The following is a 115,343-nucleotide window of genomic DNA, read 5'->3' as shown; positions in this document are numbered from 1 at the left end:
CACAAGGGTGTTGCAGCGCCCTGCTGCGCCGCCGCACGACAAGAGGTACGCACGAAAGCCACTCTCGTGTTCAACCGGCGCACAAATTTCTTTCCGGAAGCTGTGAACACCGCCTCTCGTCGCACAGGCGTGCGCCCCGGCGGTTACGCCTCCGTCCGCTGATCAAACCTTTCGTGGGGCATCCGTCGCCCGTTCGGGGCATTCCTCTCACTCTCAGGCCTGTCGCCCCGCGCGCGGGGCTCAGGATCTTCGTCGTGCATGGACTCGAACCGATCCAATCCACGCTCACCACACGGGCGTTGACGGTGCTGACGCTGACCTGGCTGCTGGTGTCGGCGCCGGCCGGCGTGGCCGGGGCCACCGCCTGTGCGTACGCCGACACCGGCCCCGACGGCGCGCAGGCGGTGGCGGTCGCCGGGAGCCTCACCTGGCCCACTCCCCCGCAGTGCCCGTCACCGACGCCGACACCGACTCCCACCCCGACGCCCACGCCGTCGCCCTCTCCGGACCCCGCCCCCACGCCACCGCCGAAGCCCACGCCCACCCCGAAGCCCGAGCCGCCGGCACCACCGCCCCCACCTCCACCGGCGCCCCCGGCTCCTCAGCCGGCGCCGCCCCGTCCGCGGCCGACCCCCACGCCCACGCCGCCGCCACCGGCCCCGGCGCCCGCACCGAAGCCGTCGGCCGAGCCCACCCCGAGTCCGTCCGTCGCGCCGGTGCACTACCCGACCTACCGGGCCACCCAGCACCGGCGGCCGGCGCACAGCGCCCCGTCGCCGCTCATCTTCGTCCTGCTCATCGCGGCACCGGCGATCGTCGCCGTCGCCGCACTGCGTCCGCGCTGATCCTGGAGGCTTCCCTTGCCGGAATGGCTTGTTCTCACCCTCGCGATGCTGGCCGCCTGCTCCGTGGTGGTCATCATCACCTTCGTCCGGCACCGCACGGCGCCGGACGACGAGGATCCCTCCGAGACTCCGGACGTCATCGAGTACATGACGATGTGGATCGGTGTGGTGTACGCCATCGTCCTGGGCCTGGCCATCGCGGGCGTGTGGGAGGGCCGTAGCGCCGCCCAGGATCACGTCCAGGCGGAGGCCGTGGCGCTGCACGAGATCTCGGAGCGGGTGCGGATCTATCCGACCGACGTCCGCGACCGCATTCGGGAGGATGTCAACGCCTATGTCGGACACGTCGTGACCACCGAGTGGAAGACGATGGCCGACGACGGCCGGATGACCGAGCGCGGCACCGAACTCCTGCAGCGCGTCCGCGAGGACGTCACCGACTACGAGCCCGGGACGGACTTCGAGGCGCAGGCCTACCAGCCGCTCCTGGACCAGGTGACCGCCGCCGACCAGGCGCGCAACGCCCGCGCGAACTCGACCGGGGAGACCATGCCGGGCGTGGTGTGGTTCGGGCTGATCGCCGGCGGCGTCGTCACCATCGGGATGATCTTCGCGCTGCAGATCCGGCGCACACCCCGCGAACTGGTCCTGGCCGGGCTGTTCTCCGCGCTGATCGCCTTCCTGCTGTTCCTCATCTGGGACTTCGACGCGCCGTACAGCCGTGGCGTCACGGCCTCCGCGGAACCGTTCCTCGAACTCTTCCCACAGGCCAAGGACTGACAGCTCCTCACCTGACGGTGCGCCGGGGGACGGCGGGCTGCGGAGCGGTGGGAGCGGCACGGGGCGAGGCGCCGCCACGCCGTACAGGTCCCCCGGTCGCGGGAATGAACGTCCCCCGAGCGGCCCACAGGGTTGCCCCATTCGCACGACAGCGATCGCGCAGGTGCGGGCTCCTTTCCTAGCGTTTCGCTCATCGAGGTGCATTCCGGCACGAGCGGAAGAAGCTCCGCAGCTGCTCCTCGGGGAACCGGGAGGACCCACCATGCGCGCGATACGTGTCGCTTCGGCCGCCCTGCTGGGCCTCGGCGCCCTCACCATGACCGTCCCCGCCGCCCACGCGAGCGGCGACAACTCCGGTTTCTGGGCCAGGGTCGTGCCCACCACCGTCGCGCCCGGCGGAGAGGTCAGGCTGCACGCGACCGGCTGCGAGCAGAGCGTGACCGTGGCGTCGGCGGTCTTCGACACGACCACCATTCCCCGGGGGCGGACGACGGCCAGGGTCACGGTCGACCGGGACGCCAGGCCAGGTGCCGTGTACGAGGTGTCCTTCTACTGCGGCACGTTCTGGCAGACCGTCGACCTCACCATCGCGGGCGGCCGGCCCGAACCGGTGCGGCCGGATCACCCGCAGAAGGGCGTGCACGCGGGCGGGGGCGGCACGTTCGCCGATCTGGACCTCAAGGAGGTCGCCCTGGGCGCTGCGCTCATCACGGCCGCACTCGGAACGGCGTACCACCTCTCCCGACGCCACTCGGACGAGGACGGCGCCTGACACCACGGCCGGATGCCTGGCCTTTGTCACCACCGCCGGATGTCGGACCTTCGCCCGAATCCCGCAGTCTGCAGAGGCTTTCGCCCTGAATCCCAGTCCCGCAGGGCTTGCCCCGAACCCCGCAACCACCACAGGCCGGCGCCCCCAACCCCCAACCTCCGCAGGCCGGAGCCCCAACTCGCGACCGCCACCCGCGACCCGCAACCCGCAACCCGCAACCCGCACGGGCCAACGCCCCAAGCCCCGCAACCCGCACAGGCCGACGCCTCAATCCCACGACCCGCCAAGACCATGGTCACGAGTCCCGCACCCGCAGAGGCCTTCGCCCGAAGCCCGCAACCCGCACAGGCCAAGACCTCGAACCCCGCAACCGGCACAGGCAGGCCTTCGCCCCGGATCCCCACAAGGGTTCCGGGGCGAAGGCCTGTGGGCGTGCGATCCCGCTCCGACGGGCCCGCCGGGTCAGATCCGCTTCTCCGCGCGGCGCCGCATCCAGAACACGCCACCTCCGACGACGGCCACGGTGATGAGTCCGCCTCCGATGGCCATGTCGGTCGGCGTCGCCCCGGTGGAGCTGCTGCCGCCGATGCCGCCCTGGACGCCGCCGATGACGGTGAAGGCGGTGGGGTTGGTCAGCGTCCTGGAGTCGCAGGTGACCGTGACGCTGTGGGCACCCGGCCGCGCGTTCCTGTTGACCGTGGCCGTGCCCCTGGCGGTGTTGCTCCCCCGCACCGTGCTCAGGTGGGTGGGCCGGAAGGCGTCCGAGGTCGCGGTGCCGCCTCGCGGGCAGTTGTCGACCGTGATGGTGATCTGCCCGCCGCGGGCGATGACGCTGGGGTGGACGACGATGTTGCTCGGTCCGACGGGCATGCCGTCCCGCGCGACGGCCGCGGGGGCGGCAAGGCTGAGAGCGGCTACCGCGGTGGCAGCGGCCGCCATGGCACGAGTGGTACGCATGTGATCCTCCGCGGAAGACGCCCCGGGAACCGTCCCCGGTCGATCGGCGAGAAAGCGCCTCCCAGAAAGACCCTCAGATGCCGTGCCCCCGGCCGCATTTCGGCGATGGTCCGTCCTGGTGAGAGGACACGCCGACGGATAACCCCACAAGTTGAATTGCCGCAGGTCACGCACCGTCAGAATTTTCCTGGGGGCGGCAACTCGGATGGCGCACCGAAAGGGAGCGGGGCCACCCGTTCGTATCTGCCCCGTCGCCGCATTGGCACGCGGGACTTAGCGTTCACATATGCGCGAATGACGGGGCGACGGCCGCGTCGAGAGGGGTAGTGGAATGTCTGCGTCCGAGCTGGCCGAACTGGCCGAAGAGGAGGAGCGACGGAAGAGGCGTGCTCCTTGGGGTGTGATAGCGCTGGTTCTGCTGACCGGCCTCGCGCTCGTGCGCAACGGCTCGGGGGAGTTCGACGAGGGGCCGCCACAGCCCGCCTCGGCGGCCGCCCCGGACACCCGGGTGCCCGGGGGTCTCTTCGCCGGGGCGGCGCAGTCGCTGCCGTACGCCCTGCCGGACCGCGTCAGGATTCCCGGTATCCAGGTCGACGCGCCGATGATCCCGGTCGGGCTGGACGTGGACGGCTGGGTCGGCGCGCCACCGGCGGAGGACCCCAACCTGGCGGGCTGGTTCACCGGTTCGGTGTCTCCGGGCGAGAAGGGCACCGCGGTGGTCGTCGGCCATGTCGACAACGCTCAGGGCCCCGCCGTGTTCTACGGACTCGGGGGCCTGCAGAAGGGAAATCGCGTCGAGATCGTCCGCAAGGACGGAAAGACGGTTGTTTTCGAGATCTACGGCATCGAGGTGTTCGAGAAGAACAACTTTCCCGGCGACCGGGTCTACGCCTCGAAGGGAAGTGCCGAATTGCGGGTCATCACCTGCGGTGGCGGTTTCTCCCAGCAGAACGGCTATGACGGGAACGTGGTCGCTTTCGCCAGCCTGGTCGAGGTGCGCTGAGCGTCCTCGCCGGGCGGGCGAAAGCCGTCAGGCGTAGTGCCGTTCCGGGACGGTGACGAAATACCCGGAGTCCAGCAGCTGCGGCAGATAGGCGCGCAGGGCCCGGACGCTCTGGGAGCGGTCGCCCCCGGCGTCGTGCGAGAGCACCACGACGCCGGGGGCGGCGCCGTTCTCGACCCGGTCGATGATCGTGCGGGTGCCGGGGGCGGTCCAGTCGAGGGTGTCGACGGTCCAGGCCAGCGGGTCCATGCCCAGTTCGGCGCCGAGCCGGAAGGCGGTGCGGTTCCAGGCGCCGTAGGGGGCACGGAACCAGACGGGGCGCTCGCCGTACGTCTCCTCGATGACGTCGCTGGTGCGCTCCATCTCCTCGCGGATCCGGCCGCGGCCGAGCCGGGTGAGCAGTGGGTGGGACCAGGTGTGGTTGCCGACGACATGGCCCTCGTCGGCCATCCGCGCCAGGAGATCGCCGTTCGCGGCGACCATCTCGCCGCACACGAAGAACATCGCGCGGACGTCGTACTCGCGCAGGGTGTCCAGGATGTGCGGCGTGTAGCGGGGGTCGGGTCCGTCGTCGAAGGTCAGCACCATGGTGCGGCCGCGTTCGGACACGCGCAGCAGGGGCTCGCGCCGGATGAGGGTCCGGCGGGGTGCCGCCCTGGGCGGGCCGTACCCCGTCAGGGGCTGGAGACGGTAGCTCGAGGGCTTGAGCGCGGAGCGCGCCTGGGCGCCCGCGGCTGGGGCAGCGGCCCGGACCGGCTTGTCGGCGTCGCCCGCGACCGTCGCGAACAGTCCGGCCGAGCCGGCGGCTCCGACGGCGGCGGCACCGGCCAGCAGCGCGCGGCGCCGCGTGAGCAGACGTGGGGGCACCTGATCCTTCGTCATGACTCATCAGTCGCCCGATGAGGGACCGACGCACCAGTGCGACACCGGTACGGCCGTACGAAAACACCCGCCCGGCGCAGCCCTCAGGCCCGCGGGGCGCCGTCAGCGGCGGCGGACCAGGGGGAACGGCAAGGTCTCACGGATCGTCAGGCCGGTGAGGAACATGACCAGTCGGTCCACGCCGATGCCGAGGCCCCCGGTGGGCGGCATGGCGTATTCGAGGGCGTCGAGGAAGTCCTCGTCGAGTTCCATCGCCTCGGGGTCTCCCCCGGCGGCGAGCAGGGACTGGGCGGTGAGACGGCGGCGCTGTTCGACGGGGTCGGTGAGTTCGGAGTAGGCCGTGCCGAGTTCGGTGCCGAAGGCGACGAGGTCCCAGCGCTCGGCGAGACGCGGGTCGGTGCGGTGCTGCCGGGTGAGCGGGGAGACGTCCGTCGGGAAGTCCTTGTAGAAGGTCGGCAGCTGGGTCTTCTCCTCGACGAGCCGCTCGTACATCTCCAGGACGACGTCGCCGTGGCCGTCGTCGGCGGTGTACGGCACGCCCACGCGGTCGCAGTACCGGTGCAGCCGGAGCAGTTCCGTGTCGGGGTCGATCTCCTCCCCCAGCGCCTCGGAGATCGCGCCGTACACCGTCTTGATCGGCCACTGCCCCGAGATGTCGTACTCCGTGCCGTCCTTGCGGGCGACCGGCGAGCCGAAGGCTGCGGTGGCGGCGCCCTGGATCAGCTCGCGGACGAGGTCGAGCATCACGTCGTAGTCGGCGTAGGCCTGGTAGGCCTCCAGGATCGTGAACTCGGGGTTGTGCTTGTAGTCGACGCCCTCGTTGCGGAAGGTGCGGCCCATCTCGAAGACCTTCTCGACACCGCCGACGCACAGCCGCTTGAGGTAGAGCTCGGGGGCGATGCGCAGATAGAGGTCGAGGTCGTAGGCGTTGATGTGGGTGGTGAAGGGGCGGGCGTTGGCGCCGCCGTGGATCTGCTGCAGCACCGGCGTCTCGACCTCCAGGAAGCCGCGCTGCAGCAGGCCCTGGCGCACCGCCTGGATGGCGGTGGAGCGGGCCCGGACCACGTCGCGGGCGGCGGGGCTGGAGACCAGGTCGAGGTAGCGCATGCGGACCTTGGCCTCGGGGTCGGCAAGGCCGCGGCGTTTGTCGGGCAGCGGGCGCAGGCACTTGCCGATGAGCTGCCAGGAGGTGACGAAGACGGTCGGTTCGCCCTTGTCACTGACGCCGGCCGGGCCGGTGGCGCTGATGAGGTCGCCGATGTCGGTGTCGGCGGTGAAGCGGTCGAGGGCGGCGCCGGAGTCCTTGCGGGTGAGGGCGAGCTGGTGGTCGCCGGACCAGTCGCGCAGCACGACGAAGACGATGCCGCCGAAGTCGCGTACCAGCATGATCCGGCCGGCGACGGTGACCTGCTCGCCCTTGTGGACCTGGGCCAGGGCGTGGGTGCGGACGGGGATGCCGACCGGGTAGGGGTCGACGCCGTCGGCGCGCAGCCGGTCGAGGGTGTGGTGCCGGATGCGGACCTGCTCGGGCAGGTCCGCATCCGGCCCGGCCGCCCCGGCCTCGTCCCCTCCGTCGAGGCCGAGCGCCGCCAGCGAGGGCAGTCCTTCGGTGGTCGCGGGCCGCGGTCCCCCTCGCGGGTGCCCCTTTCTGCGGAGTTGGTGCAGCGACGGTACGGAGACGAAGCCCTCGGCGATGGCGGACGCGGTGCCGATGCGGGCGAGGGAGGCGGCTTCGCCATAGCAGATGAAGCGCGGGAACCACTGCGGCTGGTATTTGGCGTTGGAGCGGTACAGGGCCTCCAGCTGCCACCACTTGGAGAAGAACAGCAGCAGTCGGCGCCACAGCCGCAGCACGGGTCCGGCGCCGATGCGGGCGCCCTCCTCGAAGACGGAGCGGAACACGGCGAAGTTCAGCGAGATCCTGCGGATGCCCATCTTCGGCGCCGCCGCGCACAGGTCGGCGACCATGAACTCCATGACGCCGTTGGGGGCGCCGCGGTCCCGGCGCATCAGGTCCAGGGAGATGCCGTCCCTGCCCCAGGGCACGAAGGAGAGCAGCGCGAGCAGCTGGCCGTCCTCGCCGAGGGCCTCCAGGAAGAGACAGTCGCCGTCGGCCGGGTCGCCGAGGCGGTCCAGGGCCATGGAGAAGCCGCGTTCGGTCTCCGTGTCGCGCCAGGCGTCGGCCTTGGCGATCAGCTCCTCCATCTCCGCCTCGCTGAGGGTGGAGTGGCGGCGGATCCGGCAGTGGGCGCCGGTGCGGCGGACCCGGTGGACGGCCTGCCGGGTGACCCGCATGTCACGGCCGTCGAGGTCGAAGTCCGACACCTGCAGGATCGCCTCGTCGCCGAGTTGGAGGGCGCCGAGCCCGGCGCGCGCGTAGGCCTTGGCGCCGTCCTCGGAGGCGCCCATCGCCGCGGGTGCCCAGGCGTGCCGGCGGGCCACGTCCAGCCATACGGCGATGGCGCGCGGCCAGGCCTCCCGGTCGCCGACCGGGTCTCCGCTGGCGAGGCACACGCCGGCCTCGACGCGATAGGTGACGGCGGCCTTGCCGCTGGGCGAGAAGACGACGGCCTTGTCGCGCCGGGTGGCGAAGTAGCCGAGGGAGTCCTGACCGCCGTAGGCCTTGAGGAGGGCGCGGATGCGGGCCTCCTCGTCGTCGTGCAGGGCGGCCTCCATGCGCTGCGAGCGGAACAGGGTCGCGGCGGCGTTCAGCAGGGCCAGCGCGCCGAACAGGCCGAGCACGAAGAACAGCGGGCGGGGCGGGCGTCCGTCGTAGGAGGCGCCGGAGACGAGGCCGCCGCAGACCCGGTCGGCGGCCCACGCCAGCCGCTGGCTCTGCGGCAGCGTGCCGGGGAACAGCTCGACCAGCCCCCAGCCGATGAGGATCCCGATGGCCAGCCCGACGACCAGGACGCCGAGGGCCCGGCGTACGGCGGCGCGGCGGGAGGCGGCGTAGAACTCCTTGCGGGCGACGATCAGCAGGCCCAGGGCGAGGGCGCAGACGATCAGGGACGGGACGGAGTCGGCGTAGTCGCCGAACACCGTGCCGAGCAGGTCGCTGAGGACCAGCAGCCCGAGGTAGACGACCACCAGCCACCAGGCGATCTTCTTGCGGGCCGCTGTCGCGGCGGCGAGCAGGAAGAGGAAGACCACGTAGGCGAGGTTGGCGCTGACGGGGACGATGATCTGGTCGAGGCCGCGGACGACCGGGCGCAGCGCGGTGCGCAGCGGCGGGATGACGGCCAGTAGGGCGCAGAGCAGTCCCAGGGCGCCGAAGAAGATCGCGAATCCCTCCGGCACCCTGTGCAGGAAGCCGTTCCGGGGCGACCGTATCGGGCCCGTGGCACCCTTCTCGCGGGTGACCTCCACGGTGGCACTCATGCTCCGACTCTAGGAAGCCCGCGGCCTCCTCGCCCGTCGAGCGGCCTGCCCGACGGCGGGACCAGGGGCTTCCGATAGCCTCCGTGCCGTGACGGAACAGCACTCGCACCAGTTCGAGCGGGGCACTGACGGGCCCAAGGTCATCGTGGTCGGGGTGGACGGCTCCGACTCCTCGCTCCGCGCGGCGGCGTACGCCGGTGGCCTGGCCCGACGGCAGCGCGCGCTGCTCGCCGTCGTGTATGTGCAGCCGGTGATGTCGGCCGGCGCGGCCCTCGGGGCGCCGGTCGCGGAGACCACCGACGAGATCGCCGAGGACCTGATCGCCCAGATCAGGGACGCGACCGAGCGGGTGAAGGGGATATTCGACGTCCGCTGGGAGTTCCACACCTTTCCCGGCGACCCCTACAACGGTCTGGTGAAGGCGGCCGACGACCTGAAGGCGGACGCCGTGGTGGTCGGCGCGTCGGAACAGGCCGGGCACCGGATCGTCGGTTCCGTCGCGGTGCGGTTGGTCAAGGCGGGGCGGTGGCCGGTGACGGTGGTGCCGTAGTCACGGAAGGGCGGCGGGACGAGAGCGTCGTCGCCTGTCGGTACGACGATCCGGCGCGGCGTGCGGCCGTGTGACTGCGGCTCGCGCCGGACTCGAAGGTGACGAACGATCCGAGATGCTGCGCCGCCGGGTGACGGCGCGTCAGAGGGTGTGCAGGAACTCGGACAGGATCCGGTTGAAGATCTCCGGCTTCTCCAGGTTCGGGTAGTGGCCGACGCCTTCGATCACTTCCGCGCGGCCGGCACGGGCGGTGGCGGCGAGCCGCTCGGCCGCGGCGAGCATGTCGGCGGGTTCCAGTCCGCCGTTGAGGGTGAGCAGCGGGACGGCGATCTCCGGTGCGCGGGCGAAGGTGTCGGTCACGGGCACGAACCAGTCCTTCTCGCCGGGCGTGTGCTTCGAGAGCGTGTTGCCGGCCATCTCCCGCATCAGGCGCAGGATGTCCTGGTCGACGTCGGCCAGGCTCCGGTGCTCACCGGGTACGACCTTCACGAAGGCGTCGAGCCAGCCTTCGACGTCTCCGGCGGCCAGCTTGCCCGCCATCTCGGCCTGGAGCGCGCGGGTCCAGTCGTCCGTGTACTGGAACTCTCCGGTCGCGGCGCCACAGGTGACCACGGCACGGATGAGTTCCGGGTACTCCAGCACCGTGTTGGTGGCGGCCAGCCCGCCCATCGAGACGCCGACGAGGATCGCGGGCCCGGCGTCGAGGTGGCGCAGCAGGGCGGCCACGTCATCGGCCCAGCGGAAGGGCATGGACGCGTTGGCGGAGGCTCCGTGGCCGCGTATGTCCAGGGCGATCACCCGGTACTCGGTGGCGAGGGCCGGGATCTGGCGGTGCCACACCCGGTGATCCACATACCCGGAGTGGATGAGGACGGCCAGGTCCCCGGAGCCGGTGTCGAGGTAGGCGAGGTCGCCGTCGGCGGACGCGAAGGTGCTCAGTTCCGAAGTAACTGTCATGACAACCAAGGTGTCATCTTTTCGAGGCTTTGACAACCGAGGTGTCATGATGGACACGTGACTCAAGCCGACGCACCCCTCCCGCCCGACGAACTCGGCCGCCGGCTCACCGAGGTCTTCGACCTGGTGGGCCCCCTCTACCGGTTCGCCGCACGCAAGGTCGAACAGGGCGAACCGGTGGAGGGGGTGTCTGCCGGGGTACGCGCGGTCCTCAATCTGCTCCGCCAGCACGGGCCGATGACGGTCCCGCAGATGGGCCGGGACCAGGCGCTGAGCCGGCAGTTCGTGCAGCGCATGGTCAACGACGCGGCGGCCCGCGGCTGGGTGGAGCTCATCCCGAACCCCGCACACCAGCGGTCGTCGCTGATCCGGCTGACCGAGCGGGGCAGCGCCGTCATCACCGCGGTCCTCGCCCGGGAGCACACCCTCAACCGGCAGGTGGGCGGCAGTCTGACCGACGCCGACGTGCAGGCGTGCGTGCGGGTGCTGACGGAGATGGTGCGGACCTTCGACCACGTCGACGTCGACTGACCCCGCCCACCTACTCCGCCATCACCAGCCCGTCCTTCCCGGCCCCCCGGCTCAGCACGACGTCCCGGATCCGGTCCCGCACCCCGCGCACGTCGGCGCCCTTGGCGAGCGCCCGGTTGAGGTCGATCACCCGGCCGGCGTCGATGTCGAACAGCTGGGGGACGAACTCGGCCTTCGACACCTCCCACCGACCGCCCTTGCGGGCCGGCGGTTTGAAGGTGAAGCGGCCGAGGGTGGACTGGTTGCCGCGCGGGTCCTGCATGCCCCGGTCGTTGTACATCGCGCCGGCGATCTGGTTGCCCATGCCGTAGACCACCCAGGTGCCGTTGACCTTCTCGTAGGCCTGCGGCACATGGGCGTGGGTGCCGAGGATCAGGTCGATGTCGGGGCGGCCGCCGGTGCGGGCGGCCGTGAGCTCGCGGGACAGGGTCACCTGCTCGCCGTCGGGTGCGTCCCGCCATTCGGTGCCCCAGTGCAGCGATACGACGACCACGTCGGCGCCCGCCTTCCGGGCGGCCCGGGCGTCCGTGAGGATCTTGGTCTGGTCGGTCATGTTGACCGCCCAGGGCTGCCCCGAGGGAAGCGGGAACCCGTTGACCCCGTAGGTGTAGGCGAGGTGAGCGACCTTGGCCCGCCCCGCGCGCAGCACGGTCACGGTGCGCGCCTCGGCCTCGGTGCGCGCCGTTCCCGCGTGCCGCACCTTCGCCCGGTCGAGGGCGTTCAGGGTGCGCAGGATGCCCGCGGCGCCGTCGTCGAGGCTGTGTTCGGAGGCGGTGGAGCAGCCGTCGTAGCCGGTGGCGGCGAGGCCCCGGGCCACCTCCGGCGGGGACTTGAACCGGGGGTAGCCGGTGTACTCGCCTTTCTCGCCGTAGACGGTCTCCATGTGACACAGCGCCAGATCGGCACGGGAGACCACGGGTGCGACGCCGGCGAGCATCGGGCGGAAGTCGTACCCGGAGCCGCCCGAGTCGAAGCGGGCGCGTTCGATGATCGCGCTGTGCGGGAGGACGTCGCCGGAGGCCACGAGCGTGAAGCCACGGGGCTCCTTGGCGGCGGGGCCCGGATGTCCCGGGGCCTGCTGGCTGTGGGCCTGGCAGGCGGCGCCTGCGGCGAGAACGGCGGTCGCAGCGAGGGCCACAACTCGACTGCGTGCGATCATCGGCTCACCCCTAGTGGTCGTATATACGCATCAATAGGTACGAAGCCCTACCCGCCCGCAAACAATCCGGCCACTTTCGTTAGGCCGTCCGGCGCGCGCCCCATAGGCGGAAGGAACCGTTCATCGAACCGTTCGCCGACGCGATCGACCGTCCGCCGCAGATCCGTGTGCGTGCCCTGTCCCCCGACAGGCGCCTGCGATGCCATACGGCCATGACGGCCGGAATCACCCTCACGAACGGGACGACCGCCGAGCACGAGCTCGCAGCGCTGCAGCGCGAGCACGGCCGGCCCCTCTTCGCGCTCCTGCTCCGGCTCTGCGACGGCGACCGGCAGCGTGCCGAGGACCTCGTCCAGGAGACACTGGTGCGCGCCTGGCAGCATCCCGAGGCCCTGCGCGCCGACGACTTCGACTCCGTGCGGCCGTGGCTGATGACGGTCGGGCGACGGCTGGCGATCGACGCGCGGCGGGCCCGGCAAGCCCGGCCGGCCGAGGTCGGCGACGCGATCCTGGAGAACGCGCGGGTCATCTCCGATCACGCCGAGCGGGCCGCGGAGATGCTCGATGTGCGCGAAGCTGTGAAGACACTCACTCCGGAGCACCGTGAAGTTCTGGTGCTGGTGTACTTCCAAGGGGCGAGTGTTGCGGAAGCCGCTCAGACCCTGGGAATTCCGCCCGGTACGGTGAAGTCCCGCGCGTACTATGCGCTGCGCGCCCTGCGCCGGGTGCTTCCTGGATACGCGGCCGACCTGCGGTGAAACCAATGGCTGAGTCAAACCTCCGTAAAGCGCCTTGCTGAACACCCCGGTTGAGTAATCGGCTGTCCTCATCCGTGTTCCGGATTGGGCAGGGGCCCCGTGCCCCGGGGTAGGGCGACGCACTCACCGGAGGAAGGCAGGAAGGGATGCTGCACAGAGGTCAAGAGAGCACCGACGGCACCGGCGGCGGTGAACTGACCGTCCCCATGGCGTGGTTGTACGCCGAGTACATCGCCGACGAGCTGCTGCGGACCGGCGATCTCATGCCGCCGACGTCCTTCGAGTTCCGTGCCGGGCGCGATGCCCTGGCGCTCACCATCTTCCTGTCCGACACCGACGGCGAGCTCTCCGGCATCCGGGTCGTCACCCAGCTGGAGACCTGGCTGTCGCTCACGGCTTACGACCAGCCGTGGCAGGACTGGGTGCGCGAGCGCATGGCGGGCCTGGCCGCCGAGGCGGTCGAGTCCGGCGGGCCCGCGCCCGACCTGGAGCTGGCCGAGGCGGCCTGGCGCTGGCTGCAGGAGACAGAGCTGCTCGCGCCCGATCTGAACGCGGTGCCGGGCGGCGGAGCGCTGGTCGGTGAGGACGACGGGCCGAAGGTGTGGACGCCGGCGTGGCAGCTCGGGCTGCCGCTCGGGCACCTCGCCATCCATCTTTTTTAAGTTGTTCTCTTCTCGGACCAATCCTCGGCCCCGGCCGCTACGAATCCTTTGGTTGCGATTCGGTAGCGGCCTTGAGTGATTCGACTGCCTGGTGCGTACCAGTGGGTGCAAGGAGTAACCCACCCCGCACCCAACGGCACGAGGATTCGGCATGAGGTCCCTGGAGAGGCATCGCGACGTCGCCGCGTACGCGCTCGGCGTGCTGAACGAGGCGGAGGCTTTCCGCTTCGAGGACCACCTCATGGAGTGCCCCCGCTGTGCGGCACACGTGACCGAGTTCGGGCCCATCACCCGCCAGTTGATGCTGTACCGGCGGTCGACGCCCCGGTTTGTGCACCCGATGGCCAAGCCGGGCCCGCAGATGCTGAACCGGCTGCTCGAAACGGTGGCATCCCGCCACCGTGCCCGGCGCCGGCGCACGATGTACGCCGTGGCGGCCTCGGTGGTGATCGCCCTGGCCGGACCCGGGGTCGCGATGATGGCGAGCGGCGACAGCGGTGCCGCCCAGGTGGTCGAGGCGACCGACGCCCGCTCGGGTGTGTGGGCGCAGGTCACCACCGAGAACGAGGGCTACGGCAGCCAGGTGGAGCTGAAGGTGAAGGACGGCGCGGGGGCGCGCCCCTGTCATCTGATCGCCGTCGGCCGGGACGGCTCGCAGGAGACGGTCACCAGCTGGCACGGCGGCGACCACGACGCCGGCGAGAACACCATGACGGGTGCCTCGGCGATGCACATGGACGAGATCGCCCGCTACGAGGTGAGAACGGCGGACGGGGAGCACCTGGTGACGCTCAAGCCCCGCTGAGCCGTTGATCCGCTGTCCGGTTCCGGCTGATCCGGTCTCCGGTTCCGGCTACTTCAGCAGGCGCGACAGTCTGCGGTCAGCCAGCGGTTTCCCGCCCGTCTGGCAGGTCGGGCAGTACTGGAGCGAGGAGTCGCTGAAGGAGACCTCGCGGATGGTGTCGCCGCACACCGGGCAGGCTTCGCCGGTGCGTCCGTGGACACGCAGGCCGCTCTTCTTCTCGGCCTTCAGCCGGCCGGCCGCCACCCCGCGCGAACGCTCGACCGCCTCGGTCAGGGTCGTCCGCAGAGCCTCGTACAGCGTGGCCGTCTCCTCGGGTGTCAGGGACGCCGCCAGCTTGAACGGGGACATCTTCGCCGCGTGCAGGATCTCGTCGCTGTAGGCGTTGCCGACGCCGGCGATCAGGCTCTGGTCGCGCAGGGCGCCCTTGAGTTGGCGGCGCTCGTCCTTGAGCAGGGCCGCGAGGCGCGTCTCGTCGAAGTCGTCGGCGAGCGGGTCCGGGCCGAGGCGGGCGATGCCCGGGACCTCCTGCGGACCGCGCACCACGTACACCGCGAGGCGCTTTTGGGTCCCGGCCTCCGTGAGGTCGAAGCCCGCGCCGGTCTCCAGGGCCACGCGCAGCGCCAGCGGACCCTTGCCGGGGCGGGGCATCCCGCTCGGCAGCTCGTCCTTCCAGTGGAGCCAGCCCGCGCGGGCGAGGTGGGTGACCAGGTGGGGCCCGTCGGCCGTGACGAGGTCGAGGAACTTGCCGTAGCGGTGCACCGCGGTGACCTCGTGCCCCTCGATGGCGGTGACCGGCGGGTTGTACGTCTTCAGGACGCTGATCGCGACGGGCAGCACCCGCACGACCTCGTGGCCGACCAGGTTCTCGGTCAGGAAGTCCTTGAGCGCTTCGACCTCGGGGAGTTCCGGCATACGTCCAGAGTGCCACCCGGCACCGACAGCCTCAGCTCCGCTCCGGCGCCACGAACTCGCACCACACCGCTTTGCCGCCGCCGCGCGCCTCCACGCCCCACACGTCCGTGAGCAGGTCGACAAGGAGCAGGCCCCGGCCGGAGACACCCGACTCCCCCGCCTCCCGGCGGCGCGGGAGGGCGCTGGAGGAGTCCTCGACCTCGACCCGCAGCCGGCGGTCGGAGCCGGCGAGGACCCGCAGGGTCACGACGGCCGCCCCCTCGGTGTGCATCAGGGCGTTGGTGATCAGCTCGTCGGCGACCAGCTCGATCTCGTCGGCCCGGTCCCCGGCGCCCCAGGCGCGCACGGCGGCGCGGATCATGTGCCGGGCGCCGGTGAGTGCCTCGGGGTCACCGGGGGCGACGTGCTGCTGGAGGCGGCCGCCGGCCTGCGGGGCGTCCAGGACGCGGCGGCGCAGCAGGAGCAGGGCCACGTCGTCGTCACCGCCGCGTTCCTCGGCGACGTCGATGAGGAGGTCGGCGAGATCCCGTACGTCGTTCGGGCCGCCGGCGATGAGCGCGGTCAGGGTCTGCATGCCGTCGTCGAGGTCGGCGCCGGGCTGTTCGACCAGGCCGTCGGTGCACAGCAGGAGGGTGTGGTCGGAGTCCAGTTCGATGGTGCCGACCGGGTATTCGAGCCGCCCGAACTCCGCCGACAGGCCGAGCGGCAGCCCGCCCTCCACGGCGACGCGACGGCAGGCACCGCCGGGCTCCCGGAGCAGGGGGTCGATATGGCCGGCCCGGACCACCTGCACGACGCCGGTGGACAGGTCGGCCTCCGCGTACAGGCAGGTCGCGAAGCGGTCGGTGTCCAGCTCGTGCAGGAACACGGAGGCGCGGGCCATCACCGTGGCCGGGGTGTGCCCCTCGGCGGCGTAGGCGCGCAGGACGATGCGCAACTGGCCCATGACGGCGGCGGCGTGGGTGTCGTGGCCCTGGACGTCGCCGATGACGGCGCCGACCCGGCCGCCCGGCAGCGGGATCAGGTCGTACCAGTCGCCGCCGATGTCCCGGCCGAGCGAGGCGGACCGGTAGCGGACGGCGACGTCGGCGCCGGGCACGCTGGGGATGGTGCGCGGCAGCATCGCCTGCTGGAGTCCGGTGGCGAGGTCCTTCTCCTGCTCGTAGAACATCGCCCGCTGCAGGCTCTGCGCGATGCTGCTGCCGAGGGCGACGAGCACGTTGCGGTCCTCGGCGGAGAAGCCGCCGCGGTCGCTGTAGAGCAGGCCGATGGCCCCGATCGGGCGGGCCTGGGCGATCAGCGGCATGTAGGCGGCAGCCGTGATGTGCAGGTCCGTGATGTGCGGCCAGAGGACCGGATAGCGCTCCGCGAACTCTTCCGGCGACTCGATGAAGCGCGGGCTGAGGGTCCGTACGACCTCGCTCATCGGGTACTGCTCGTCGATCCGGGTGACCAGGGTGCCGGGCACGAAGCTGCCCGCGGGCCCCTCGGCGATCAGCCGGATACGGCCGGCCTCGACCAGGCCCATGACCAGGCTGGTGGCGCCCAGGTGGGTGATGCCGTGGGTGTCCTTGAGGACGTCGATGACGTCCTGGACGGTGCGGGCGTGGGCGAGGGCGGCCGTGGTGAGCTGGACGACGCTGGTCTGCTGACGACGGGCCTCGTGCTCGGCCGCCTGCTCGCTCCGCTCCTCGCTCTCGGCGAGTTCGTCGGTGGCGTCCCGGACGATGCCGATGATGCGGCGCGGGCGGCCCGTCTCGTCGCGGCGGATGTAGCCCTGGGTGTGGGTCCAGCGCAGGGTGCCGTCGCGGCAGCGGATGCGGAAGTACGCCCCGTAGTTCTCGCTGCCGTCCTTCAGGGCCTTGGAGACCATGCCGTCCAGCCGGAAGGCCTCGTGCCGCGGCACCCGGATCGCCAGGGTCTCGGGGTTGCCGTCGTATTCGTCGGGGTGCAGGTCGAAGACCTCGTGGGCTTGGGCATCCATGTGGAACACACCGGAGTCCAGGTCCCAGTCGAAGCTGCCCATGCGGTTGAGCGCCAGGATCGGATCCGGGTGGGCGGGCCAGTCGTCCGGGAGTGACAGGGCGCTCGCTCCCCGATCAACCATGGGGCCACCTTGCCAGGATTTGCCGGATTCTTCGACCGGGGCGACGGAACTGTCCCGGCCCGATTCCATGACCACGCTCCGGCCCCGGTCAGCCGTCGAAGACGTCGGTCGGGCTGCCGAAGATGCTGCCGTTGGTCCGGTCGGAGGCGCCGGGGGTGGCGGGCGCGTCGGGGGCGTCGGGGATCAGCCCGCCGCCGTCGGGTGTGTCGGGGGCGTCCGGGACGGCCTGGGGGCCGACCTCCTCCGGGGAGCCCGGGGAGGTGTCCGGTTGCGTACGGGATTCGGAGGCGCTGGGCCCATCGGGCGACGTGGACGACTTGGGCGGCTCGGACGACGCGGGCGGGTGGCCGGGGTCGGTCTCCGAGGGCGACGCCGTGGCGGTGGCCGTCGGGCAGTCGGCGGGGAGGGTGTCGGGCACGTCCCGCGTGTCCGACGGGGCCCTGGCGGGCCTGCCGTCAGCGGTCCCGGGCGTGGCGGTGGCGGTGGCCGCCGGGGTCACGCAGCCGGTCGGCGACTCGTGCGGGGAGGTGCGCCCACCGGACGGCGGTTCGCTCCCGTCCTCGGGGAGCCCGCCGATGTCACCGCGCGGGCCGCTGTCGTGCGGAGTCGGGGTCACCGGCTCGGGCAGCCGTACGGCATGGTCGCGGTCGTGACCCCCGTGACCGATCGGCCGTTCGATCCAGGTGTTGTCGACGACGTTGATGATCGTGATGTTGGTGATCATCCGGACCGTCGGGGCCACCACGACCACCTGGCTCGGCCGGTACCCCGACCAGGCCCTGCCGCTGGTGCCCGGGTTGCCGCGCGGGTCGACGGGCGGGGCGAGCGGGTTGCCGCAGGCACAGCGGACGCGGGGCACACCGTGGTTGTCGACGAGGACGGCGGTGCCCGCCTGCAGGACGGACTGGTAGCCGGTTCCCATGCCGTCGCGGAAGCCGTGGTTGGTGACCCGGGTGTCGGCGCGCAGGACGACCGAGGTCAGCCCTCGCAGATAGGCGGCGATCGACGCTTGGGGGATGCCCGCCGCCTGGGCGAAGACGCGGGCCCTGGCCCGGTCCGAGGTGAGCTGGCCGATCTGCCGCCGGACGTCACAGCTACCGGTGCCCCGGGTGCCGCCGTAGAGGCCGGGTGTCTCGCCGGACAGGGGCTGGAGCCCGGCCCGTCCCGAGTGCGCGGGCCTCGGCGTCCGGGTGACCGGCGACGGCGTCACGGTCGACGTGGCCGTGGAGTCGGTGAAGGGGTCCGGCCCCTGGTCGGCGACCGGCTGGAGGAAGAGCTTCCCGTCCGCGTCCGTGTCCTCGTCGCCGCCGACACCGCAGCCGGCGGCGACGAGCGCCGCCGAGAGCACGCAGGCCATGACGAGGGTTCGGGTGGGTGTACGCACCACGTCCTCCCGCCGATCATCGAGGCATTTCGTCCCTATTGTCTGCTTCAGCCACTCGGGTTACGCAAGCGGAGAGGTGGTATACGGAGAGTCACGCAGGTCTCCCGGCGCGACAATGGAGAGAAAGGGGCGGCCGTGGACTGGTTCATCGCACCGGACTACTGGACGAGCCGGCTGGTCTTCCAGCGGGCTCTGGCCGGTGTGTATCTCTTCGCGTTCCTGACGGCGGCGCTGCAGTTCCGGGCGCTGATGGGTGAGCGCGGCATGCTGCCCGTGCCCCGATTCGTCGAGCGAGTGCCCTTCAAGGCGGCCCCGAGCCTGTTCCAACTCCACTACTCGGACCGGTTCTTCGCGGCCTGCGCCTGGGCCGGTTGCGCGGTGTCGGTGGCGCTGCTGGCCGGACTCGACTCCGTGGTACCCCTGTGGGGCGCCATGCTGCTGTGGCTGGTCCCGTGGGCCATGTACCTGTCGATCGTGAACGTGGGCCAGACCTGGTACTCCTTCGGCTGGGAGTCCCTGCTGCTGGAGGTCGGCTTCCTCGCCGTCTTCCTGGGCAACGACGAGGTGGCGCCGCCGATCGTGGTGCTGTTCCTGCTGCGCTGGATCCTGTTCCGCGTGGAGTTCGGCGCGGGCCTGATCAAGATGCGCGGCGACGCCTGCTGGCGCAAGCTGACCTGCCTGGACCACCACCACGAGACGCAGCCGATGCCGGGCCCGCTGAGCTGGTTCTTCCACCATCTGCCCAAGCCCGTGCACCGGGTCGAGGTGGCGGCCAACCACGTCACCCAACTCGCCGTGCCCGTCCTGCTGTTCACCCCGCAGCCGATCTCCACGGCCGCCGCCGCGCTGATGATCGTCACCCAGCTGTGGCTGGTCCTGTCGGGCAACTTCTCCTGGCTGAACTGGATCACCATCGTGCTGGCCCTGTCGGCGGTGCGCTTCCCGAGCGATCCGCCGTCCGTGCCGGACGCGCCGCTGTGGTACGAGGTGGTGGTCCTGGCCGTCGCCGCCCTGTTGCTGTTCCTCAGCTACCACCCGGTCGCGAACATGATCTCCCGCCGCCAGGTCATGAACCGCTCCTTCGACCCGCTCCATCTGGTGAACACCTACGGCGCGTTCGGCAGCGTCAGCCGGATCCGCTACGAGGTGGTCGTCGAGGGGACGGCCGACGACGTGCCGCGCGAGGACTCGGACTGGCGGGAGTACGAGTTCAAGGGCAAGCCGGGCGACCCCCGCCGCTGGCCGCGCCAGTTCGCGCCGTACCACCTGCGGCTGGACTGGCTGATGTGGTTCGCCGCCCTGTCCCCCGCGTACGCGGGCCCGTGGTTCGGAGCCCTGGTGGAACGGCTCCTGGAGAACGACCGTGACACCCTCGGACTCCTGCGCCGCTCCCCGTTCCCGCCCGACGCCCCGCCCCGCCACATCCGCGCCCGCCTGTTCCGCTACCGCTACACGACCTGGCGGGAGCTCCGGGAGACGGGCGCGTGCTGGGAAAGGACCTATGTGCGGGAGTATCTGCCGCCCACGCGGCTGGCGGGGATGGCTCAGAAGTCGTGAGGTTCAGGAAGGCTCGCCAGGAAGGGATCGTCATGGCCAGTCAGCAGGATCCGGTCAGGGTCGTCACGCCCGATGACCGAAGGCCGGGGCCCCGTACCGCGGGGATGGACCGGCAGGAGGCGTTCGCCACCGAGGGGACCTGGTCGGGATTCGTCCGCACCGAGGCCGGCATGGTCTCCGGCTGGCATCACCACGGGGACTGGGAATCGGTGATCTACGTCCTCACCGGCGCGCTGCGAATGGAGTTCGGCCCGGACGGCGCGAACACGGTGGAGGCCGGCCCCGGCGACTTCATCCACGTCCCCAAGGGCGCCGTCCACCGGGAGAGCAACCCTTCGGCCGAGCCCGCCGACATCATCGTCGTGCGAGCCGGCGCCGGAGGTGAGTCGACCTTCAACGTCGACGGGCCGGAGCGGAGCTGAGAACGAGCGGACTCTCTCGCGCAGGGGCGCCGTCAAAGACCGTAGACGCGCGCGGCGGTGCCCTCGAAGAACTGTGCGCGTTCGGCGGCGGAGAGCGCGGCGGTCAACTCCGTCGCGGCGGCCAGCACTTCGCCGTACGTCGCCGCCAGTGTGCACACCGGCCAGTCCGAGCCGAACATCAGGCGCCCGGGGCCGAAGGCCTCCAGTACCGCATCGGCGTAGGGGCGCAGGTCGGTCACCGTCCAGTTGGTGAGGTCGGCCTCGGTGACCAGGCCGGAGAGTTTGCAGACGGTGTTGGGGAGTGCGGCGACGGCGCGGACGTCGCGGGTCCAGGGTTCGCGGGTGCTTGAGGCGATCGGCGGTTTGCCCGAGTGGTCCAGGACGAAGGTGAGTTCGGGGAGGTCGGCGGCCGCCCTGGCGCAGGCGGGGAGCTGGTGGGGCAGCACCACGAGGTCGTAGACCAGGCCCGCCTCCGCCACGGCCGACAGTCCACGTCGTACGTCCGCGCGCAGCAGCCATTCCGGGTCCGGTTCACCCTGCACCTGGTGGCGGATGCCCTTGAGGTACCTGCCGCCGGGCAGCTCGCGCAGCCGGGACAGCTCGTCGGCGATGTCGGGGCGGGTGAGGTCGGTCCAGCCGACGACTCCCGCGATCAGCTCGTGCTCGGCGGCGAGCGCCAGGAACTCCGGGGTCTCCTCCGGGACGGTGATCGTCTGGACGAGGACGGTACGGCCGACTCCGGCCGCCCGCGCCTCGGGGGCGAGGTCACCGACGCCGAAGTTCCTTCTGAGCGGCTGGAGTTCGGGTCCTGTGATCCAGTCCTGGTCCCGCATCGAGAGGTCCCACACATGGTGGTGGGCGTCCACGACCGTCACGGCAGCTCCCACACCGCGGGCAGGCCGGCGTCGGCGCCCGCGCCGGAGTAGTCGTGGACCACGTCGAGCAGCTGGGCCATACGGGCCTGCCAGGCCACGTTGACCGGCAGTTTCTCCAGCTCGGCGAGGAGGCGGCCGTAGTCCTCGCACTCCAGGACGTGGAAGAGGTCGGTGCCGCTGCGCCAGATCGTCCAGGAGGAGGCGCCGGCGGCACGGATCGCGTCCGTGAGTTCGACCGGCACCTCACGGTGGGCGGCCTCGTACTCGGCGACCCGGTCCGCGCGGACCTTGGTGTGCAGGGCGACTCTCATGAGGGCTCCTCGGTGGCCAGGAGTCCGGTGTCCCGTAGTTCCTGCCAGAAGGCTGCGGGGACCGGTGTGGCGAACTGATCGACGCAGTCGTGGACTTCATCGGCCGAGCGGGCGCCCACCAGGACGCTCGCCACCGCCGGATGGGCCGTGCAGAAGGCCAGCGCGGCGGCGCGCAGGGTGATGCCGTGGCGCCGCGCGACCTCTTTCATGCGTACGGCCCTGTCCAGCAGCTCTGCCGGTGCCTCGACGTAGTTGTACGTCGCCCCCGGCCCGGGGTCCGCGAGCAGCCCCGAGTTGAAGGCACCGCCGACCACCACGGAGACGCCTCGCTGCACGGCTGCGGGCAGCAGTTCCGTGAGCGCGCTCTGGTCGAGGAGGGTGTAGCGGCCGGCGCACAGCACCACGTCGACGTCCGTGTCGCGGACGAACCGGGTGAGCATCTCCGCCTGGTTCATGCCCGCGCCGATCGCGCCGACCACGCCCTCCGAGCGGAGCTTCTCCAGGGCCGGGTAGCCCTCCCGGAAGGCCTGCTCGCCGTGGTCGTCGGGGTCGTGGAGGTAGACGATGTCGACGTGGTCGAGGCCGAGCCGTTCCAGGCTGGCGTCCAGGGTGCGGCGTACGCCGTCCGCGGTGAAGTCCCAGACGCGGCGGTGCGTGGCGGGGACGGCGAAGCCGTTCGCCAGGTCGTCGCCGGCGTCGGCATGGGGTTCCAGACGGCGGCCCACCTTGGTGGAGACCGTGTACTCCTCGCGCGGGTGCTCGCGCAGGGCCGTGCCGAGGCGGCGTTCGGACAGGCCGAGGCCGTAGTGGGGTGCGGTGTCGTAGTAGCGGATGCCGCGCTGCCAGGCGGCGGACACCGCCTCGTGGGCCTGCTCGTCGGTGACCTCGGTGTAGAGGTTGGCGATGACGGCTGCGCCGAAGCCGAGTCCCCGGGGAATGCTCACCGGCCCACCGGCCGCAGCCGCAGGCCCTGCATGCCGCCGTCGACCGCGAGGGCGGTGCCGGTGGTGGCGCCTGAGAGCGGGCTTGCCAGGTAGGCGACGGCGCCCGCTACCTCGGCCGCCGAGACGAGGCGGCCGGTGGGCTGGCGGGCCTCCAGCGCAGTGCGTTCGGCGGCGGGGTCGGAGGCCGCGTCGAGCAGGCGGCCGACCCAGGGCGTGTCCACCGTGCCGGGGTTGACGCAGTTGACGCGGATGCCCTCACGGACGTGGTCGGCGGCCATGGCGAGGGTGAGCGAATGCACGGCGCCCTTGGTCGCGCTGTAAAGCGCCCGCTGCGGGAGCCCGGCCGTGGCCGCGATGGAGCAGGTGTTGACGATCGCCGCGTGCGAGGACTCCCGCAGCCGGGGCAGGGCGGCGCGGGCCACCCGGACCATGCCGACGACGTTGACGTCGTAGACCCGGTGCCACTCGGCGTCGTCGTTGTCCTCGACGGTGCCCTGGGCGCCGATGCCGGCGTTGTTGACCAGCACGTCCAGTCCGCCGAGGTCGGCCACGGCGGCCGCCACGGCCTCGCGCACGGACGCGTCGTCGGTGACGTCGGCGCGGAAGGCGAGCAGTGGCTTCTCGACGGAGGACGGGTCCAGGTCCAGTACGGCGACCTGGGCGCCGCGCCCGGCGAGGAGTTCGGCCGTGGCCCGGCCGATGCCGGAGGCGCCTCCCGTCACCAGCGCCTTGAGACCGTCGAAGTCGCTCATGCCGCGTGCCCCTTCTTCTGCGTCCGGAGGTCGGCGGCCCAGAAGGCGCCGTCCGGGAACGAGTACCGCTCGATCGACTCGGGCCGCATGGCGGCCGAGAAGCCGGGCGCGGTGGGTGCCGTGTAGTGACCTTCCCTGATGACCACCGGGTCGAGGAAGTGGTCGTGCAGATGGTCGACGTACTCGATGACACGGTTCTCGGTGGTTCCGGTGACGGCCACGTAGTCGTACATCGACAGGTGCTGGACGAGTTCGCACAGCCCGACGCCGCCCGCGTGCGGGCACACGGGCACGCCGAACTTGGCGGCGAGCAGCAGGATGGCGAGGTTCTCGTTGACTCCGCCCACGCGGGCGGCGTCGATCTGGACGACGTCGAGGGCGCCGGCCTGGAGGAGCTGCTTGAAGACGACCCTGTTCTGCACGTGCTCGCCGGTGGCCACCTTCACCGGGGCGACGGCCTCGCGGACGGCCGCGTGACCGAGGACGTCGTCGGGGCTGGTGGGCTCCTCGATCCAGTACGGGTCGAACTCCGCGAGGGCCTTGGTCCAGCGGATCGCCTCGGCCACGTCCCAGCGCTGGTTGGCGTCGATCGCCATGCGGATGTCCGGCCCGACGACCGAGCGGGCGACGCGGCAGCGCCGTACGTCGTCCTCCAGGTCGGCGCCGACCTTCAGCTTGATCTGCCGGAAGCCGTCGGCGACGGCCTCGGCGGCGAGCCGGCCGAGCTTGTCGTCGTCGTAGCCGAGCCAGCCGGCGGAGGTGGTGTAGGCGGGGTAGCCGCGCTCCAGCAGCCGGGCCGTGCGCTCCTCCACTCCGTCCCGGCCGCGCCTCAGAATGGCCAGCGCCTCCTCGGGGGTGAGCGCGTCGGAGAGGTACCGGAAGTCGATCTGGCGGACGATCCACTCCGGGTCGGCGTCGGCGAGCAGGCGCCACAGGGGCTTGTCGGCCCGCTTGGCGGCCAGGTCCCACACGGCGTTCATGACGGCGCCGATCGCCATGTGCATCACGCCCTTCTCGGGGCCGAGCCAGCGCAGCTGGCTGTCGCCGATCAGGTCGCGGTTGAGGGTCCCCGGGTCGGCGCACAGTTCGTCGACGGGCCGGCCCACGACGTGTCCGCGCAGCGCCTCGATCGCGGCGACCTGGACCTCGTTGCCCCGCCCGATGGTGAAGGTGAACCCGTGCCCCTCGTGCCCGTCCGTCCCGTCGGTGCGCAGCACGACATAGGCGGCCGAGTAGTCCGGGTCCGGGTTCATCGCGTCGGAGCCGTCGAGCTCGCGCGAGGTGGGGAAGCGGATGTCGTAGGTGTCGAGCGCGGTCACGCGGACGGGGGGACCGGGGGTCGGGGACACAGAGGGCCTTTCGGTCGATGGAGGGGACGGCGCCGGATCAGTCCTGCGCACGGCCCGTCGTCACGCGGGCGATCATGAGGGCGACCAGGATGATTCCGCCGTAGATGGCCTGGATCCAGAACGACGGGACCTGGGCGAGGGTGAGCAGGTTCTGGACGACGCCCAGGAGGAGTACGCCCGTCAGGGCGCCGAACATGGTGCCCCGGCCGCCGTCCAGGCTGATGCCGCCGATCACCGCGGCCGCGAACACCGTGAAGATCATGTTGTTGCCCTGGTTGGCGCTGATCGCCCCGACGTACCCGGTCTGGATGATCCCGCCGACGGCCGCGAGCGTGCCCGCCACGACGAACACGCCGAGCATCACGCGCTCGACCCGGATACCGGCCGCGCGGGCGGCGTCCGCGTTCCCGCCGATGGCGTACAGGGCGCGTCCGATGCGGTGGTACTTCAGCACGAACCCGGTGATCGCGAAGGCGGCCGCGGCGAGCCACACCGACATGGGGATGCCGAGGAAGGTCGTGGTGGCGAGGGAGTAGAAGCTGTCGGGCATGCCGAACAGCGTCTTACCCTTGGTCGCGCCGACCAGCAGACCGCGCAGGACGATCAGCATCGCGAGCGTCACGATGAACGCGTTGAGCTTGAACTTCACGACCAGGATGCCGTTGAAGGCCCCGACAGCCGCGCCGACCACGAGGACCGCCGACAGGGCCAGGGCGGCGGGGAGTTCGGTGCCCCAGCCGGACTGTGCGGCGGGCAGCACGAGCAGCGCCCCGACGGCGGGCGCGATACCGACGACCGATTCGAGGGACAGGTCGAACTTGCCGGTGATGAGAACCAGCGACTCGGCCAGCACGACCATCGCGAGCGCGGCGGAGGCGCCGAGGATCGAGATCAGGTTGCGTTCGGTGAGAAACGAGTCATTGACGACCGCGCCGAGCACCAGCAGGAGCAACAGGGCCGGGACCAGGGCGAGTTCGCGGGCACGGCGGAGCAGGACCGTCCTGGCGGCACGGGCGTCCGGCACCTTGACGGGCAGGGCCGGTGGGGCCTTGGTGTCAGCCATTGTTGTCCACTCCTTCGATGGAGGCGATCAGCTCGTGGTCGCGCCAGCCGGCCGGGTGCTCGGCGACGACACGGCCGTGGAACAGGACGAGGACGCGGTCGCAGCGCCGCAGGTCGTCGAGTTCGTCGGAGACGACGAGTACGGATGTGCCGTCCTCGCGGGCGCTGTCCATGCGGGCGAGCAGGGACTCCTTGGACTTCACGTCGACGCCCGCGGTGGGGTTGATCAGCACGAGCAGACGGGGGTCGGAGGCGAGGGCGCGGGCCATGACGACCTTCTGCGCGTTGCCGCCGGACAGGTCGGAGACGGGCTGGTCGGGGCCCTCGGTGTGGATGTCGAGACGGTCGATGAGGGCGCTCGCGAAGCCGCGCTTGCGTTCCGTGCCGACGAAGCCGAAGCGGCCGAGCCGGTCGAGGACGCTCATCGTGGCGTTGTCGCCGATGGTCATGCCGGCGACCAGGCCCTGGTCGTGCCGGTCGCGCGGCACACAGGCGACGCCCGCCTTGAGGGCGGCCTGCACATCGCCGAACGGAAGTCGCTCACCGTCCAGTTGGGCCGTCCCGCCGGTCGGGGTGTGCAGTCCCGCGAAGGACTCGGCGAGCTGGATCTTGCCGCTGCCGCTGATCCCGGCGAGTCCGACGACCTCGCCGCGGCGGACGGTGAGGTCGATGTCCCGGTACGCCGGTGAGGTGAGCCCGCGGGCTTCGAGCAGCACGGGGGCGTCGTGGTCGACGTCCCTCGGGTCCACGGCCTGTTCGGCGATGGTCTCCAGCGACTCCCCCGCCATGGCCTCCACCAGCGCCCGGCGCGGGAGTTGGGCGACCGGCGCCGTGGTGATCCAACGGGCGTCGCGCAGGACCGTGACGGTCTGGCAGACCTCGTACACCTCCTGGAGGTGGTGCGAGATGAACAGGAAGGTGACGCCGGAGTCCTGGAGCGCCCGCATCCGCGTGAACAGCCGCTCGATCTCGCGGTTGTCGAGCTGGGCGGTGGGCTCGTCGAGGATGATGAAGCGGGCGCCGAAGCTCAACGCCCGGGCGATCTCGACCATTTGCCGGTCCTCGACCTTGAGGTCGGAGGTTCGGGCCTCGGGGTCGACGTGCACGTCCCAGGTGCCGAGGAGTTCGGCGGCCTCGGCACGCAGCCTGCGCCAGCTGATGAAGCCGCGCCGCCGGGGCTGGCGGTTGATGAAGAGGTTCTCGGCGACCGTCAGCTCGGGGACGACGGTGGGCTTCTGGTAGACGCAGGCCACCTTGCGGCGCCAGGCGTCCCGGTCGGCCAACGCGGGCGCGGGTTCGCCGTCGAAGCGGACCTCGCCCTCGTCGGCGGCCTGAAGGCCGGTGAGGATGTGGACCAGGGTCGACTTGCCGGCGCCGTTGCGGCCGACGAGGGCATGGGACTCGCCGGGCAGGACGGTGAGCCGGCCGTCGGCGAGGGCGGTGGTGGGCCCGTAGCGCTTGACGATGTCGCGCGCCTCGACGAGGGGTGTGATCACGGCCGTACTCATTTGACCGTGTTGCCCCAGAGCTTGGGGTCGTCGACGTTGTCCTTGGTGACCAGCGGGGCGGGCAGCTGGTCCTCCAGGATGCCGCTGGGGAGCTTCACGATGGTCGAGTCGTGGTCCGTGGGGCCCGGCTCGAACGTCTTCCCCGCCATCGCCGCCTTGATGTAGTACATGCCGTACTTGGCGTACAGGTCGGCGGGCTGCGAGACGGTCGCGTCGATCTCGCCCTTGCGGATGGCGTCGAACTCCTGCGGGATGCCGTCGTTGGAGACGATCGCGATGTGGCCCGACTGCCCGGCCTTCTTCAGCATCCCCTTGGACTTCAGGGTCTGGAGGGTCGGCGCCAGGTAGACGCCGCCGGCCTGCATGTAGATGCCCTTGATGTCGGGGTTGGCGTTCAGGAGGGTGTCCAGCTTGGAGGCCGCGGTGTCGGACTCCCACTTGGCCGGTATCTCCAGGACCTGCAGCTTGGGGAAGTTCTTCTTCACGCAGGCCCGGAAGGCCTCGGAGCGGTCGCGGCCGTTGACCGAGGCGAGGTCGCCCATGATCTGTACGACCTTGCCGGAGGGGATCTGCTCGCCGAGGTACTGGCAGGCCTTCTCGCCGTACGCCACGTTGTCGGCGCGCACCACCATCGCGACCTTGCCCTTGTCGGGCGCCACGTCGACGGCGACCACCGGCACGCCCTTGCGCTCCGCCTGGTCGAGGCCCGCTTCGATGGCCGCGCTGTCCAGCGGGGCGACGACGAGGCCCTTCACCCCCTGGTTGAGCTGGTTGTTGATGTCGGTGATCTGCTGGGAGGGGTCACTGTTGGAGTTGACCGTCTTGAGTGCCTCGACGCCTTCGGAGTCGGCCATCTTCGGCACATAGTCGTTGTACGACTGCCAGAACGGCGAGGTCAGCAGGGGCAGGATCACCCCGACCTTGCCGCTGCCGCCGCCTTCGGCGCTCGCGGCGCCGGTGTCCTTGGTGCTGCCGCACGCGGCGAGCACGAGACAGCCGCCGACGACTGCGGCCACCGCTTTGCCCCTCCGCGACCTGTTCTGCTTCCGCGCTGTCGTGCCGTGCATCTGGCCGTGCATCTGGCGGCTCCTCGTTGAGCGTGTTCGAGCAGATGCCCGCATATTTATCAGACCACTTCGCCGATACAACACCCTTCGGAGGCAGATTCTCGCCGTTTCCAGCCGTAGTGGTCGGACCAACCTGGTGATTACACTGCGGCTCACCGGGCCCGCTCAGGCGCCTCGGGCGACGGGAGGAACGGCGTGGAAGACGAGACAGCCCCGCAGAAGGGCACCGTGACGCAGCGCGCCCTCGAGCAGATCAAGGCGATGATCGCCGAGGGACGGCTGGAGCCCGGCCAGCGCCTGCCGACCGAACGCGATCTGGCGGTCCAGCTCGGCATCTCCCGCAGCTCGATGCGCGAGGCGATCCGCGCGCTGACCGTGCTGGGCGTCCTGGAGGCCCGGCACGGTTCGGGCATCTACGTCACCCAGTTGGAGGCCGGCGACCTGCTGGAGACGTTCGGCGTGGTCGCCGACCTCTCCCGGGGTCCGCGCCTGGTGGAGCTGCTGGAGGTGCGCCGCATCCTGGAGTCGACGGCGACGGCGCTGGCGGCGGCCCGCATCACACCGGACCAGCTCGCCGAGGTCGAGAAGCATCTGACGGCGATGAACGCCACGGAGGACCCCGAGGAGATCCTCGCCCACGACCTGGCCTTCCACCGCGTGATCGCGGCCGCCGCCGGCAACGACACCATGGCCGCGATCCTGGAGGGCCTGTCCTCACGCACCTTCCGCGCCCGTGTCTGGCGTGGCTACCAGGAGGAAGGCGCCTTCACCCGCACCCGCCGCGAACACGCCGCGATCCACCGCGCCCTGGTGGCCCACGATCCGGAGGCGGCCCGGGCCGCGGCGGCGGCGCACGTGGGCGAGGTGGAGCAGTGGCTGCGGACGCAGCTGGGCGGCTGACCGCCGCCCGGCCGGGTCCGCGCCGTTCGCTACGGCTTCACGTCGAAACCGTGCTCCCGTCCGAGCGTCTCCAGTGACGCGTGGCCGGGGATGCCGTCGGCGTCATCGCCGGTGAGGCCGCAGCGGCCCTGCCAGGCGGCGTAGGCCTCGACGGTCGACGTGCCGAAGTGGCCGTCCGCGAGGTTCGGTCCGAGGAGGCCCTCCGCGACGAGCGCCTTCTCCACGATCTTCACCCCGGGGTACGACACCGGTGCGCCCGGCGCGGCCGGGTCGTTCAGCGCCGCGGCGACCACCTTCGACACGTCGACCACCGGCCTCGGCGCGGGATCGGGCGGCGAACCACCCGGCCGCGGCGCGCCGTCCTTCACCCACGCGTAGAGGTGCCGGCCCGGGCACTCCGTGGCGAGGCCGTCCCGGTGACCCTTGATCTCGATGCCGGCACCGTGCTTGCGCAGCAGCTCGATGCCGTCGCGGATCGCGCCGAGCATCGCGTCCGTCGGCTTGGTGAGCCCCTCGTCGCCGACCAGACCCATGATCGCGTAGTGGCCACGGTTGAGGTCCTGGTTGCCATTCGCCCCGGTGCGTCTGCCGAGGCCCCGGCCCTCCAGGAGATGACCGTGCGGGCAGGCGCCGTAGTTGTAGGCGATGTCCGAGTAGTTCTCCTTCTTGTTCGCCAGGTGGTCGACTCGGATCTTCTTCCACTTGGCGATGCAGAGATCGTGGTCGTCGAGGAGCTGCACGCTGACCGGCGCGCCTTCGTAGTGGACTTTGACGCCCTTGGTCGATGTCTGCGTGGGTGCGGCGGATGCGGGCCAGCCGAGCTGGGCTCGCGTGACGAGCTTCAAGAGAGTGCCTCCAAGGCGCACATGGGACCCCGAATCGCCTTGATTCTGAGGCCGGTTGCCGCCCGCCACGCGATGCCGCGCCGCCATTCACCCGTCAGTGGACCGCAGTGCGCCGAAGCCGCAACGTCACCAGTTCGAAGGGCCGCAGGCACAGGGCGACACGACGGCCGTCGTACGACGGTGTCTCCGACAGCGGCCGTTCCAGCAGGTCCGTCGCCGCGACGTCCGCGACGTCGAATCCAGCCGCCAGCGTGGCCCGTACCCGGCCGCCGTGGGCCTCGTGAAGCCGCACCACCACATCTCCGCTGCCGTCGTCGGCCAGCTTGACGGCCGTGATCACGACGGCGTCCCGGTCCACCGTCACCAGCGGCGCCACCTCCCGCGCGCCGGTCACCGACCGCTCCGGCAGGTTGATCCGCCAGCCCTCGCGCACCGCGTCCCCGATGCCCGCGCCCGGCACCAGGGCGTGCCGGAAGCGGTGGACGCCCTGGTCGGTCTCGGGGTCCGGGAAGCGCGGGGCGCGCAGGAGGGACACCCGGACCGTGGTGGTCGTGCCGCGGTCACCGTCGGTGCGGACCGTGCGGGTCACGTCGTGGCCGTACGTCGAGTCGTTGACGACGGCGACGCCCCAGCCCGGCTCCTCCAGGTGCACGAACCGGTGGTTGCAGGCCTCGAACTTGGCCGCCTCCCAGGAGGTGTTGGTGTGCGTGGGCCGGTGGAAGTGCCCGAACTGGGTCTCGGACGCGTACCTTTCGGCGTGCACGTCGAGCGGGAAGGAGAGTTTCAGGAACTTCTCCGTCTCGTGCCAGTCCACCTCGGTGTCCACCACCAGCCGCCGCTCCCCCGGCGCGAGGGAGAGCAGTTGGGTGACGCGGGAGTCGCCGAAGGACCGTGCGATGCGCACGCCCTCGCCCTCGGGGGCGATCTCGTCCAGGTCGGTCAGATCGGTGACGGTGTTGCGGTAGAACTCGTCGACGTCCCAGGCGTCCCACATGTTCGGGAAGTCGGGGTGCAGCTGGAGCAGGCCCCCGGCTGCACCCGGCGCGATCGTCTCGCGGTCGGCGTCGATGTCGTACGCCGACACGACCAGGCCCCGTGCGTCGATCTCCACGCGCAGCAGGCCGTTGTCGAGGACGAACCCGCCGTCCGGGCGGGGCGCGAGTGCCGTGCGGCCCTCGGTCACCGGGGGGCGTGCCCCGCCCGCCGGGACGCCCTCGCGCGGGTGCGGGGCGGAGTTGAAGACGAGCTCGGTCTCACCCTCGCCCGCCAGGGCGCGCTGGGCCGACTCGATGATCGCGGTCAGCTCGCCCGCGAGGCGCTCGTACGTCGCACGTGCCTCCCGGTGCACCCAGGCGATGGACGAGCCGGGCAGGATGTCGTGGAACTGGTGCAGCAGCACCGTCTTCCAGATGCGGTCCAACTCCTCGTAGGGGTAAGGGAATCCGGTACGCACGGCGGCGGTCGCGGCCCACAGTTCGGCCTCGCGCAGGAGGTGCTCGCTGCGACGGTTTCCCTGCTTGGTCTTCGCCTGGCTGGTGAGGGTTGCGCGGTGGAGTTCGAGGTAGAGCTCGCCGACCCAGACCGGTGGGTTCGCGTACTCCGCCTCGGCCTTCTCGAAGAACTCCGCCGGGGTCTCCCAGACCACGGTCGCCGAGCCTTCGAGGTCCCGCAGCCGCGCCGCCTTCGCGACCATCTCGCGGGTCGTGCCGCCGCCTCCGTCGCCCCAGCCCGTCGGGGCCAGGGAGTGCCGGGCGACGCCCTTGTCCTTGAAGTTGCGGGCCGCGTGGGCGATCTCGCTGCCCTTCATGGAGCAGTTGTAGGTGTCGACGGGCGGGAAGTGGGTGAAGATCCGGGTGCCGTCGATGCCCTCCCACTGGAAGGTGTGATGCGGGAACTTGTTGGTCTGTGACCAGGAGATCTTCTGGGTCAGCAGCCACTTGGAGCCCGCCGCCTTGATGATCTGCGGCAGTCCCGCGGCGAAGCCGAACGTGTCCGGCAGCCACGCCTCGTCGTTCTCGACCCCGAACTCGTCGAGGAAGAACCGCTTGCCGTGCACGAACTGCCGGGCCATCGCCTCCGAGCCCGGCATGTTGGTGTCCGACTCCACCCACATCCCGCCGGCCGGCACGAACCGCCCGTCCGCCACCGCCTTCTTCACCCGCGCCCACACCTCGGGCCGGTGCTCCTTCACCCACGCCCACTGCTGGGCCTGCGACATGGCGAAGACGAAGTCGGGCTCGTCCTCGAGCAGCGCGGTCATGTTGGACGTCGTACGGGCCACCTTGCGCACGGTCTCGCGCAGCGGCCACAGCCATGCCGAGTCGATGTGCGCGTGCCCGACGGCGCTGATGCGGTGGGCGGACGGCGCGGCGGGCGTGGCCAGTACCTCGGCCAGCCGTTCCCGGGCCCGCGCCGCAGTGCCGCCCACGTCCTGCAGGTCGATCGCATCGAGGGCCTTGTCCACCGCCCGCAGGATGTCCCAGCGGCGCGCCGACTCCACCGGCAGCTCGGCCATCAGCTCGCCGAGCACCTCCAGGTCGATGACCAGCTGCCAGACGTTCTCGTCGAGGACGGCGAGGTCCATGCGGGTGAGCGTGTACTGGGGTTCACTGCCGGCGGTGTCCTTGTCGCCCAACTGCGTGGGCAGGAAGGGGTGGTAGTCGAGGATGACCGGGTTGGAGGCCGCCTCGATGTGCAGCCGCACCTGCTCCCCGCCCTCGACGGGGGCGCCGATGCGCACCCACTGGTTGCGCGGGTTGAGGCCCTTCACCGGGGTGCCGTCGAGACGGTAGACCAAGCCCTCGCACTGGAAGCCGGGCATCTTCTCGTCGAACCCGAGGTCGAGGAGTGCCTCGACCGTCCTACCGGCCCACGCCTCGGGCACGGTCCCGGTGACCCGGAACCAGCTGGTGCCCCAGGGAGCACCCCACCGCGCCCCCACCTCGATCGGCTCGGGTTCGGCCGCGAGTCCCTCGGCGACCGGCACCGGTTCGCCGGGCGCATGCCACACCGCGACGTCCAGTGGCACGGACTCGGGGTACACGGCGGGTCGGATGCGCTCGTCGAGGACGCGCTTGAGGCGGGCTTCGACCAGGCTGCGGTCGTCATGCATGCGGGGTGCTCCAAGGGTGAGGGCGGTTACCAGGTGTGCGTCACGGTCACGGGAGCCGACGAGGTGTAGAGCTCCCCTACGGCACGCAGTTCCAACCGTGCGGCCTGCTCCCCCTGTTCGGGTTGCAGACCGGCGACGAAGTAGGCCGGCTGACAGGTGCCGCCGAGGAAGCGCCGGGTGCCGTCGGCGAGGACGCGGTGCAGGGCGTGGTGGCGTACGTCATCGCCGGAGCCGGGATTCCACGCGAGACGCAGGTCTCCGCCGGACGCCGCGGTGATCCGGAATCCGGTCGGAGCCGCCGGCGTGGTGACGGCCTCCCGGACCGCGATGCCGCCCAGCCGCCACTTCACGGCCCCGCCCGTCGCGGTGAGCCGGACGCCGATCGCGTGCGCGGTACCCGTCAGGCCTGTGAGTCGTACGGTCGAGGTCTGCCATGCGCCGCCCGAGTTCACGGGGAAGTACGTGTACGGCGGTGTCGCGCCCGGACTGCTCGGCTCGGCCGTGGCCACCGCCAACTCGACCTTCACGCTGCCCGCATCGGTCCGGTGCGTCAGCTCGACGACCGTGTCGGCCGTGATCGGCAGGCGGGTCGCGTACACGTCCAGGACCGCCGGTGCGTCCAGTTCACCGTCGACGAGCACACTGCTCCCGCCACGCCACGCGTCCTCGAAGTCGAGCGTCACGGCGGGGCGCCGTCCGTCGGTGTGCACGACCCAGCGCCGGGACGGCAGCCGGTCCTGCAGGCCCAGGTGGTTCCACGGCTTGTCCGACGTCACCTCCCCGTCCTCGTACCACCGCAGCCCGTGCCCGGTGTTGAACACGCTCGCGAAGGGGACCTCCGTGACCGTCGACCGGTCGGCGACCGACACGGCCGGTGCCCGCCAGCCGTCCGTGCCGTCCGGCCGGGACGGGTCCAGCGAACGTCCGGTCCAGAACCGGTCGTCGGCGGCATGGAACGCTCCCGGCCCACGGCCGTCAGCGGGCAGGTGGTTGCGTGTCCACTCGGGCCGGTAGAAGCCGACCGACACCACGTGCGCCTTGTCGCGGGGCACCATCGCGTCCCAGTTCACGGACGAGTTCCAGCCGTTCGACTCGACGTCGACTCCCGCCCACAGCTCGTAGCGGCTGCGGCCCAGTTGACCGGCACGCTGACCGGACGAGGTCAGCTTCGCCGCCGTCCATCTGAAGTCGACGAACATGTCGTCGGCGGCCTGGAAGAACGCCTCGTTCTGGGAGTTGAGGGCACCCTGCCAGCTCACGGACCCGTTCACGGTCATCGAGTCGTACCAGGTCACGCGTTGGCCCTTGGCCTTGGCGAGCGTCTTCAGCTCGCGCATGAAGCCCAGCATCGCCGTGCCCAGCGCGGTGTTCCCGCCGCTGGTCTCGGCGTTGACGAACCACCCGTCGAACCCGTACGCGTCGGCGACCGCGACCAGCCGCTCAGCCAGCGGATACCGCCCGGCGGCGTCCTTCTGCACCAGGTCACGGGTCCACTGCAGCTGCCCGCCGTAGGCGACGGGCGGCAGGAAGATGTTGCCGAGGACGGATACCCCGTGCCGGTGGGCGGCGTCGACGATCGGCGCGTTCGGCGCGAGGATCAGCCCCTCCCCCGACGAGCCGCCCCAGAAGACCAGCTCGTCGATGTAGGCCCAGTGGGTGAGGGCGTAGTAGTCGGCGGTGGCCGCGCCCTGCGAGGGGTTGCCGGCGGTGGGGCCGAAGGACACCAGGGACTGGATACGGGCCTGTCCTGCGCGGGCGGTCGGGTTCGCCGGCGTCGGCGTGAAGCGCGGGGCGAGCGGGACGGTCGCCGCGTTGAAGGCGAGGTCCGGGTCGTCGGCCGGGCGCCAGGACTTCAGGCTGCGCCAGGTGATGCCGGTGCCCGGGGTGCCGGAGGGCAGCGAGTCCGGGTACCAGTAGGAGGCGTACGGCTGGAGCGCGGCGGCCTTGGGCGCGCGGCGATCCGGCGCGGCGGCCGCCGGCAGCGAGGGCAGCAGTGCGGCCGTGGCGCCGGCGAGCAGGACGGTGCGTCTGGTGGGGTTCACGAGCGGGTGCCTCCTGGGAGTCCGTGTGGGGCGGGGAGTACCTGATCGGGAGTGACGACTTCGGTGATGCCGCGGGCGACCAGATGGTCCCGGTCGTCCGCGCGGGTGTCGAGGACGGTGGTGGGGCGGGCGCCGTCGGCGGTGAGCCGGAAGAAGGCGTCGAAGACGGGACCGCCGGGGGCGCAGGCCGAGCGCACGGCGGGGTCGGCCGGGACGACTAGGGCGGTGGTGCGCGGCGTGGGCGCGGGCACAGGTTCGTTCGCGGCGCGGGCCAGCACGTGAGCCGCATCCTTCGGCTTGCGGTCGTTGGTCAGCAGACCGAGCCCGTATTCGAGCCCGGGGAAGTCGGCCAGCGCACGGGACACGTCGTGGGAGCACCACCAGGTGATGCCCCACAGGTCGGGGCAGTCCAGGGCGTTCGCGACGGTCGCCTCGGTGAAGGCGGCGGCGTGCTCGGGCGGGACGAGGGGCGCGGGCGCGCCGACCTCCTGGAGCCAGACGGGACGGCGCGGGTCGTCGGCCCACGCCTTGCTCAGCTCGACGAGGTACGCGGCATGGTGCTCGGCCGGCACGGAGGTACGGCCGTGGCGCTGGGCGGTGCCGTTGAAGACCCAGGAGTGCACGGCCGTGACGGCGCCGTGCCGGGCGGCCTGAGCGGGCGTGAACGGCTGGTCGTCCTGGTACCAGGTGGCGTCGTACTCGGCGTGCAGGTGCAGCCGCCCGGGTGCGCCCTCCTCGCAGGCGCCGAGCATGCGCGTCAGCCAGCGGTCGATCTCCTCCTCGGTCGCCCGGTCGGGGTCGGGATGCGGGCCCGCGGAGAACTGGTTGACCTCGTTGCCGAGGGTCATGCCGAGGAAGTTCGGCCGGTCGGCGAGGGCGGCGGCGAGGGTGCGCAGGTAGGCCGCCTGGCCGTCGAGGATGTCCGGGTCGGTGAAGAGGTTGCGGCGGTGCCAGGTCCGCGTCCAGGCAGGCAGGAAGTCGAAGCTGCTCAAGTGACCTTGCAGACCGTCCACGTTGACGTCGAGGCCGCGTTCGGCGGCGGCGTCGACGAGCTGGACCAGCTGGTCGACGGCGCGGCCGCGGATCAGGGTGCGGTTCGGCTGGAAGTACGGCCACAGCGGGAACACCCGGACGTGGTCGAGACCCAGCGCGGCGACGGAGTCGAGGTCGGCGCGCACGGAGTCGAGGTCGAAGTCGAGCCAGTGGTGGAACCACCCTTCGCTCGGGGTGTAGTTGACGCCGAAGCGCACGGCAGAAGGCATGCGTGTCCTTGTGACGGAGGTACGGATGGCCGGCTCGGCGGGTCAGCCCTTGACGGCGCCCTCCCCGACGCCACGGAAGAAGTACCGCTGCAGACAGGCGAACAGGGCGATCAGCGGCGCCACGGCGATGATCGTGCCCGCGGCGACGAGGCGTTCGTCGTTGGCGAAGGTGCCGTGCAGATAGTTGAGGCCGATGGTCAGCGTGAACTTGGACGGGTCGCTCAGCACGATGAGCGGCCACAGGAAGTCGTCCCAGGCGCCCATGAAGGCGAAGATCGCGACGACGGCAAGGGTCCCCTTCACCGACGGCACGGCGATGCGCAGGAACCGCTGCCAGACGTTGGCGCCGTCGACGTAGGCCGCTTCCTCGATCTCGTACGGCAGGTTGAGGAAGGCGTTGCGCATCAGCAGCACGTTCAGGGCACTGATGCAGCCGGGCAGTACGACGCCGACGAGGGTGTTGTTGAGGCCGAGCTCCCGCATGGTCGTGAACTGGGCGATGATGATGCCCTCCACGGGCACGAGCATCGCGAGGATGAACGCGAGCGTGGCCGCGCGGCGGCCCCGGTAACGCAGCCGGGCGAGGGCGTAGCCGGCGAGCGCCGCCCCGACGCAGTTGGTCACGACGTTGGCGGCGGCGACCTTCAGCGAGTTGAGGGCGTAGTCCCAGACGGGGATGGTCTCGGCGACGCGCTCGTAGTTGTGCAGGGTGGGATCGCCGGGCAGGAACTTCGGCGGGGAGCTGAAGATGTCCTCGGTGGGGCCCTTCAGCGAGGTCGACAGCTGCCAGAGGAACGGGCCGACGGTGAGGGCGAGCACGCCGAGCAGCAGCAGGTAGCGCAGGGCGAGTTCCCATACGCGGACGCGGCGGCCGTGCTCGTCGGTGACGCGGGGTTCGCGCGCGACGGCCGGGGCCTTGGACCTCGCCTTGGCCTTCGCCGCGGGCCGTACCTTCTCCAGCACGCTCATGACTCGTCCTTCCGGTCCGCGCGCAGCACGAGCAGCATCAGGGCGACGGTGACGACGAACACGACGACCGAGATGGCCGAGGCGTAGCCGACACGGCCGGTCAGGCCGGTGCCGGTGCGCTGGACGAGCATCACGAGGGTGGTGTCCTCGCCCGCCGGCCCGCCGCTCGGGCCGGCCATCAGGTACACCTCGGAGAACACCTTGAACGCGGCGACCGACGACAGCGCCCCGACCAGGACCATGGTGGAGCGGACGGCGGGCACGGTGACCGTGAGGAACCTGCGGATCGCGCCCGCTCCGTCCACGGCGGCGGCCTCGTGCAGTTCGCGGGGCACGTTGGCGAGCGCGGCCAAGTAAATGATCATGTAGTAGCCGAGGCCCTTCCAGACCGTCACCGCCATGGCGCTCAGCAGGAGCAGCCACTGGTCGCTGAGGAAGCCGACCCGGCCGACGCCGATCGTCTCGAGGAGCGAGTTCACCAGACCACGCTCGTCGAGCAGCCACACCCAGATCAGCCCGACCACGACGATCGAGGCGACGACCGGCGTGTAGAAGGCGGACCGGAAGAAGGTGATGCCGGGGATGTTCTTCTGCACGAGCAGCGCGAGCAGCAGAGGCAGGACGACGAGGGCGGGGACGACGCCGACGACGTAGAGCGTGCTGTTGCGCAGACCGATCCAGAACATGTCGTCGCCGAGCAGCTCGCGGAAGTTGGCGAGGCCCACGAACTCGCCCGGGATCAGCGTGCGGCGGTCGGTGAAGGCGTTGACCAGCGTGGAGACGAACGGGTACAGGATGAAGGCGCCGATGATCAGCAGGCCGGGCGCGGCGAACAGCCAGGGGCTGGTGGGCAGTTGGCGCCGCACCCGGGAGACACGTGGGACAGCCGAGCTCGCCATGATGAATCAGCCCTGCTGCTGAAGGAGCCGGTTACAGGCCTCGACAGCGTTGTCAAGAGCTTCCTTGGGGCTCTCCTTGCCCTGCAGGGCCTTGGCCACCTCGTTGCGCAGCTCGGTCTTCATCTGCTCGCTGAACAGCACGGGCGTGTAGTTGACCGCGTTCTTCAGCGACTTGGCGGCGGCGACCCGCACGCGCGTCTCGTCGGTGCCGTCCTCCTTGGTGAAGTACGGGTCGTCGAGGGAGCCCGCTGTGCTGGGGAAGATCGCGACCTGCTTGGCGAACGACATCTGGTGCGCGGCGTCGGTGACGTAGTGGGCGAAGGCGACCGCGGCGGGCGCACGCTTCGTCCGCGCGTTGACCATCACGCCCATCACATACATGTTCACGTGGCCGGTGCTGGTGATCTGATCCGTGATCCCGATGTTCTTGTACAGGTTCGGCGCCTGCTTCTTGAAGTTGCCGAGGTCCAGTGCGCTGCCGGGGTTCATGGCGACCGCCCCGGTGAGGAACTTCTTGCCGGACGACTCGGGGGTGGCGGTCAGCGCCTGCGGGTCGAGGGCCTTGGCGTCGTACAACTCCTTGTACCTGGTGAGGAGTTCGACTCCCTTGGCGTCGTTGAAGGTGAAGGCGGTGCCCTCCTTGTTCATGAGCTCGACGCCGTAGCGGCCGAAGTCCTCGACGGTGGGCACGTTGGCGAGGGTGGCGACCTTGCCGTCGGTCTTGTCCGCCATCTTCAGGGCCGCGTCGAAGACCTCGTCGTACGTCTTCGGCGGCTGCTCGGAGTCGAGTCCGGCCTCCTTGAAGAGGGACTTGTTGTAGAAGAGCGGGCCGGTGTTGAGGTACCAGGGGAAGGCGTACGTGCCGGTCATGCCCGGTATCTGATGGCTGGCCCAGGCACCCTCCAGATACTCCCTCTTGTACTGGGAGGCCGCCTTGTCGAGGTCGAGCGCGAGGCCCGCCTTGGCAAGCGGGGCGACCAGGTCCGGCGAGACGTTGACGACGTCCGGGAGCGTACCGCCGGCGGCGTCCGCGCTGATCTTGTCGGCGTAGCCCTCGGCGGGCTGGTCGATCCACTTCACGTCGGTGCCGGGGTACTTCTTCTCGAAGTCGGCGATCAGGCCCTCGAAGTAGGGCTTGAAGTTGGCGCGGAGGTTCCAGGTCTGGAAGGTGATGTCGCCCTCGACCTTGCCGGAGGCGTCTGCGGTGCCGCTGTCGCCCCCTCCCGAGCCGCAGGCACTGAGCGGCAGGACGACACAGGCGGCGAAAACGGCGGCGAGGGCTCTGCGGGAACTACGGGAAACGGGCACCGTGAACCGTCCTCCTTTGCGGGCGGGTTGGTCGACGAGGCAGACCCTGCACGCCGCTCCACGGGCCCGTCAATGGCTCTTGCGGAGCTAATTTCTTTAGTGACTAATGCGCATTAGAATCACCGAGCTGAACCGCATTAGGTTCACGGACCTGAACCGCATTAGTGCATACTGCTCCGGGAAAGAGCCGTGGGAATGTGTCGGCGGAATGAGGAATCGCCATGTCAGGCAAGCGGTCACCGGCCCGTCGGCCGACGATGAAGGACATAGCGCGGCACGCGGGGGTCTCGCAGAGCGCGGTCTCCTTCGCGCTGAACGGCCGGTCCGGCGTGTCGGAGGAGACCCGCGACCGGGTGCGGCGGGTCGCCGAGGAGCTGGGCTGGCGGCCCAGTACGGCAGCAAGGGCGCTGTCCGGGGAGGGCGCGGCGACGGTCGGCTTCGTGTTGGCGCGTCCGGCCGACACGTTGGGGGTGGACTCGTTCTTCCTCCAACTCGTCTCGGGCATCCAGGAGGTGCTGGCGGAGCGGCACCTCGGGCTGCTGTTCCAGGTGGTGGAGGACGTCGCCGACGAGTGCGCGGTGTACCGCCGCTGGTGGGCCGAGCACCGGGTGGACGGTGTCCTCGTCGTCGACCCGCGCACCGACGATCCCCGTCCCGACCTCCTCGACGAACTCGGCCTGCCCGCCGTGGTGATCGGCGGCGCCCCCGACGACCGCCATCCCGGACTCTCCACGGTCTGGGCGGACGACGCGGGCGCGATGGCCTCGGTGGTGGACGGCCTGTACGCCCTCGGCCACCGGCGGATCGTGCACATCGCCGGCCTGCCGGGCCTCGCCCACACCGAACGCCGCATCCGCACCCTGCGCGCCGAGGCCGGCCGGCGTGGCCTGACCGAGGTGAAGTCGGTGACCACCGACTACTCCGACGCCGAGGGCGCGGCGGTCACCCGCCGGGTGCTGGAGGACCCGGCTCCGCCGACCGCGCTGATCTACGACAACGACGTGATGGCGGTGGCCGGCGCCGCCGCCGCGGCCGAACTCGGCTTCGCCGTGCCCGCGGACGTCTCGGTGGTGTCCTGGGAGGACTCGGCACTGTGCCGCATCGTCAGGCCATGGCTGTCCGCCCTGTCCCGGGACAGCGTGGAGTTCGGCCGCACGGCGGCACGTGAACTCACCGCCCTGCTGGACGGGGGGTCGGCACGGGCGGTACGGGTGCCGGTGCCGCGGCTGATCGAGCGGGGGAGCACGGGGGTGGCGCGGGGCGCATGAGCACACGCCTCTAGGTCAGCGGCCGACCGCCGAGGCCGGTCCGGACGGCGCCGCGAGGTGAGAAGGTCATCGGTCCGATCCATCCGTGCCGGATGAGGGCGACTTGGGACGGCAGCGGTGTCACGGGATCGACGGGTCGGCCACGTGACCAGTTCGCGAACAGCCCCTCGGTCGTCTCGACGGCGGCCACCACCATGGTCACCTTCAGGTCTCCGTCGCTCCAGGTGTTCCACAGGGCCCAGCCCTCCGGCCTGGGCTCCACTCCGATGCGCCCGCACACCTCCTCGTACGTCTCCTCCACCCCGGCCGGCATGATCCCCGGTTTCAGCACCGTGGCTCCGACGAGTGGGACGGTGGGCCGGTCCTCCTCCAGGCAGCCATCACCGCTGAAGTGGTAGTGCCGCAGAGCCCGAGCCAGGGCGTTCACGCTGCGTTGCAGAGGTGTCGAGCCTGGCGGATCCTCCAGGTACGAGAGCCAGCCCTCGTCGGACGCCGCCGCCCGGACACGGCCGGCCAGGCGCTCTATCTCGCGGAGGTAGTCCTGATCGCTGAGCTCGCGGGACGTCATCAGTGCGGCCCCTGCAGCCCTTCGTACGCGGCGGTCACGATCTCCATCCCCCGGGTGTCCTCCGCGGGCTCGCGCATCTGCTGCGTCACGTACGCCACCACCATCCGGCTGTCGGGCTCGATCATCACGAGGGAGCCGCCCCAGCCGCCCCAGCCGTAGGCGCTGCCGAACAGGCCGTAGCCCAGGCCCCACCGCATCGGCATGCCGAGGACGCGGTCGTCGCCGGCGAACTGCTCCTCCCAGGCGCGGTCGCAGCCGGCCCGGGACAGCAGCCGGACCCCGTTCACCTCTCCCCCGCAGGCCGGCAGCGACTGGACCGACGCCACCGAACGGGCGTTGCCGAAGCCGCTCGCCGCCGGGATCTGGGCGCGGCGCCAGGCCAGGCTGTTGCCGTCGCGGACGCGGACGCCGTTGCCCGCCTCGGAGCCCGTGGGGTTGGCGGGCGCGCTCGCCGCGTAGTCCTCGCCCTGCCCCGTCGGCGGGATCGTGCGCGCGACCCGATGGTCGTGCTCGGCGGCCAGTCCGATGTGGAAGTCCGCGCCCAGCGGCCCGGTCACCTCCTCGGCGAGGAACTCGCCCACGCTGCGACCGGTGATCCGCCGTACCACCTCGCCGACGAGGAATCCCTGGGTGAGCGAGTGGTACCCGGCCGCCGCGCCCGGCTCCCATCGCGGGGCCCGCGCGGCGAGCCGTGCCGTGGCGGCGGGCCAGTCGTACAGCTCCTCGACCGGCCCGTCCCAGTCGGGCAGACCGGCGGTGTGCGAGAGCAGGTGCCGTACCAGCACCTTCTCCTTGCCCGCCGCCGCGAACTCCGGCCAGTAGCGGGAGACCGGTGCGTCCGGGTCGAGGTCGCCGCGGTCGGCCAGGACGAGGGCGCACAGAGCCGTCATCGTCTTGGTCACCGACCAGACGTTGACGATCGTGTCGCGCTCCCACGGGACGGTGCGCCCGGCGTCCGTGAAGCCGCCCCAGACGTCCACGACCGGCTCACCGTCCACGAAGACCGCGACGGAGCCGCCCGCGTCCCCCGCGTCCAGCGTCGCGGCCAGCGCGTTCGGCACAGCGATGAACAGGTCGTCGTACGTGCCCTGAATGTCGGCCATGGGCCCTATCCAGCCCGCGCCGCCCCGTCCCGGTCAACCGGTTTTCGGGCTCCTCGACCCGTACTGCGGTCAGATCCGCGACCGGTACAGCCCGAACTCCACGATCCGCACCGCGGCCCGCGAGCCGGTCACCCGTACCCGCCACCTCCGCGCCCGCACCGGAGCCGCCAGCAACAGAATGCGGCTCGCGCCGATCGCCCCGGCCCGGGTCACCTCCGTCCAGGAACCGTCCCGCTGCGCCTCGACGACGAAGCTCTCCACCTGCTGCCCGTGCCGGATGTCCTCCGCCAGCCGGATCCGGTCCACCTCCCGCTCGCGGCCGAGGTCGACGGTGACCCGTCCCGGCGACGCGGTCGTACGGCCGTCGCGCGCCAGGTCCTCCGGCAGTTCGCGGTCCACGCGCTCGCGGAACTCCCGCAGCCGTGCCACGTCAGCGGCAGGCAGCAGGCCGTCCGTGTCCGGCGGGATGTTGAGCAGGAGCACCGAGTTGCGGCCCACGGACCGGAAGTAGATGTCCGTCAACTGCTCGACGCTCTTGGGCTGTTGGTCGGCGTGGTAGAACCAGCCGTCCCGGATGGAGACGTCGCACTCGGCCGGCCACCACTGCAGGTGGTCGGCAACGGGCCGAGCCTGCACCAGTGCCGCACGGCTGCCCATGTCGGGGGCGTCGTACGCGAGGGCGTAGTCGGTCCGGCCGTAGTCCTTCTCCTGCACCGGTACGACGCTCCACTCGTCCTCCCGGGCCAGCCCGCCCTCGTTGCCGACCCACCGCACGTCCGGGCCGGACACGGCGACCACGGCGTCGGGCGCGAGCGAGCGGACGAGGGTGTACCAGCTGTCCCAGTCGTACTTCTCCACCTTGTCCGGCGGGATGCGGCCCTGCGCCCCGTCGAACCAGACCTCGTCGATCGGGCCGTACTCGGTGAGGACCTCGTAGAGCTGGTTGAGCATGTGGGCGCCGTAGTCGGTGGCGGGCAGGGTGTACGTCCGTGCCGCCGCCGGGGTGCGGTCGTCGGCCTCGACGGGGGTCGGGACGGTGTGGTCGGTGCGGGCGCTGCCGTTGGCGTACACGCCGTGGAGGTACTGGTTCTCGTCGGCCGGTGAGATGTAGACGCCGACCTTGATGCCGTACCGGCGCATGGAGTCGGCGAAGGAACGCAGCACGTCGCCCCGGCCCTCGCGCCAACTGCTCGAGGCCACCGAGTGGCCGGTGTAGCGGGACGGGTAGAGCACGAAGCCGTCGTGGTGCTTGACGGTGAGGATGGCGAGCCTGAAGCCGCCGTCGCGCAGGGCGCGGGCCCACTGGTCGGTGTCGAGGCCGGCCGGCTGGAACACGTCCGGGTCCTCGTCGCCGGTGCCCCACTCCAGACCGGTGAAGGTGTTCACGCCGAAGTGCAGGAACGCGGTGCGCTCCAGCCGCTGCCAGGCGATCTGCCGTGCGGTGGGGCGGACTTGGGAGGCCTTGCGGACCAGGTCGGCCTCGGTGTCGTCGGGGCTGACGGGGATGCGGTAGCGGGCGTCTGTCGAGGCGGCGGCGGGTGCCGCGAGGGCGGGTCTTGTCGCGCCGGTCGCGGCGAGGACAGCGGCTGTCGCGACGAAGACGCGTCGGGAAACGGCCATGGGACGGCTCCTCGGGTCGGGTCCTCAGGTCAGGTGCTCAGGTGCTCAGGTGCCATACGGCGGGCGTGCGCCGGTCCGGCGGGTACTGCTCGAGCCGGCTGTCCCCCGCGACGCTCAGCGCCATCCGCGTGATGGCGTTGACGAGCCGGTGGCCACCGGTCACCGGTTCCAACTGCCAGCGCTGGAGGGTGCTTTGCGCATCGCAGGCTTGGGGCGCCGCCTCCACTCCCGGCTGCAGCGGCACGTTGAGCGTGAGCTTTCCGCCGCGCACCTCGAGGCAGCCCTCCGCCGTTCGCAGGGTCACGTAGCCGTCGGCGGTGCGCTGCACCTCGGCGGCGAAGGACCGGCCGGGCGTCCGGAAGGTGTACGACCCGTCCGCCACCGGCACCCGCGTCAGGTCCCGCCATCCCGGCGCGTGTCCGACAGCCGTGCCGCGCGCGGTGAACTCGGCGTAGGCGGCGTCGGGATGCGGTTCGCCCCAGGTCGCCTGGGCGATGTGCCGAAGGGCGGGCCACAGGGCGACGGCGACCTCGTTCTCGGTCTCGCCGCGGCCGTTGTCGGGCCACAGGCTGATCTTCGCGCCGGTGATCCCGTCACGGGAGGCCAGCTTCTGCCCCTCGAAGCTGCGCGGGTCCCAGCTCTGGTCGTACAGCCCCTTGGTGTCGCTGTGGAAGCCGCCGCGGACCAGGTACAGGGCGTAGGCGGCGTTCATCAACGGATAGCCCTGATCGAGGAGTTGACTTGGCTTCACCGCCACGTTCAGCCAGTGCTCGACCGTCGTTCCGGCGGTCACCGGGACGGTGTTGGCTCCGGTGAGCCCGTCGTTCCAGATGCGCAGCTTCTTGCCCTTGGCCGCCGCGTAGGTGTGGACACGGTTGACGAAGTCGATGAACGCGTCCTGCGGTGTGGCGTCCGGGCCGTACTTGTCCTGCGCGTACTTCAGGATCTGCGGGTACTTGGCGAAGTCGGAGCCGAGCATGTACTCGTCGGCTCCCATGTGCCAGGAGGTCGCGGGGAAGACCTCGGCGTACTCGTCGATCAGGCTGGTGTAGTAGGCGAAGGCCTCCGGCCGGGTGATGTCGAGACGCGAGGGCTGCTTGTTGCCGTCGGAGTCCGTGAGCTGGAGATCCGTGCGGTTCTCGATCCACGGGTCCATGTGCCCCGGAGAGTTGATCTCGGGGATGATCTCGACGTGGTACCGCTTACCGAGGGCGACCAGGCGGCGGATCTCGTCCTTGGTGTAGTAGCCCCAGGTGTTGGCCTCGGGGTGGGCCTCGCTCCTCACCTTCAGTTCGAGGAGCAGCTGGTTAAGCTTGTGGTACGCCATCTCGCGGACGAGGTTCTCCAGCCACGGCATCGAGATGTTGATGTAGCAGGCGCAGACGCCGACGCCGCGCTCCTTGTAGCGCGGTACGTCGACCGTGCGGCCGGCCGGGATCCGCTCGCCCTGGGCGAGGAGCTGGAGGAGGGTGCGGGTGCCGTAGAAGGCGCCGGTCTCGGTCGCCGAGGTGATCGAGAGCCGCTTGTCCACGCGGAGTTGGTAGCCCTCCGCCCCGAGGGAGGTCCGGGCGGGCGCGACGTCGATAACGATGTCACCGGGCCGGGCGCCGCCGCGCACCACGGGAACCCTGCCGTGTCCGGCGTCGTCGAGGTCGTCGGCCAGGGTGCCGGCGACCCGCCGCTCGCTCGCACTGTCGGCCACCAGGCGGGTGGAGCGCCCGTACGCGTAACTGCCGGGTGCCGGCGTCCAGTCGGCCAGGGCCGGCACCGTGACCGGCGCCCCCTGGTCGTCCTCCGCGAGCGCCGGCACCGGGGCCGCGAACAACAGCATCAGCGCCGCGAGGACACTGAACGATCGCCAGCGTCTCCTCATGAGGCACCCCCATTCATCGGATGTCTGATGATTGGGCGGGCCCCAGAGGCTGTCAATGGGATGCGGCTGGCGCCGAGTTGGCTGATTGATCGGATGATGCGCAGGTCAGCGGGGTGGTGTCGAGGAGAGGCGCTGTGAAAAGTCCAAGAAGACCGTCCCGAATATCCAAGCCGGGCGACCTCTCGACGCCGGGCCCGCCGCCGGGCAGAGTTCTCCTACATACTCGCGAGTAAGCACCGAGGAGCGCCCGTGACCAACTGGGTCGGCCGGACCGCCGCCGAGATAGCCGCCGCCGTACGCGAGAAGCAGGCCACCCCCCGTGAGGTGGTGGCCGAGCACCTGGCCCGGATCGAGCGGCTGGACGGCCGCGTCGGCGCCTTCCGGGTGGTCCGGGCGGAGGCCGCGCTCGCCGAGGCCGACGAGGTGGGCTCGCGCGCCGACCTCGCCGAACTGCCCCTGGCGGGCGTGCCGGTGGCCGTCAAGGACAACCTCGCGGTGGGCGGCGAGTCCAAGCGCATCGGCTCCGCGGCGACGCCGGACACACCGGCCGCCGACGACCACGTCACCGTGGCCCGGCTTCGGGCCGCCGGCGCGGTGGTCGTGGGGCTGACGAACGTGCCGGAGCTGTGTGTCTTCGGCACCACCGAGGGCGTGCACGGCACCGCCCGCAACCCGTGGGACACCTCGCGTACGGCAGGCGGGTCGTCCGGCGGCAGCGCGGCCGCGGTCGCCGCGGGCATGGTGCCGATCGCCCTCGGCAACGACGGCATGGGCTCGCTGCGCATACCGGCGGCCAACTGCGGCCTGGTCACCATCAAGCCCGGCACCGGAGTGGTCCCGGCCGGCGTGAGTGACGGCGACTGGTTCGGCATGTCGGAGAACGGCCCGCTGGCCACCACGGTCGAGGACGCGCGCCTGATGCTGTCGGTCCTCGCGGACACCGAGGTCGTGGGCCCGGCGGCGCCCGGCACGCACAGGATCGCCGTGTCCCTGCGCAGCCCGCTCGTCGGGGTCACCATCAGCAAGCCGTACGCGACCGCCGCACGCGAGGCCGCCGGGCTGCTGATCAAGGCCGGTCACCAGGTGCGACGCGCCGACCCGCCGTACCCCATGTCGCTCGGCGTCACGTCCCTGACCCACTGGACGGCGGGCACGGCGGTGGACGCGCAGGGCCTCGACCCACGGCAGCTCACCCGCCGGACCCGCGTCCACGCCGCTGTCGGCAAGCGCTTCGTGAACCGGGTGCGGGTCGGCCAGAGCCGGGAGCAGCTGCGCCGGCGGCTGGAGCCGTTCTTCGCCGAGTACGACGTGCTGCTCACCCCGGCCCTGGCCCGCCGCTCCCCCAAGTCCGAGCCCTGGCACGAGCGGGGCTGGCTGCGCAACATCATGGCCAACACCAACTACTCGCCGCTGACCCCGCCGTGGAACCTCACCGGCTGGCCCGCGATGTCGATCCCGTTCGGCACGCTGCCCTCCGGCGCCCCCTGTGCCATACAGCTGGTCGGACGTCCGGGCGCGGAGGCGGAGCTGCTGGCGCTGGCGGAGCGGATCCAGGAGCTGCGTCCTTGGCAGCGGACGGCGCCGCTCGACCAGGTCGTGTGACGACGGACGGCCGGACGGCTATGCGGCGCCCCCCTGTGAGGCCGCCGCCGCGAAGGGCCCGTCGCCGGTGAATGCCCACTGCGCAAAGCGTTCGCCGATGCGGCGGTGGGTGGCGGCGTCGGGGTGGAGGTCGTCGGGCAGGGGCAGCTCCGCGGAGTCGGCCTCGCCGTAGAGGTCGCGGCCGTCGAGGTGGTGCAGGTGCGGATCGTCGGCCGCTCGCTGCTTCGCGATGCGGGACAGCTCGTCGCGGATCACGCCCAGCGTCAGCTTGCCGCTCGCGCGTTCCGCCGGGTCACCCATGGCGACGAACTTCAGCTGACCTCGGCTGAGACCGCTGAAGTCGGGGGCGCAGGGGCCCGGTGTGTCCTCGTGGATCGGGCACAGGATCGGCGACACGACCAGCAGCGGTGTCGTCGGGTGGCCTTCACGGATGGTGTCGAGGAAGCCGTGGACCGCGGGACCGAAGGCGCGCAGCCGCATCAGGTCCATGTTGACCAGGTTGATACCGATCTTCACGCTGATGAGGTCGGCCGGGGTGTCCCGCATGGCGCGGGCGGTGAACGGGTCGAGCAGGGCGCTGCCGGCCAGTCCCAGGTTGATCAGCTCCACGCCGCCGAGGGTGGCCGCGAGCACGGGCCAGATGCCGGTGGGGCTCGCGGCGTCGGAGCCGTGGCTGATCGAACTGCCGTGGTGCAGCCAGACCTTGCGGCCCGTGTCGCGCGCGGACTCGACGGGGGCATCGGTGCGCAGGGAGATCAGTTCGGTGGTCTCGTTGTGCGGCAGCCAGATCTCGACGTCCTTGTCGCCGTCGGGCAGCCCGGTGAAGCGAACGGTGCCGGCCGGGCCGGGCCGGTCCTCGGCGGTCCCGGCCATCATGTCGATGGTCACGACGTTGCCGCCGGTCACGCTGCCCTGCCCGGCGGGGCGGCCGTCGACGATCAGGTCGTACACGCCGTCCGGGCGGGGCGGGGCGCCTACGTAGCTGCGCTTGGTGCGCAGTGCTTCCAGTTCGACGGCGGTGGCACGGGTGCGGAAGACCAGCCGTACGCCGGAGGGCTGTGACTCTGCCATGGCCAGCTGCTCGTCGGTGTTCTGGGCGCGGGCCCGCGCGGGCAGGCGGTGCGGCAGTACGCCGTGCTCGGTGCGCTCGACGTCGAGGGCACCGCGCAGGAGATCGGCGGTGACGGGCGTGGTGATCCAGTCGTGCGGGGTGTCCATGTCCTCAGCGTCCTTGTTCTGGGCCTGTGTCCTCGGCCTGTCGATCAGGAGGTGGGCCCGGTGGGCCAGTTGCGCAGCAGGGCGTCGAGGGCGTCGAGGATCCGGATCCAGCTCTCCTCGGAGTCGGGGGCGCTGTGACTGAAGCCGCCCGCCGACTCCAGGCTGGAGTAGCCGTGGAAGACGCTGCCCAGCAGCCGTACGGCGTGTGTCGCGTCCGGATCCGTCAGGTCGTAGCCGCGCAGGATGGCCCGGGTCATCTGGGCGTGCCGGACGCCCGCGCCGGCGGCGGCCGCCTCGGGGTCGAGCCGCATCCGCGCGGCGGCGGAGCGGCCGGGGTGCTCGCGCTCGTAGTCGCGGTAGACGTTCGCGAAGGCGACCAGGGCATCCTTGCCGGCCCGCCCCGCGATGGCGTCGGCGGCCCGGTCGGCCAGTTCCTCCAGCGCGAACAGGGCGATCCGCGTCTTCAGGTCCTGCGAGTTCCTCACATGCGAGTACAGACTCGCAACCTTGACGTCGAACCGCCGGGCCAGCTCCGACGCGGTGACCTGCTCGAAGCCGACCTCGTCGGCGAGCTCCGCACCTGACCGGACCAGACGTTCCGTGGTCAGCCCTACGCGTGCCATAACCATCCTCTCGCTTACCATAAGCGAGTATGCACGCGCCTAAAACATTTAGGCAAACAGTGAAGGCGATGTGAGGTCTGGCTAAAGTGCCCTGTACATGATGTGCAGCCCCACACGGCCATGCCTCGGATGATCGAACGCGTCCGGGACCGTGCCGAGGATCGTGAAGCCGAGGGAGATCCACAGGCGCACGGCCGGGTTGGTCTCGACGACGGCGTTGAAGACCATGCCGCGATAGCCGTCGGCCTTGGCCACGGTCAGGATGTGCTCGGCGAGGAGGCGGCCGATGCCGCGGCCGCCCTGCTCGGGGTCGACCATGAAGCCGGCGTTGGCGATCCGGGCGGCGGGACCACCGTAGTTGGGGGTGACGTAGGCGGAGGCGACGACCGATCCGGAGGCGTCCTCGACGACGTAGACACGTTTGGCCGGGTTCATCCACAACGCCCGGGCGGCGTCCTCGGAGGTGTCCGGGTCCCATGCGTAGGTCTCACCGGCGGCCACGATCCGGTGCCAGAAAGACCAAATCCGCGGCCAGTCGTCGGCCGCGGCTTCTCTGATCAGCATGGGCGTGAGTCTCGCACGCCCATGCAGTCGGCGATCGCGAAGGGTTCTGCCCCTTCAGTCGACGTCGGACGTCAGTCGACGCTGGGCAGGATGTGGGGCTCGGCGAGGTCGTCCTCGTAGCCCGCCAGGCGGATGGGGGCGGACCTGGCCCACACATCGAGACTACCGATCTCGTTCGACCGGCGGCCCGCGCGCTCCGTGCGTTCCTTGGGGCGCTGTTCGCGATTCGTCTTCTCAGGTGTCACCGCGCACTCCTTATGTGTCGGATCACCCTCGGGGCGGGCCGGCCCAGTCTGCGGTCCGGTACCTGACGCCCGCTCGGGTCATACTCAAAAAGTCGGCTCGGACGCGGTGGCGCCGGTAACTGGTGCTGAGAGCAGGCCGTTGTGCACCGGCTTGTCCCGGGACGGACCATGGGTGTGGGTTGGGACCCTGTAGTGCTGTCCGTCCGCTACAGATTAACCAAATGAGCGGGTACCCGCTCGATGGGGCTGCAAACAAGCTGTAACTATCCGGAGTCGACCGGTTTTCACCTGCCGACCTCATCATGAGTTGCTATGAAATGCCCGGTTTACAAGTCACTCGTTCGGCTCAGCACCACCGCGCTGCCCGGCCCCCACCCGAGCACGCCACGCAGTTCAAGTCCCGTTGGCCGAATCGCAAGGCGGCCATGATCTGCTGACGTACCGCAACGGCTTGTCCGGCGGGAGGACTGACGCATGGAGCTGCGCAGTGTCGAAGAGCTGATGGATCTGCTGTACGCCTGCCGGGGCACCCGGGACACCCCGGGCCTCGGGAGCATCCGAGTCGATCTCCACCAACACGCGCTGCAGACAGCCGCACTGCTGCGCCGCGCACGCCCCGCCGACAAGGAACTCCAGGTCGCGGGGCTCGTTCATGCCATCGGCCCGCTGCTGGGCCCGGCCGACGTGACCCGCCACTTCGACTGCGCCGCCGACGCGGTGCGGCCTCTCCTCGGCGAACGGGTCTCCCGCCTGGTCCGCAACCAGTGCCACGCCTTCGACTCCACCGACGACGACCTGGTGCGGCTGCGCCAGGCCGACGAGGAGGGCCGCAGCGCCGAGTTCGACGCCGGGGTCCTGGAGGACTGGCGCACGGTGCTGGAACTGGTGGCGGCGCGGCACTCGCCGCTCGGGGCTGTTGACTGACGCCCCGTCATGAGACCGTACGGCGATGACGTCGTCGCACGGTCTCGAGGGCAGGGCCGCCGTGGTCACCGGCGGCACGCGGGGCATCGGACTCGCCGTCGCCCGGCAACTGGCCGCCGCCGGAGCGCGGGTCTGCGTGACCGCACGGGACGCGGACGAGGTGCGCACGACGGCTGCCGAGCTGGGCGGCATCGGGCTGGCCGGGAGCGTGGCGGACCCCGCGCACCTGCGGGAGGTCACGCGGGCCGCCCTGCACGAGTTCGGCCGCCTGGACATCCTCGTCAACAACGCGGCGACCAACCGGCCGTACGGACCGCTCATGGACGCCGACCCGGACGCCTGGCGCGAGGCCTTCACGGTGAACGTCGAGGCCGCGCTGCGGTTGGTGCAGTGCGCGTGGCGGGCCTGGATGCGGGAGCACGGCGGGTCGGTGATCAACATCTGCACGGAGGGCGCCGGGCACGTGGGCCCCGGCGTCGGGGCCTACGGCACGAGCAAGGCGGCGCTGCTGCACCTCACCCAGCAGCTCGCGGGCGAGCTGGGCCCGAGGGTGCGGGTGAACTCCGTCTCTCCCGGCCTCGTACGGACCGAGATGGCGCGGTTCGTGTGGGAACCAGGAGAGCAGGAGATCGCGGGCGGGCTGCCACTGGGCCGCATCGGGGAACCTGACGACGTCGCACAGGCGGTGCTGTGGCTGGCGTCGGACGCGGCACAGTGGATCACGGGAGCCGACCTACTGGTGGACGGCGGCACCCATGTACGAGCAGCACGCCGGCCGACCCCGGTGGCCACTCACCACTTGCCGGGCATGTAGTCCTTCAGGAAGACCCCGTACACGTCCTCGCCCGCCTCACCCCGCACCACGGGGTCGTAGACCCGAGCCGCGCCGTCGACCAGGTCCAGCGGCGCGTGGAAGCCCTCCTCGGCGAGGCGCAGCTTGTCGAAGTGCGGGCGCTCGTCGGTGATCCACCCGGTGTCGACCGAGGTCATGAGGATGCCGTCGCTCTGGAACATCTCCTGCGCACTGGTCCGCGTGACCATGTTCATGGCGGCCTTGGCGGCGTTCGTGTTCGGGTGTCCCGCACCCTTGTAGCCGCGCCCGAAGACACCCTCCATCGCCGAGACGTTCACGACGTACGCGCGGCCGCTCGTCGCCTTCTTCGCCGCGTCCGCCATGGCCGGCCGGAGCTTGCTGATCAGGATGAACGGCGCCGTGTAGTTGCACAGCTGGGTCTCGAGGAGCTCCACCGGGGAGATCTGCTCGATGGTCTGCACCCAGGTGTTGCTGTCCACGACGTCGGGGACCAGGCCGCCCGCGTCGATGGCGGTGCCGTCGAGGTGCCGGGCGACGCTGGCGTTGCCCGCGACCAGGGCGAGGTCGGCGACCTGCTGGGCGTCGATGCCGGAGATGCCGGCCGGCAGGGAGGCCAGTCCGTCGACCGCACCGGACCCGAAGGCGCCGATGACGTGGTGGGCGGGCAGCTCCCCGGCGGGCAGCGGGGCGCTCTCGCCGTCGACGAGCGCGGCGTAGGCGGAGGGCAGTCGGCGTACGGTCTGCGTCGCGTTGTTGACGAGGATGTCGAGGGCGCCCGCCTCTGCGACCTGGTCGGCGAGGGCGACCGCCTGGGCCGGGTCGCGCAGGTCGATGCCGACGACCTCGAGGCGGTGCATCCAGTCCGCGGAGTCGTCCATGGCCTTGAAACGGCGGATGGCGTCCTTGGGGAAGCGCGTGGTGATCGTCGTGTGGGCGCCGTCACGCAGCAGCCTGAGCGCGATGTACATGCCGATCTTGGCGCGGCCACCGGTGAGCAGGGCGCGCTTGCCGGTGAGGTCGGCGCGGACGTCGCGCTTGGCGCGGTTCAGGGCGGCGCAGTCCGGACAGAGCTGGTGGTAGAAGTAGTCGACTTCCACGTACCGGGTCTTGCAGGTGTAGCAGGAGCGCGGGCGCTGGAGTATCCCCGCGATCCGGCCCTGCTCCGTCGCCGACGACGGCAGCAGGCCCTCGGTCTCGTCGTCGATGCGCTGGGCGGAGCCGGTCGCCGTGGCCTCCGTGACCGCCTTGTCGTGGGCGGTCTTGGCGGCCCGGCGCTCCTGGCGGCGGCGCTGCTTGACGGTGCGGTAGACGCCGGCGGTGGCCCGGCGCACGGCGATCGCGTCGGGGTGGTCGACCTCCAGCTTGTCGAGCTCGTCCAGCACGCTCAGGCACACGGCGAGCCGCTCCGGATCGATGCCGGGGCCGTACACGACCTGGTCACCGGGCTCGTGCACGACCTCGTCCGTGGTCGCCGGGCCTTCCTCTGTCACCGTCATCGCGCTGCCGTTTCCCTGATCACCCGAGCGGCGCGCCGATCGCGCCCGCTTTCGAACGGGGAATTCTACGGAGCGCCGGGCCGGTCCTCCAAAATCCGGCGAATCAGGCCCGCGGAGGCGGGGCTCAGGGCGCGCAGGCGGTGATCAGCGACTGCACCTCCTCGGACACGGCCTTGGCGAGCACGTCGAGGTCCGGTACGGCCTGGGCGTCGGCGACGAGTCCGTAGTGGACGCGTCCGCGGTACGTCGAGATCGCGATCGCCAGGGACTGGCCGCGGGCCAGCGGGGCGAAGGGATAGACCTCGGTGACGGGGTGACCGCCGAGCTTGAGGGCGATCCCGGGCAGCGGCACGCTGGTGACGAGGATGTCGAACCAGAGTCGGGCGGCCTGGCCGGCCAGCGGTCCGCCGAGCCGGTGGGCGAGCGCCGGTACGTGGTCGGCGAGCAGGGCGACGGCGCCCGCGCCCCGGTTGGGGCCGAGGTCCTTGTTGCGGTCCATGGCGGCGCGGACCGTCTCGAGGCGGCGAAGCGGGTCGGGGTCGTCGACGGGGAGCCGTATCAAGTAGCCGGAGAGCCGGTTGCCCTGAGGGTGCGCGGTGCGCGGGCGGCGCTTGGAGACGGGGATCAGGGCGCGGGGCGCGACGCCCTCGCTGCCGTCGCCGCGCTCGTCGAGCCAGCGGCGCAGGGCGCCCGTGACGACGGCGATCAGGACGTCGTTGACGGTGCCGCCGACGGCCTTGCGGATCACGTGCACGTCGTCGATGTCGACGACGACCCCGGCGGTGCGGCGGGTGCCGCTCGGCTCGGCGGTCAGGGCGTCCGACGAGCGCATCGCCAGCGTCGACACGGCGACGGAGGCACCGATGTCGAGGGCGCGCCCCACGTCGGACAGGGCCCCGCGCACCAGACCCGGCAGCCTGCGCACATCGGGAAGGCGACCACTCCTGGGTGCCTCGGGACGAGGCTTGCGGGCGGGCAAGTCCATGGGGTCCAGAACGGCGGCGGCGAGGGTCAGCGCCCGCAGTCCGTCGGCGAGGGCGTGGTGGAACTTGAACAGCACCGCGAACGACACCCCGTCCTCGCCCGGCAGCACGTGCGCCTCCCACGGCGGCCGGTCGCGCTCCAGCGGACGCTCCATCAGCCGTCCCGCGACCGCCTGGAAGTCGGCGGTCGGGGCGTGCAGCCGGACGTGGTCGAGCGGGTCGAAGTCGGGGGCGGGCTCGCGGGTGGCGCCTCCGAAGGAGAACGGCCGCAGCAGGCCCTGGGGCTGCCATGCGTCGCGGATCCGCATCCGCAGTCCGGGCACGGCGGCGGCGCGGGCGGCGAGCAGGTCGGCCGCGTGGGCGCCGGCGGTGGGCGAGTGCGCCGTGAAGACGCCGAGGGCGCCCAGGTGCATGGGGTGTTCGGCGGACTCGATGTTCCAGAACGCCAGGTCGAGTGGTGCGAGCAGGTCAGAAGTCAATGGCTTGCCTCGCGTCGACGAAGGGTGGACCAGCAGTCAATCGCTCTCTGGCGATTACAGTCAAGTACGATCAAGCTACGCTCAGTTAACGGCAGATTAAGTCCCGCCCCTCGTGAAAGGGGCGGGACTCATGGTGCATATGAGGTCACTCCAGCACAGGTAGCGGCACCGGGCATCCTGTGGTTGTCACCCGGGAGGCGTCACGGATCGCTTCGCCCTTCGGTCATCGCACGACGGATGCGTGTACCGCCGCCCGGCCGGGTGCTTCCGGCTTCGCCCATACGGCGGTGAAGCCGCGCCCGGTCGCGGCCAGCCCCATCTGCTCACCGAGGAAGTAGCCACGGGGACTGGCTTCGTCGGGGATGCGCGGAGCCTTGCGCATGTCGAACGACCTCGGGGTCAGCCGGGACTCCCGCCAAGTCGCCCCGCCGGACGCACAGTCGACCGGCTTCGGGCGGCAGCGGACCAGCCAGCGGTCGGTGAGCAGGGGCGTGCCCCCGTCGTTGTGGCGGAAGTCGGAATGGGCGACGGCGACCGTGCCGTCACGGCCGACGGCCGGCGTCACCGTGAAGGCCTGCTGGTTCGGCACGGGGACGGAGGAGGGCGTGCGGTTCACCCCCACCGGCTCGGACCAGGTACGGCCGCCGTCGTCCGACGCCACCAGGGCCACCGCGTCAGCGCCGCCGCCGAACCGCGAGTCCTGCCAGGCCGCGTAGATCCGGCCGGTGCGCCGGTCGACGGCGGTGTCCGAAAGCAGACTGGTGGTGTGCGAGACCTGCTCACCGGACTCGGGGTCCTGGAACAGCCACTTGGTGCGCTGGTCGGCCACCTTCACCGGCGCGGACCAGGTACGGCCGCCGTCGGTGGAGCGTACGGCCTGCAGGGTGAGCCGGCTGGTGATCGGGCCCTCGCCGAACCGGACCCTGCTGTACACGTCGACCAGCGTGCCGTCGTCGAGCACGCTCAGCCGGTGCCCCGAGATCAGATGGCCCTCCCCGGCGTCCGCCACCAGCACGGGTGCCGCCCAGTTGCGTCCGCCGTCGGTGCTGCGGCTGATCCAGGCGTCGTTCCGGGTGCGGCTCTGGGCGGGGAAGCGCGGGGTGACCACGTACAGCACGTCCGGGTCGCGCGGGTCCGTCACGGCCGTACCGCCGCCGTGTCCGCCCTGGTCCGGGTCCGTCTCCTCGACGACGACCGCGGGGCGGGTCCAGGTCCGGCCGTCGTCGTCCGAGCGCACGGACAGGGCCGCGCTCGCCGAGCCGTCGGCCATGAAGAGACCGCCGGTCACCAGCAGCGCCCCGTTCCCGGTGAAGGTCACGGCAGGGCCGTCCACGTAGTCGTACGTGCCGCCCGAGCACCGGGTCAGGCCGGGTACGACGGTCCGGGTCCAGGAGCGGCCGCCGTCCTCGCTGACAGCGAGCACCACACCGCGTTGCCGGTCCTGCGGCCAGGCGGCGGCGAGTCGGCGCGGGTCGTGCGGGTCGACGGCGAGCTGCGGCTCGATGGCGCCGTCGGCCATCTTGGGGTCCAGCGCGCCTGGCGCGCAGTCGGCGAACGGGCTGCCGGCGGACAGGCGTTGAGCTCCGGTGGCCGCCTGCGCCGGGGTGACGGCAAGGACGGGTAAGGCGACCAGGGCAGCGGTGAGGACGGGCAGGATGCGGTGCATGGCGTCGGCTCCTTCCGGACGGTTGTCACCATCCTCGGGAGCCCGTCTGCCGCTGTCGTCGTACGCCGGGCGACGCCGCCGCTGCGTCCCGCGCAGTAGCTAGGGGACCCGCTGCCCCTTCCCCAGCGCGATCACGCCACCCTTGGAGACGGTGTACAGGTCGGAGTCCCGCTCCGGATTGACGCCGATCGTCGCGCCCGGGGGTACCTCGACGTTCTTGTCGAGGACCGCGCCCCGCACCACCGCGCCCCGCCCTATGCGCACGTTGTCGTGCAGCACCGCCCCCTGCACCACCGCCCCCGGGTCGACCACCACGCCCGGCGAGAGCACGGACCGGGTGACCTGCCCGCGGATCAGGCAGCCGGCGCTGATGATGGACTCGCTGGCCATGCCGCCCGCGTTGAAGCGGGCCGGGGAGAGCTGGTTGGAGTGGGTGTAGATGGGCCAGCTGCGGTTGAAGAGGTTGAACGCCGGGCGCTCCGCGATGAGGTCCATGTGGGCGTCGTAGTAGGCGTCCAGGGTGCCGACGTCCCGCCAGTAGCCGCGGTCGCGGTTGGTCTCGCCGGGGACGTGGTTGGCGCTGAAGTCGTAGAGCTGCGCCTCGCCCCGGTCGGTGAGCTGGGGCAGGATCGAACCGCCCATGTCGTGCACGGAGTTCTCGTCCTCGGCGTCCCGTTGGAGCGCCTCGATGAGGGCCTTGGTGGTGAAGATGTAGTTGCCCATCGAGGCGAACACGCACTCCGGGTCGTCCGGGAGGCCGGGCGGGTCGGCGGGCTTCTCCAGGAAACGATCCACGCTCAGGCCGTCCGAGCCGGGGCTGATCACGCCGAAGGACGACGACTCACTGCGCGGCACGCGTATGCCGGCCACCGTCACGCCCGCACCGGACTCGATGTGCTGGGTGAGCATCTGGCGCGGGTCCATGCGGTACACGTGGTCGGCACCGAACACCGCGACGTACTCGGGGCGTTCGTCGTAGACCAGGTTCAGGGACTGCAGGATCGCGTCCGCGCTGCCCAGGTACCAGCGCGGACCGAGCCGCTGCTGGGCCGGCACCGGGGTGACGTAGTTGCCGAGCAGGCTGGACATCCGCCACGTGGTGGTGATGTGGCGGTCCAGGGAGTGCGACTTGTACTGCGTGAGGACGCAGATGCGCAGGATGTCGGCGTTGACTAGGTTGGAGAGCACGAAGTCGACGAGGCGGTACGTGCCGCCGAAGGTGACCGCCGGTTTCGCGCGGTCCGCGGTCAGGGGCATCAGGCGCTTGCCTTCTCCGCCCGCCAGTACGATTCCGAGCACCGAAGGTCCGCCACGACGCATGGCCGCTCCCCTCACCCTGGTTGGTCCCAGCCTGCCCCTGAGCACCGCGCGCTAAGCCTGTTTGAGGATCTCCCCGTAGAGCCGGGCCGTCCGGCGTGCCACCGCGTCCCAGCCGAACTCCCCCACCGCACGCTGCCGTCCGGCCTCCCCCATCCGCCCGGCGGTCTCCGGGTCGCCGATGAGTGAGTCCAGTGCCCGCGCGAGGCCCGCCTCGAAGTCGTCGTCGAGCGGGATGAGCAGGCCCGTCTTGCCGTCGTCGACGACCTCGGGGATGCCGCCGACCTGCGAGGCCACCACGGGAGTTCCGCAGGCCATCGCCTCCAGATTGACGATGCCGAGGGGTTCGTACACCGAGGGGCAGACGAACACGGCGGCGTGCGTGAGGAGTTGGATCACTTCCGGGCGGGGCAGCATCTGCGGGATCCAGTGCACGCCCTCGCGGACCCGGCTCAGCTCCTGGTAGAGGTCGCGGAACTCCCGGTCGATCTCGGGGGTGTCCGGTGCCCCGGCGCACAGCACGACCTGCGCGGCCGGGTCGATGTCCCGTACGGCGCGCAGCAGATGGGGCACGCCCTTCTGGCGGGTGATGCGGCCGACGAAGAGCACGTAGGGGCGGTCGGGGTCGAGGCCGAACCGGCTGAGGACGTCGGTGCCGCGGTCGGGCCGGTACAGGGTGGTGTCGATGCCGTTGTGCACGACATGGACACGCGCCGGGTCCAGCGCCGGGTAGCAGCTGAGGATGTCCTCGCGCATGGCTCCGGAGACGGCGATCACCCCGTCGGCGGCCTCGATCGCGGTGCGCTCGGCCCAGCTCGACAGGGCGTATCCGCCGCCGAGTTGCTCGGCCTTCCAGGGGCGCAGCGGCTCAAGGGAGTGGGCGGTCATCACATGCGGGATGCCGTACAGGAGCTTGGCGAGGTGGCCGCCTAGGTTGGCGTACCAGGTGTGGGAGTGGACGAGTTCGCGGCCTTCGAGGCCGGCGGCCATGGCGAGGTCCACGGAGAAGGTCCGCAGTGCGTCGTTCGAGGTGTCGAGCGCGGACCAGGGGCGGTGGCGCAGTACGCCGACCGCGCGGCCCTCGCCCCAGCAGTGCACCTCCAGGTCGACCAGGTCCCGCAACTCCCGGGCGAGGAACTCGACATGGACACCCGCGCCGCCGTACACGTCCGGCGGGTACTCCCGGGTCAGCAGTCCCACACGCACCCGGAACCCCCTGTTCTCAGCGGTTTGTTGCCCTTTCATGGTCACCCAGATGGGGCGCGTGGGGAAGAGCGCGGGGCTCGTGTGAAGCAACAGTCACCGCACACGCCACCGCCCGGCACGCGGTAGTAGAGGCAGCAGCTGCGGCGCCCGAAAGCGGTCCCGGTGAGGGTGCCGGTGCCGGCGAGGAGGGGGTGGCCGAAGAGTTCCGTGGTCAGGGCGCGGGCCCGGGCGGCGACGTCCGTACGGCCGCCTGCGTGGGCCCACTGGTCCAGTTGCCGGGCGGCGCCCGCAAGGGCGGATCCCGCGTTGCCCCACAGCAGCCCGGTGGCGACGCGGTAGCGGGCGTGCACGGCGTCGGTGAGCGGCTGGAGGTGGCCGTGCAGGACGACGTCCGACACGGTCGCCGGGTCCGCGGGGAGCGGGCGCACCTCGGTGAGCCACAGGTCGGCCGGGGCGCTGCCGTCGGGGTCCCAGTGCAGCAGGCCGGGGTCGAGGTCGGGGATGCGGCCGTACAGGGCGGCGCAGCCGAGGGTCACCGACCAGAGCCGGGCCGCGAGCCCCTGCTGGGCCACGGAGGCGGCGATCCGCAACTCGGGGGCGTGCAGGGCGTTCGCGACCTTCCGGACGCGGAAACCCAAGGGGTCTCCCCGGGTCTGCGACGGGGGTTCGCGGTAGGTCCGCGCCAGGGTCGGCAGCGGCCGAAGCGCCTCACCGGGGGTGCGTAGTACGAAGAAGCCGCCGAGCGGCCGGAGCGCGGCGAGATGGGGGTCGAGATCCACGAAGAGCAGTAGTACCAAGGCCCGTCGGGGTTATCACCTGGGGGTCTCCACCCGGGGTCACCCGCCTTGGGGATGACTCCTGCGGCGCCGTACTCCATCGGTAGTACGACACAGTGCGTGCTCTGGTACGACGACGGGAAGAGGTTTTCGAGGCATCGTGTTGATTATGAAAGCCGACCGTTCGCCGCGCCGGGGTCAGCGGCCCCGCCTCACGCAGAGGACCAGCTCATGAGCGCCCTCGCGTTGTCCGTGCTTCTGTCGCTCGTCTCCGCCGTCGCCTACGCGGGCGGGGCGATCGTACAGGAGCGTGTCGCGGTGTCCTCTCCGGGACAGCAGTTCGCGCCGATGCGCCGGCCGGGCTGGTGGGCGGCGGTCGCGCTGAACGGCCTCGGTGGTCTGCTGCACGTGGTGGCGCTGGCTTTCGGACCGCTGAGTCTGGTGCAGCCGCTGGGTGCCCTGACGATCGTGTTCGCGCTGCCGATGGCGGCGCTGTTCGTGGGCCGCAAGGCCGGGTCGACGGCCTGGCGGGGCGCCATCATGGCGACCGTGGGTCTCGCGGGTCTGCTGTCCCTGGTCGGCGCCTCGGAGTCGCAGTCGCTGGCCACCGCCGAGCGGGTGGCCGTGGCTCTCGTGACCGGCTCCGTCGTCGTGGCGCTGATGATCGCGGGGCGGGCGGCCCACCGGCATCCGGCGGTGCGCAGCACGCTGCTCGCGATCGGGGCCGGCATAGCCTTCGGCATGTCCTCGGTGTTCACGAAGATCGTCGCGGTCGATTGGAACGGCGGGGTGTCGGCATCCGACCTGCCCGCGCTGGCGACGATAGGCGTCTTCGCCACGGCCGGTCTGCTGCTGTCCCAGGCCGCCTACCGGGGCGCGGGCCTCGCGGCGCCGCTGGCCACACTCACGGTCGTGAACCCGGTGGTCGCGGCCGCGGTCGGCATCACGATGTTCGGTGAGACGTTCCGGTACGGCACCACGGGCACCGTGCTCGCCCTGGGCTGCGGTGTGGTGGCGGCGGGCGGCCTGATCCTGCTGACGACGGAGCGGATCGCGCGCACGGAGACCCCGGCCTCGGCGGCTCTGCCCGAGGCGCAGGCCTCGCCGGCCCGGTCAGCCTCCCTGCCCGAGCCGCAGGAGGCTCCGGTGCCCGCCGAGGAGCTGCTCGCCGGCCTTCCGGAGGGGGCGGCCGCACTGCCGCCCGAGGGCGTCCTCGTACCGGAGAGGGAGCTCCTCGAAGCGGACGGGTCCGAGATCCGCGTACCGGAGGGCATCGAGGACATCCTCATACCGGCCCAGGTCGCGGAGGGCGCGTACGAGGACGAGCCGCACGCCGAGGGCGCACCCCAGTACCTCTACGGTCCGTTCCACGGCGGCCCGTACGTCCCGACGCCGGTCCTCGACCGGCACCGGATCCGCGTCAAATCCTGACACCACCGGCCCGGAGATAGGCGACCGGGTCGATGTCCGCGCCGAAGCCGGGCCCCGTCCGCACCTCGAAGTGCAGATGCGGGCCTGTGCTGTTGCCCGTGGACCCGGAGCGGCCGATGCGCTGCCCGGCACCCACCGCCTGTCCGTCCTTGACGGAGATCGCCGAGAGGTGGGCGTACTGGGTGTAGCGGCCGTCGGTGTGCCGGATCACCACCTGGTAGCCGAAGGATCCTTCCCACCCGGCGCTCACGACCTGCCCGGCCCCGACCGACTTCACGGACGTCCCGGTCGGCACGGGGAAGTCGAGGCCGGTGTGGTAGCCCTTCGACCAGGCCGAACCCGCCTTGCGGTACGGCGTGCCCGACGGGGCGCTCACCGGGGCGACCATGGAGCGACTGGCCGTCGTCGCCTGCTCTTCCCGTTTCGGGGTGGCCTTCTGAGAAGGGGTCTTCTGCGGCGAGGGCTTCGGTGTCGCGGCCGGCCGGTCCGTCTTCGGGGGCGTCGTCGTGGCGGCCTTGCCGCGCAGTGCGAGCCGCTGGCCCGGAATGATCAGGTCGGGGTCCGCGCCGACGGCCTTGCGATTCGCGGCGTACAGGCCCCGCCAGCCGCCCTTGACCTGCTCCGACTCGGCGATCCCCGAGAGGGTGTCGCCGTGCACGACGGTGTACATCTCGGCGGTGCCCGCCCGTGACTGCGGCGGGGTCTGCGGCTGGACGTCCTGCACCGAGGTCTTCCTGCCGGTGCCGGCGGGGTGGATGTCGGGCGTGTCGCCGCCCCGCGTCAGCCCGGCCCGTACCGAGCACACCGGCCAGGCGCCGGGCCCCTGCCCGTCCAGCACCTTCTCCGCGACGGCGATCTGCTGGTCCTTGGTGGCCAGATCCGCACGTGCCGCGTACCGGCTGCCGCCGTACGCCTCCCACGTCGACTGGGCGAACTGGAGCCCGCCGTAGTAGCCGTTGCCGGTGTTGACGTCCCACCTGCTGGTCGACTCGCACGCGGCGACCTTGTTCCAGGTGCTCACGTCGGCCGCCTGCGCGGTACCGGTGCCGATGAGCGGGAGCGCGATGCCCGCGCCGCCCGCGGTGACGGTGAGTGAGGCGCGGTTGATCCTGTTCGGCTGGTACCGGCGGTGCCGGCCGCGTACGGCCATGACGGAGCCCCCCATTGACATGCGTCAGGAGGGGCAAAAGTAAGCGCTGCGAACGAGCCATGACAAGACAGCAAATCAGCCGCCTCTTTACGCCAAGTGGCGTGCGACCGGCGCACGTTGCCCGGCGCCCCGGGACGACTGAGTGCGCCGGGGCCTTCCGTGCGTATCTGCCTGCGCGACATCGCGCCACCCGGATGTGCGGCCGGAGTACCGGCACGTCAGGATGGACGAGGGGCAATACTGGCGGGCATGAGCGGTACCCGCCGCCGGTACGTACCGCTGCTGTATCGAGATCACTAGGAGCCAACGCATGAGCACTTCGGCGCAGATCGGCGTCACGGGTCTCGCGGTCATGGGCCGCAACCTCGCCCGTAATTTCGCCCGTAACGGCTATACGGTCGCGGTGCACAACCGGACGTCGGCGCGCACGCACGCGCTGGTGGAGGAATTCGGGAGCGAGGGCGATTTCATCGCGGCCGAGACCGCGAAGGATTTCGTGGCGGCGCTGGAACGGCCGCGGCGCCTTGTGATCATGGTGAAGGCCGGTGAGCCGACCGACGCGGTGATCCAGGAATTCGCGCCGCTGCTGGAGCCCGGTGACATGATCATCGACGGCGGCAACGCGCACTTCGCCGACACCCGGCGCCGCGAGCGCGACCTGCGTGAGCAGGGCATTCACTTCGTCGGCATGGGCGTCTCCGGTGGCGAGGAGGGCGCGCTGCACGGCCCGAGCATCATGCCGGGCGGCCCGAAGGAGTCGTACGACTCGCTGGGCCCGATGCTGGAGAAGATCTCCGCGAAGGCGAAGGACGGCGCGCCCTGCGTGACGCACGTCGGCCCCGACGGCGCCGGGCACTTCGTGAAGATGGTGCACAACGGCATCGAATACGCCGACATGCAGCTCATCGGCGAGGCGTACCAGCTGCTGCGGGACGTCGCCGGGTACGAGCCCGCGCAGATCGCCGAGATCTTCCGGACCTGGAACACGGGCCGGCTGGACTCCTACCTGATCGAGATCACGGCCGAGGTGCTGTCCCACGTGGACGCGGCGACGGGCAAGCCGTTCGTGGACGTGGTCGTCGACCAGGCCGAGCAGAAGGGCACGGGCCGCTGGACGGTCCAGATCGCCCTGGACCTGGGCGTGCCGGTCTCCGGCATCGCGGAGGCGGTCTTCGCCCGCTCCCTGTCCGGGCACGCGGCGCTGCGGGACGCTTCGCGGGACCTGGTGGGCCCGAAGGCGTCGCCGCTGAGCGAGGCTGAGGCGGGCGCGTTCGCCGACCGGGTGGAGCAGGCGCTGTACGCGTCGAAGATCGTGTCGTACACGCAGGGCTTCCACGAGATCGACGCGGCGCGCGGCGAGTACGACTGGGACATCGACCTGGGCGCCGTCTCCGCGATCTGGCGCGGCGGCTGCATCATCCGCGCGGCGTTCCTGGACCGGATCCGCGCGGCGTACGACGCCCGGGCCGACCTGCCGAGCCTCCTGTCCGACGACACGTTCGCGCAGGAGATCGCCGCGGCACAGGACGACTGGCGTGAGGTGATCATCGCGGCGACGCGGCAGGGTGTGCCCACGCCGGGGTTCGCCGCGGCGCTGGCGTACTACGACGCGCTGCGTGCCGAGCGGTTGCCTGCGGCGCTCACGCAGGGGCAGCGGGACTTCTTCGGGGCGCACACCTACCGGCGGACCGACCGGGACGGGTCGTTCCACACCCTGTGGGGTGGGGACCGGTCGGAGGTTTCCGCCTAGTGGTTCGGTAGGGGCGGTCGTATCGGAGCTGCGGATGCGTGGGGGCTGATCGCGCCCACGCGGCGGAGCCGCAGATCGATAGGGCCCGCGCCCCTCAGGAGGTTGCGGTGGGCGGCATGTGCAAGCGCCCGCCGCTTCCTCTTGCCCGGCTCAGCTGAGTGGCGGGCCCGGTTCCGGGCTCGGTACCGGCTCCGGGCCCGGGGGGATCGGGGACGGGGACGGGTCCGGTGGTGCGGGCGGGGTCGGGGGTGACGGTGGGGTGGGGCCCGGGGGCGGGGGCGATGGTGGCGTCGGGCCCGGGCCCGGGCCCGGGCCGGGAGCCGGAGGCGGCTCGGGAGCCGGCGAGGGCTCCGGGGGTGGTACCGGCTGGGGGTCGGGTGGCTGCGGCTCCGGGCCCGGGGTCGGTCCCGGATGGACGGGGTCCGGATACGGGTTCGTCATGGCGTCCTCCGGCCAATCGGTGCGCGTCGGCTCTGGACTACTCCCCCGCGTACCCGAGGGGCGCGCCGCCAGTCACTCGCTCGCGCCGATCGGGCCGCCCGGGTGGGCGTCAGAAGCGATCGGGGTGCTCCCGCAGCCAGTCCGTCGCCGCCTCGAGCAGCGCGGGGTCGGCCGCAGGGGCCTCGTCGGGGTGGCGTTCGGCCCACTTCACGACGTACGGGCACAGCGGCGCGACCACGGCTCCCTCTCGCGCCGCCATGCCGTACAGCTCGCGTGCCAGGGAGCCCGCGATGCCCTTCCCCTCGTGGGCCGGCTCCACGACGGTGTGGACGGGGACGAGGGCGCGCGCCGGGGATTCGAGGACGAAGTACTCGATGCGGCCGGTGACTTCGTCGCCCTGAAGGGCCTCCAGGCGGCCCGCCACCCGGTCGTCACGGATCTCGATGTCGCTCATGGCACGCTCCTGGTCCGTCGTCAGGCTGAGGATGAGTGCGGTCAGGCCACCGGCACGGCCTGCGGGCTGCGCTCCTGGTCCGAGCCCGGCACCGGCTCGGACGGGTCCGCGCCGAGGGCCACGATCCGGTTGGCGCCGTCCACGTGCACGACCCGCGGCTCGAACTCCCGTGCCTCGGCGTCGGCCATCTGAGCGTAGCTGATGATGATCACCAGGTCTCCGGGGTGGACGAGATGGGCGGCGGCGCCGTTGATCCCGACGACCCCGGACCCGCGCTCGCCCTCGATGACGTAGGTCTCCAGGCGGGCGCCGTTGGTGATGTCGACGATGTGGACGAGCTCACCGGGCAGCAGGTCGGCGGCGTCGAGCAGGTCCGCGTCGATGGTCACCGATCCCACGTAGTGCAGGTCGGCCTGGGTGACGGTGGCGCGGTGGATCTTGGACTTGAACATGGTGCGCAGCATTTTCAACTCCTGGAAGACGGCTCCCTGCCTGCTTTGTGCAGGTCAAGGGCGGTCGTCACTCTACAACTGGCACGCGCCCGACTCGAAGACTGTGAGGAACATCGCTCCATGCCGACGAGCAGGCTCCCGGCCTGGGCTTCCGTGCGAAGCGGGCTGTCGCGACGTCGCCGGCCAGGTTCCTGATCGGACACCCGTCACGGGATGGGCGACGGCCGAGGCTGATCAAATGCCGACTCACCTCACGATGCATCAGGAACATGAGGGGGCACAGGCCGATTCACTTCGCGGATTCAGCGAGCGAGGGAGCACTGGTACCGGCGCAACCATGGTCGTCGCCGCCAATGGATGCAAGCGGCGTCTGAGCATCGCGTTGCCGGCACCGAATCGCTGAGCGGTCGGAATCGTGATGACGCCAGGTCGGCAGCAGCAGCGGCGTCCCGCTCCAGTGCCTCGGAGCCCACGAACACGGCACCGTCCGTCCCGGGTTCATGACGATCGCCGGGAAGACCGGGAAGAACGGCCGCGACCAAGCCCGGCACGTGGCCAGGGGGCGAAGTGCCCGAAACAGCGGGCGAGAGCGAACTGCACAAGGCACTCAAGAACCACACCGCGGAAAGCGGCCGGCCGAGAGGGATTCGGTTACCGTCGAGCTGTTCCTGTCCGACAACGCGCCTCGGGTCTTCCACCGCTGAACGCAGCGTCAGCGCCGAATCCACATCAGGACGGCCTCGAGGTGAAGAACGGCTTGGTAGGCAAGGGCGAGCCCGTCCGTCCGCATCGCCCAGGCCACGCCACGACGGCATGCTGAGGATGACGACCGCCGGCGTCGCGCGGATGGCCCTTTGACGGCAGAGCCGAACGCTACGAACAAGAAGCGGCAGAAGGGCACGACCCATGGAATTGGAGCCGCTTCTGTGGCGCTTGGCCGACAAGTACGCGCCCGCCCCGCCGGCGTACTCCGTCGCGTCCAGGCCCACGTGGTTCGACCACGCTGGTGATCTCGTCGTGGTGAACAGCCCGGTCACCTGGGAGACCCCGTGGCGCACCGAGGGCGGGTTCAGCCATCGAATCCCCGCAGGCAGCCATCCGGTGTACGTGGGCTCCTGTGCCTACACCCCGCACGGAGAGGACGCCGACGCACTCTGGCTCACCGTCACCATGCTCGTGATGCCACTGGCCGAGTCCTCCCGGATCGAGGCGGCGGACTGGAACGTCCCGGGCTACCACGACGTCCACCTGATCGAGGAATACGCCGTCCTGTGGGGTGAAGAGGCCATGCGCGCGTCGCTCCCGCACGTAGACGACGTGCCCTCCTTCGTCCGCGATGCGCGAAGTGACATTCGAGCCAGAGGGCCGCGTCACCGGCCGGACAACTGGACGAAGACGGTGTTGGACCGGGAAACCGGTGCGAACGCCTTCGTCTTCCCCGTACACGACGCGGAGTACGTCACCGGATACGAGATCGTCGACGACCAGAGCAGCCTGCTCTGCCTGGTGTTGGCCGCGTGCGAATAGAGAACCGGGCAGAGGCTCTGAGTTCGCATGCCGCTCTGCATCCGGGCCGGAGTGCGAGCCCGGTTTCTGCGAGGCACCCTTCGAGGAGAGCCTGGCGGTGCGGGATCCTGCGATGGCCTGGTGGTCTGAGCGGATGAGGTGGTCCGGGTCGGTGAACTCCGAGCGCTCCGTAGGCTGTAGGAGTCCTTGGCGAGACGTCGAGCATGCCGCGGTTGTCGGGCGTGTCCGGAAGGTGGAGGAAGCCCGGGATGCCGAGATGGTAGTTGACGGTGGTGTTCGTGTTCCGAGAGGGCTCGGGACATGGCGGGACGACCCGCCGCCGACCGGACACGGCCGTCGGTGTCGAGCAGGTCCAGTCGGCGCCCGGGCCGCTCAGCTCTCCAGTCGAAGGCGGATCAGATTGGGGTCCTCGGCGGTCCGGTACGCGGCGCTCGTGACATAGACGGTGTCCCCACGCACGGCGACGGACGTGGGGTTCTGCAGCCCGTCGGCCTGGGTCAGCACGATGGAGTGCCCACCGCCGGGCTTGACCAGCGCGACCTGACTCGTGCCGTTCAGGGTGGCCAGCAGTTGCTCGCCACGGCCGGTGAAGGCGAAGTCGTCGATCCCGTGCAGCCCGGTGGCCTCGGTCCCCAGCCGGCCAGCACGACCGTCCGGGCGGATGAGGATGCGCAGGATGGTGCCCTTGTCGAGGTTGGTGGCCCAGACCGCACCGTTGTGGATCTTCAGGCCGTTCACGCCGAGGAAGCCGGTGGAGGCCAGCTCGGGTGCGGCGGACCAGACGGCGGGGGTGCCACCGGTGGTGGGCACACGCGAAACGGTGCCGAGTACGGAGTCGGTGATGTAGAGCATGCGCGTGCGTGTGTCCAGGGCCAGGCCGTTGGGCAGGCCGTTCGCGGGGAGCGCCGCGATCCGCTGCGGCTTGCCGCCGGGGCGCAGGCGCCACACGCCGGTCAGGTCGGGCGTACCGGTGGCGTAGAGGAAGTACAGCGTGCCGTCGTGCGCCCGAACGATGCCGACCGTCAGAGGGAAACCCAGCACCGGGGTGCGGGTGCCGCCGTCGGCAGGCTTGGGCAGGGTGGCCAGTATCCGGGTGGTGCCGTCGCGGGAGACCTTGGCGACCTGTCGGCCCGCGGCGAAGGTGACATAGGCGTCCCCGTTGGGTGCCAGGGCTATGTTCTCCGGGGTCTGGCCCTTGGCCAGGTCGAAGTGCACGGACACCCGCGGGACGCTGTGCGGCGGGGTTGTGGCCGAGGCCTCGGCCGCCGGGCTGAGCGCAGCGGCGGAGGCCGCGAGGAGGACGGCTGAGGCCGCCGTGAGAGTGAGAAGCTTCTTGGGCATGGTTCCTTCACTGGATGTGGCCAACGCACGTGTTGGCTGGGCTGGGGAGGGCATGCCGGACCGGCTGACCACGCGGCTAGGGTCGCCGGCGGCTGGTGTCCGGTGCCCGGCGGTCCGGACATGCGCGGGTGCGCGGTGGCGGTGTGTGCGGGTGTCAGTCGGTGAGTACCTGAGATCTCGGCTGCGCCGGGCCGGCGAGGGGGGCCGGCGTGGTGGGCCGGGTGGTGGACGGTGCGGTGGCCTGGGCGAGCAGGGCCAGTGCGGCACGCGAGGGTGAGCCCGTCTCCGTGGTGGCAACGACGACGGGGCCGGGCCCGTGGCTCAGGGTCTGCTGGATGACGGTGAGAGCGCCGACCAGCGGGTGCCGCATCTCATATGCGGCGACGGTGCACGGCTTGACCCGGTGGTCGGCCCACATCGACGCGAACTCAGCGCTTCTCGAGCCTAGTTCGCCCACCAGCGCGTGCAGCGCGCCGTCCTGCGGGTGCTGCCCGGCCACGAGCCGCAGGTTCCCCACCACAGCCCTGGCCTTACTGGGCCAGTCCGCGTACAGCCCGCGGGTGTGATGGTCGAGGAACACCAGTCGGGCCATGTTGGGACGCCCGCCCGCCCGCACGCTGCGGGGCGTCGGGGTCCAGGTGCCCGGCGAACAATGCGTGGCCCAGCCGGTTCCATGCGAGGACGTCACTGCGTCGGCCGAGCACAACCCCGGGGACGTCACCCAAGACCTCAAGCAACTGACGGGTCGCCTCGCTCACCCGCTCCGGCGCGGGCCGCCGGGCCCGGGGACGGTCCCGGTCCGCCTGGGCCAGGTCGTGCAGGTGCAGCCGCTCGGACTCGTCCAGCCGCAGGGCCCTGGCGATCGCGTCCAGTACCTCGGGGGAGGCCCCCTGCGACTGACCCTGCTCAAGCCGCGTGTAGTAGGAGGCACTCACACCCGCCAGCAGCGCCAACTCCTCACGCCGAAGCCCCGGAACACGCCGGCGCTCCCCGTAGGTGCGTACTCCGACATCCGCGGGGCGCAGCTGAGAACGCCGCGTCCTCAGGAAGTCTCCGAGCCGTGCTTGACCGTTCATGGCTCCGAGTATCGACCCGCTCGACAGCGCCGTGCCTGCCCCGGCCGGGGATAGCCACAGGCGGGTCTGGCTGCCGGGCCGCACCTTCGGTGAACTGGGCACCTCCGATCCACCCCCGCACCCAGGAGGATGTCTTGAGCGCCACCACCAGCGGACTGGAACCCTTCGAGGCACTGGCAGCATCAGAGTTCGCCTTCACCAGACGGGCTTGGGTCGACGCCGCACCCGCCCGCGTCTACGAACTGGTCAGCGACGTGTCGGCGATCAGCCGCTGGAGCCCCAATGCGAGCGACGTCGCCTACGTTCACGGCGCCGGGCCGAGCGTCGGCGCCTGGTTCAGCGGGCGCAACCGCAAGGACGGAAGGGAGTGGACCACCCGCTCCCAAGTCGTGCGAGCCGACCCCCCGACCGCGTTCGGCTTCGTCGTCGGTGGCCGCGAGAACGGCATCGTGCATTGGGGCTGGACATTGCGTCCCCAGGGTGACGGCACGCTCGTCCAGCAGTCCTGGCAGCTCCTGCGCCTCGACCCGGTCCTCGGCACGACCCGCGCCGACTTGGACGCGCTCCGACGCTATATGGAAGACAGCGTCGAAACCACCCTGGCATCCCTGGCCCAATGGATCGCCGAGGACCGCAGGCCACCCGAGAGCACCGGCGTGACCGACACCGGACCGCGCGGACGGTCAGAACCGTGACGACGCCTGGCCGGTCAACCGCCGAGCCGGGTGACGCCGAGCTAATCGGCGAGCTTTCGACCCGGCGGGTGGGGGCCCTAGCAGGCAGGCGGTGGCCACCTTCGACATGAGGGCCTCCTCGTGCCGACACCCTGCTGGGAGGAGCCAGTGCGGGAAGTACCTGGCCTGCCGCAACTTGGGGACGGCGAGCTCTACGGTCCCGACCCGGGTGTCCCCGTCAGCGCGCTCACCGCAGCCTTCACGAGTGGGGCCACGACTGGGCGGACAGGCGACCTACCGAAGGTTGTCGTCGAGATGGGGGCACAGCAGCCACAGGGACATGCGGGAAACGCATGTCGTGGATGGCCGAGGAAGTCGTCGAGGCGGCCCCGGACACGGGCGGGTCGCCACCAGGATATGGGCCCGATCCTCGCAGGCGCCGCGCTGGGGCGGGGAGCCGACGAGCCTCCACCACGTGCACGGTCGCGTGGTCAACCGACAGCTTCACGTGGCGGGAAAGGCCTGAGTATGCCGAGACGCTGCAGTTCGACGATGTGCTCTGCCGCGCGGCGTGGTGCTTCACCGCCGCTCACCAGCACACCCGCCTCGATGTTGCGCCGCGCGGCGGACTCGGTCAGATTGGCGCTGCCGAGAAGGAGAGTGCGGCGGTCCGCGACCGCGAGCTTGGCGTGCTGGCGTGAGCGGCCCCGTTCGGCCGGGTCCCGTGCCCAGACCCACAGCCGCAATCCGGGTACGGAGGCGAACGCTTCAGCCGGTTCCCTCCCCGAGAGCAGGCCACCTGCGCCGGCCAGGGTCTCGACCACGACATGCGTCTGGACTCCCCTGCTCGCAGCCTCGGTGAGGGCCCTGGTCAGGGCCGGATACGGACGAGCCGCGTATGTCATCGCCAGCAGCTCGTGCTGCGCCTCGTTGATGACCTCGACCAGTACCTGAGCGGTGGCCCGCACCGGCACCGCCGGTGTCGAGGGGCCGCTCCACACGGTGCGGACCTGGACGATGTCCCGGGCTTTCCGCCGGGCGGCGACATAGCCTCGCACGTAGGCAGCCGCCTCGGAGGGAGGTATCGACTCCGACTCCATGGCATCGCAGAACGCCGCGACAGCGGCGCTGACTCCCGGAGTCGCCAGTTCGGTGAGTATCCGTTCTCTGGTGCGTCCCCGGGCGAGCAGGCCCGCGAGGTCCTTGCTGCGCGAGAGGCCGAGAGCCGCGACGGCGGCCTCGGCAGCGGCCTCGAACGCGGGTCGGCTCACGGCAGCAGACCGACCGGCGTCAGCACCGGATCAGGGTCTCCGGTGAGCGGGACGAGGAACCGACGGTCCAGGAACCTGTTGCCGCGTTCGCACGTGGTCTCCGACACGAACAGGCAGACATGGCATGCGGCTCCGTGCAGGAAGTCCGCCGGGTCCTGCGGCAGGCGCTCGGCGCAGAGCGGGTCTGCCGAGCAGTGGCGGGCGTCGGTGAGGGCCCGGCGTACGATCCGGTCGAATTCCCGCTCCTCTGCCAGGGACACCAGACCTCCCAAGGTGCCCTCGGAGTCGGGGACGGCGGTGTAGATGAGGATGCCCGTCCTCGGATTCTGTTCGTCGCCCGCGTAGATCCGCTCGGCGAGCGAGGCGGAGTTGTAGCCACACTCCAGGGCGATGGTGCGGATCAGCAGGTGGGAGAGGGTGTGCAGGGCGATGTACCGCGCTCCGGGCCAACCGGAGTAGGGGTCGAAGTCGCTCATCTTGCGGTCCGACTTCCGGTTGGCGCGGAACCGTGCGTACGCCTGTCGGTGCGCGTCCATCTGCGGTGACTTCTCCATACGGGCGGTCCATTCGGCCATCAGACCGTCCCGTACGCGCAGAAAGACGCCCTCGCCGCGCACCTCGCTGGCCGGTACCCAGTTCCGGACCCCGCGGGACAGCTCGACGCGCGTGGCGATCTCCGGTGATTCGGGGTCGGGCGCGTCGAGTCGGGTGAACCCGATCAGTGCCCGTGCCTCACGCAGCCGCTCGACCTGCCTGACGTCGGAGAACAGCTCGCTCAGACGGCCCGGCACGGGCATCTGCCGGAGTGCGAAGTCGTCGCTGGGGGTGGGAACCGGGCCGGAGAGCGCGTCCCATTCGGGCCCGAAGAGGTCGGCCTGGACGTCGGGGGCGGAGGGGGCCGGCCCCGTGGTTCCCTGCTTGCGGGCCGTGATCGCCGCGACCACCGCGTCGGCGTCGTACTCCTTGAGGAAGGTGAACTTGGGCATGCGCGCCATGAAGTCGAACTGCGCGCGGTCCTCGATCAGTTCGAGGTCCGGCCAGTGGTCGTCCAGGAGCTTGTCGATGTCACCGCCCTGTGCCTTGGGCAGGGCCAGGGCACTGAGGGTGAGCGGGAACCACTGGTTGGACGCGCCCGCCACCATCAGGACCGGTTCCTGTGCGCAGCCGTTCGTCTCGTAGGTGCCGAGATGTGGGTGCCGTCCACGGCAGCTGGGCAGGTTGCGTCGGCCTCGTTCACCCATGGCTTCCCGGATGTTGCGCTTCACACCGCAAGCGACGCACTCGATGGTGACGTTGGCGGCCTGGTTGCCGCCGTGGTCCTTCATGCGCAGTTTCGGGCGTGGCGTCTTGCCGCAGGTCTGCCCTCGGTGCACGTACGTGGTGTACGGGAACTCGTCGAGATGGCCTGCGGTGCAGACGAGGGTGAAGCGGGCCGCCACCGCCAGCGGTTTGCCCCGCTTGCAGTCGTGGACGAACTTCGCCTCATGCGGCGTCCGCGGGTTGGCGTTGACGAAGGCGAACTCGCCCGAGTCGATCGCGGCCAGCACGTTACACGCGGTGCAGCGCAGCCACTGCGGGAACGGCGTGACGGGCACTCCGACACCCTGTGCCGCCCAGCCCTTCGGGTCCGCGTCGGCGCCCTCCAGCCAGGGAGCGGCACGCAACTGCTCGATCTGGCCGCGTCCGTAGCGTTGGAGCGACCGGTTGACGGCGGCGCGCAGCCGGGGTTCGTCGATGTCGTAGTCGGTGACTCCGGAGTGACTCCAGGAGTCGATCCCACGGATCAGGACGGAGAAGTTGGGCAGGTCGACGAGGGCGCCGATCCCGGCGGTGAACATGAGGTGGCTGGGCCGTACGGCGCCGACTCTGCGGTTGCTGCCCTGGCTGCTCATCGCTGTGCCTTCCTGACCGTGTCGGCCGTGACGGGCCCGTACTCGTCGCTGTCCACGGTGCTCGCCGTGTCCGGGTCGGTGTCGGAGTCGGCGCCGGACGTGCCGAACGTCCAGTCGGGTCCGTCGCCGGAGGGTTCCTCCAGGAAGGCGCCGCCGCCGGGAAGGAGCAGGTTGATCTCGTTCTCCGTCTCACGCATCGACATGCCGACGGTCAGCTCGGTCCACCGGGATCCGTCCGCCCGTCGCAGCAGGCCGTTCACGACGGTCGTCTTGTGCTTCTCCTTGCGGTAGGCGAGGGCCGAACTGCTCTCGTCGCGTTTGCGGCGCCATTCGTCCTTGAGCCGGTCCAGACGTTCGCTCAGGTACTGGCGGGGCAGGTCGCCTCCCACCCGTTCGGCGCGTTCGAGGAGCCGCCGTTCGACCTCCTGGGCGAGCGGTCCGTCGAGGTCGACGTGGTGGGCGTCGAGGTTGCGGGAGGAGTCGTAGGCCGCGTGACGCAGGGCGGCGACATAGGTGGCGGCGACACCGCGGTCGAGCGCCCGGCGCGTGTAGGGGGTGACGGAGAGCGCCTCCACCTGGCGGTAGAACGTCGCGTGATAGTGCTCGAAGTCCTCGTAGTGGGCGAGGTCGCGGGGGCGTGACCAGTTGTAGAGGGTCACCACCAGGCCGGGGCGGGCGGCGTCGCGGCCGACGCGCGAGGACGCCTGGATGTATTCGGCGGTGTTCTTGGGCTGGCCCACGACGAGCATCAGTCCGAAGCGGGAGACGTCGACACCGACCTGGAGCATGGAGGTGGCGAGGACGACGTCGACGGCCTGGCGCACGGTCGGTGTCATGGACGCGCGGGGTTCGCGCTTTTCCTTCATGGCGGCGGCGTACTCGCGCAGGAAGGCCCGCCTGCGCACCGAGGTGTCCCGCTCGGGGTCGAACTCGATCTCCAGCCGCTTCAGGGCCGCGCCGACGTCCGAGGAGGAGATGCGTGAGGTCAGTTCCTGGATGCCGAGCATCCCGGCCCTGCTGACGATGCGGTCCGACAGCGTGTCCTGGCCCTTGCGGCTGCCGTTGGACCGCACACGGGTGGTGATGTCGTCGTCCATGTACCGCCGCATGCCGGCGAGTTCACGGGTCGCGTTGAAGTAGCCGACCAGCGTCATGTACGGGTCCGCCGGCCTGCCGTAGTCGTCGAAGAGCTGCTGTGCCGCGAGCAGCAGGATCTCCGCGACACGGATCTCGGCGGCCTTGAGACGGGTGCCGTGGGCGCAGACGCCGAGGTAGCGGCGTCCGGGGTTCTCCCGGCTCAGGTCCACCTGCCGGGAGAAGAACGTGTCGCCGACGTCCAGCACCTGAGGAGGGAAGACGGCGACCTTGCGGCCGAAGACACCGAGCACCTGGTCGGCGGCGCGCTTGGTGGTCGCGGTGGAGGCCACGATCTTGGGGCCGACCTCGTGGCATCCTCCGTGCGCGTCAGTGAAGCTCCACGTGCACAACTGGTCGACGGCCGCTTCGAAGAGGCCCACGGTGGTGCCGAGGGCTCCGGAGATCAGGTGCAGCTCGTCCTGGATGATCAGGTCCGGAGGCCGCAGGCGGGTGACGGGCTGGGCGGTGACGCCGGGCAGGTCGCCTCGGGCGTTGTGGCGGCCGCCGCAGCCGGTCTTGGCGTCCAGGTCGTCGTGGCGGTAGCCGTGGCGGGGGCACAGCTCGGTGACCCTGCCGAACAGCAGGCCGGAGTAGCCGTTCCAGGGAAGCTGGGCGAGCTTGTCGACCGTGGCGATCAGCAGTGAGGGGGCCAACCGGTAGATCTCCTCGTCGACGGTGAGCACCGGGATGCCCTCGCCGAGCGCTTCACGACGGGAGAAGGGGCAGCGGTCCTCCCCCTCACCGCGAGGGCAGTACAACAGGACCCTGCGGCGCCCTTCGTCGTACTCCATGTTCGAGCGGGCGGTCAGCCCGCTGCCGCACCAGGGGCAGGTGAGGACCTGCAGGACACGGGCGTGCTTGTCGCTGGCGTTCTCCTTGGCCTCGGCGATCTGTTCCTTGGCCTCGTCGAACCAGTTCGGTGAGACGGAGGTACCCACCCAGAGTCCGATACGGAACGGGGTGGGTCCCCAGCAACGGTCCCGCGCGAACTCCTCGCGACGCAGGACCTCGCAGGCGCTCACCAGGGCGGCGGCCCGCTGGAACTGCTGAGCGGTCAGCAGCCGCAGGGTGTAACGCATGAGAACGCCCACGCCCGCCTCACCGCTGCGGGCCTCCGCACCGAAGCCGATGGTGCCATGGAGGCGCCTCAAGGCGAAGGTGTAGGCGGCGAGTCCGAGATACGCCTCCGTCTTGCCGCCACCGGTCGGGAAGAACAGCAGATCGACGAGGGCTTCACGACCGGTGCCACGGTGCGGGTGCCCGGGCTGAGTGAGAGAGTCGATGTTCAGCAGGACGAAGGCGAGCTGGAACGGGCGCCAGCTGGCCGCCGCCTTGCCCTTGCCGTGTACCTCGTCGAAGGCCTCCTGGTAGGACCGGGGGTCGTTCTCGCGGCCGGCGCGGGCGGCTGCGATGGCCGTGTTGCGGCGCTGCAGGGCCATGGCCCGGTTGGCGAATCGGAAGGCCAGCAGGGCCGTCTCGTCTGCCACCAGCCGGTCGATGCCGAGGGTGATGCGATCGCAGACCTCGAGCGCCTGCTCGATGGCGGTCTCGGCCGCCGCTCGCAGATCCTCGGGGAGCGCGGCGGCACTGCGGCGCTGCTGCTCCAGCCACGTGCCGTAGCCATCGGCCAACGGGGCCAGGGCGGCACTGAGTTCGGCCCGTCGGGCGGGCACGGCGAGGGCCGCCAGCTCGTCCATGCCCAGCTCCAGACCCTGGAGGAGGTCCTGCTCCTCGAGTGCCGGTGCAGTGGTCGCTCTGACGTCGTACTCGGGAAGCCAGACGGTGGTCAGTCGGTGCGCGTTGCGCTCTCCGTCGCGGACGTGCGCGTGAACGGCGACGTTGCGGCCGGTGGCATGGCTGAGGCTGTCCCGGTAGAGCAGGCGCAGCCGCCGCTCCTCGGCGTCCTCGGGCGCGTTGCCGTGGCTCGCGGGGTCGAGGGGGTCGTCGACCGGCAGGAAGACGGCCGCCTGGTCGTCGGGAAAGGCAGTGACGTCGATCTCGGTCTGGAAGAGCCAGTGCGCGTCGCGGGCGTCCGCGCTGTCCTGCTGCCGGTTCACCAGGGCGAGTTCGACTATGCGCAGGTCCTCGACGCCCGTGCGGCCGGTGTGCCGGCGTACCTGCACGTCGAGGACCACGCTGTCGCCGTCGAGCTGAACGGTGCGGTCGGCCCCGTCGGTCACGTCGATGTCCACCAGGCGCTCGACCGGCTCACGTGACCAGACCCGGCGCGTCGTCCCCCGCTCGGTGACCTCGCCCGACTGGCTGTAGCGGCCCCAACGGACAGTGGCGCTGAGTGTGCCGACCGAGGCCGCGGCGGTGAAGGACAGTCCCATGGAGGACGCCCAGATGTGTCCGGCGGCCTGGGGACTCAGCCGGTCCTGCAGGTCGCTGTCGTCACCTTCCTGCTCGTCGCCCGACTCGCCGTCCGCGCCCTGGGCGGCCGCACGGGCGATCCGGTCCGCGGTGACGGCCTGCGGGCGCGGGCCGAGCATGCCGACCAGATACCGGTCGCGGGGACCCGAGGAGGCGCTCGGCAGGGTTTCCGTCTCACCGTCCCAGGGACCCAGCAGATCCCGGCGGATGTAGTGCACGAGCGCGTCGCGCACCGCGTAGGAGTCCCCGGGGCGGAACGTCTGGGGTACTTCGTCGAGCGGGTGCGGAACAGCGGCCTGGGCAGGCTGGGCCGGCATGCGGTGGGTCCTTCCGGACAGGGCCGTGGGAGTACGGATATGCGTCGGTGGTGTGACAGCACGAGAAATATAGACCCGTTGACTCAGTTCACACAACGAATACGGAAGGCCCCTCGCTCGGCGCTCCGTCGGTCTCTAGGCTGGTGCCCGCCCACTGCCTGTCCGCGACCCGAGGACCTCCATGCCCCGCCTCGCCCTCTCCGACGACTTCGTCACGGATCTGATCTCCCTGCAGAGACCTGTCCAGAAGGAGGTCAACGACGCGATCCGGATGTTCCGGAGCCTGACCGTGCCTCAGCTCCACGCCAGCAAGGGAATGCATCTGGAGAAGCTCGAGCGGGCGCGCGATCCCCGGATCCGTACCATCCGGGTCACCAGGCTCTACCGCGGTGTTCTCCTCGCCCCGGACGACGGGAGCGAGTTGTTCACCCTCCTCAGGGTGGCACCCCACGACGAGGCGATCAACTGGGCCTGCAAGCGCGCCTATTCGGTGAACAGCGCCACCGGAGGCCTGGAGGTCCGCAACGTCGAAGCACTCGAGCAGATGGAGACCTACTTCGAGACGAAGGCGGGCCGGACCCCTGCCAGGCTCTTCGCTCAGCACTCCGACACCGTGCTGCGTGACCTCGGCGTCGACGAGCAGGTCCTGCGACTGGCGCGCGTGTGCGTCACCGCCGACGACCTGACGGTCATGGCGCCCCCCATGATGCCCGCCGATCAGTACGAGGTACTGGAATACCTGGCGGCCGACTACTCGCCCGAGGACGTCTGGGAGCAACTGATCGCCCCGCGCGGGCAGACGGTGCGCACCGCGGAGGACCGGCCGGCCGTCACACTCAGCGAGGCGATCCTCAACACGCCCGACCGGATCGTGGAGGTCACCGGCCCCGGCGAGCTGGAGCGGATCCTCACCGAGGACTTCACCCGCTGGCGGGTCTTCCTGCATCCCGCCCAGCGCAGGTACGCCTACCACGCGGGCTTCAACGGGCCGGCCCAGGTGACGGGCGGCCCCGGCACCGGCAAGACGGTCGTCGCCCTGCACCGGGTGAGGCACCTGCTGCGCACCGGACGCCAGGACGACCGGATCCTGCTCACCACCTTCACCAACGCGATGGCGGCCGCTCTGCGGGACAGTCTGGCCCTGCTGCTCGGCGACGCGGACGCGCGTCTGCTCGACCGTGTCGACGTCACGACGGTGGACTCGCTGGCCGCCCGGGTCGTCCGGGAAGCCAGGGGCGGCACGCCGAAACCGCTGTCGGCCGCGGCGGAGAAGAGCGCGTGGACCCGCGCCGCCGCCCGCGAGGACCTGCCCTGGTCGGAGCGATTCCTGTCCCAGGAGTTCCGGGGCGTCGTCCTGGCGCAGGGGCTGCGCACGCCGGAGGAGTACCTGAGATGTGTGCGCAGAGGGCGCGGTACACCGGTGGGACGAGTCCAACGGGCCCGTCTGTGGCGGGTCATGGAGAAGTTCACGGGGGATCTGGCCTCCCGCGACTCCGCGACGTACACCATGGTGTGCGACCAGGCCGCCCGGATCCTGGCCGAGCGGGGGCCCCGCTACCGCCACGTCGTGGTGGACGAGGCGCAGGACCTGCACCCGGCGCAGTGGCGGGTGCTGCGTGCCTGCGTGGCCGAGCAGGCCGATGACCTGTTCCTCGTGGGCGACCCCCACCAGCGCATCTACGACTCCCGGGTCTCGCTGCGGTCCCTGGGCATCAACGTGCGGGGGCGGACGTCGCGGCTGCGCCTCAACTACCGCAGCACGGAGGAGATCCTGCGCTGGTCCGCGTCCCTCCTGGACGGTCAGCCGGTGGGCCGGCTCGGTGAGGACGACGAGGACGACGGCGGGCGGGACTCGCTGCGGGGCTACCGTTCCGAGCTGCACGGCCGTGTCCCGGTGGCTCGCGGGCATGGCAGCCAGGACGACGAACTGCGCGCGCTGGTGGAGCAGATCCGCACCTGGGTCGAGCGGGACGGTGTGAAGCCGTCCGAAGTGGCGGTCTGCGCCCGGTTCAACACACTGGTCGACGCCGTCATCACCCGCCTGCGCCGGGAAGGCCTCCCCGCTGTCGCCGTCAAGGACGACCCCGGGCCGACGGTTTCGGGGGTGCGCGTGGCGACGATGCACGCCATGAAGGGGCTGGAATTCCGCTGTGTGGCCGTCGTCGGCGTGACGGCCAACGCCTTGCCGTTCGCCCCGCAGGTGACGCCGGCCGACGAGGACGCCGTGCAGCACCGCTCGGACCTGCTGGCCGAGCACTGTCTGCTCTTCGTGGCCTGTACGCGGGCGCGCGACGCGCTGGCGATCTCCTGGAGCGGTGAGCGGAGCCACATGCTGGACCCGGTCACCGGCTGAGCCGCACCGGGCCCTGCCCCGCGGGCCGAAAGGGGTCCGCGGGCCAGGGCACCCGTCCGGTCACGAGCCGCCGACGCGATCAGACGTGGATCTCCCGCACGACGACCGTGCGCGACGTGCCCTGGGACACGTCGTACGAGATCTCGCGCCCCGTCGGCTGCCAGCTGAGCGCGTGGCCGAGAGGAGAGGACGGAGAGACGATGTCCGCCTCCTCGGTGGGAAGTTCGGCGATCGTGTACAGAGTGTCCTCGTCCACCTGGCCGTCGAACTCCAGGCGGAGCAGCGCGCCCGGGATGACGACGTCAGGGACCGTCCCTTCCCGTCCGACGCCGACGGAGTCGAGGAAGGTGCGCAGGAAGGCCAGGCGCTTGGTACGCCGGTCGCGTTGGTCGGCCTGGGTCCTCCTGAGGAACACCAGCTGGGCCGCGTCCGCTCCGTCGGGGACCTCGGCGGGAGCATCGACGGCCGCCTGCAACTGCTGCACCTCACGGAACAGGCGCTGGAACGCCGCGGCGGGGATCTCCCGGACCGGCAGAGGGCCCGGGGCGGTCCTGCTCGGCATCGACGACGGCGCCGGACCATCGGACGGTACGACGTGCCCGGCCGGGTGGGCCGTCCCCGTCGGCCGTGCCGCAGACGGTGCCTCGGGCATCGCCGTCCCCGCCGCTCGTGCGGGAGCGGCTCCGTTGTCTGCGATCGTCGCACGCGGCGGAGTCGGAGCGGGCGTCGGCCTTCGGGCCGGACCGCTCAGGGACTCGCGCGGGTCCGTGCCCCTGGGCGCGGGCACCGCCCCGAGGGTCGCCGCCGGTCCCGTCGGGTGCTGCGCTCGGGCCGTGTCCGGGCTCCCCGTCCCATGGAGCGACGCGCCCCGCGGCTCGGACGCCCCGCGGTCCCCGACCGCGTCACTGACCCCGACCGCAGCGGTGGCTCCGGCCCTCGCCGAGGCCACATCGTCCGCCTCGACAACGTGCCCCCGCACGACCCCATCGCCCGCCTCGGCAACACTGCCCGGCACAGCCAAGCGCCTGGGCACGGCCACGTCGGCGGCTGCCGTCACCTCACCCCCGGCCGCCGCCTCCCCCGTCGGCCGAGCCTCGCCGGTCGTGGGGTCGGCGGCGGTCACGGCGTCGGCGGCGGCGGCTTCCGGCTCCCGGCCGACCGGTTCGATGCCCAGACGTTCCAGTTCAGCCCACAGCGGGGCCAAGGCCTGCTCGCGGTCGAGGTGGAAGCGACTGCCCCGGATCCGGACGAACGTCCAGTCGACGCGTTCCAGGTCGCGCTGTCTGGCGGCCGCGGTGGAGGCGTCCTCGCCTTCGGCGAAGGCGTCCCCGTCGCACGCGACCGCGAGCCGGCGCGTTCCACCCTCCACGACCAGGTCGATCGCGTGGCGGCCCACCTTGTAGCCCGGACGGACCCGGTGGCCCCGTGCGGTCAGTTCCAGGTACACCTGCTGCTGGAACAGGCTGTCGAACGCCTCGTGCCGGACGTCGGGCAGGACCTCGCCCTCGACCGCGACGACGTCCTCCTCCGCGGGACGGGTGAGGTGGTCGAGCCACCGTCGGCGCAGGTCGTTCTCATGGAACTGTTCGGCCCGCGCGCTGTGGAACACCCACACCTGGTCCTGGGCGCGCGAGGCCGCCACGTTGATGCGCTGCTCGTAGGTCTTGCCGTTGAAGCCGCCCGGGACCGCGCCGGCGGCGGTGGTCGCCGAGTTGACGAACGAGACGAACATGATGTGCCGCTCGTCGCCCTGGAAGTCCTCGGCGTCACCGACCCGGATGCGCCGCTCCTCGCGCTGCTCGTAGTCGAGGCGTTCGGCAAGCAGGTTCTCCAGCTCCGTCAGGTGGCCCTTGCTCGCGCGAAGGCTGATGACACCCATGGTCTTCCCGTCGTAGGCGGGATCGGCACAGCAGCGCACGATCGCGTCGACGAGGGCTTCCGCCTCGGCGGTGTTGGCCAGCCGCGTGTTGGCGCCCACGGCTTCGCCGGTCTCCACGTACACCGTGCGGACCGGCGGCAGCCGGTCGGCGCCGTACTGCCGCAGGGGCAGCAGATCACGGTTGTAGCAGAGGTCGTTGGAGAAGGAGATGATCTCCGGCATACACCGGAAGTGCTCCTTGAGCATGAGTGTCCCGCGGCCCGCCGAGAGCGCTTCGGTGAGGTCGAAGAAGCTGGAATCGGGTCCGAACAGGCTGCGGACGTCCGGTTCCAGCGCGGTGAGCAGACGGTCCCGGAGGTGGAAGTACTCGTCCTGCTTGAGGCCGACGTTGGACGGACTGACCTGCTTGCTGTCGCCGACGACGACCATCCGGTCGGCGAGCCAGCTCAGCAGCATGGCCTCCAGGCCGGACTGGCTGGCCTCGTCGACGATGACGACGTCGAACAGCCCCGGCCGGTCCATGGGTACGGTCTCGGCGACCTGGTGCAGCGGCATGATCCATGCTGGCACCGCCGTCTGCGCCTTGCGCAGTGCGGCCTGTGCGTCGCGCCGGTAGCGGTGCTGGTACTTGCCCTTGATGCGGCGTGCGGCCTGCTGGTAGGCGCTGAGCGCCCGGGACTGGTCGCCGGTGAGGAGGCCGAGACAGCGGTGCCAGGCGCGGGCGGCGGCGAGCCGCGCGAGCATGATGCGCGCCTCGTCGTCGGCCTCCGTCAGCTGTCGGCGCAGGGCACGCTCGGCCTCGGGGTCGGTCAGTCGTTCCATGCGGTCGCGCCACGCGGACCAGGCCCAGGCCTCGGCGAGGGAGGGCAGTCGGGCGTCCCAGGCGCTGTCCTCGGGTGCGGCGGTGATCCGGTCGGCCAGGGCCGGGAACACCTCGCGGACACGGGCGAGGGCCACGTCCCGCTCGGCTCGCAGCCGGGCCGCCTTGCGCACCTCGGCCATCTCGTCGCCGAACGCGCGGTAGCCGCCGGGGTCACGGTCGCGGACGGCGCCGAGTGCGCGCACCACCGCGGATGACACACCGGGCCGGTCGCCCCAGACGCGCAGCAGTTCCTCGGCGTCCGCGATGACCTTGCGGGACTGTTCAGCCGCGCGCAGGGTGGTCGACGCGCGCAGCAGGGTGCGTACGGCGTTCTCGACCGACGGGTCGTGCCAGGCGGCGACGGCGAGGGCCGGGGAGGTGGCCGCGGCGGTCAGGACGTCGGTGCGGGCGGCGGCGACGGCGAGCAGCGCGTCGAGCACCTCCGCGTCCTGCCGCAGCCGTGCGAGGCGCGGCCCGTGTCCCTGCCAGGCGGCGACGGGCGTGCCCCACTCGGATTCCACCTGGGCCAGGCGCAGTTCCAGCCGGACGCGGGCGAGGACGACGGCCGAGGTCGGGACGTCTTCCGGCGTCCGCCCGTCGACGCGTACGTTCTCCGCGAACGCGCCGACGGTCTTCGCCAGCTTGGAGCGCATCCCGAGGGGGCCGCGCAGTTTCTGTCCCTGCTCGAGGCCGTCGTGCAGTGCGGTGGCCTGGGCGAGCGCAGTGGCCGGCTCGTACTGCTCCAGGCCGTTGACCATGGCCGTGCCGAGGGTGGCGAGCGAGGTGTCGACGGCCGCCAGGGTCTCGGTGACGGCGGCCCGCCGGCTGCGTGCCTGCCAGTCCTGTCCCTCGGTCACCTGCCTCAGGAGCGCCGCGGCCCAGTCACCGGCCGCGGCGGCGAGCGCCGCGGCGCGGGCAGTGGAGAAGGCGTCGAGCGCCGAGTACAGCCGCTGCTGTTCCACCTCGCCGAGGCTCCTCACGGCCGTGTCGTACTCCGCGCACAGCGGGTCCTGACGCGCGGCCGTGTGCGCTTCCTCAGCCGACCGAACGACGCGCACGGCCTCCTCGAAGTCGCCGGAGCCCGGGAGTTCGGAAGGGCCGGGCACTTCGGCCGCGAGGGCCTGGTGGTGCGGGGTGTACGCACGGGTGGTGTGCAGCAGGCGCAGGGCTTCGTCGGCGCTCAGGGCGGGCTGTTCCTGCGGGACCGGGCCCAGCCAGTCGTACCGTCCCGCCTCGGCGGTGAGCCGCTCGGCGATCTCCTGCAGGCTGCCGCTGTAGTCGCCGATCTCCGCCTCGAAGCGGTGGGTTTCCTGTTCGCGTAGCACGGCGAGGTCGCGGAGCATGGCCTGTTGTGCGGCACGGGCCTGGGCGAGGCGCTTCTGGAGAGTGCGGATCTGCTGGTGGGAGGCCTTCTCGTCGTAGCCCGCGTACTCGCCGAGGATCCGCTGCACGGACGCCTCCAGCTCCCGTTGGGCGGCCGCGCCGTCCTCGGTGCGGCTCACGCACAGGTCGCGGACGGACTCCGGAAGCTTGTCCCGCAGCACGCGCAGGGCGCGCGGGGTGTGGCTGGTGATGAGGACGCGCTTACCCTGGGCGAGCAGGTCGGTGACCAGGTTGGCGATGGTGTGCGTCTTGCCGGTGCCGGGCGGCCCCTGGACGACCACGAGCCGGTTGGCGCGCAGGCGTTCGGCGATCGTGCGCTGCTCCTCGTTGGCGGGCAGCGCGAAGTACATCTCGTCGCCGCCCTGAGCCGCTCCGTCGTCCTCAGCGGCCGCGAGGTCCGCCGCGGTCAGCGCGCCGTCCCGGCCTGCGATGTAGCCGAGCAGCGCGGTGGGCGGCGTGCCGGCGTCGATCTGCCGGGCGATGGCCTTGAGGGCGTCCATGGTGGAGCGGCGGCTGCGCTCACGCAGGACCAGCGCGGGAGTGAGCCCCACCTGGGGGACGTCGAGGCTGCGCGGCTTCGCACGCTCGACGGTAGGTGCGTAACTACCCGCACTGTGGGCGGCGTTGACCCAACTGCGCAATGCGGTGTGTACGGCGTCGAGCTGCTCGGGGTCGGTCACGTCCGAGGCGTCCTCCAGCACCTCGACGATTCTCTCGCGCACGGCGCCCGGCACATGCTGGGCCCCTTCGAGCATGCCCTCTTCGAGTTCCAGGCCCATGCCGGTGGGGTCGGGAGCGGCGGTGAGCGTGCCGGTGGACGGGTCGAGCCGGAGGGTGGCGCGGTGCGTGATGAGGTGCCGTTCCACCCGCTGCCCGGTGCTCGTCTGCCAGGTGAGCCGGCCCAGGCCGAGGACGAGTTCGTGCGCCTCTCCGAGGCCTGCGGCGTCCTCGTGCATCTTGTGCAGCCGGTCGTACAGCCTGACGAGGGGGTCGATCGCGCGGCGGAGTTCCGCCCAGGCGAGCCATTCCTGCTCCCAGGCGGCGTACAGCTTCTCGATCTTCTCGCGCTGGGGGTGCTCGTCGAGCAGGTGGTAGGTCTTGTCGAGCGGGATGCCCTGCGACCAGTCGGGGAACTCGGGCTCGATACGACGTCGCAGGTGCGGGGCGCGAGGCTCCTTGAAGTCGCGGACACGGGTCTCGTCCACCCAGGGCGCGAGCAGGGCCCTGGGGTGGGGCGCGTCCTCCCTTTCGGGGCGGGCGACGGTCAGCCAGGCCGGGTCGTCCTCCGCGAGAACGCCGTCGGTCATCACCTGGACGCCGTCGCCGTCCGGCAGTTCATCGAACCAGACGGCGCCGGCCGCCCCGTCGAGTGTGCGCACGGGGCGTGTCTTCGACTCCTCGGCCTCGGCGAGGAACCGGAAGATCTGCCGGACTCGGGCGGCGTCCAGATCGTCGGCGGACATCTCCGGTACCAGTGATCGGGAGGCCTGGCGCCCGAGCCCGGTCGGCTGGGCCGGGACGGCGTCGAGGCCGGCGGGCACTGCCTCCCGCTCCCCGCCTGCGGCCGAGACGGCGCGCCCGGCCCCGCTCGCGGCACCGGTCACGGGCTCCGGGGCGCCCTGCGGCTCCGCGAACAACGACTGCTGTTGCTCACCGAACAGCACGGACTGATCGAATGCGATCGGTACAGGTCGCTCGCCGGGCACCGTGGCGGCCACCCTGCCGACCGTCGACGCCGTGCCGAAGGTGACACTCCCCCGGTCGCCGGCCGGGAAACGGACCTCGATGTCCAGGTCATCGGCGGTGCCGGGCGGAATGCTGTACGCCCACGTGACGGAGACCCTGCGCCCGGCGCGCAGGGTGCCCTCCAGTACGTCGTCGATGACGTCACTGCGGTGGTCCTGCACCTGACGGCCCGTCTTGCCGTACGGCCCTCCCCGCACCAGCAGAGTGACCCCGTCGAGCTCGAACGGCCGCCCGGTGCCGTTGCTCAGGGACAGGGTGCAGCGCACCAGGTCGTCCCCCTCCCGGTACCTGTGACTGTCCTCGGCGTCCGCCAGCACGTGGGGCACCACGTCGTCCACCCGCACATACAGCCCGTCGTCGTACTGGTAGACCGAACCGAGAGGCTGCAGCCCGTCACTCAGCCCGCGCTCATCCTGACTCACACGCCCACCCCACCACTGCTCCTGAGGGCCATCCGGTGGCCCGTCCGGTCATCCCGCCCCGAGCACCACGAGCCCGGTCACAAGGCGCCCCCCGGCGCACGAACTCGAGTGTGAACTGAGCACACATTGCGAGCGTAGCAGCAAACGCGGACATCCATCGCACCTTGCCACTCATCTGCAACAGGCGGCCTCCGGCGAGCGATCACCACCGGCGCTGCGCCAACCTGGACCGCCCAGACGACACCTTGGCGCCCGACCTCCTTCGCCACAACAGCGTTGACTTAGTTCACAATTCACGACAGGCTGTCCGTGATGTCCACCCCAGAGGAAGGCAAGGCGCCATGCGCATGCAAGTGGTCGACGTGTCGCCGCAGTTGGCGACAGAGTGGCTCACCCGCAACACCAGCAACCGGCCGCTGAGCAAGGGCACGGTGCAGCACCTGGCCGGTCAGATCCAGCGCGGGGAATGGCAGCTGACGCACCAAGGCATCGCCTTCGACGAGGACGACGTACTCATCGACGGACAGCACCGCCTGGCAGCCATCGTCAAGGCGGGCGTCACCGTGCCCCTGACCGTCACACACGGCGTGCCGCGCACCGCGTTCACCGTGATGGACACGGGCCGCAAGCGCACCGGCCGGGACGCGCTGGCCCTCGCGGGGGAGGCCAACGCGACCCACCTGGCCGCCGCACTGCGCGGACTGCACCTGTACCGCAACTGCCCCAACTCCCCGTGGAGCGGCGGATCGTCGGTCACGAGCAACGACCAACTGCTGCACCTGCTCGGCGAGCACCCCGGTGTCCGCGATGCCCTGCACCACGGCATCGCACTGAACCGAGGGTGCCGCATCACCGTCACGGCCGCGACGATCGGCTGGTACGTCACCAGTGAGGCCCGGCCCGACATCGACCAGTCCGACTGGGAGACGGGGGTCGTCACCGGTGCCCGCCTGGAGCCGGGCGATCCACGTCTGACGTTGCGCAACACCATGCTCAACCTGGCCCTGGGCAACGCGCACCGGCGCCGCGACGACTCACGTGAGCACCTGCTCTACTACCTCAAAGCCTGGAACGCCTGGGTCGAGGGCCGCACCATCAAGCTGCTGCGCCGCTCCCCGAACGAGACGATGCCGCGCATCTCGAACCGTTCGTCCCTGACATCGGCGAACAACGGCGCCTGAAAAGGCATAGATTCAACGGACAACTGCCCATGGCGCGCAGGGCGTCGGACATGAATGGCCTTGTCCTGTGCCTCCGTCGGGGGTGCCGTAGGGAAAGGAGGCGCATGCGCGCCCAAGAGATCACCTTCCTCAAGCTCGTCCAAGGGGACAAGCAGTTCCAGGTGCCGCTCTACCAGCGCACGTACAGCTGGGGCAGGGAGCAGCTTCAGCGGCTGTGGGAGGACACCGGGGAGCTGGTCGATCAGCACCTGGCCGGAGAGCCGGCCGCGCCGCACTTTCTCGGCTCGGTGGTGCTCGCACCCGGTCAGATCCAGGCGGGCGGCGTGCAAAGGTGGCTCGTGGTCGACGGGCAACAGCGGTTGACCACGCTGATGCTGGCCTTCACCGCGCTGCGCGACCACCTGAAGGAGACGGGGGACGCGCGCGGAGGGGACCGAGTGCACCGGCAAGTACTGGTCAACGAGTTCCACGAGGGCGCGGACCACTATCGCTTGCTGCCCACACAGGCGGACCGGGACGCCTACACCGCCTGCGTCCAGTCACGGGCGGACGCCGGCGGGGCCGACAACATCGGGGCCGCCTACCGGTTCTTCCGCGGTGCCCTCGCCCAGGACCACGAGGCGGGCGACGAGCGGTGGGCCTCAACGGTCGAGACCGTGCTCAAGGATCTGCTGTCCATCGTGGAGATCACCGCCGAGCCGGGCGACAACGTGTACCGGATCTTCGAGTCGATCAACAACACAGGTGTCGGGCTCAGTCAGAGCGACCTGCTGCGCAACTACGTGTTCATGCTGCTGCCCAAGCGAGGCGAGCGGATCTACCAGGAACTCTGGCTGCCCATGCAGCAGAGTCTCGGCCCGAAGAACCTCGAACTCCTGGTCTGGCTCGACCTGGTGGTACGCGGCCACTACAAGACCAAACAGAGCGAAATCTACCGCGAGCAGCAGAAACGGCTCCAGCCGCTGACCGGCGACGAGGACGCGTTGCAGCGCGAGATCGAGCAACTGGCCGAACGGGCCGCGAGGTTCCTGCGCATCGTCGAACCCGCCCGCGAGCAGGCTCCCGCCCTCCGCGCCGTCCTGGAGCGTCTGGCCTCCTGGGGTGGCCAGACGCACTACCCGCTCGCGTTGCACCTGCTCGACCTTCTGGCGGCGGGCAGGACGACGCCAGACGAAGCGGCTCAGGCACTGGGCTACGTCGAGTCCTATCTTGTACGGCGCCTGATCTGCCAGACGCCGACGACCAACCTCAACCGCATCTTCATGGAAGCGCCGAAGGAGCTCGAGACCGACCGGCCGGCGGCCGAGGCGGTGAGGCGGTTCCTGTCCGGCCGACGCAGGCGTTGGCCGAGCGACGAGGAACTGCGCGCGGCGGTCCGCGCCAAACCGTTCTACTGGTCCGGACGCCCTTCACAGCGCAGCTACATTCTGCGCCGCCTCGAAGAGAGTTACCGGGCCTCCGAGCCAGTGGACTTCGCCAAGGCGTCCCTGAGTGTGGAGCACGTTCTGCCACAACGGCCCGCCCCCGCCTGGTTCGATCTGCTCGCCGAGGAGACCGAGCCGGACCAGACTCCGCAGGAACTGCACGACCTGCTGGTGCACACGCTCGGCAACCTGACGCTGACCGGTGACAACGCCAAGCTTTCCAACCACCCGTTCGAACGCAAGCAGCAGATCCTCGACGCCAGTGCCCTGCGCATGAACCTCGAGATCGCCTCGGCACAGCGCTGGGGCAAGGCGCAGATCCTCGAACGGGCCGACCGCCTGGCCGACCGCGCCGCGGAACTGTGGCCCGGTCCGATCGGCGGGGTCAAGCCGACCGGTGAGGAATCACCGGGCTGGGTCGAACTGCGGGCCGCTCTGGTGGCGATGCCGAGCGGCACCTGGACGACGTACGGCGACGTCGCCGAGCTCATCGGCAGCCACCCCGTGCCTGTCGGGGCCTACCTGGGCGCCAACACGGGCGTGATCGGCGCCTACCGGGTACTCACTGTGGAAGGCAGGGTCTCCCCCTCGTTCCGCTGGGCGGACGGCAGTGACCGGCCACCCCTGCAGGAACTGCTGGCGAGCGAGGGAGTGCGCTTCGACTCCCTCGGGCGGGCCCACCCCTCCCAGCGCCTGTCCGCCGCCGAGCTGGCCACCCTGCTGGGCCGAGACGTGACGCAGCCCGCGGCACACGACCCGCTCCCCGACGGGGAAGACGCGGCAGCGGCCGAGCGGTTCCGTGCGCAGCTGCGCGACAATTGGCCTGCCGCGTTCGAGGGGGTCGTGGCGGCCCTCGACTTCTGGCGCCGCCAGGGCGGCCACGTGACGTACGGCCGGCACGATGAGACGAGTTGTTTCCCCATGCTGGACCTCGGAACCAGCCATGGGCCGCACCTGATGTGGCCGGTCGGGATCTATCCCGTCAGCGGAACCGTAGAGGTGGTCTTCCAGTACCTCAAGACGCGCAGCCCCTTCGACGACACGGAGCAGCGCCGGGAACTCCTGAACCGGCTGAACAAGATCGACGGAATCGACCTGCCCGAGGCGAAGCTGGAGCTGCGTCCTTCTTTCCCGGTCAGTGTCTTCGCGGAGCACGGCGACGAGATCTGCGAAGTCCTGGACTGGTTCGTCGGGGTGGCTGCGCTGGATCTGGCGCAGCGGAACTGAACGCTTGCCGGGATTTCTCAACGGAGGCATCACTCGTGCAGTTACTGAACGACCTCACGCTGGCCCGGGCCGGCGGAAGGGGCATCGAGAAGAGCGGGACGACATGTTCCGGAGAAATGTCCAGGGCGACCGCCGCTGCGTGGGAGGTACGCGTCCCCGGGCGTCCTTCGCTGACGGTACATGACAATCACTGGATGAACGGCGAGCGCGACCTGGTGCTCCGCAAGCCCACGGTCGTCCCCGAGATGCCGTCGGCCCTCTCCAATCTGCACAACCGACTGCGCTCCGGGGTCTGCGCCTCTGCAAGGCATGGCGAACTGCGGATCATGGTGTTCCCCACGTACGTCGACACACATGGCCGGCCACGGATCAAGAAGTCGCTCACCACCTGGGACCTAGCGAACGCCGTGGGACTGCACCATCTCAGAGAGCTGACCGCTCGGGAGGGTATCGCTCTGGAGGCCGCGTTCGACCGACCGGATCTGCCTCCTGTGGACCTGGACGACCCACAGCACGATAAGCCCCTCCAGCACGCCCTGCTTTTTCCCGCCACCGATGACGAGACACCGGTGATCGCCTTCGTCCGCTTCCGAATAGTGCCCGTACTGCGGCACATCGGCTGGCTGCCCTCGGGCGACGACTGAGGGAGGCAGCACCTGTGCCAGGGCAACCGTGCCGAGGAACTGTCCACAGACTCAATGGCCAGACGATCTGCTTCACGGGTCGCGTTCTCGTCGACGGCGAATGGAGGGTCAGAACGCACTGTGCCGAGAGAGCAGAACAACAGGGCGCGACCCCCAAGACCGACTTCTCACGCAAGGTCACCCTCGTCGTCTACGGCGATCTGGCCAGCAAGGTCGTGACCGACGATCGTCGCACCTACAGCAGTACGCTCGTGGACGCCGAGGCCGAGCGCAGGCGCGGACGGCACGTCTGCGTCGTGGACGCGGACGGCTTCTCGACCCTGCTCAGGGGAAGGCCCGCACCGTGCCTGGAGCTGAGAAGAGCGCGCACGGGACGCGTTCGTCCCGTCGCAGCCGCCACACCCGAAGCACGCATTCTCGGCGGTCCCCTTCGACTGCGGAGGACCGGCCGACGCGCCCGCGGTGATCTCACGCTGGACATGAGTCGCCTCGACGAGGCGACTGCGGCGCACGAGGCGACGGTCGGAGCGCTCATCGAGCACCTGTCCCGCCAGGGCGTCGAGGCATGTACGAACGCTGCGGGCGCACCGGAATTCGATGCCGGGTGGTCCCTCGGTGAAGACATTTTCGTCGCCGAGGTCAAGAGCCTCACCGGAGCACGCGAGGACCAGCAGATCCGCCTGGGCATCGGACAGATCCTCGACTATGCCCACCAGCTCCGGAGCACCTGCCCAAGCGCTGCGATACGTCCGGTCCTGGTACTGGAGAAGCGCCCGTCTGCGGTCCGTTGGACCACACTGGCCGACAGTGTCGGCCTACGACTCACCTGGGCACCCGAATTCGCCGGGATCTGAACGATCGTGATGTCCGCGGGCGTGGCCCGGTTGACCCTCGACATTGTCGAGGGCTCAGGGTTCCGGGTGTGGAGAACGACATGCGCAGCATCGGGGAGATGGCCCGGGACGGCGGACTGAGCGTGAGCGCGCTGCGGTTCTACGACCGGGCCGGTGTACTCGTCCCCGCCTGGGTGGACCCGGTCAGCGGCTACCGCTGGTACGAGCCCCGGCAGTTGGAGGAGGCTCGGTTGCTGGCCCGGTTGCGCCGGGCGGGCATGCCGCTGGCCGACATCCGGCTCGTGCTGGCCGGCTGGGCCGGGGCCGACACGGACCTGGTGCGCGGTCTGCTTCAGGCGCACCTGCGCCGTCTCGAGCTGGGGCTGTCCGATGCCCGTGTCGAGTTCTCCACGCTCCGAGCTCTACTCGACCGCAGGGAGACAGACCCCATGACCTCGCTCCACACCGCCAACGCCACCGCCCGGTTGTCCGTCCTCGCGCCGGAGCTGGGCACCGCGCTGGACGCCGTCCGTTTCGCGGCCGGCACCGACCCGGTGCTGCCGATGCTCGGCGGAGTCCTGTTCGACGTCGAGGGCGACGGCCTTCACCTCGTGGCCACCGACCGCTACCGGATGGCCGTCGCGCATGCGCCCACGACCGGGCACGGCGGGCCCCGGACGCAGGTCGTCGTGCCTCTTCCGCTCGTCGACTCGATGCGGGCGCTGCTGACGGGTGAGGAGCCCGTCCAACTCGCCTTGGACGATGACCGCGTGACGCTGGAGACCGGCGACCGGCAGACGTCCGGCCGGAGCATCGGCCACGAGTTCCCCGACTACCGCCGTCTCGTCGACCTCCCGGCCGGTCGCCGGGCCCACGTCGATACGGCGGCCTTCCGCAAGGCGCTGGAGACCGGCCCGGTACGGGTGAGCGAGACACGTGAGCAGGACGCCGCGCCTCACGACCTCAGCGTGCTCAGGGTGGCGGAGAACGGGTCCGTCATCGTGTGCGACGACGGTGACGACGACCCGGACAACGTGGCCGTCAACCGCGCGTTCCTGCTCGACGCCCTCGCCGCCGGTGCCCGGGACGAACTGGTCCTGGAACTGGGCGCGCCCACGGCACCGCTCGCGATCCGCAGGCCCGGCGACGAAGGCGCCTTCTCGCTCCTCATGCCGGTCCGGTTGGAGAACTAGGCCGCGCAGAAGTCCGTTTGGCTTCTGCCTACCACCGCTCGCCTCGACCGCGCGGCGGGGCCGAGGGCACCTCGTGCCGTACGAGTGACCTGGCGAAGGGTTGGCCGCTGCGCCGGGCGTACGTCATCCGTTCGCGGACCTCCCCCAGGGTGCGGGGGCGGTAGCCGGGACCGCCACAACAGCTCTTGTGGAAGCGGACGCCGGCGTGCAGCAGCACGGACAGCGTCCGCCAGGCCGCGGTGTCCCGTCGGCGAGGTGCGGCGAAGGCCGAGCCACGTGGATCAGCGGAAGTGCGCAGCGGGGGCAGATCCGCTCCCTGTCCCTGTCGTAGGGCTGCTTGTACGAGGCCCGGCAGGGCAGGCAGACGTACGAGGTCTTCGCGTGGGCCATGCCGGCAGGGTAAGCGCCGCCCTGGTGGAGCTCGACGGGATTTTCAGCTCGGTGAGTGTCAGCAGGTCAGCTCGCCGGACGCGCTGGGTTCGTCGGCTCCCGTGGAGAGCGAGACCTGCTTGACCTTGCCGGTGTAGTCGCCCACGGCTCCGTCCTCGGTCGATCCGTCGGAGTAGTACAGGGCGGACGCCCACGGCTCGGCGTCCTTCCCCAGCCCGTCCATCAGCCCTTCCATCGTCGCCGTGCGGAAGTTGGTGCTCAGGCAGCCGCCGTCCAGGTACGACCAGTCGGGGTTGGTGCCCTCCGTCGGATCCGTCGCGGTCGCGTCGGACGGCAGCAGGGCGAGCGCGGCCTTCTGCGCCCGCTCCTCGTCGACCGGGGACGAGAAGACGACGTCCAGGCTGATGAGATGCTTCTTCAGGGATGCGGCGGGCGGGACGGTGGCGCAGACGACCTCGTCCTTCGCCAGGCGGTAGGCCACGGGGTCACCGAGGGGCATGCCCGTCTGTGCCGCACACGCCTTGGACCACTAGACGCGGGGGTAGCGTCCGTCCCACCAGGTGAGCGGCGACGCGAGCCCCCGGCCGCCCCAATCGTCCTCGGAGGGCCCGCCGAGGGTCTGCCGGGGCAGCGGGGTGTCCTTCAGGGGGGTGACGTGGGGGCAGAACTCCGTGCGCAGGAAGTCGGCCATCGCGGCGGCCTGGTCCTCGGTGGCGCCGCCTGCCTCGTCCGAGTACCGGATTCCCTCCCATGTCCGGTACCCGACGGCCACGTTGCGGCAGGTCGTGACCTGGACGACCGCGAGCCCCCGGCGGTCCTCCAGTTCGGTCTCGACGTCCGTACCGAGACCGTAGTTGTTGGCGTCGCCGACCTCGCCGAGCTGGTTCACCAGGGCGTCGTCGACGCCGGCGGCCGCCAGGAAGTCCTCCATCGAAGTGTCGTCCTCGGTCGTCGCCTCCGCCGACGCGGGGTCCGTGTCCGGCTCGTCGTCGGCCGGTGCGGTCGGCTCCGTCACGGTCTCGTCCTCGGGGACGGCGGAGCTGTGCGCGGTGGAGGGTTCGGTGTCGCTCCCGCAGCCACCGACGGCGAGCAAGGCGGCGACGAGCAGGGCGGTGCCGGCGGCGCGGTGGTATCGGGACATCAGGTGACTCCGTGTGCAAGTGCGTGGTTCTGGTCGGTCGTCGGTCTGACGGTGGGCTGGCCGACTGGCCCGTCGGCCGGAGTCAGCGGTCCCGCCGTGCCCGCCATTCCAGCAGCGCGTCCCTGGCGGTCTCGAAGTCCATCGGGCCCTTTTCGATGTGGAGGTTCCGCATGTACTCATAGGCTCGTCCGAGTTCGGCCCCGGGACGGATGCCGAGAATCTCCATGATCTGGTGGCCGTTGAGATCCGGGCGGGCGGCCTCCCGGGCGTCCTCGACCGCCAGGCGCTCGATGCGCTCTTCCAGGGAGTCGTAAGCGCGGTCGAGCGCATGCGCCTTGCGTCGGTCACGTGTGGTGCAGTCGGCACGGATGAGCTTGTGCAGCCGGTCGAGCAGCGGGCCAGCGTCGCGGACGTAGCGGCGCACGGCGGGGTCGGTCCACTTCTCGTCGAGATAGCCATGGAAGCGGAGATGCAGCTCCACCAGTCGGACGACGTCCGCGATCAGTTGCTCCGGACAGGCCAGGGCCCGCAGCCGCTTGCGGGCCATCTTCGCGCCCACCACCTCGTGGTGGTGAAAGGTGACCTGACCGTTGCGCCCGATCCGGCGGGTACGTGGCGTGCCGATGTCGTGGAGCAGCGCGGCCCACCTCAGGGTGAGGTCGGGTCCTTCTGTTTCGAGGGCGATGGCCTGGTCCAGGACGGTGAGTGTGTGCTCGTATATGTCCTTGTGGCGGTGGTGTCCGGCGCTCTCGAACCGCAGGGCCGGCAGCTCCGGCAGGACGTGCTCGGCGAGTCCGGTGTCGACCAACAGGCGCAGACCGGCTGCGGGCCTGGTCGAGAGCAGGAGGGTGGTGAGCTCCTCTCGCACCTGTTCGGCGGGGATCTCGGTGACACGTCGCGCCGTAGCGCTCATCGCGTCCCTCAGCTCCGGCACCGGTTCAAAGCCGAGCCGGGCCGCACAGCGCGCCACGCGAAGCATCAGCGGCGGGTCGTTGACGATCGCCGCCGTGGGTGCGCGCGGGGTGCGCAGTACGCGCCGCTCCAGGTCCTGAAGGCCACCGAAGGGATCCGTCAGGGTCACATGCGACAGTCCGAGGGCCATGGCGTCGACGGTGAAGTCCCTGCGCCGCAGGTACGCCTCCAACGCCTTCTCGTGTTCCGCACGCCGCGATCCGGAAGGACGGTGGCGCGTGGGTGCCGGACGTGCGTTGATCCGCAGGGTGTAGATGTCGCCATCCCGCTGCTTGCGCAGGCTCACGACATCGGGTGCGTCGTCTCGCTGGAACCGGAGGTCGTCACCCCAGCCGTGGAGGATCTGTCGTGTACGTCGCACGTCGGAGTCCGTGACGAAGTCGAGTTCGTGCCCGACGCGGCCCTCCAGCGCTTGGCGTACCGAGGCGCCTGCCAGGGTGAGGGAGAGCCCCGCGGTCGTGAAGTGGTGCAGGAGGTCGTCGACGATCGGCGGGAGCGCAGCCCGTGCGGCCTGCGCCCGGGGATCGGCAGGTTCATCATGTGCGGGCCCGGCCGTCTCGAGTGACCGGGGGTCAGCGGTCCTCGGCTGCTGTTCCCGCCCTCGCGCTTCGCCCCGGCCGGTTGCCTGTCGGTGCGGTTGAGACGCCGACGCCCCGGCCCCCACCGCTCTCTTGAGACGCAGGACGTCGCCGTCCGGAGCCACTTCGAGTGACGGCGTCACGAGTCCGAGGTCGTTGAGGCGGCACCGTGCGAGAGTCGTCCACTGAACGGTGTGATCAGGCGACTGCGTACCGATCGACACCTCTCGCGTACCGTCACGCGTCTCGCACCGGAAGCGCAGCGCGTATCCGGCTGCCTGCACCTCATAGGGGGAGAGTTCGCTTTCCGGCCCGTAGGTGCGGATCATCGGAGTCTTGGCCGGCGCGGCTTCGAGCCTCCTTCTGTCGTCCTTCCACTGGGAGAAGGAGCGCCGGGCCATCTGCACATGCAGAAGGCGGCGCCGTCCTGCCCGTCCGAAGCGGATCTCGATCGAGTCGCTGCGGGCGTGGGCCTGCTCGACGTACGCGACCGTGACGTTCTTCTGGCCCTGCCCGCGCAGCCAGTGGACGAGGGCCTCTCCGATGTACAGGTGGTCCGCGCTGCTCTCTCCCACGGCGGTGCGGCGGCACCGTACGGGCGGGCGGTGGGCGAAGTGGGATTTCCTGTCACCGCAGGCGCGCAGGGTCAGCACCTGGCCGCACCCTCCGAGGAGGACACCGCAGCTGAACGCGTCGGCGCCGCGCAGTTGCCGGAGACGCTGGGCGTCCTCTTTCTCGAAGGGAAGGAAGACCGGCTGATGCCCCTGGGATCCGCCCAGGACGGCGGTCTGCACCTTGCGGTTGTCCTCTTCGGTCACGGCCGAGGCCATCCTCACGCACCCTCCTGTCTCACGCGAAAGTCACTGGCGTCCACCCGCTGTCCGAGCGTGGCTGACGTTCAACGTTCACTCAGCCTCGCTCGCCGCTTCCTCCTCGCCCCCGCGCAGACGACGTGCTCGCTCGGCGATCCCGTCGGCGATCCTGCCCTTGACCGAGCCGGCGCGGTCGAGGGTCAGCTTGCCGCGGCTTCGAGCGGCGTCGACGCCCTTCGCTCCCGTCTCGAGCGCCTTGTCCCTCACATCGGTTGCCGCCTCCACCCATCGCCTCGCCTCAGCCGACCGGCGGCCGGATTCGATGCCGAGCCGCTCGTGGAAGTCATGGACTCCGATGGCCATCTGGTTGCTCGACTGGACCACGGCCGGGGACTTGGCCGGGTGCAGCAGCACCTTCGCGTTGGCCGTGCCGGCGACCGCGTCCATCCGCGCCACCAGACGCCCGGTGCTCCGCGAGATGAGTTCCCGCCGGTCCTGTCGGGCGGCCTTCAGTCCGAGGCGGTGAGCGTCCAGTTCGTCCGGGGACGCGTCCAGCACCCGGTCGAGTTCGAGCACGGCGATCGCGTCCTGGAGTTGGAAGCAGCGAGCCAGAACGGCGAGCCACTCCCGAACCGGGGACTCGGCCTCACTGACCGTCGCGGCGAGATCGCCGATCTTGGACTGCCGCTCCATCTTCTCCGCGATCGCGTCGAGTTGACGCAGGGCGTACACCTGGGTCTCCGCAATCGCCGTCGGCGCGTCCTGCACCTTCGACCACATGGTTTCGTCGACCCTGCCCCGCTGCTCGCGGATGGTCATGGTCTCCTCGATGACGAAGCCCACTCCGATCATGCGGGACAGCACCGTGTCCTTCTGGGCGCGCAGCACGTCGTCGACCTTCGCGTCGATCGCGGCGAGATAGTCGGTGATCTCGTCCATGCTCTGCTGCATCGCCACCTGCGACATGAGTTTCGCGGCGTTGGCAAGAGCCGCCGGATTGGTCAGGAACGACCGTGGCCCCTTCACGAACTCCACGAAGCCCCTGATCTGGCCCTTCTGCCCCTTCACCACACCCGTGCCGAAACCGGTCTTCGAGCTTTCCCTCAAGCCGTACTTCTTGACGAGTTGCGCAGACTTCGGAGTCAGCTTCACCCACCGCCCGGAGTTCTCGGCCATCTCCGAACCCGCCTGCGCGACGGCGGCTCCGACGCCGAAGACGGACTTGAGCCAATGCGGTCCGAGATCCTTCGACGACGACAGTCCCTCCGAGACGAGGAAGCGGTCGACGTCCGCCGCGTTCCCGATGACCATCAGTCCGTCATCGTCACTGATCAGCTGAATCTCGGCGTCCATCGCCCGCTCCTGAAGTCGCTTCTGGCAGTTGTGGGTGGTCGGGGGCGTACGGCGGTCGCCGGGCGGGGCCGGGTTCTCGCGCTGGCGGGTGAGCGAGATGTCGGCCCGTCAGTGCCAGTGCGCGCTTGCCTTAGGCGGGCAAGGAGTAGCCGTCCCGGCCTGGCACCATTTCGCCATGGCTCCGGGCGTGTTCGAACCGGTACGTCGTCGGGCCGGAACCAATTCGGGCCTACCGCACGTTCCTGGCTCGCCGCGGCGTGGCCCCCGTCCCCCAGTGCCATCGCTGCGGAGCGGGAAGCGCACCTGCCGCCCGTCCGCGCCGATCCGTTCACTCATTTCCCCCTGGCCACGCGCGCCTGCCCCGCCGAGGGGGCGGGCGGCAGTTGGCCGCCATCAGTATGAAACCCATGCACTCAGTTCACAAGAGGAACATAGCCACTTCGCGCATTCGTGCGCCGAGCCACCGCCGGTGGCGTAGGTTCGGCGGTCGTCGGGATTCGAGGCCGGGAGGGCACATGCAGAAGGGCACGCTGGAGTACGAGCAGGCTCTGGACGCCGTGATCGAGATCTTGCGTTCACGAGCACGCCAGGGAGCGGCACCGATTCAGTACGGCGACCTGAGCAGCGAGCTCGCACGGCTCGGTCATCACGTCCCCGCCCACGAGGGGCCGATGCCCTACCTGTTGGAGGACGCCTCGGTCCGGGAGAGCCCGGACGGGTCGCTGCCCCTGCTGGCTGCCCTCGTGGTGCTGAAGGACAGCGGCTGGCCGTCCGGCGGCTTCTTCAAACTGGCTCGGCGCGCACCGTACAAGCGGTCGGGGGACGACATGCTGGTGTGGACCCGGGAGATCCAGAAGCTGGCGGAGCACTACGGCGGGCACTGACGGTCCTCCCCCCTCGTCGGCGTTGCGGCGGCTCTCGCCGGGGCGGCCTGTCCCGGACGAGGGGTGGCCGGTCTCACGAGCCCGTGGTACTGAGCCGCACCTCCGCCCAGACCGTCTTCGTGTACGCGTCGCGGACGGTGCGTCCCCAACCGTCGGCGTAGGCCTCGACGAGGAGCAGTCCGCGGCCCGAGGTCTCGTCGGCGGGCCGCGGGGTCACGGGCGGTGGCAGGCGCTCGGGGCGGGTGTCGGTCACCTCGACGCGGAAGCGGTCCGGCAGGAGGTGCAGGGTCAGCCGGAAGTCGCGGCCGGGGAGGCTGCCGTGGCGGACCGCGTTGGACGCCAGCTCGGCGGTGACGAGGGCGATGGCACGGGCGGGGTCGGAGTCGTGCGGCAGGCCTGTCCACTCGGTGAACTGCTGGACGGTGAGTTGGCGGGCGAGGCGGGCGCCGCGCCGGGTGCCGCTGAAGCACAGGGTGAATTGGCGGGTGGGGGCGGGAGACGGCTTCGTCTCTTCCGTGAGGTGATGGTGGGTCACGGTGTCAGCGTGGCGGGGTGGACGGCCCGCTGACCAGGTACGACGGCCGTACGTCGGGCTCGTCGTACGGGGTGGGCGGACCGTTGTGGGCCTGGTTGTACGGGGCTTGTACGGGCGTTGTACGGGTCCGGTGCGTGTCCCGGTTTCCGCGTCTCGCGTTGGACATGGACCGGTGGCGAGCGCGGCCGTGGCGGGGCGCGGAGCGGGATGGGAAGGGCGTGGGACTGTGAGGACGGTACGGGACGCACGGGAGACGCGGACGGGGCGGGGCGCGAAGACGAAGCACGAGGGGCCCGACGTGCCGGGCGTGTGGTCGGCGTACGGGGTGCTGTTGCAGTACCTGCGCAAGCGGGCCGGGTTGAACCAGCAGCAGCTCGGGGACGCGATCGGCTACTCGTTGGAGCAGGTCGCGTCGGTGGAGCAGGGGCGGCGGCCGGCGAAGGTCGCGTTCACTGCGGCGGCGGAGAGGGTGTTGGAGGCGGGTGGGGTACTGGACGCGCTTCAGAGGGAGGTGGATCGGGCGAAGTTGCCGAGGTTCTTCAGGAACTTCGCGCTCATCGAGGCAGAGGTCGTTAGCCGGTTCTCTTACGATCCGCTGCTCGTGCCCGGGTTGTTGCAGACGGAGGCGTACGCGCGGGCCCTGTTCGCCGGGCACTGCCCGCCACTGAGCGAGGAGACCATCGAACAGCACACGGAGGCCCGACTGAGTCGGCAGAAGCTGCTGACGCGGGTGCCGCTCGCGGAGTTGTCCTTCATCATCGCGGAGGAGGCACTGCGGAATCCGGTGGGCGACACGGAGGTCATGCGCGGACAATGGCAACGCCTATTGGAGGTCGGCGCGTTGCGAAACCTGGAGGTACAGGTCATGCCTGCTGCGTGCGGGTTCCACTCCGGTCTGAACGGCGCGTTCGTGGTGCTGGAGACCAAGGAGCACCAGCACCTCGGCTACGTGGAGTCTCAGGAAGTCGGGTGTGTCGTGCATGATCCCGCAGAGGTCAGCGCCTTCGGGTTGCGGTATGGCAAGCTGCGATCGCAGGCTTTGAACGGCGTCGAGTCCGCACGGCTCATCGAACGGTTGGTGGGAGATACATGAGCGTGGAGCAGGTATCCGAGAACGTGAGCGGGCTGCACTGGTTCAAGAGCAGCTACAGCGGATCCGGCGGCGGCGACTGCGTGGAGGTGGCCGCTGGCCTGGACGCCGTGTACGTGCGGGACTCTAAGGCCGTAGGTGGTGGACCCGTGCTGCGGGTCGGCCGGGACGAGTGGGCTGCGTTCGTGGCGCTCGCGGTGGAGTAGGGCCGGGGACGGCTTCTGAGCGGAACAACGGGCTCGTGCATGTCACTTGAGGTGACATGCACGAGCCCGTTGTCATGCGGGCGACTCAGAACAGGGCGCCCTCAGCACCCTCACCGAAATCTGACCCACCTCGCCCGGCAAGCTGCTCCTTGCGCTTTCGGATCGCCTCGGGGGACGGCGGGGGCAGGTCGGGGTGCTTCTCCCGGGCCTTCTTCTCCGTCACGCCCTTGTGCAGGCCGAGGTGAACCTCGTCGGCGTACGCCTGATGGTTCAGCTGGCGCAAGCGATCGATGATCTCGGTTCGGGCGAGGAGGCCAATGGTGTAGCGGGTACCTTGGTCGGTCTCGTGGAAGCCGTGATCAAGGGGGAACGTTTCGTGGGTGGAATCAGCACGCGGGGTCTTCCCCGAGTCATCCAAGAGGTCTTGCCAACCATACGCTTCGACAGTGGCCCGATCGACCTCCTGGTGAATGCGGCGTAGTTCCACGATTTCATCGTCCTGACAGTCAGGATTATGCACCAGGTTATAGGTCGCCGTTAGCCCCATATTGCGGGCGAGCATCACGTCACGACGGCAGCCATGGAGGCGGGAGCCGACTTTACGCAGTCGATCAGTATAGCCGGGGCGGACGATCGTCTCGAACACGTCGGGGGGAGTGTAGTTTGGCACCTTTGGCTGGGTAATCCCCCGGTCGATAGCCCACCAATAATGCAGCGAGCTAGACAATTGTGCTAGTAGCGCAGGGTCACTCGAGGAAAATACGATCAGCTTCTCCGAAAAGACTTGCTTCGTCGGAACCAGGACCGGAATCACCAGTTCACTATTCCTTGCCATGACGATGCATTGATTAAGCGGCGAGATGGCTTCCCTCATTCTCGGAGCGAGCTTTTCATATTGCCACCATCGCTCGCGCACCTGACGCTTGTCATCCCCCAAGGTATCCCGATGGGGCTTTACGAGCTTCCGCAATCGATCTACTGCTGCGGGGTAGCACTCTGCCTCCTTAAGGCCTCGGCCACCGAAGTCGATGATCTTCCGGCTAGCAGCCAAGGTGGGACTGCTATTGAGATCCTTCCCGTTCATGTAATCGAACATGACCTCACCTGATTTCGGATCGCGACGCAGCAGCTCTTCGCCCTCCGCAACGTCCAGAACGAAACCAATACCATTAACCAGGTTTCCGATGAACGCCAGAGGAGGATCCTGGAAGAGCGGCACCACCCAAGAACTCGCACGACTTGCAGGGTTGAGCGAGGTTGAAATCCCTTTGGCGACCGGAACGCCACTAAGATGCTGGACGGCGTGCCGCGAAATTGGCTTCCTCGTAGTCCAAACCGCACAGTATTTCAGCGACGCCGACTTTGTAGGCCACAGTGCGCTTGGAATCGCCCTCCGAATCTGCACACCACGGTGCGCGATTTGGTCGAGCCCCACCTCGCGCGTATCCCCCTGGGTGAGCGTATTTGTGGCAATCAGGCCTGACTGCCCAGAAATATTGAGCACCTGATGTGCACGCAATTCAAAATAGGCGACAATATCGGCGTTCCCTCGCTGTTTTTCGGCAATGTAATCAATCAAGGATTCCCTGTAGCAATCACCTAGGGCGCCCGTGATTTTCTTTCCCCCCAGGAAGGGAGGGTTCCCCACGATCGCATCAAAACCGCCCCGGAGCGAAAAAACCTCCGGAAACACCAACGGCCAATGCACCGGCCGCCGTTCCAACGCCCCCTCCGGCAGCTCCGCCCCCAGCCACTCCTCCGCCGTACCCCGAGCCGCCCGCACCACCTCGGAGTCGTCCTCGACCCCGTCCTCCATGATCCGCTGGACGATCCACGCAGCCCGGGGGAACAGGTCCCGGACCCGCTCCCCGCCCTCCTCCTCGTACCAAGGCACCCGCCCCGAAGCGCAAGTGGCCAGCGCCGCCCCCGCGATCAGGTCCCCCACCAACCGCAGTCGCCGCGAATGCCGGTTGACCTCCTCCAGCCGCTCCCGCTTCTCCTGGAGTGCCGGCAGGTCGACGCCCTTAATGGCCGTGATCGCCAACCGCTCCCGCGTCAGCTGGTCAACCAACTGCCGGGCCTGCTCGGCCAGGACGTCGGTCTGCCCGGTCGGCTTCATGTGCACCGACTGGATCTGCTCCATGTCGTGCACGCCCAGCAGCGAGTCCCCCGCCACCAACCGGTCGTCCAGGAACGTGAAAGGCCGCCCCGGGTCCATCGACACCAGCCACAGCGACAGCTTGGCCATCTCCACGGCCATCGGGTTGATGTCGACGCCGTACAGACAGTGCTCGATGATCTGCCGCCGCGCCTCGACCACGACCGGGTCCTGCTCCGCGTCCGCCGCAGTGACCGCGTCCACGGCACGGCCCGCCCGGTATGCCATCGCGTCCGCGCGGCCCTCGGACTCCCACGCCTCGATCAGGCGATCCGCCAGGTAACGGCAGGCCGCCACCAGGAACGCCGCCGAGCCCATCGCGATGTCCGCGACCTTGAGGTGGAGGATCTGGTCCGCCGACTTCAGGCGCCACTCCCCCGTGTCGGCCGTCTGGAGCGGGCCGGGCTCGTACACCAGCGGTTCCAGCGCGTGCAGCACGACCTCCTCCGCGAGGAAGCGGGGCGTGTAGTGCGTGCCCGTGTTCTTCCGCAGGGACGACTCCGTGACGTACAGCGCGCCGTTCGGGATGACCGTCGGCAGGCCGCGCAGGTCGTCACGGAGAATGCCGACGAAGGGCAGGAGCCGTTCCGTCAGCGCCGGGTCCTTCGTCACCGCGTTCAGGCGGCGCCGGGCCTCCGCCGCGTCCTCCGTCCCCAGGGGAGCCAGCTTCTTCTCCAACTGGCCCGCCGTCGCCGGGGGCTTGGGGTCCTTCCACTTCTCGAAGACCGACTTCGCGAGCGTCTTCACGGAGCCGCCGGCCTTCGCCGCCAGCGTCTCCAAGTCCCGTAGGGCGACCTCGTGTTCCAGGCCCTCGGGACCGATCAGACCCACCATGTGCTCGGTGGCCCGGCGCCCGTCGAACGACAGCAGGCCCTCGTACACGTAACCGATCTGCTCGACGTCCAGCGCGCGGAAGCTGAGCGTGCGGACCTCGCGGTCCTTGCCCTTGCCGACCCGGACCTCCTGGACAGCCTGGAGCATGTGCAGGACCGTGCGGTCGTCGATCGGGAGGAGCGGGGTCGTGCGCTCCAGCCACGGGTACTTGTCCGGGTCGAAGATCGAGCCGTCGTACGCCGGGAGGTGGAAGCCAGAGCCCGGGTGGTCCACTCCCCCGTGCACGGCGTGGAAGAGGGCGATGAGGCGGTGCCACGCGGACGTCGTGTGCTCCAGGGACGTCTCGCCCTCCTCGTCCGCCCGCGCCTTCAGCTCGTCGCGCAGGAAGCGGGCGGAGTAGGAGCGGGCGTAGACCTCGTTGTCCGCAGGGAGCAGGCCGCGCTCCTCCGCGAACAGCAGGAAGACGACGCGCATCATGACGGCCACCGCGCCGCGGTACACCTCGCCCGCGCTGACGCCGGTCGCGTGCAGGCCCGGCGCTCCGTGCTCGACCGCCCGCACGTCCGCGCGTCCGATGGCGTCCACGAGGAGTTCGACGGCCTGGCGGACCTGGACGCCCAGCGCCTCGGTGACGTCCTCGCCCGCCGCGAGGCTCGCCTTGAGCAGGCCGACGAGCGTCTCGGCGTCGTCGTACTCGAAGAAGCGGCGGCGGCGCAGCAGAGACACGAATGCGCGGACGACGTTGCGCTCTGCCGCCTCGTTCCAGCCGATGGAGTCGAAGACGGCCGTGGTCGTGACGCCGCCGAGCGGGGCCCACACAAGGCACCACCAGCGGCCGTCGGTGACCAGGCCGAGCGGTACGCCGTGATGGCGCAGGAGGCGGGCCAGGCGGTCGGCGGGGGCCGCAGACCAGTCGCCGCCACCGCCGACGCGGGCCGTGGGGGCGGTGCCCGCCGGGACCGTCACGCCCAGCAGGCGTACCCGCTTCGCCGCCGACTCGACGTCCGGTTCGGCCGCGAGGTCCGCCCCCGGTTCCACCAGCGCGAAGTCGGGGCGCACCTGGGTGTTGTGCTCCGCGACGCGCAGGGTGAGGCGGTCGAGGCCGTGGTGCTCCGCCTCGCCCTGGCGGAACGCCAGCGCGTCGTCCCAGCCCAAGAGGCGGCCCAGCAGGTAGGCCACCCACTCGTCACGTCCCGCCGTCGTGTCCGTCTGCCAGTCGGCGTGGCGGGCGCGGAGGCGGGCGCGTTCGTCCTTCTCCAGCGTGTCGAGCTGAGGCCAGGCTCGCAGCAGGACGGGCATGGTCAGGAAGGGGCCGGAGACCTCGGTGAGGTCGAGCCACTCCTGGTGCTGCCGGCGGCCGTCGGCGGCCTGGGCCTTAGCGGCGGCGACTCCGGAGCTCATGGGGCGGCGGGGGCTCATCGGCGGGCTTCCTTTGCGGGGATCACGAAGACGACGGCGGCCGGGAAAAGGTGGGAGCGGGGCTCGCGGTAGCGGGCCGCGATGGCGGCGAGTTCGCGTTCGCGTTCGGCGGGGAGGCCCTTGAGGCGGTCGTCCCAGCGGCGGCGGTCGTCCTCGAACTGGCGGCGCTCGTGGCCGGTCAGCTCGTGGGTGGACAGCAGCGCGAGCTGTTCGCCCTCGCCGTCGCCCTCCTCCTTGAGCTTGGCGCGCAGGGTGGCCTCGAAGCGGTCGAGGGTCGCGGTGATGCGGCGTTCCTCCTCCGTCCGGCGGTCGTCGAGCCTGCTCTCCAGCTGGCGGCCGAGTTCGCCGGCGCGGGCCTCCAAGGACCGGAACAGCGGGTCGCGGAGTCGTGGCCAGGCCTCGGTGAGTTCCCTGCGCAGGTGGGGGGCCGCCTCGATGCCCTCGGTGAGTGCCTGGGAGAGGACCCTGCCCTGTTCGTTGACGGACTCCCAGCGGCGGAAGCGGCCGGTGTCGCCGAACCAGCCTCCCGCGTACAGCACTTCCTCGTGCAGGCGGGTGCCGTCGGTGCCGACGAGGACGTATCGGGCGTACGCGGATACGAGGGTGGTGGTCACGGCCGGGTCGTCGGAGACGACGGCGGTGACGCGGTGGAGGCCGATCAGGTCCGCGTTCCAGACGGCCGCGGTCAGCAGGCGCGTGGAGAGGGCCACGAGCGGGTGCTTGAGGTGGGCGAGGACCACGTCGTCCCTGCCCTGGGCGGCCACCGCCGGAGAGAAGGTGAGCGGGCGCTGCTCCCCCTCGCGCAGCTTGTGCGCGAGGCCGCGGGTGGCCCGTTCCCAACTGCCGGACAGGGGCTGTACGTCGAAGAGGTCGCCCGGCTCGAAGTCCTCCGCCCGGAGTGTGGACGGCAGCAGGGGCGGCTGATTGTCCAGGGCGAGCGCGGTGTCCACGACGCGCTTGACGTTGCCCGGGGTGAGGCCGAGCGCGGTGACCGTCTCGTCGTACTGGTCGGCGAGCCGTTTCGTCTGCGCGGTGACGTTCTGCTCGGGGGCGACCTCGCCGCCCGTGCGGCGGCCCTTGATCGGCCTGGGCTTGGCGTTCTCGATGTCGACCGGCGCGGCGTCGCCGGTCATCCGGCGCTGGACGGCGTCGGCGAGGACGGCGTTGACGGAGCCGAGGTCCTGCTCCATGCGCGCGACCTTCTTGGCTACCCGGGACAGGAACTCCAGGTCTGCCTCGTACGAGCCGGCCTGCGCCTGCTGCCAGCCGGAGCCGATGAAGTGGGTGATCTCCGGGTCGTGCTTCTGGCCCCAGCGGTCGACGCGGCCGATGCGCTGTTCGAGCTTGTTGGGGTTGAAGGGGATGTCGTAGTTGATCAGGCGGTAACAGTGGTTCTGGAGGTCGATGCCCTCACCGGCGGCGTCGGTGGCCAGGAGGATGCGGACCTTGCCCTCCGCGCGGGACGGCTCGGCCTGGAAGCCGAGGCGGATACGCTCGCGTTCCTCAGCGGACAGGCCGCCGTGCAGACGCTCCACGCGGCCCCCGTCGGTGAGTTCCTCCTGCTGGAGGAGGTCGTGGAGCCACTTCTGTGTGTCGCGGTACTCGGTGAAGACCACGACCCGTTCGTTGGTCCACTTCTTTCCGTCGGGGCGGCAGATCGCCTTGAGTTCGGCGATCAGCGCCTCCGCCTTGGAGTCGGAGGCGGCCTCGTGGGTGAGGGCCCAGCGCTCCATCTCCTGAAGCAGGTCCAGTTCCTGGCCGTCCTCCGCCGGGGTGAGCGAGGTGGAGCGGGTCAGGGCGTCGTCCTCCGCGTCGACCAGGCCCGTGTCGTCGAGGTCGGCGACGAGGTCGGCGAACTCCTCCAGCCACTCGGGGACTTCGGCGGCCGCCGAGCGTGCGCGCGCGGGGCCGCCGGTGTCCTCCAGGTGGGAGAGATAGACCTGGACGGTGTGCAGGAACGCCGCCGGGGAGGAGAACAGGCGCTTCTTCAGCAGCAGGGTCACCAGGTCGGCGGCGCGGCGGCCGCCACGGGCCTTGGGGGTGAGCTTCTTGCGGCGCAGTTTCGCGAACGTGCCGAGCAGTTCGTGGATCGCCCGCTCCTGCCGCGTGTAGTCGACGGAGAGCTCGCGCGTGACGCGGGTACGGAAGCGGGGCGTGCCGTCGGCGTTGGTGACGGTCGACTTCAGACGTCGTACGACGGTGTCCTTGAGCGCTTCCTTGTCCGGGTCGACGCCGCGTGCGAAGCGCTGGTCGTCGATGAGTTCGAGGAGCGCCGTGTACGACTCGGGGTAGCCGTTGTGCGGGGTGGCGGAGAGGAAGAGGCGGTGCTCGAAGTGCGGGACGAGTCGGCGGATCAGCTTGGTCTGCTGGGAGTCGACCGCGTACACCTGCTTGGGCGCGGCGGGTGCGACATGGTGGGCCTCGTCGAGGACGAGCAGGTCGAAGAAGCGCTTGTGCTCGCCGTCGGGGCTCTCCTCCGGCGCGCCGATGACCTCGTCGAGGAGGCGCTGGGCCTTCTGGCCGCGCAGCCAGGGCAGGGAGACGATGGTCAGCGGGTGGACACGGAAGGGGTTGGCGGCGGTGCCGTGGGTGCGGCGCAGGCGGGCGCAGTGCTCGGAGTCGACGATGGTGAACTCCAGGCCGAACTTCTCGGCCATCTCGTCGCGCCACTTGAGGGTGAGACCTGCCGGGCAGACGACCATGGTGCGGCGGGCCCGGCCGCGCAGCATGAGTTCCTGCACGACGAGGCCGGCCTCGATGGTCTTGCCGAGGCCGACGTCGTCGGCGAGGAGGAGGTTGACGCGGGGCGCGCCGACCGCCCGGGAGACCGGCTCCAGCTGGTACGGCTCCACGGCGACGCCGGAGCGGAACGGCGCCTGGAGGGTCCGGGCGTCGGCGGAGGCGACCGCGGACCATCGCACGGCGTCGAGGAACGCGGCGAGGCGGTTCGGGGAGTCGTAGGAGCCCGTGGAGGCGTCGGGCAGGGAGCCGGCGGGCAGGACGCGGCGGCCGGGCTCGACCTCCCAGATCACGGACAGGGTGTCACCGAAGCGGCCGTCGGCGACGGACTGGAGGTGGACCAGGGTCGCGGGGCGCCGGTTCTCCTCGCCGTCAGGGGCGGCCGGGGACGGCTCGACGCGGGCGACCACCCAGGACTGGCCGCGCACCTCGACCAGATTCCCTTCCTCGGGGAGCGGCTGCGCCCCCGTCCGCTCGGTCTCGCGCTGAGCTGCTGGCGTCATGGGCGCTGTTCCCCTCGGTGTTCACCTGCCGTCGTCCGTAGACAGTGTCCCGTGTCCTGTCTCCCCTCCGGAACGACGTGACGGCAGGCTAACACGAGCCATACTCTGTGAACAGAGATTACAAAGTCCCGCGCGGTCGGGTTCGGGGCCTTGGTGGTGCTCAGCGCATGCGGCACAGCCGCTCCAGCAGCGTGCGGCTCCGTCCGTGTCCGGCGTCGGACTCGGGCAGGATCGAGTCCTCCTCGTCGGCCAGGCGGCGCAGCAGCCCCTCGGCGGCGTGCCGTTCCCCGGTGCGGACCAGCAGGACGGCGATCTCGTAGCGGGTGTCCAGCACGGCGGGGTGGCCCGGCCCCAGCAGGCTGCGCTGTTCGGCGAGGACGGACTTCAGCTCGTCCAGCGCCTCGCGGGTGCGGCCCAGCGTCCCCGCGCACAGGGCGGCTCCGGCACGGGCGGCGAGCATGCCCGCGCGGTCGAGGCCGGGGCCGTCCATCAGCTCGCGGTACTCCTCCAGGGCACGGGCCGGACGTCCCGCCCGGCGCAGGGCCGCCAGCTCCGCCAGCCGCGGGTGAGCGGGCGCGATCCCGGCGACGGAGGGCGGGCGGGGCGCCCAGGCGGCGAGCAGGGCGGCCACCTCTTCGGCGGAGGCGGGCCGGTCCTCGGGCTTCTTCTCCAGCAGCCGCTCGACCAGCGCCCGCAGCCCGTCCGGCACGCCGGGGCAGCGGTCGGCGAGCGGCGGGACGGGGTCGTGGGCATGCCGGTGGTACAGCATGAACGGGCTGGCGTCGGTGAACGGCGGCGCGCCTGTGAGCAGTTCGTACAGGACGCAGCCCAGCGCGTACAGGTCACTCGCGGGCACGGTCTGGCCGACTGCCTGCTCGGGCGCCATGTAGACGACCGTGCCGGGAGTGGCGTTCGCGGCGGTGAAACGGGTCTCGCCGGGCTGGGGCTCCAGAGCCGCGGCGACCCCGAAGTCCAGGACCTTGATCTCGCCGTCGGGAGTCAGCATCAGGTTCGACGGCTTCAGGTCGCGATGCACGACGCCCTGGCCGTGGGCGTAGGAGAGCACCTCGGCCGTGCGGCGGGCCACGTCCGCCGCCCGCTCGACGCCCAGCGGGCCGTCGTTCTTCAGGACGGCGTCCAGGGCGCGGCCGGGGACGAGGTCCATGACCAGGTACAGCTCGCCCTCGTGGTTGCCGTGGTCGTGGACGGCGGGGACGCCCGGGTGCCGGAGGCGGCCGGTCAGGCGGATCTCGCGCAGGAACCGGCGCTCCAGCATGCTCGGTTCGGCATCGCGGCCGCGGGTGGCGAGGAGTTTGACGGCGACCTCGCGGTCATGGTCGCGGTCGTGGGCCGCCCAGACGACGCCCATCCCGCCCCGGCCCAGCTCGTGCGTCAGCTCGTACCGCCCAAGGCTCCGCCGCATCGCGCCCCGCCCCCAGTTCCGGCGCCTGCCGCGCCCGCCGCGTCCCGCGTCGTCCGGGAGCGTCACGGCACCCCGGCCGACGGAGACATTCTGTCACCGGTGATGACACTCCTGTGCCGGGTGTAACCGAAAAGGTGCAGCCCGCAACGACCGCGGGGTTCCTGCCGTAACCCGGTGAGCCCGTCGATCACAGGGGCAGCGGGCCCTGGGGGACGAGGAAAGGGCGGCGCGGGTCCTCGGGCGGAGTCCGACTGACCGCCAGCCCGGGGTCCGGCTCCGGCAGGTGGGGTGCCAGACCCGCGTAGACCTCGGCGGCCGACGCGGGACGGTCGTCCGGGCGCTTGGCCAGGAGGGCCGTGATCAGGTTCTGGAGGTCTCGGGGCACGCGTGCGCCCGCGTCGGCGACGAGGGGCGGGGGCGAGGCGAGGTGGTGGGAGGCCAGGAGCGCCGGCTGGTCGGTGGGGAAAGGCGTCTCCCCGGTGAGCATGTGGTGCAGGAGGCAGCCCACAGCGTACAGGTCGCTGCGGCCGTCGAGCGGGTCCCGGCCCGCCAGCAGTTCGGGAGAGGCGCAGACGAGGTTGCCGACGCCCTCGCCGGTCATCGTCAGCCGCGGGTCGGTGTCGCCGAGCAGCTTGACGAGGCCGAAGTCGAGGATCTTCACGACGCCGTCGCGGCGGACCATGACGTTCTGCGTCTTGAGGTCGCGGTGCACCAGGCCGGCCCTGTGGACGGCGGACAGCCCCGCGCACAGCTGGGCGGCGACGGCGGCCGCCGAGGGCACGTCGAAGCGGCCGTCCTCCTGCTGGTCGAAGAGGTACTCGAGGGTGGTGCCGTCGATCAGCTCCATCACCAGACAGCACGTGTCGTCCGTGATCGACGCGTCGAAGACCGTGGCGACGTTGGCGTGGTCGAGGCGCGCGGCCGCCCGCGTCTCCCTGCCGAACCGCGCGAGTGCGGCGTCGCGGCTGCTCACCACGGCCAGGAGTTCCGTCGCTACGGTCTTCACCGCGACGGGCCGGTCAAGGGGCAGGTCGCGGGCCCGCCAGACGTGCCCCATCACCCCGCGGCCCAGCACGGACTCCAGCCGATAGCGGTCATGGATCACCATTCCCGGCGCGGGACTCCACATATCTGCCGACCTCCACATTCCCTGCACAACAAGATGGAACGTACACGCTGTGAACAAAGTCAATAGGGGTAGTAGCCTTCCCTGCATGAACGGCCGCTGGGAACGCCGACCAGCCCAGCCGCCAAGTACCTCGGAGACCGAACCATGAGTGCCCATGAAGCCGTCCCCGTCAGCCTGGCCGAGATCGCCCGGATCGCCGGCGTGGGCCGTGCCGCCGTGAGCAACTGGCGCCGCCGCCACGACTCCTTCCCTACCCGCATCGGCGGAACTGACGTCAGCCCGCAGTTCTCGCTGGCCGAGGTCGAGCAGTGGCTGCGGGACAACGGCAAGCTCAGGGACATCGGCGGCCGCGAACTCCTCTGGCCGCGCTTCGAGGCACTCGGCAGCCGGAACGAGTCGGGGCTCGCCATCGCCGCGGCGGCTCGCCGGATGCGCTCCCCCAAGGCGCGCACCGCCCCGCCCGAACTCTCCGCGCGGGCACGTGACCTGGTTACCGAGGCCGCGAGGGTGGGGCGGAAAGAGGGGCCCCGGGAGGTCTTCGAGTTCCTGCTGCAACGATGGCTGGAAACGCACGTCCGGCAGCTCAGCACCACGCCGCCGCAACTCGCCGCGCTGATGGCCCGGATCGCCCTCGCCGTCCGCCTCGGCCCGGCACAGGACGGACTGACCCTCCTCGATCCGGCGTGCGGTACCGGACACCTGGCCGCCGCGGCCGTGCGGGAGTACGACAGACCCGGCCTGGAGGTACTCGCCTGCGAAAGGGACCTGGCACTCGCCGCGTTGACGGCCGCCCGGCTCGAGTTCCTCGCGGAGGACCACGACATCCGGACCCACATCGTCAGCGCCGACGCACTGCGGGACGACCCCTTCGCCGGATCGAAGGCCGACATCGCCCTGTGCAACCCTCCCTTCAACGAACGCGACTGGGGCTACGCGGAGCTCGCCACCGACCAGCGCTGGACGCACGGCCTGCCCCCTCGCACCGAACCCGAACTGGCCTGGGTGCAGCACCTGCTGTCCCATCTCAAGCCTGGCGGGGCCGCCGTGATCGTCCTTCCGCCGGCCGTCGCGTCACGCAAGGCGGGCCGCCGTATCCGCGGCTCCCTGCTGCGCACCGGAGCGCTCCGCGCCGTCGTCTCCCTGCCTCCCGGCAGCGCCCAACCACACAGCGTGTCACTTCAGTTGTGGATCCTCCGCGCGGCCCCGGACGGCTCCGCCGCCGCTCCCCCTAGCCAGGACGCCCTCCTGGTGGACGCCACCCGTTTCGCGAGACCGGGAACACGCGAACCCAGCCCCGACTGGGACAGCCTCGGCTCCTACGTGCTCACCGCGATGGCGACCCTCGACCAGCCGGACCAGGAGCCGCCGCAGGGCGCCGTCCGGGTGCCCCTGCTCGACCTTCTCGACGACGAGGTGGACGTCACCCCGGGGCGTTACACCGCGGCGGCGGCCGAGCCGTCCCGTAAGGAACTCGCGGGCAAGTGGGACGAGTTCGGAACGCTGCTGACGGATCTGGCCGATCACGCGACGCGCCTGTCCGCCCTCGACTTCGAGGCCGGTACCCCACAGACCACGACGACGGTGGGAGACCTCGTCAAAGCCGGAGCACTGACACTGCGCGCCGGCCAGCAGCCGCCGGAGTCGGCCGCACCGGCCCGCGGGGCCGCCGTTCCCTTCCTCACCATCGCCGACCTCCTGCACGACGGCACTCCCAGCGGGACGGTACCCACCGGCTCGGCCCCGGCCGTCGCCGAGGAGGGCGACGTCGTGGTCGCCGGAGTGGCCCGGGCCTTCAAGGCGTGGGTCCACCAGGGACCGCCGACCGCCCTGGGCCCTCAGCTCTACCTCCTGCGCGTGGACGCGGAGAAACTGGAACCGAACTTCCTCGCCGGCTGTCTGTGCGCGCCGGCCAACGGGCGTCAGGCCGGCACCCACGCCTCCAGCTCGTCCAGGGTCGACATCCGGCGTCTCCAGGTGCTCCAGCTGCCCCTGGAGAAGCAGACGGTCTACGCCGAGACCTTCCGCCGTCTGCGGACCTTCGAGGAGCTGCTCACCGCGGCCGGCGGGTCGGGCAAGGAGCTGGTGAGTGACATGAGTGATCGACTCGCGGCAGGCGGGCTGCCTGCCTGACCCACTCCCGCCCGGGCGGGGCCCGAACCACCGTCCCGGCCTGGCCTGGAGCTGTCCGCGAGGCGGACGCTCGGGGTCGTCACCCGAGATCCTCCAGCAGCAGATCGAGCGCCGCCTCCTCGTGCAGGGCGATGCCCAGGGCGTCCATGGTGGGGGCCAGTTCCGTGTCCCACAGCGCCTCGGCCGGCGGTCCGGTGAGGGCGATCGACGGGGTGCCGTTCACCTGTGCGCGGGTCGCGAGGTACTCGTAGTCGGCCGCGCGCATACGCCACGGCGCCGCCGCGTACCGCTGCATGACCCGGTTGGCCAGGGTGATGCCGGGCCAGTCGAAGTCGCCGTGGTAGGCGAAGGCGCAGCCGGCCGTCGCCAGCGCGTCCAGGAGGGTGAGGACGACCGTCGTCGCGCTGCCCGAGGTGCAGACGAGTGGTGCTGTGCGGCCGGCGTCGGCCGCGGCCTCCACCACGCGGGGGTTCTCGCAGACGTGGACCCGGGTGCCGGGCGGCATGTTCAGGGTGAGGGTGCGTAGTTCGCGCAGGGTCAGGTGGGTTTCCATGTGGTGGTCGGCGCGCTCGCGCAGTGCCGCCTCCCGCCAGGTGCCACCGGTGGGGCGCAAGCCGTACGCGAGAACCGTGCTGGAGACCTCGTCCGGAGTGACCGAGGCCATGCGCCACAGCGCCCGGCGCGCCGGTGCGTCGGCGGGGAACTCGACGCCTCGTGCCAGTGCGATGCCGCGCAGGACCAGCCGGGACAGCAGGGTGCCGTCGTCCAGGCCGTGCGCTGAGCCGGTGGCGCGGGTGGCCAGTTCGCCGCGGCCCCAGGAGGCCGGGGTCAGGCGTGGGTCCGTGCCGGGGAAGAGTGTCGCCAGGGTCTGGACTGCCTGGGTGATGACGGTGGTCGCGGTGTGCGGCTCCTGGCGGGCGAGTGTGCCGCCGCGGCGTATCTCCTCCAGCCACTGTGCCGTCCATGGCTGGGCCGACAGCGACGTGCTTTCCAGCTCGGTCTGGACCGTCGACCACAGGCGGGAGCGTTCGGCCGCCGCCGCGTCGCGGACCGCCCGGCGGTCGGTCAGCGGTGGGCCCAGTTCCTCCAGCGTCGCGGTCAGGCCCCGTCCGACCGCGCTGGCGCGCAGGCGGGTGTCCAGGTCCGGCAGGCGGATGGTGGCGGTGGGACCGGTGACCGGTCTGGCCAGGAGGAGGGACAGCGCCTCGCGCTCCCGCGCGTCCAGGTGCTCGAGCCTGAGGGTTCCGATTGGTCGCAGGCCGTTGCGTTCCAGGCGGGTGCGGGCCGCCGTCCAGAGCCGGGTGAGACCCGGCCGGGTGAGGAACGCGAGGGCTTCGGCGTCCGGAGGGCGCTCGTCGTCGGTCTGCTCGGCGCCCGTCATACCGACACCAGCCTCCGCTGCCGCCCGTTCCACGTGTAGTGGAGCGTGGCCACGCCCCGCACATGCGGGTCGCGCAGGCACTCGTAGATGTGGAGGGACGGTACGTCGGGCCAGTTGCCGATCAGGCGCTCGCTCGTGAGGACGAAGTCGAGGTCCAGGTCGACCAGGATGCGGCCGAGGCGGGCATGCGTGGGCTCGTCCACCTTGGCGAACGCGTCGTCGAGGAGGATCAGGCGTGGTGCCTGCGGGGCGGCGTCGGCGAGGCCGGTGAAGTGCGCCGCCGCAGCGGCGAAGAGGACCAGGTAGGACAGGACCCGCTGTTCGCCCTGGCTCAGGCCCGTGCGGCCGGAGAGTTTGCGGCGGCTGCCCGGTGCCGCGTCGTTCACCACCCAGGGGGTGAAGGTGAACCAGTCGCGGTAGTCCAGGGCGGTCCGCAGGTGGGCCGCGTAGCCGGCGGCCGGGTCGGCGCGGCGGGCGTCCTCGATACGGCGCTGGAGGACGTCGCGGAGCTGCTCGGACTGTTCGCGGGTGCGCAGGCCGGAGGGGCTGCGCAGCAGGTCCACGGCCGCCTTGACGTCCGCTTCCACGCCGTCGGCCAGGCTCCAGTCGAGGGTGACACCCAGACCGTGTGACGTGCGGACGGTGGCGAGGGTGCTGTTGAGGGCGGCGACCAGGGCGCTCGCGGCCAGCACCTGCGAGGACAGATGGTCGCCCAGCTCTCCGGTCAGGAAGCGCTGGAAGACATCGCGCTCGCGCTCCGTCAGACGGTCACGTGCCTCGGCGGCCTCGGCCGCGATGCGCTCGCCGACCGCGGCGATGTCGTGCGGGCCGTGGTCGTCGACGAGGCGGCACAGCTTGATGCCCTCACGTTCCTCCATCGTCGCGTCGTAGCCGCCGGAGAGCTGGTCCCGCAGTTCGGTGTGACGGTTGAGGAGGGTGGTGTCCGAGACGTCCCGGCGTACGGCATCAAGGCCGCGTCGCACGGCGTCGACCAGCAGGCGCAGCGCCGCGATGCGCTCCCGCACATCGTGGTGGACGGGGTCCAGGGACTTCAGCGTCCCTCGGCTCGCGTCAGCATCGGCGCCGGTGTCCGCGTCGGCGCCCGTGCTGGCCTCGGCCTCGGCGCCAGTGTCCGCGTCGGCATCGAGGCCCGCTCCCCTCAGAACGCCTGGCAGGGAAAGGGCCGTACGCAGTCTCCTGCCGCAGGCCAGCACCTCGGCCTCCTGCGTGGCGAGTGTCTCGCGCCGCGTCCTCTCGTC

General features: G+C 70.8%; 87 protein-coding genes and 3 pseudogenes (1 of these 90 only partly in view). 30 read left to right on the top strand and 60 right to left on the bottom strand.

What is annotated here, in order from left to right:
• The first annotated feature begins 254 nt into the window (after positions 1–254).
• The 3 genes from ACZ7M7_RS15255 to ACZ7M7_RS15245 all read left to right on the top strand — a co-directional run bounded on the left by ACZ7M7_RS15255 (position 255) and on the right by ACZ7M7_RS15245 (position 2,397).
• Positions 255–845 (top strand): hypothetical protein, encoded by a 591-nt coding sequence (locus tag ACZ7M7_RS15255; protein ID WP_472116541.1) that lies wholly within the window; start codon positions 255–257, stop codon positions 843–845.
• A gap of 15 nt (positions 846–860) precedes the next feature.
• Positions 861–1,625 carry a bestrophin-like domain gene (locus tag ACZ7M7_RS15250; protein WP_427844209.1) on the top strand — a complete coding sequence of 255 codons (765 nt, stop codon included), beginning with the start codon at positions 861–863 and terminating at the stop codon, positions 1,623–1,625.
• A 262-nt stretch (positions 1,626–1,887) separates the two neighbouring features.
• Positions 1,888–2,397, top strand: a complete 510-nt coding sequence (locus tag ACZ7M7_RS15245) for a hypothetical protein (protein ID WP_472116538.1) — start codon at positions 1,888–1,890, stop codon at positions 2,395–2,397.
• Between the two features lie 462 nt (positions 2,398–2,859).
• On the opposite strand, the gene ACZ7M7_RS15240 is transcribed toward ACZ7M7_RS15245, so the two are convergent.
• Complete coding sequence (locus ACZ7M7_RS15240; RefSeq protein ID WP_472116535.1) at positions 2,860–3,354, bottom strand: hypothetical protein; 495 nt, start codon at positions 3,352–3,354, stop codon at positions 2,860–2,862.
• Positions 3,355–3,685: 331 nt separating this feature from the next.
• On the opposite strand from ACZ7M7_RS15240, the gene ACZ7M7_RS15235 reads away from it, so the two are divergent.
• Positions 3,686–4,357: a class F sortase gene (locus tag ACZ7M7_RS15235; RefSeq protein WP_383599820.1), complete on the top strand. Its 672-nt coding sequence runs from the start codon at positions 3,686–3,688 to the stop codon at positions 4,355–4,357.
• A gap of 27 nt (positions 4,358–4,384) precedes the next feature.
• Here the strand turns inward: ACZ7M7_RS15235 and ACZ7M7_RS15230 are convergent, their stop codons facing one another.
• Positions 4,385–5,239 carry a polysaccharide deacetylase family protein gene (locus ACZ7M7_RS15230; protein ID WP_472116532.1) on the bottom strand — a complete coding sequence of 285 codons (855 nt, stop codon included), beginning with the start codon at positions 5,237–5,239 and terminating at the stop codon, positions 4,385–4,387.
• A gap of 102 nt (positions 5,240–5,341) precedes the next feature.
• Positions 5,342–8,620, bottom strand: a complete 3,279-nt coding sequence (lysX, locus tag ACZ7M7_RS15225; protein WP_472116529.1) for a bifunctional lysylphosphatidylglycerol synthetase/lysine--tRNA ligase LysX — start codon at positions 8,618–8,620, stop codon at positions 5,342–5,344.
• An 88-nt stretch (positions 8,621–8,708) separates the two neighbouring features.
• On the opposite strand from lysX, the gene ACZ7M7_RS15220 reads away from it, so the two are divergent.
• A complete protein-coding gene (locus tag ACZ7M7_RS15220) occupies positions 8,709–9,170 on the top strand; it encodes a universal stress protein (protein WP_383599830.1) in 462 nt (153 codons plus the stop codon).
• A 141-nt stretch (positions 9,171–9,311) separates the two neighbouring features.
• On the opposite strand, the gene ACZ7M7_RS15215 is transcribed toward ACZ7M7_RS15220, so the two are convergent.
• Positions 9,312–10,127 carry an alpha/beta fold hydrolase gene (locus ACZ7M7_RS15215; protein ID WP_472116526.1) on the bottom strand — a complete coding sequence of 272 codons (816 nt, stop codon included), beginning with the start codon at positions 10,125–10,127 and terminating at the stop codon, positions 9,312–9,314.
• A gap of 57 nt (positions 10,128–10,184) precedes the next feature.
• Between ACZ7M7_RS15215 and ACZ7M7_RS15210 the strand changes: the two genes are divergently transcribed.
• Positions 10,185–10,658, top strand: a complete 474-nt coding sequence (locus tag ACZ7M7_RS15210) for a MarR family winged helix-turn-helix transcriptional regulator (protein WP_472116523.1) — start codon at positions 10,185–10,187, stop codon at positions 10,656–10,658.
• Between the two features lie 10 nt (positions 10,659–10,668).
• Here the strand turns inward: ACZ7M7_RS15210 and ACZ7M7_RS15205 are convergent, their stop codons facing one another.
• Positions 10,669–11,817 (bottom strand): CapA family protein, encoded by a 1,149-nt coding sequence (locus tag ACZ7M7_RS15205; RefSeq protein ID WP_472116520.1) that lies wholly within the window; start codon positions 11,815–11,817, stop codon positions 10,669–10,671.
• A gap of 212 nt (positions 11,818–12,029) precedes the next feature.
• Here ACZ7M7_RS15205 and ACZ7M7_RS15200 point away from each other — a divergent pair, with 212 nt between their 5' ends.
• From ACZ7M7_RS15200 to ACZ7M7_RS15190, 3 genes are all read left to right on the top strand, one after another.
• Complete coding sequence (locus tag ACZ7M7_RS15200) at positions 12,030–12,575, top strand: sigma-70 family RNA polymerase sigma factor (protein ID WP_383599842.1); 546 nt, start codon at positions 12,030–12,032, stop codon at positions 12,573–12,575.
• A 146-nt stretch (positions 12,576–12,721) separates the two neighbouring features.
• Positions 12,722–13,237 (top strand): hypothetical protein, encoded by a 516-nt coding sequence (locus ACZ7M7_RS15195; protein ID WP_383599845.1) that lies wholly within the window; start codon positions 12,722–12,724, stop codon positions 13,235–13,237.
• Between the two features lie 151 nt (positions 13,238–13,388).
• On the top strand, positions 13,389–14,042 hold the full coding sequence (locus ACZ7M7_RS15190; protein ID WP_383599848.1) for a zf-HC2 domain-containing protein: 654 nt from the start codon (positions 13,389–13,391) through the stop codon (positions 14,040–14,042).
• Between the two features lie 48 nt (positions 14,043–14,090).
• Here ACZ7M7_RS15190 and ACZ7M7_RS15185 read toward each other — a convergent pair whose 3' ends face one another.
• The 3 genes from ACZ7M7_RS15185 to ACZ7M7_RS15175 form a co-directional block, all read right to left on the bottom strand.
• A complete protein-coding gene (locus tag ACZ7M7_RS15185; protein ID WP_472116516.1) occupies positions 14,091–14,954 on the bottom strand; it encodes an Fpg/Nei family DNA glycosylase in 864 nt (287 codons plus the stop codon).
• Positions 14,955–14,985: 31 nt separating this feature from the next.
• Complete coding sequence (locus tag ACZ7M7_RS15180) at positions 14,986–17,061, bottom strand: SpoIIE family protein phosphatase (protein ID WP_472116514.1); 2,076 nt, start codon at positions 17,059–17,061, stop codon at positions 14,986–14,988.
• An 88-nt stretch (positions 17,062–17,149) separates the two neighbouring features.
• Positions 17,150–18,445, bottom strand: a complete 1,296-nt coding sequence (locus ACZ7M7_RS15175) for a DUF6777 domain-containing protein (RefSeq protein ID WP_472116511.1) — start codon at positions 18,443–18,445, stop codon at positions 17,150–17,152.
• 135 nt (positions 18,446–18,580) lie between these two features.
• Between ACZ7M7_RS15175 and ACZ7M7_RS15170 the strand changes: the two genes are divergently transcribed.
• Both ACZ7M7_RS15170 and ACZ7M7_RS15165 read left to right on the top strand, forming a co-directional pair.
• The gene (locus tag ACZ7M7_RS15170; protein ID WP_472116508.1) at positions 18,581–20,002 is read left to right on the top strand and encodes a lipase maturation factor family protein; all 1,422 of its coding nucleotides are present in this window, start codon (positions 18,581–18,583) and stop codon (positions 20,000–20,002) included.
• Between the two features lie 32 nt (positions 20,003–20,034).
• A complete protein-coding gene (locus ACZ7M7_RS15165; RefSeq protein ID WP_383599862.1) occupies positions 20,035–20,424 on the top strand; it encodes a cupin domain-containing protein in 390 nt (129 codons plus the stop codon).
• Between the two features lie 32 nt (positions 20,425–20,456).
• Here ACZ7M7_RS15165 and ACZ7M7_RS15160 read toward each other — a convergent pair whose 3' ends face one another.
• The 8 genes from ACZ7M7_RS15160 to ACZ7M7_RS15125 are packed head-to-tail and all read right to left on the bottom strand — an operon-like array spanning position 20,457 to position 28,292.
• The gene (locus ACZ7M7_RS15160) at positions 20,457–21,299 is read right to left on the bottom strand and encodes an amidohydrolase family protein (protein WP_472116505.1); all 843 of its coding nucleotides are present in this window, start codon (positions 21,297–21,299) and stop codon (positions 20,457–20,459) included.
• Complete coding sequence (locus ACZ7M7_RS15155) at positions 21,296–21,610, bottom strand: L-rhamnose mutarotase (protein ID WP_472116502.1); 315 nt, start codon at positions 21,608–21,610, stop codon at positions 21,296–21,298. The genes ACZ7M7_RS15160 and ACZ7M7_RS15155 overlap by 4 nt, the downstream gene beginning before the upstream one ends.
• Positions 21,607–22,554, bottom strand: coding sequence for an aldo/keto reductase (locus ACZ7M7_RS15150; protein ID WP_472116499.1), 948 nt, complete (start codon positions 22,552–22,554; stop codon positions 21,607–21,609). Before ACZ7M7_RS15150 ends, ACZ7M7_RS15155 begins: the two co-directional genes overlap by 4 nt.
• Positions 22,551–23,306: an SDR family NAD(P)-dependent oxidoreductase gene (locus ACZ7M7_RS15145; protein ID WP_472116496.1), complete on the bottom strand. Its 756-nt coding sequence runs from the start codon at positions 23,304–23,306 to the stop codon at positions 22,551–22,553. Before ACZ7M7_RS15145 ends, ACZ7M7_RS15150 begins: the two co-directional genes overlap by 4 nt.
• Positions 23,303–24,655 (bottom strand): L-fuconate dehydratase, encoded by a 1,353-nt coding sequence (locus ACZ7M7_RS15140; protein ID WP_383599877.1) that lies wholly within the window; start codon positions 24,653–24,655, stop codon positions 23,303–23,305. The genes ACZ7M7_RS15145 and ACZ7M7_RS15140 overlap by 4 nt, the downstream gene beginning before the upstream one ends.
• 37 nt (positions 24,656–24,692) lie before the next feature.
• Positions 24,693–25,718 (bottom strand): ABC transporter permease, encoded by a 1,026-nt coding sequence (locus ACZ7M7_RS15135; protein ID WP_451168842.1) that lies wholly within the window; start codon positions 25,716–25,718, stop codon positions 24,693–24,695.
• Positions 25,711–27,225, bottom strand: a complete 1,515-nt coding sequence (locus ACZ7M7_RS15130) for a sugar ABC transporter ATP-binding protein (protein ID WP_383599883.1) — start codon at positions 27,223–27,225, stop codon at positions 25,711–25,713. Before ACZ7M7_RS15130 ends, ACZ7M7_RS15135 begins: the two co-directional genes overlap by 8 nt.
• A complete protein-coding gene (locus ACZ7M7_RS15125) occupies positions 27,222–28,292 on the bottom strand; it encodes a sugar ABC transporter substrate-binding protein (protein WP_472116683.1) in 1,071 nt (356 codons plus the stop codon). The genes ACZ7M7_RS15130 and ACZ7M7_RS15125 overlap by 4 nt, the downstream gene beginning before the upstream one ends.
• 195 nt (positions 28,293–28,487) lie before the next feature.
• On the opposite strand from ACZ7M7_RS15125, the gene ACZ7M7_RS15120 reads away from it, so the two are divergent.
• Positions 28,488–29,192: a FadR/GntR family transcriptional regulator gene (locus ACZ7M7_RS15120; RefSeq protein ID WP_369274936.1), complete on the top strand. Its 705-nt coding sequence runs from the start codon at positions 28,488–28,490 to the stop codon at positions 29,190–29,192.
• A 29-nt stretch (positions 29,193–29,221) separates the two neighbouring features.
• On the opposite strand, the gene ACZ7M7_RS15115 is transcribed toward ACZ7M7_RS15120, so the two are convergent.
• The 7 genes from ACZ7M7_RS15115 to ACZ7M7_RS15085 form a co-directional block, all read right to left on the bottom strand.
• Positions 29,222–30,037: a peptidoglycan recognition protein family protein gene (locus tag ACZ7M7_RS15115; RefSeq protein WP_472116491.1), complete on the bottom strand. Its 816-nt coding sequence runs from the start codon at positions 30,035–30,037 to the stop codon at positions 29,222–29,224.
• Positions 30,038–30,131: 94 nt separating this feature from the next.
• Positions 30,132–33,149 (bottom strand): alpha-mannosidase, encoded by a 3,018-nt coding sequence (locus ACZ7M7_RS15110; protein WP_472116488.1) that lies wholly within the window; start codon positions 33,147–33,149, stop codon positions 30,132–30,134.
• A gap of 26 nt (positions 33,150–33,175) precedes the next feature.
• Entirely contained in the window at positions 33,176–35,191 is a 2,016-nt protein-coding gene (locus ACZ7M7_RS15105) for an endo-beta-N-acetylglucosaminidase (protein ID WP_472116485.1), read from the bottom strand.
• Entirely contained in the window at positions 35,188–36,453 is a 1,266-nt protein-coding gene (locus ACZ7M7_RS15100; protein ID WP_472116482.1) for a glycoside hydrolase 5 family protein, read from the bottom strand. The genes ACZ7M7_RS15105 and ACZ7M7_RS15100 overlap by 4 nt, the downstream gene beginning before the upstream one ends.
• 42 nt (positions 36,454–36,495) lie before the next feature.
• Positions 36,496–37,422 carry a carbohydrate ABC transporter permease gene (locus ACZ7M7_RS15095; RefSeq protein WP_472116479.1) on the bottom strand — a complete coding sequence of 309 codons (927 nt, stop codon included), beginning with the start codon at positions 37,420–37,422 and terminating at the stop codon, positions 36,496–36,498.
• Complete coding sequence (locus ACZ7M7_RS15090; protein WP_365052955.1) at positions 37,419–38,321, bottom strand: carbohydrate ABC transporter permease; 903 nt, start codon at positions 38,319–38,321, stop codon at positions 37,419–37,421. The genes ACZ7M7_RS15095 and ACZ7M7_RS15090 overlap by 4 nt, the downstream gene beginning before the upstream one ends.
• A 6-nt stretch (positions 38,322–38,327) precedes the next feature.
• Positions 38,328–39,629, bottom strand: a complete 1,302-nt coding sequence (locus tag ACZ7M7_RS15085) for an ABC transporter substrate-binding protein (protein ID WP_472116476.1) — start codon at positions 39,627–39,629, stop codon at positions 38,328–38,330.
• A gap of 221 nt (positions 39,630–39,850) precedes the next feature.
• Between ACZ7M7_RS15085 and ACZ7M7_RS15080 the strand changes: the two genes are divergently transcribed.
• Entirely contained in the window at positions 39,851–40,897 is a 1,047-nt protein-coding gene (locus tag ACZ7M7_RS15080; RefSeq protein ID WP_451168848.1) for a LacI family DNA-binding transcriptional regulator, read from the top strand.
• A 10-nt stretch (positions 40,898–40,907) separates the two neighbouring features.
• Here ACZ7M7_RS15080 and ACZ7M7_RS15075 read toward each other — a convergent pair whose 3' ends face one another.
• The 4 genes from ACZ7M7_RS15075 to ACZ7M7_RS15060 form a co-directional block, all read right to left on the bottom strand.
• Positions 40,908–41,465 (bottom strand): hypothetical protein, encoded by a 558-nt coding sequence (locus ACZ7M7_RS15075; RefSeq protein ID WP_383599909.1) that lies wholly within the window; start codon positions 41,463–41,465, stop codon positions 40,908–40,910.
• Positions 41,465–42,568 carry a serine hydrolase domain-containing protein gene (locus ACZ7M7_RS15070; RefSeq protein WP_472116473.1) on the bottom strand — a complete coding sequence of 368 codons (1,104 nt, stop codon included), beginning with the start codon at positions 42,566–42,568 and terminating at the stop codon, positions 41,465–41,467. Before ACZ7M7_RS15070 ends, ACZ7M7_RS15075 begins: the two co-directional genes overlap by 1 nt.
• 69 nt (positions 42,569–42,637) lie before the next feature.
• Positions 42,638–44,188 (bottom strand): alpha-L-fucosidase, encoded by a 1,551-nt coding sequence (locus tag ACZ7M7_RS15065; RefSeq protein WP_383621638.1) that lies wholly within the window; start codon positions 44,186–44,188, stop codon positions 42,638–42,640.
• Between the two features lie 37 nt (positions 44,189–44,225).
• Entirely contained in the window at positions 44,226–46,061 is a 1,836-nt protein-coding gene (locus ACZ7M7_RS15060) for a family 20 glycosylhydrolase (RefSeq protein WP_472116469.1), read from the bottom strand.
• Between the two features lie 249 nt (positions 46,062–46,310).
• On the opposite strand from ACZ7M7_RS15060, the gene ACZ7M7_RS15055 reads away from it, so the two are divergent.
• Positions 46,311–47,663, top strand: a complete 1,353-nt coding sequence (locus ACZ7M7_RS15055; RefSeq protein WP_472116466.1) for an amidase — start codon at positions 46,311–46,313, stop codon at positions 47,661–47,663.
• Positions 47,664–47,681: 18 nt separating this feature from the next.
• Here ACZ7M7_RS15055 and ACZ7M7_RS15050 read toward each other — a convergent pair whose 3' ends face one another.
• The 4 genes from ACZ7M7_RS15050 to ACZ7M7_RS15035 form a co-directional block, all read right to left on the bottom strand.
• Positions 47,682–48,881 carry an SGNH/GDSL hydrolase family protein gene (locus tag ACZ7M7_RS15050; RefSeq protein ID WP_472116463.1) on the bottom strand — a complete coding sequence of 400 codons (1,200 nt, stop codon included), beginning with the start codon at positions 48,879–48,881 and terminating at the stop codon, positions 47,682–47,684.
• A gap of 44 nt (positions 48,882–48,925) precedes the next feature.
• Positions 48,926–49,504, bottom strand: a complete 579-nt coding sequence (locus ACZ7M7_RS15045; protein WP_472116460.1) for a TetR/AcrR family transcriptional regulator — start codon at positions 49,502–49,504, stop codon at positions 48,926–48,928.
• A gap of 81 nt (positions 49,505–49,585) precedes the next feature.
• Positions 49,586–50,068, bottom strand: a complete 483-nt coding sequence (locus tag ACZ7M7_RS15040) for a GNAT family N-acetyltransferase (protein ID WP_472116458.1) — start codon at positions 50,066–50,068, stop codon at positions 49,586–49,588.
• A gap of 71 nt (positions 50,069–50,139) precedes the next feature.
• A complete protein-coding gene (locus ACZ7M7_RS15035; RefSeq protein WP_328420641.1) occupies positions 50,140–50,313 on the bottom strand; it encodes a hypothetical protein in 174 nt (57 codons plus the stop codon).
• Positions 50,314–50,787: 474 nt separating this feature from the next.
• Here ACZ7M7_RS15035 and ACZ7M7_RS15030 point away from each other — a divergent pair, with 474 nt between their 5' ends.
• Complete coding sequence (locus tag ACZ7M7_RS15030; RefSeq protein WP_383599931.1) at positions 50,788–51,237, top strand: hypothetical protein; 450 nt, start codon at positions 50,788–50,790, stop codon at positions 51,235–51,237.
• Positions 51,238–51,262: 25 nt separating this feature from the next.
• Complete coding sequence (locus tag ACZ7M7_RS15025; RefSeq protein WP_383621649.1) at positions 51,263–52,051, top strand: SDR family oxidoreductase; 789 nt, start codon at positions 51,263–51,265, stop codon at positions 52,049–52,051.
• Here the strand turns inward: ACZ7M7_RS15025 and ACZ7M7_RS15020 are convergent.
• The 6 genes from ACZ7M7_RS15020 to ACZ7M7_RS14995 form a co-directional block, all read right to left on the bottom strand.
• Positions 52,030–53,547, bottom strand: a complete 1,518-nt coding sequence (locus ACZ7M7_RS15020) for an SDR family NAD(P)-dependent oxidoreductase (protein WP_383621652.1) — start codon at positions 53,545–53,547, stop codon at positions 52,030–52,032. The genes ACZ7M7_RS15025 and ACZ7M7_RS15020 overlap by 22 nt on opposite strands.
• A gap of 124 nt (positions 53,548–53,671) precedes the next feature.
• Positions 53,672–55,009 (bottom strand): wax ester/triacylglycerol synthase family O-acyltransferase, encoded by a 1,338-nt coding sequence (locus ACZ7M7_RS15015; RefSeq protein WP_472116453.1) that lies wholly within the window; start codon positions 55,007–55,009, stop codon positions 53,672–53,674.
• Positions 55,010–55,232: 223 nt separating this feature from the next.
• On the bottom strand, positions 55,233–56,675 hold the full coding sequence (locus ACZ7M7_RS15010; protein WP_472116450.1) for a sialidase family protein: 1,443 nt from the start codon (positions 56,673–56,675) through the stop codon (positions 55,233–55,235).
• A 99-nt stretch (positions 56,676–56,774) separates the two neighbouring features.
• The gene (glgC, locus tag ACZ7M7_RS15005; RefSeq protein WP_383599944.1) at positions 56,775–57,995 is read right to left on the bottom strand and encodes a glucose-1-phosphate adenylyltransferase; all 1,221 of its coding nucleotides are present in this window, start codon (positions 57,993–57,995) and stop codon (positions 56,775–56,777) included.
• 51 nt (positions 57,996–58,046) lie between these two features.
• Positions 58,047–59,198, bottom strand: a complete 1,152-nt coding sequence (glgA, locus tag ACZ7M7_RS15000) for a glycogen synthase (protein ID WP_472116447.1) — start codon at positions 59,196–59,198, stop codon at positions 58,047–58,049.
• A 41-nt stretch (positions 59,199–59,239) separates the two neighbouring features.
• Positions 59,240–59,995 (bottom strand): (2Fe-2S)-binding protein, encoded by a 756-nt coding sequence (locus tag ACZ7M7_RS14995; protein WP_472116444.1) that lies wholly within the window; start codon positions 59,993–59,995, stop codon positions 59,240–59,242.
• A 210-nt stretch (positions 59,996–60,205) separates the two neighbouring features.
• On the opposite strand from ACZ7M7_RS14995, the gene ACZ7M7_RS14990 reads away from it, so the two are divergent.
• Positions 60,206–61,405 carry a DMT family transporter gene (locus tag ACZ7M7_RS14990; protein ID WP_472116441.1) on the top strand — a complete coding sequence of 400 codons (1,200 nt, stop codon included), beginning with the start codon at positions 60,206–60,208 and terminating at the stop codon, positions 61,403–61,405.
• Here ACZ7M7_RS14990 and ACZ7M7_RS14985 read toward each other — a convergent pair.
• Positions 61,395–62,555 carry a transglycosylase family protein gene (locus ACZ7M7_RS14985; protein ID WP_472116438.1) on the bottom strand — a complete coding sequence of 387 codons (1,161 nt, stop codon included), beginning with the start codon at positions 62,553–62,555 and terminating at the stop codon, positions 61,395–61,397. The genes ACZ7M7_RS14990 and ACZ7M7_RS14985 overlap by 11 nt on opposite strands.
• 310 nt (positions 62,556–62,865) lie before the next feature.
• On the opposite strand from ACZ7M7_RS14985, the gene gndA reads away from it, so the two are divergent.
• A complete protein-coding gene (gene gndA, locus ACZ7M7_RS14980; RefSeq protein ID WP_427844169.1) occupies positions 62,866–64,305 on the top strand; it encodes an NADP-dependent phosphogluconate dehydrogenase in 1,440 nt (479 codons plus the stop codon).
• Between the two features lie 550 nt (positions 64,306–64,855).
• Here the strand turns inward: gndA and ACZ7M7_RS14975 are convergent.
• On the bottom strand, positions 64,856–65,200 hold the full coding sequence (locus ACZ7M7_RS14975) for a GNAT family N-acetyltransferase (RefSeq protein ID WP_472116435.1): 345 nt from the start codon (positions 65,198–65,200) through the stop codon (positions 64,856–64,858).
• A gap of 41 nt (positions 65,201–65,241) precedes the next feature.
• Positions 65,242–65,664 carry an aspartate 1-decarboxylase gene (gene panD, locus ACZ7M7_RS14970; protein ID WP_472116433.1) on the bottom strand — a complete coding sequence of 141 codons (423 nt, stop codon included), beginning with the start codon at positions 65,662–65,664 and terminating at the stop codon, positions 65,242–65,244.
• A gap of 894 nt (positions 65,665–66,558) precedes the next feature.
• On the opposite strand from panD, the gene ACZ7M7_RS14965 reads away from it, so the two are divergent.
• Positions 66,559–67,179 (top strand): hypothetical protein, encoded by a 621-nt coding sequence (locus tag ACZ7M7_RS14965; RefSeq protein WP_472116430.1) that lies wholly within the window; start codon positions 66,559–66,561, stop codon positions 67,177–67,179.
• A gap of 372 nt (positions 67,180–67,551) precedes the next feature.
• Here ACZ7M7_RS14965 and ACZ7M7_RS14960 read toward each other — a convergent pair whose 3' ends face one another.
• Positions 67,552–68,520 (bottom strand): hypothetical protein, encoded by a 969-nt coding sequence (locus tag ACZ7M7_RS14960; protein WP_472116427.1) that lies wholly within the window; start codon positions 68,518–68,520, stop codon positions 67,552–67,554.
• Positions 68,521–68,674: 154 nt separating this feature from the next.
• A pseudogene (locus tag ACZ7M7_RS14955) lies at positions 68,675–69,596 on the bottom strand (helix-turn-helix domain-containing protein).
• Positions 69,597–69,730: 134 nt separating this feature from the next.
• Between ACZ7M7_RS14955 and ACZ7M7_RS14950 the strand changes: the two are divergent.
• On the top strand, positions 69,731–70,291 hold the full coding sequence (locus tag ACZ7M7_RS14950; protein WP_472116424.1) for an SRPBCC family protein: 561 nt from the start codon (positions 69,731–69,733) through the stop codon (positions 70,289–70,291).
• Between the two features lie 75 nt (positions 70,292–70,366).
• On the opposite strand, the pseudogene ACZ7M7_RS14945 reads toward ACZ7M7_RS14950, so the two are convergent.
• The 4 genes and pseudogenes from ACZ7M7_RS14945 to drmA form a co-directional block, all read right to left on the bottom strand.
• Positions 70,367–70,525, bottom strand: a pseudogene (locus ACZ7M7_RS14945) (transposase); the annotation flags it as partial.
• Between the two features lie 236 nt (positions 70,526–70,761).
• The gene (gene drmC, locus ACZ7M7_RS14940) at positions 70,762–71,541 is read right to left on the bottom strand and encodes a DISARM system phospholipase D-like protein DrmC (protein ID WP_472116421.1); all 780 of its coding nucleotides are present in this window, start codon (positions 71,539–71,541) and stop codon (positions 70,762–70,764) included.
• A complete protein-coding gene (gene drmB / locus ACZ7M7_RS14935) occupies positions 71,538–73,433 on the bottom strand; it encodes a DrmB family protein (RefSeq protein WP_472116418.1) in 1,896 nt (631 codons plus the stop codon). The genes drmC and drmB overlap by 4 nt, the downstream gene beginning before the upstream one ends.
• Positions 73,430–77,260, bottom strand: coding sequence for a DISARM system helicase DrmA (drmA, locus tag ACZ7M7_RS14930; protein WP_472116415.1), 3,831 nt, complete (start codon positions 77,258–77,260; stop codon positions 73,430–73,432). The genes drmB and drmA overlap by 4 nt, the downstream gene beginning before the upstream one ends.
• 181 nt (positions 77,261–77,441) lie before the next feature.
• Between drmA and ACZ7M7_RS14925 the strand changes: the two genes are divergently transcribed.
• Positions 77,442–79,613, top strand: coding sequence for a UvrD-helicase domain-containing protein (locus ACZ7M7_RS14925; RefSeq protein WP_472116412.1), 2,172 nt, complete (start codon positions 77,442–77,444; stop codon positions 79,611–79,613).
• A 79-nt stretch (positions 79,614–79,692) separates the two neighbouring features.
• On the opposite strand, the gene ACZ7M7_RS14920 is transcribed toward ACZ7M7_RS14925, so the two are convergent.
• A complete protein-coding gene (locus tag ACZ7M7_RS14920) occupies positions 79,693–85,905 on the bottom strand; it encodes an AAA domain-containing protein (protein WP_472116409.1) in 6,213 nt (2,070 codons plus the stop codon).
• A gap of 341 nt (positions 85,906–86,246) precedes the next feature.
• Between ACZ7M7_RS14920 and ACZ7M7_RS14915 the strand changes: the two genes are divergently transcribed.
• From ACZ7M7_RS14915 to ACZ7M7_RS14895, 5 genes are all read left to right on the top strand, one after another.
• Positions 86,247–87,086 (top strand): hypothetical protein, encoded by an 840-nt coding sequence (locus tag ACZ7M7_RS14915; protein WP_472116406.1) that lies wholly within the window; start codon positions 86,247–86,249, stop codon positions 87,084–87,086.
• Between the two features lie 104 nt (positions 87,087–87,190).
• Positions 87,191–89,737: a GmrSD restriction endonuclease domain-containing protein gene (locus tag ACZ7M7_RS14910; RefSeq protein WP_472116403.1), complete on the top strand. Its 2,547-nt coding sequence runs from the start codon at positions 87,191–87,193 to the stop codon at positions 89,735–89,737.
• Between the two features lie 194 nt (positions 89,738–89,931).
• Positions 89,932–90,381, top strand: coding sequence for a hypothetical protein (locus tag ACZ7M7_RS14905; protein ID WP_472116400.1), 450 nt, complete (start codon positions 89,932–89,934; stop codon positions 90,379–90,381).
• Positions 90,382–90,596: 215 nt separating this feature from the next.
• A complete protein-coding gene (locus ACZ7M7_RS14900) occupies positions 90,597–91,235 on the top strand; it encodes a hypothetical protein (protein ID WP_472116398.1) in 639 nt (212 codons plus the stop codon).
• Between the two features lie 80 nt (positions 91,236–91,315).
• Positions 91,316–92,407, top strand: coding sequence for a DNA polymerase III subunit beta family protein (locus ACZ7M7_RS14895; protein ID WP_472116395.1), 1,092 nt, complete (start codon positions 91,316–91,318; stop codon positions 92,405–92,407).
• A gap of 28 nt (positions 92,408–92,435) precedes the next feature.
• On the opposite strand, the pseudogene ACZ7M7_RS14890 reads toward ACZ7M7_RS14895, so the two are convergent.
• From ACZ7M7_RS14890 to ACZ7M7_RS14870, 5 genes and pseudogenes are all read right to left on the bottom strand, one after another.
• Positions 92,436–92,797: pseudogene (locus ACZ7M7_RS14890) on the bottom strand (deoxyxylulose-5-phosphate synthase).
• 58 nt (positions 92,798–92,855) lie between these two features.
• Positions 92,856–93,296, bottom strand: coding sequence for a hypothetical protein (locus ACZ7M7_RS14885; RefSeq protein WP_472116392.1), 441 nt, complete (start codon positions 93,294–93,296; stop codon positions 92,856–92,858).
• A gap of 30 nt (positions 93,297–93,326) precedes the next feature.
• Entirely contained in the window at positions 93,327–93,938 is a 612-nt protein-coding gene (locus tag ACZ7M7_RS14880) for a hypothetical protein (RefSeq protein WP_472116389.1), read from the bottom strand.
• A gap of 82 nt (positions 93,939–94,020) precedes the next feature.
• Positions 94,021–96,318 carry a CCA tRNA nucleotidyltransferase gene (locus ACZ7M7_RS14875; protein WP_472116680.1) on the bottom strand — a complete coding sequence of 766 codons (2,298 nt, stop codon included), beginning with the start codon at positions 96,316–96,318 and terminating at the stop codon, positions 94,021–94,023.
• A 75-nt stretch (positions 96,319–96,393) separates the two neighbouring features.
• The gene (locus ACZ7M7_RS14870; RefSeq protein ID WP_472116386.1) at positions 96,394–97,653 is read right to left on the bottom strand and encodes a hypothetical protein; all 1,260 of its coding nucleotides are present in this window, start codon (positions 97,651–97,653) and stop codon (positions 96,394–96,396) included.
• A 515-nt stretch (positions 97,654–98,168) separates the two neighbouring features.
• Between ACZ7M7_RS14870 and ACZ7M7_RS14865 the strand changes: the two genes are divergently transcribed.
• Positions 98,169–98,537, top strand: a complete 369-nt coding sequence (locus tag ACZ7M7_RS14865; RefSeq protein WP_472116383.1) for a hypothetical protein — start codon at positions 98,169–98,171, stop codon at positions 98,535–98,537.
• 73 nt (positions 98,538–98,610) lie between these two features.
• On the opposite strand, the gene ACZ7M7_RS14860 is transcribed toward ACZ7M7_RS14865, so the two are convergent.
• Complete coding sequence (locus ACZ7M7_RS14860; RefSeq protein WP_472116380.1) at positions 98,611–99,072, bottom strand: ATP-binding protein; 462 nt, start codon at positions 99,070–99,072, stop codon at positions 98,611–98,613.
• Between the two features lie 4 nt (positions 99,073–99,076).
• Entirely contained in the window at positions 99,077–99,238 is a 162-nt protein-coding gene (locus ACZ7M7_RS14855; protein ID WP_472116377.1) for a hypothetical protein, read from the bottom strand.
• Between the two features lie 60 nt (positions 99,239–99,298).
• Here ACZ7M7_RS14855 and ACZ7M7_RS14850 point away from each other — a divergent pair, with 60 nt between their 5' ends.
• Together ACZ7M7_RS14850 and ACZ7M7_RS14845 are read left to right on the top strand one after the other, a co-directional pair.
• Positions 99,299–100,165: a helix-turn-helix domain-containing protein gene (locus ACZ7M7_RS14850; protein WP_472116374.1), complete on the top strand. Its 867-nt coding sequence runs from the start codon at positions 99,299–99,301 to the stop codon at positions 100,163–100,165.
• Positions 100,162–100,368, top strand: a complete 207-nt coding sequence (locus ACZ7M7_RS14845; RefSeq protein WP_472116371.1) for a DUF397 domain-containing protein — start codon at positions 100,162–100,164, stop codon at positions 100,366–100,368. Before ACZ7M7_RS14850 ends, ACZ7M7_RS14845 begins: the two co-directional genes overlap by 4 nt.
• A gap of 85 nt (positions 100,369–100,453) precedes the next feature.
• Here ACZ7M7_RS14845 and ACZ7M7_RS14840 read toward each other — a convergent pair whose 3' ends face one another.
• From ACZ7M7_RS14840 to ACZ7M7_RS14825, 4 genes are all read right to left on the bottom strand, one after another.
• Positions 100,454–104,779, bottom strand: coding sequence for an Eco57I restriction-modification methylase domain-containing protein (locus tag ACZ7M7_RS14840; protein WP_472116369.1), 4,326 nt, complete (start codon positions 104,777–104,779; stop codon positions 100,454–100,456).
• Positions 104,776–108,021: a DISARM system SNF2-like helicase DrmD gene (gene drmD, locus ACZ7M7_RS14835; RefSeq protein ID WP_472116366.1), complete on the bottom strand. Its 3,246-nt coding sequence runs from the start codon at positions 108,019–108,021 to the stop codon at positions 104,776–104,778. Before drmD ends, ACZ7M7_RS14840 begins: the two co-directional genes overlap by 4 nt.
• 160 nt (positions 108,022–108,181) lie before the next feature.
• On the bottom strand, positions 108,182–109,510 hold the full coding sequence (locus ACZ7M7_RS14830; RefSeq protein WP_472116363.1) for a serine/threonine-protein kinase: 1,329 nt from the start codon (positions 109,508–109,510) through the stop codon (positions 108,182–108,184).
• Between the two features lie 121 nt (positions 109,511–109,631).
• The gene (locus ACZ7M7_RS14825; protein WP_472116361.1) at positions 109,632–110,552 is read right to left on the bottom strand and encodes a serine/threonine-protein kinase; all 921 of its coding nucleotides are present in this window, start codon (positions 110,550–110,552) and stop codon (positions 109,632–109,634) included.
• A gap of 165 nt (positions 110,553–110,717) precedes the next feature.
• On the opposite strand from ACZ7M7_RS14825, the gene ACZ7M7_RS14820 reads away from it, so the two are divergent.
• Positions 110,718–112,703 (top strand): N-6 DNA methylase, encoded by a 1,986-nt coding sequence (locus ACZ7M7_RS14820; RefSeq protein WP_472116358.1) that lies wholly within the window; start codon positions 110,718–110,720, stop codon positions 112,701–112,703.
• Between the two features lie 79 nt (positions 112,704–112,782).
• On the opposite strand, the gene ACZ7M7_RS14815 is transcribed toward ACZ7M7_RS14820, so the two are convergent.
• Positions 112,783–114,084, bottom strand: a complete 1,302-nt coding sequence (locus ACZ7M7_RS14815; RefSeq protein WP_472116356.1) for a TIGR02679 family protein — start codon at positions 114,082–114,084, stop codon at positions 112,783–112,785.
• Positions 114,081–115,343, bottom strand: the final stretch of a protein-coding gene (locus ACZ7M7_RS14810; RefSeq protein ID WP_472116353.1) for a TIGR02680 family protein. 3,060 nt of this gene lie beyond the right edge of the window; 1,263 of the gene's 4,323 nt are visible here — the last part of the coding sequence; its start codon lies off the right edge, out of view; it ends in the stop codon at positions 114,081–114,083. The genes ACZ7M7_RS14815 and ACZ7M7_RS14810 overlap by 4 nt, the downstream gene beginning before the upstream one ends.

Source organism: Streptomyces sp. NPDC111606, from assembly GCF_055656945.1.
Note: the sequence above shows the minus strand (reverse complement) of the source record. Positions and strands in the feature narration are given on the sequence as shown.

Excerpts from the sequence above, each read along its gene's own strand:
- ACZ7M7_RS15025 (WP_383621649.1), top strand. The coding sequence starts at position 51,263 with ATGACGTCGTCGCACGGTCTCGAGGGCAGGGCCGCCGTGGTCACCGGC.
- lysX (WP_472116529.1), bottom strand. The coding sequence starts at position 8,620 with ATGAGTGCCACCGTGGAGGTCACCCGCGAGAAGGGTGCCACGGGCCCG.
- ACZ7M7_RS15070 (WP_472116473.1), bottom strand. The coding sequence starts at position 42,568 with ATGGCCGACATTCAGGGCACGTACGACGACCTGTTCATCGCTGTGCCG.
- glgC (WP_383599944.1), bottom strand. The coding sequence starts at position 57,995 with ATGCGTCGTGGCGGACCTTCGGTGCTCGGAATCGTACTGGCGGGCGGA.
- ACZ7M7_RS14875 (WP_472116680.1), bottom strand. The coding sequence starts at position 96,318 with ATGGCCTCGGCCGTGACCGAAGAGGACAACCGCAAGGTGCAGACCGCC.
- ACZ7M7_RS14990 (WP_472116441.1), top strand. The coding sequence starts at position 60,206 with ATGAGCGCCCTCGCGTTGTCCGTGCTTCTGTCGCTCGTCTCCGCCGTC.
- ACZ7M7_RS15125 (WP_472116683.1), bottom strand. The coding sequence starts at position 28,292 with ATGCACGGCACGACAGCGCGGAAGCAGAACAGGTCGCGGAGGGGCAAA.
- ACZ7M7_RS15145 (WP_472116496.1), bottom strand. The coding sequence starts at position 23,306 with ATGAGCGACTTCGACGGTCTCAAGGCGCTGGTGACGGGAGGCGCCTCC.
- ACZ7M7_RS15195 (WP_383599845.1), top strand. The coding sequence starts at position 12,722 with ATGCTGCACAGAGGTCAAGAGAGCACCGACGGCACCGGCGGCGGTGAA.
- ACZ7M7_RS15060 (WP_472116469.1), bottom strand. The coding sequence starts at position 46,061 with ATGAGGAGACGCTGGCGATCGTTCAGTGTCCTCGCGGCGCTGATGCTG.
- ACZ7M7_RS15235 (WP_383599820.1), top strand. The coding sequence starts at position 3,686 with ATGTCTGCGTCCGAGCTGGCCGAACTGGCCGAAGAGGAGGAGCGACGG.
- ACZ7M7_RS15200 (WP_383599842.1), top strand. The coding sequence starts at position 12,030 with ATGACGGCCGGAATCACCCTCACGAACGGGACGACCGCCGAGCACGAG.
- ACZ7M7_RS14895 (WP_472116395.1), top strand. The coding sequence starts at position 91,316 with ATGCGCAGCATCGGGGAGATGGCCCGGGACGGCGGACTGAGCGTGAGC.
- ACZ7M7_RS14845 (WP_472116371.1), top strand. The coding sequence starts at position 100,162 with ATGAGCGTGGAGCAGGTATCCGAGAACGTGAGCGGGCTGCACTGGTTC.
- ACZ7M7_RS15245 (WP_472116538.1), top strand. The coding sequence starts at position 1,888 with ATGCGCGCGATACGTGTCGCTTCGGCCGCCCTGCTGGGCCTCGGCGCC.
- ACZ7M7_RS15090 (WP_365052955.1), bottom strand. The coding sequence starts at position 38,321 with ATGGCGAGCTCGGCTGTCCCACGTGTCTCCCGGGTGCGGCGCCAACTG.
- ACZ7M7_RS14840 (WP_472116369.1), bottom strand. The coding sequence starts at position 104,779 with ATGAGCCCCCGCCGCCCCATGAGCTCCGGAGTCGCCGCCGCTAAGGCC.
- ACZ7M7_RS15065 (WP_383621638.1), bottom strand. The coding sequence starts at position 44,188 with ATGGCCGTTTCCCGACGCGTCTTCGTCGCGACAGCCGCTGTCCTCGCC.
- ACZ7M7_RS14880 (WP_472116389.1), bottom strand. The coding sequence starts at position 93,938 with ATGTCCCGATACCACCGCGCCGCCGGCACCGCCCTGCTCGTCGCCGCC.
- ACZ7M7_RS15020 (WP_383621652.1), bottom strand. The coding sequence starts at position 53,547 with ATGACGGTGACAGAGGAAGGCCCGGCGACCACGGACGAGGTCGTGCAC.
- ACZ7M7_RS15155 (WP_472116502.1), bottom strand. The coding sequence starts at position 21,610 with ATGAGAGTCGCCCTGCACACCAAGGTCCGCGCGGACCGGGTCGCCGAG.
- ACZ7M7_RS15010 (WP_472116450.1), bottom strand. The coding sequence starts at position 56,675 with ATGCACCGCATCCTGCCCGTCCTCACCGCTGCCCTGGTCGCCTTACCC.
- ACZ7M7_RS15030 (WP_383599931.1), top strand. The coding sequence starts at position 50,788 with ATGGAGCTGCGCAGTGTCGAAGAGCTGATGGATCTGCTGTACGCCTGC.
- ACZ7M7_RS15185 (WP_472116516.1), bottom strand. The coding sequence starts at position 14,954 with ATGCCGGAACTCCCCGAGGTCGAAGCGCTCAAGGACTTCCTGACCGAG.
- ACZ7M7_RS15075 (WP_383599909.1), bottom strand. The coding sequence starts at position 41,465 with ATGACGTCCCGCGAGCTCAGCGATCAGGACTACCTCCGCGAGATAGAG.
- ACZ7M7_RS14870 (WP_472116386.1), bottom strand. The coding sequence starts at position 97,653 with ATGGACGCCGAGATTCAGCTGATCAGTGACGATGACGGACTGATGGTC.
- ACZ7M7_RS14885 (WP_472116392.1), bottom strand. The coding sequence starts at position 93,296 with ATGCCCCTCGGTGACCCCGTGGCCTACCGCCTGGCGAAGGACGAGGTC.
- ACZ7M7_RS14965 (WP_472116430.1), top strand. The coding sequence starts at position 66,559 with ATGGAATTGGAGCCGCTTCTGTGGCGCTTGGCCGACAAGTACGCGCCC.
- drmD (WP_472116366.1), bottom strand. The coding sequence starts at position 108,021 with ATGACGCCAGCAGCTCAGCGCGAGACCGAGCGGACGGGGGCGCAGCCG.
- ACZ7M7_RS14915 (WP_472116406.1), top strand. The coding sequence starts at position 86,247 with ATGCGCATGCAAGTGGTCGACGTGTCGCCGCAGTTGGCGACAGAGTGG.
- ACZ7M7_RS15230 (WP_472116532.1), bottom strand. The coding sequence starts at position 5,239 with ATGACGAAGGATCAGGTGCCCCCACGTCTGCTCACGCGGCGCCGCGCG.
- ACZ7M7_RS14815 (WP_472116356.1), bottom strand. The coding sequence starts at position 114,084 with ATGACGGGCGCCGAGCAGACCGACGACGAGCGCCCTCCGGACGCCGAA.
- ACZ7M7_RS15135 (WP_451168842.1), bottom strand. The coding sequence starts at position 25,718 with ATGGCTGACACCAAGGCCCCACCGGCCCTGCCCGTCAAGGTGCCGGAC.
- ACZ7M7_RS15190 (WP_383599848.1), top strand. The coding sequence starts at position 13,389 with ATGAGGTCCCTGGAGAGGCATCGCGACGTCGCCGCGTACGCGCTCGGC.
- ACZ7M7_RS15215 (WP_472116526.1), bottom strand. The coding sequence starts at position 10,127 with ATGACAGTTACTTCGGAACTGAGCACCTTCGCGTCCGCCGACGGCGAC.
- drmA (WP_472116415.1), bottom strand. The coding sequence starts at position 77,260 with ATGCCGGCCCAGCCTGCCCAGGCCGCTGTTCCGCACCCGCTCGACGAA.
- ACZ7M7_RS14905 (WP_472116400.1), top strand. The coding sequence starts at position 89,932 with ATGAACGGCGAGCGCGACCTGGTGCTCCGCAAGCCCACGGTCGTCCCC.
- ACZ7M7_RS14855 (WP_472116377.1), bottom strand. The coding sequence starts at position 99,238 with ATGTCCAACGCGAGACGCGGAAACCGGGACACGCACCGGACCCGTACA.
- ACZ7M7_RS14975 (WP_472116435.1), bottom strand. The coding sequence starts at position 65,200 with ATGAGCGACATCGAGATCCGTGACGACCGGGTGGCGGGCCGCCTGGAG.
- ACZ7M7_RS15100 (WP_472116482.1), bottom strand. The coding sequence starts at position 36,453 with ATGCCTTCTGCCGTGCGCTTCGGCGTCAACTACACCCCGAGCGAAGGG.
- ACZ7M7_RS15080 (WP_451168848.1), top strand. The coding sequence starts at position 39,851 with ATGTCAGGCAAGCGGTCACCGGCCCGTCGGCCGACGATGAAGGACATA.
- ACZ7M7_RS15095 (WP_472116479.1), bottom strand. The coding sequence starts at position 37,422 with ATGAGCGTGCTGGAGAAGGTACGGCCCGCGGCGAAGGCCAAGGCGAGG.
- ACZ7M7_RS14985 (WP_472116438.1), bottom strand. The coding sequence starts at position 62,555 with ATGGCCGTACGCGGCCGGCACCGCCGGTACCAGCCGAACAGGATCAAC.
- gndA (WP_427844169.1), top strand. The coding sequence starts at position 62,866 with ATGAGCACTTCGGCGCAGATCGGCGTCACGGGTCTCGCGGTCATGGGC.
- ACZ7M7_RS14825 (WP_472116361.1), bottom strand. The coding sequence starts at position 110,552 with ATGGTGATCCATGACCGCTATCGGCTGGAGTCCGTGCTGGGCCGCGGG.
- ACZ7M7_RS15110 (WP_472116488.1), bottom strand. The coding sequence starts at position 33,149 with ATGCATGACGACCGCAGCCTGGTCGAAGCCCGCCTCAAGCGCGTCCTC.
- ACZ7M7_RS15180 (WP_472116514.1), bottom strand. The coding sequence starts at position 17,061 with ATGGTTGATCGGGGAGCGAGCGCCCTGTCACTCCCGGACGACTGGCCC.
- ACZ7M7_RS15050 (WP_472116463.1), bottom strand. The coding sequence starts at position 48,881 with ATGGACACCCCGCACGACTGGATCACCACGCCCGTCACCGCCGATCTC.
- ACZ7M7_RS14925 (WP_472116412.1), top strand. The coding sequence starts at position 77,442 with ATGCCCCGCCTCGCCCTCTCCGACGACTTCGTCACGGATCTGATCTCC.
- ACZ7M7_RS15045 (WP_472116460.1), bottom strand. The coding sequence starts at position 49,504 with ATGGCACGCGTAGGGCTGACCACGGAACGTCTGGTCCGGTCAGGTGCG.
- ACZ7M7_RS15240 (WP_472116535.1), bottom strand. The coding sequence starts at position 3,354 with ATGCGTACCACTCGTGCCATGGCGGCCGCTGCCACCGCGGTAGCCGCT.
- ACZ7M7_RS15040 (WP_472116458.1), bottom strand. The coding sequence starts at position 50,068 with ATGCTGATCAGAGAAGCCGCGGCCGACGACTGGCCGCGGATTTGGTCT.
- ACZ7M7_RS15165 (WP_383599862.1), top strand. The coding sequence starts at position 20,035 with ATGGCCAGTCAGCAGGATCCGGTCAGGGTCGTCACGCCCGATGACCGA.
- panD (WP_472116433.1), bottom strand. The coding sequence starts at position 65,664 with ATGCTGCGCACCATGTTCAAGTCCAAGATCCACCGCGCCACCGTCACC.
- ACZ7M7_RS15130 (WP_383599883.1), bottom strand. The coding sequence starts at position 27,225 with ATGAGTACGGCCGTGATCACACCCCTCGTCGAGGCGCGCGACATCGTC.
- drmB (WP_472116418.1), bottom strand. The coding sequence starts at position 73,433 with ATGAGCAGCCAGGGCAGCAACCGCAGAGTCGGCGCCGTACGGCCCAGC.
- ACZ7M7_RS14865 (WP_472116383.1), top strand. The coding sequence starts at position 98,169 with ATGCAGAAGGGCACGCTGGAGTACGAGCAGGCTCTGGACGCCGTGATC.
- ACZ7M7_RS15205 (WP_472116520.1), bottom strand. The coding sequence starts at position 11,817 with ATGATCGCACGCAGTCGAGTTGTGGCCCTCGCTGCGACCGCCGTTCTC.
- ACZ7M7_RS14820 (WP_472116358.1), top strand. The coding sequence starts at position 110,718 with ATGAGTGCCCATGAAGCCGTCCCCGTCAGCCTGGCCGAGATCGCCCGG.
- ACZ7M7_RS14960 (WP_472116427.1), bottom strand. The coding sequence starts at position 68,520 with ATGCCCAAGAAGCTTCTCACTCTCACGGCGGCCTCAGCCGTCCTCCTC.
- ACZ7M7_RS14910 (WP_472116403.1), top strand. The coding sequence starts at position 87,191 with ATGCGCGCCCAAGAGATCACCTTCCTCAAGCTCGTCCAAGGGGACAAG.